Annotated in this window: 104 protein-coding genes and 6 pseudogenes; 72 read left to right on the forward strand and 38 right to left on the reverse strand. The window is 72.5% G+C overall.

From position 1 onward, the window contains the following. Both Pma05_RS24580 and Pma05_RS24585 read left to right on the forward strand, forming a co-directional pair. A pseudogene (locus tag Pma05_RS24580) lies at nt 1-196 on the forward strand (hypothetical protein); the annotation flags it as partial. After that, the gene (locus tag Pma05_RS24585; RefSeq protein ID WP_203859838.1) at nt 180-1160 is read left to right on the forward strand and encodes a DNA topoisomerase IB; all 981 of its coding nucleotides are present in this window, start codon (nt 180-182) and stop codon (nt 1158-1160) included. The pseudogene Pma05_RS24580 and the gene Pma05_RS24585, both read left to right, overlap by 17 nt. A 204-nt stretch (nt 1161-1364) precedes the next feature. Here the strand turns inward: Pma05_RS24585 and Pma05_RS43545 are convergent, their stop codons facing one another. Continuing rightward, the gene (locus Pma05_RS43545; protein ID WP_275414744.1) at nt 1365-1490 is read right to left on the reverse strand and encodes a hypothetical protein; all 126 of its coding nucleotides are present in this window, start codon (nt 1488-1490) and stop codon (nt 1365-1367) included. Nucleotides 1491-1578: 88 nt separating this feature from the next. Between Pma05_RS43545 and Pma05_RS24590 the strand changes: the two genes are divergently transcribed. Both Pma05_RS24590 and Pma05_RS24595 read left to right on the forward strand, forming a co-directional pair. Continuing rightward, nucleotides 1579-2343, forward strand: a complete 765-nt coding sequence (locus Pma05_RS24590; RefSeq protein WP_203859839.1) for a DUF5753 domain-containing protein — start codon at nt 1579-1581, stop codon at nt 2341-2343. Then, nucleotides 2331-2522 carry a DUF397 domain-containing protein gene (locus Pma05_RS24595; protein WP_203859840.1) on the forward strand — a complete coding sequence of 64 codons (192 nt, stop codon included), beginning with the start codon at nt 2331-2333 and terminating at the stop codon, nt 2520-2522. Before Pma05_RS24590 ends, Pma05_RS24595 begins: the two co-directional genes overlap by 13 nt. Before the next feature lie 63 nt (nt 2523-2585). On the opposite strand, the gene Pma05_RS24600 is transcribed toward Pma05_RS24595, so the two are convergent. The 4 genes from Pma05_RS24600 to Pma05_RS24615 form a co-directional block, all read right to left on the reverse strand. Then, nucleotides 2586-3092, reverse strand: a complete 507-nt coding sequence (locus tag Pma05_RS24600) for a hypothetical protein (RefSeq protein WP_203859841.1) — start codon at nt 3090-3092, stop codon at nt 2586-2588. A gap of 159 nt (nt 3093-3251) precedes the next feature. After that, the gene (locus Pma05_RS24605; protein ID WP_203859842.1) at nt 3252-4949 is read right to left on the reverse strand and encodes a RecQ family ATP-dependent DNA helicase; all 1698 of its coding nucleotides are present in this window, start codon (nt 4947-4949) and stop codon (nt 3252-3254) included. 172 nt (nt 4950-5121) lie between these two features. Next, complete coding sequence (locus tag Pma05_RS24610; protein ID WP_203859843.1) at nt 5122-5523, reverse strand: hypothetical protein; 402 nt, start codon at nt 5521-5523, stop codon at nt 5122-5124. After that, nucleotides 5516-6319 (reverse strand): DUF8616 domain-containing protein, encoded by an 804-nt coding sequence (locus tag Pma05_RS24615; protein ID WP_203859844.1) that lies wholly within the window; start codon nt 6317-6319, stop codon nt 5516-5518. The genes Pma05_RS24610 and Pma05_RS24615 overlap by 8 nt, the downstream gene beginning before the upstream one ends. 116 nt (nt 6320-6435) lie before the next feature. On the opposite strand from Pma05_RS24615, the gene Pma05_RS24620 reads away from it, so the two are divergent. After that, nucleotides 6436-6870: a hypothetical protein gene (locus Pma05_RS24620; RefSeq protein WP_203859845.1), complete on the forward strand. Its 435-nt coding sequence runs from the start codon at nt 6436-6438 to the stop codon at nt 6868-6870. A gap of 74 nt (nt 6871-6944) precedes the next feature. Beyond that, nucleotides 6945-8300 carry a PrsW family intramembrane metalloprotease gene (locus tag Pma05_RS24625; protein ID WP_203859846.1) on the forward strand — a complete coding sequence of 452 codons (1356 nt, stop codon included), beginning with the start codon at nt 6945-6947 and terminating at the stop codon, nt 8298-8300. A 46-nt stretch (nt 8301-8346) separates the two neighbouring features. Here Pma05_RS24625 and Pma05_RS24630 read toward each other — a convergent pair whose 3' ends face one another. Then, complete coding sequence (locus tag Pma05_RS24630) at nt 8347-8937, reverse strand: hypothetical protein (RefSeq protein ID WP_203859847.1); 591 nt, start codon at nt 8935-8937, stop codon at nt 8347-8349. 280 nt (nt 8938-9217) lie between these two features. Between Pma05_RS24630 and Pma05_RS42745 the strand changes: the two are divergent. After that, nucleotides 9218-9384 (forward strand): annotated as a pseudogene (locus Pma05_RS42745) (IS701 family transposase); the annotation flags it as partial. A gap of 15 nt (nt 9385-9399) precedes the next feature. Here Pma05_RS42745 and Pma05_RS24635 read toward each other — a convergent pair. After that, entirely contained in the window at nt 9400-9570 is a 171-nt protein-coding gene (locus Pma05_RS24635; protein WP_203860062.1) for a hypothetical protein, read from the reverse strand. A gap of 161 nt (nt 9571-9731) precedes the next feature. On the opposite strand from Pma05_RS24635, the gene Pma05_RS24640 reads away from it, so the two are divergent. Both Pma05_RS24640 and Pma05_RS24645 read left to right on the forward strand, forming a co-directional pair. Next, nucleotides 9732-11249, forward strand: coding sequence for a glycoside hydrolase family 3 protein (locus tag Pma05_RS24640; protein WP_203859848.1), 1518 nt, complete (start codon nt 9732-9734; stop codon nt 11247-11249). Between the two features lie 84 nt (nt 11250-11333). Continuing rightward, entirely contained in the window at nt 11334-12110 is a 777-nt protein-coding gene (locus Pma05_RS24645; protein ID WP_203859849.1) for a DUF6042 family protein, read from the forward strand. A 76-nt stretch (nt 12111-12186) separates the two neighbouring features. On the opposite strand, the gene Pma05_RS24650 is transcribed toward Pma05_RS24645, so the two are convergent. The 3 genes from Pma05_RS24650 to Pma05_RS24660 form a co-directional block, all read right to left on the reverse strand. Further along, the gene (locus Pma05_RS24650; protein ID WP_372441555.1) at nt 12187-13227 is read right to left on the reverse strand and encodes a PQQ-dependent sugar dehydrogenase; all 1041 of its coding nucleotides are present in this window, start codon (nt 13225-13227) and stop codon (nt 12187-12189) included. Between the two features lie 106 nt (nt 13228-13333). Next, nucleotides 13334-13618 carry a GNAT family N-acetyltransferase gene (locus Pma05_RS24655; RefSeq protein WP_203859851.1) on the reverse strand — a complete coding sequence of 95 codons (285 nt, stop codon included), beginning with the start codon at nt 13616-13618 and terminating at the stop codon, nt 13334-13336. Continuing rightward, a complete protein-coding gene (locus Pma05_RS24660; protein WP_203859852.1) occupies nt 13615-14868 on the reverse strand; it encodes a cysteine desulfurase-like protein in 1254 nt (417 codons plus the stop codon). Before Pma05_RS24660 ends, Pma05_RS24655 begins: the two co-directional genes overlap by 4 nt. Nucleotides 14869-14967: 99 nt before the next feature. Here Pma05_RS24660 and Pma05_RS24665 point away from each other — a divergent pair, with 99 nt between their 5' ends. The 10 genes from Pma05_RS24665 to Pma05_RS24705 all read left to right on the forward strand — a co-directional run bounded on the left by Pma05_RS24665 (nt 14968) and on the right by Pma05_RS24705 (nt 21206). Then, nucleotides 14968-15303, forward strand: coding sequence for a hypothetical protein (locus Pma05_RS24665; RefSeq protein ID WP_203860041.1), 336 nt, complete (start codon nt 14968-14970; stop codon nt 15301-15303). A gap of 172 nt (nt 15304-15475) precedes the next feature. Further along, nucleotides 15476-15622, forward strand: a complete 147-nt coding sequence (locus tag Pma05_RS42750) for a hypothetical protein (protein ID WP_239313020.1) — start codon at nt 15476-15478, stop codon at nt 15620-15622. A gap of 5 nt (nt 15623-15627) precedes the next feature. Then, entirely contained in the window at nt 15628-15786 is a 159-nt protein-coding gene (locus tag Pma05_RS42755; protein ID WP_239313047.1) for a DUF1206 domain-containing protein, read from the forward strand. Nucleotides 15787-15913: 127 nt separating this feature from the next. Then, nucleotides 15914-17131, forward strand: coding sequence for a mechanosensitive ion channel family protein (locus tag Pma05_RS24675; RefSeq protein WP_203859853.1), 1218 nt, complete (start codon nt 15914-15916; stop codon nt 17129-17131). 265 nt (nt 17132-17396) lie between these two features. Then, nucleotides 17397-17828, forward strand: a complete 432-nt coding sequence (locus Pma05_RS24680) for a phage holin family protein (protein WP_203859854.1) — start codon at nt 17397-17399, stop codon at nt 17826-17828. After that, on the forward strand, nt 17825-18136 hold the full coding sequence (locus tag Pma05_RS24685) for a DUF3618 domain-containing protein (RefSeq protein WP_203859855.1): 312 nt from the start codon (nt 17825-17827) through the stop codon (nt 18134-18136). The genes Pma05_RS24680 and Pma05_RS24685 overlap by 4 nt, the downstream gene beginning before the upstream one ends. Continuing rightward, entirely contained in the window at nt 18133-18405 is a 273-nt protein-coding gene (locus Pma05_RS24690) for a DUF4235 domain-containing protein (protein WP_203859856.1), read from the forward strand. Before Pma05_RS24685 ends, Pma05_RS24690 begins: the two co-directional genes overlap by 4 nt. Before the next feature lie 73 nt (nt 18406-18478). Continuing rightward, nucleotides 18479-19177, forward strand: coding sequence for an LppX_LprAFG lipoprotein (locus tag Pma05_RS24695; RefSeq protein ID WP_203859857.1), 699 nt, complete (start codon nt 18479-18481; stop codon nt 19175-19177). A 4-nt stretch (nt 19178-19181) separates the two neighbouring features. After that, nucleotides 19182-20750, forward strand: a complete 1569-nt coding sequence (locus Pma05_RS24700) for an MFS transporter (RefSeq protein WP_203859858.1) — start codon at nt 19182-19184, stop codon at nt 20748-20750. A gap of 252 nt (nt 20751-21002) precedes the next feature. Then, on the forward strand, nt 21003-21206 hold the full coding sequence (locus Pma05_RS24705) for a cold-shock protein (RefSeq protein WP_007075740.1): 204 nt from the start codon (nt 21003-21005) through the stop codon (nt 21204-21206). Nucleotides 21207-21385: 179 nt separating this feature from the next. Here Pma05_RS24705 and Pma05_RS24710 read toward each other — a convergent pair whose 3' ends face one another. Continuing rightward, nucleotides 21386-21589 (reverse strand): hypothetical protein, encoded by a 204-nt coding sequence (locus tag Pma05_RS24710; RefSeq protein WP_203859859.1) that lies wholly within the window; start codon nt 21587-21589, stop codon nt 21386-21388. Between the two features lie 252 nt (nt 21590-21841). Then, nucleotides 21842-22825 (reverse strand): aldo/keto reductase, encoded by a 984-nt coding sequence (locus Pma05_RS24715; protein WP_203859860.1) that lies wholly within the window; start codon nt 22823-22825, stop codon nt 21842-21844. Nucleotides 22826-22931: 106 nt separating this feature from the next. Between Pma05_RS24715 and Pma05_RS24720 the strand changes: the two genes are divergently transcribed. Together Pma05_RS24720 and Pma05_RS24725 are read left to right on the forward strand one after the other, a co-directional pair. Continuing rightward, on the forward strand, nt 22932-23765 hold the full coding sequence (locus Pma05_RS24720) for a trans-aconitate 2-methyltransferase (protein WP_203860043.1): 834 nt from the start codon (nt 22932-22934) through the stop codon (nt 23763-23765). Nucleotides 23766-23774: 9 nt separating this feature from the next. Next, entirely contained in the window at nt 23775-24800 is a 1026-nt protein-coding gene (locus Pma05_RS24725) for an adenosine deaminase (protein WP_203859861.1), read from the forward strand. A 410-nt stretch (nt 24801-25210) separates the two neighbouring features. On the opposite strand, the gene Pma05_RS24730 is transcribed toward Pma05_RS24725, so the two are convergent. The 3 genes from Pma05_RS24730 to Pma05_RS24740 form a co-directional block, all read right to left on the reverse strand. Further along, nucleotides 25211-26605, reverse strand: coding sequence for a sensor histidine kinase (locus Pma05_RS24730; protein ID WP_203859862.1), 1395 nt, complete (start codon nt 26603-26605; stop codon nt 25211-25213). 29 nt (nt 26606-26634) lie between these two features. Beyond that, the gene (locus tag Pma05_RS24735; RefSeq protein WP_203859863.1) at nt 26635-27324 is read right to left on the reverse strand and encodes a response regulator transcription factor; all 690 of its coding nucleotides are present in this window, start codon (nt 27322-27324) and stop codon (nt 26635-26637) included. Nucleotides 27325-27396: 72 nt separating this feature from the next. Further along, nucleotides 27397-28548, reverse strand: coding sequence for a class I SAM-dependent methyltransferase (locus Pma05_RS24740; protein WP_239313023.1), 1152 nt, complete (start codon nt 28546-28548; stop codon nt 27397-27399). A gap of 119 nt (nt 28549-28667) precedes the next feature. On the opposite strand from Pma05_RS24740, the gene thrS reads away from it, so the two are divergent. After that, the gene (gene thrS / locus Pma05_RS24745; protein ID WP_203859864.1) at nt 28668-30701 is read left to right on the forward strand and encodes a threonine--tRNA ligase; all 2034 of its coding nucleotides are present in this window, start codon (nt 28668-28670) and stop codon (nt 30699-30701) included. Nucleotides 30702-30816: 115 nt separating this feature from the next. Next, nucleotides 30817-31338, forward strand: coding sequence for an HIT family protein (locus Pma05_RS24750; RefSeq protein WP_203860045.1), 522 nt, complete (start codon nt 30817-30819; stop codon nt 31336-31338). Nucleotides 31339-31422: 84 nt separating this feature from the next. On the opposite strand, the gene Pma05_RS24755 is transcribed toward Pma05_RS24750, so the two are convergent. The 3 genes from Pma05_RS24755 to Pma05_RS24765 form a co-directional block, all read right to left on the reverse strand. Beyond that, nucleotides 31423-33753 (reverse strand): esterase-like activity of phytase family protein, encoded by a 2331-nt coding sequence (locus Pma05_RS24755; RefSeq protein WP_203859865.1) that lies wholly within the window; start codon nt 33751-33753, stop codon nt 31423-31425. A gap of 391 nt (nt 33754-34144) precedes the next feature. After that, nucleotides 34145-35011: a bifunctional DNA primase/polymerase gene (locus tag Pma05_RS24760; protein ID WP_203859866.1), complete on the reverse strand. Its 867-nt coding sequence runs from the start codon at nt 35009-35011 to the stop codon at nt 34145-34147. A 31-nt stretch (nt 35012-35042) separates the two neighbouring features. Then, nucleotides 35043-35606, reverse strand: coding sequence for a hypothetical protein (locus Pma05_RS24765; protein ID WP_203859867.1), 564 nt, complete (start codon nt 35604-35606; stop codon nt 35043-35045). 87 nt (nt 35607-35693) lie between these two features. Between Pma05_RS24765 and Pma05_RS24770 the strand changes: the two genes are divergently transcribed. After that, on the forward strand, nt 35694-36683 hold the full coding sequence (locus tag Pma05_RS24770) for an aldo/keto reductase (protein WP_203859868.1): 990 nt from the start codon (nt 35694-35696) through the stop codon (nt 36681-36683). Between the two features lie 165 nt (nt 36684-36848). Here Pma05_RS24770 and Pma05_RS24775 read toward each other — a convergent pair whose 3' ends face one another. Next, nucleotides 36849-39011: an elongation factor G-like protein EF-G2 gene (locus Pma05_RS24775; protein WP_203859869.1), complete on the reverse strand. Its 2163-nt coding sequence runs from the start codon at nt 39009-39011 to the stop codon at nt 36849-36851. 252 nt (nt 39012-39263) lie between these two features. Between Pma05_RS24775 and pgsA the strand changes: the two genes are divergently transcribed. The 9 genes from pgsA (at nt 39264) to Pma05_RS24820 (ending at nt 47015) form a co-directional block, all read left to right on the forward strand. Continuing rightward, on the forward strand, nt 39264-39893 hold the full coding sequence (gene pgsA / locus Pma05_RS24780) for a phosphatidylinositol phosphate synthase (RefSeq protein ID WP_203859870.1): 630 nt from the start codon (nt 39264-39266) through the stop codon (nt 39891-39893). Between the two features lie 135 nt (nt 39894-40028). Continuing rightward, on the forward strand, nt 40029-41003 hold the full coding sequence (locus Pma05_RS24785) for a phosphatidylinositol mannoside acyltransferase (RefSeq protein WP_203859871.1): 975 nt from the start codon (nt 40029-40031) through the stop codon (nt 41001-41003). Nucleotides 41004-41016: 13 nt separating this feature from the next. Further along, nucleotides 41017-42177: a glycosyltransferase family 4 protein gene (locus Pma05_RS24790; RefSeq protein ID WP_203859872.1), complete on the forward strand. Its 1161-nt coding sequence runs from the start codon at nt 41017-41019 to the stop codon at nt 42175-42177. Between the two features lie 242 nt (nt 42178-42419). Then, complete coding sequence (locus Pma05_RS24795; RefSeq protein ID WP_203859873.1) at nt 42420-42923, forward strand: hypothetical protein; 504 nt, start codon at nt 42420-42422, stop codon at nt 42921-42923. A 232-nt stretch (nt 42924-43155) separates the two neighbouring features. Beyond that, nucleotides 43156-44067 (forward strand): pyridoxal 5'-phosphate synthase lyase subunit PdxS, encoded by a 912-nt coding sequence (pdxS, locus tag Pma05_RS24800; RefSeq protein ID WP_203860046.1) that lies wholly within the window; start codon nt 43156-43158, stop codon nt 44065-44067. Continuing rightward, nucleotides 44064-44702, forward strand: a complete 639-nt coding sequence (pdxT, locus tag Pma05_RS24805; protein WP_203859874.1) for a pyridoxal 5'-phosphate synthase glutaminase subunit PdxT — start codon at nt 44064-44066, stop codon at nt 44700-44702. Before pdxS ends, pdxT begins: the two co-directional genes overlap by 4 nt. A 56-nt stretch (nt 44703-44758) precedes the next feature. Further along, on the forward strand, nt 44759-45703 hold the full coding sequence (locus Pma05_RS24810; protein ID WP_203859875.1) for a hypothetical protein: 945 nt from the start codon (nt 44759-44761) through the stop codon (nt 45701-45703). Between the two features lie 203 nt (nt 45704-45906). Continuing rightward, nucleotides 45907-46656 carry a YebC/PmpR family DNA-binding transcriptional regulator gene (locus Pma05_RS24815; protein WP_203859876.1) on the forward strand — a complete coding sequence of 250 codons (750 nt, stop codon included), beginning with the start codon at nt 45907-45909 and terminating at the stop codon, nt 46654-46656. 14 nt (nt 46657-46670) lie between these two features. Beyond that, complete coding sequence (locus Pma05_RS24820; protein ID WP_203859877.1) at nt 46671-47015, forward strand: cold-shock protein; 345 nt, start codon at nt 46671-46673, stop codon at nt 47013-47015. Nucleotides 47016-47094: 79 nt separating this feature from the next. On the opposite strand, the gene Pma05_RS24825 is transcribed toward Pma05_RS24820, so the two are convergent. Both Pma05_RS24825 and Pma05_RS24830 read right to left on the reverse strand, forming a co-directional pair. Next, complete coding sequence (locus tag Pma05_RS24825; RefSeq protein WP_203859878.1) at nt 47095-47610, reverse strand: hemerythrin domain-containing protein; 516 nt, start codon at nt 47608-47610, stop codon at nt 47095-47097. A gap of 134 nt (nt 47611-47744) precedes the next feature. After that, nucleotides 47745-48509 (reverse strand): SDR family NAD(P)-dependent oxidoreductase, encoded by a 765-nt coding sequence (locus tag Pma05_RS24830; RefSeq protein ID WP_203859879.1) that lies wholly within the window; start codon nt 48507-48509, stop codon nt 47745-47747. Nucleotides 48510-48764: 255 nt separating this feature from the next. On the opposite strand from Pma05_RS24830, the gene Pma05_RS24835 reads away from it, so the two are divergent. The 7 genes from Pma05_RS24835 to Pma05_RS24865 all read left to right on the forward strand — a co-directional run bounded on the left by Pma05_RS24835 (nt 48765) and on the right by Pma05_RS24865 (nt 55949). Beyond that, nucleotides 48765-49541 (forward strand): ABC transporter ATP-binding protein, encoded by a 777-nt coding sequence (locus Pma05_RS24835; RefSeq protein WP_203859880.1) that lies wholly within the window; start codon nt 48765-48767, stop codon nt 49539-49541. After that, a complete protein-coding gene (locus Pma05_RS24840) occupies nt 49528-50244 on the forward strand; it encodes an ABC transporter ATP-binding protein (RefSeq protein WP_203859881.1) in 717 nt (238 codons plus the stop codon). Before Pma05_RS24835 ends, Pma05_RS24840 begins: the two co-directional genes overlap by 14 nt. Nucleotides 50245-50298: 54 nt before the next feature. Beyond that, nucleotides 50299-51549: an ABC transporter substrate-binding protein gene (locus Pma05_RS24845; RefSeq protein ID WP_203859882.1), complete on the forward strand. Its 1251-nt coding sequence runs from the start codon at nt 50299-50301 to the stop codon at nt 51547-51549. 9 nt (nt 51550-51558) lie between these two features. Further along, entirely contained in the window at nt 51559-52434 is an 876-nt protein-coding gene (locus Pma05_RS24850; protein WP_203859883.1) for a branched-chain amino acid ABC transporter permease, read from the forward strand. Further along, the gene (locus Pma05_RS24855) at nt 52431-53519 is read left to right on the forward strand and encodes a branched-chain amino acid ABC transporter permease (RefSeq protein WP_203859884.1); all 1089 of its coding nucleotides are present in this window, start codon (nt 52431-52433) and stop codon (nt 53517-53519) included. Before Pma05_RS24850 ends, Pma05_RS24855 begins: the two co-directional genes overlap by 4 nt. A gap of 239 nt (nt 53520-53758) precedes the next feature. Continuing rightward, a complete protein-coding gene (locus tag Pma05_RS24860) occupies nt 53759-55327 on the forward strand; it encodes an MFS transporter (RefSeq protein ID WP_203859885.1) in 1569 nt (522 codons plus the stop codon). A 13-nt stretch (nt 55328-55340) separates the two neighbouring features. Continuing rightward, entirely contained in the window at nt 55341-55949 is a 609-nt protein-coding gene (locus tag Pma05_RS24865) for a TetR/AcrR family transcriptional regulator (RefSeq protein WP_203859886.1), read from the forward strand. 154 nt (nt 55950-56103) lie between these two features. Here Pma05_RS24865 and Pma05_RS24870 read toward each other — a convergent pair whose 3' ends face one another. Next, a complete protein-coding gene (locus Pma05_RS24870) occupies nt 56104-58056 on the reverse strand; it encodes a helix-turn-helix domain-containing protein (protein ID WP_203859887.1) in 1953 nt (650 codons plus the stop codon). A 135-nt stretch (nt 58057-58191) separates the two neighbouring features. Beyond that, complete coding sequence (locus tag Pma05_RS24875) at nt 58192-59037, reverse strand: 3-hydroxybutyrate dehydrogenase (protein WP_203859888.1); 846 nt, start codon at nt 59035-59037, stop codon at nt 58192-58194. A 247-nt stretch (nt 59038-59284) separates the two neighbouring features. Here Pma05_RS24875 and ruvC point away from each other — a divergent pair. From ruvC to Pma05_RS24915, 9 genes and pseudogenes are all read left to right on the forward strand, one after another. Then, nucleotides 59285-59797 (forward strand): annotated as a pseudogene (gene ruvC, locus Pma05_RS24880) (crossover junction endodeoxyribonuclease RuvC); the annotation flags it as partial. A 98-nt stretch (nt 59798-59895) separates the two neighbouring features. Then, nucleotides 59896-60498, forward strand: coding sequence for a Holliday junction branch migration protein RuvA (gene ruvA / locus Pma05_RS24885; protein ID WP_203859890.1), 603 nt, complete (start codon nt 59896-59898; stop codon nt 60496-60498). Then, nucleotides 60495-61514 (forward strand): annotated as a pseudogene (locus Pma05_RS44065) (LAGLIDADG family homing endonuclease); the annotation flags it as partial. The gene ruvA and the pseudogene Pma05_RS44065, both read left to right, overlap by 4 nt. A gap of 15 nt (nt 61515-61529) precedes the next feature. Further along, complete coding sequence (gene ruvB, locus Pma05_RS42770) at nt 61530-62570, forward strand: Holliday junction branch migration DNA helicase RuvB (RefSeq protein WP_425567789.1); 1041 nt, start codon at nt 61530-61532, stop codon at nt 62568-62570. Between the two features lie 178 nt (nt 62571-62748). Beyond that, entirely contained in the window at nt 62749-63042 is a 294-nt protein-coding gene (yajC, locus tag Pma05_RS24895) for a preprotein translocase subunit YajC (protein ID WP_239313026.1), read from the forward strand. A 156-nt stretch (nt 63043-63198) separates the two neighbouring features. Next, nucleotides 63199-65136 (forward strand): protein translocase subunit SecD, encoded by a 1938-nt coding sequence (secD, locus tag Pma05_RS24900; protein ID WP_203859892.1) that lies wholly within the window; start codon nt 63199-63201, stop codon nt 65134-65136. Between the two features lies 1 nt (nt 65137). After that, nucleotides 65138-66364 (forward strand): protein translocase subunit SecF, encoded by a 1227-nt coding sequence (gene secF, locus Pma05_RS24905; protein WP_203859893.1) that lies wholly within the window; start codon nt 65138-65140, stop codon nt 66362-66364. Nucleotides 66365-66443: 79 nt separating this feature from the next. Then, a complete protein-coding gene (locus Pma05_RS24910) occupies nt 66444-67007 on the forward strand; it encodes an adenine phosphoribosyltransferase (protein ID WP_203859894.1) in 564 nt (187 codons plus the stop codon). 203 nt (nt 67008-67210) lie between these two features. Then, the gene (locus Pma05_RS24915; protein WP_372441556.1) at nt 67211-69934 is read left to right on the forward strand and encodes a RelA/SpoT family protein; all 2724 of its coding nucleotides are present in this window, start codon (nt 67211-67213) and stop codon (nt 69932-69934) included. Nucleotides 69935-70054: 120 nt separating this feature from the next. Here the strand turns inward: Pma05_RS24915 and Pma05_RS24920 are convergent, their stop codons facing one another. Together Pma05_RS24920 and Pma05_RS24925 are read right to left on the reverse strand one after the other, a co-directional pair. Then, nucleotides 70055-70882, reverse strand: coding sequence for a peptidylprolyl isomerase (locus tag Pma05_RS24920; RefSeq protein WP_239313029.1), 828 nt, complete (start codon nt 70880-70882; stop codon nt 70055-70057). A 64-nt stretch (nt 70883-70946) separates the two neighbouring features. Continuing rightward, entirely contained in the window at nt 70947-71891 is a 945-nt protein-coding gene (locus Pma05_RS24925; RefSeq protein ID WP_203859895.1) for a peptidylprolyl isomerase, read from the reverse strand. 347 nt (nt 71892-72238) lie between these two features. Here Pma05_RS24925 and Pma05_RS24930 point away from each other — a divergent pair, with 347 nt between their 5' ends. The 3 genes from Pma05_RS24930 (at nt 72239) to Pma05_RS24940 (ending at nt 75408) form a co-directional block, all read left to right on the forward strand. Next, entirely contained in the window at nt 72239-72991 is a 753-nt protein-coding gene (locus Pma05_RS24930; protein ID WP_203859896.1) for an MBL fold metallo-hydrolase, read from the forward strand. 40 nt (nt 72992-73031) lie between these two features. Continuing rightward, a complete protein-coding gene (gene hisS, locus Pma05_RS24935) occupies nt 73032-74393 on the forward strand; it encodes a histidine--tRNA ligase (RefSeq protein ID WP_203859897.1) in 1362 nt (453 codons plus the stop codon). A 67-nt stretch (nt 74394-74460) separates the two neighbouring features. Beyond that, nucleotides 74461-75408 (forward strand): acyl-ACP desaturase, encoded by a 948-nt coding sequence (locus Pma05_RS24940; RefSeq protein ID WP_203859898.1) that lies wholly within the window; start codon nt 74461-74463, stop codon nt 75406-75408. A 67-nt stretch (nt 75409-75475) separates the two neighbouring features. On the opposite strand, the gene Pma05_RS24945 is transcribed toward Pma05_RS24940, so the two are convergent. From Pma05_RS24945 to Pma05_RS24955, 3 genes and pseudogenes are all read right to left on the reverse strand, one after another. Further along, nucleotides 75476-77815: an ABC transporter permease gene (locus tag Pma05_RS24945; RefSeq protein WP_203859899.1), complete on the reverse strand. Its 2340-nt coding sequence runs from the start codon at nt 77813-77815 to the stop codon at nt 75476-75478. Further along, the gene (locus Pma05_RS24950) at nt 77812-78504 is read right to left on the reverse strand and encodes an ABC transporter ATP-binding protein (protein ID WP_203859900.1); all 693 of its coding nucleotides are present in this window, start codon (nt 78502-78504) and stop codon (nt 77812-77814) included. The genes Pma05_RS24945 and Pma05_RS24950 overlap by 4 nt, the downstream gene beginning before the upstream one ends. A 149-nt stretch (nt 78505-78653) precedes the next feature. After that, nucleotides 78654-79157, reverse strand: a pseudogene (locus Pma05_RS24955) (PadR family transcriptional regulator); the annotation flags it as partial. Between the two features lie 193 nt (nt 79158-79350). Between Pma05_RS24955 and urtA the strand changes: the two are divergent. From urtA to Pma05_RS24985, 6 genes are all read left to right on the forward strand, one after another. Beyond that, nucleotides 79351-80574, forward strand: a complete 1224-nt coding sequence (gene urtA, locus Pma05_RS24960; RefSeq protein WP_203859902.1) for an urea ABC transporter substrate-binding protein — start codon at nt 79351-79353, stop codon at nt 80572-80574. A 95-nt stretch (nt 80575-80669) separates the two neighbouring features. Next, nucleotides 80670-81548 (forward strand): urea ABC transporter permease subunit UrtB, encoded by an 879-nt coding sequence (urtB, locus tag Pma05_RS24965; RefSeq protein ID WP_203859903.1) that lies wholly within the window; start codon nt 80670-80672, stop codon nt 81546-81548. Nucleotides 81549-81553: 5 nt separating this feature from the next. Next, nucleotides 81554-82699 (forward strand): urea ABC transporter permease subunit UrtC, encoded by a 1146-nt coding sequence (gene urtC / locus Pma05_RS24970; RefSeq protein ID WP_203859904.1) that lies wholly within the window; start codon nt 81554-81556, stop codon nt 82697-82699. After that, nucleotides 82696-83463 carry an urea ABC transporter ATP-binding protein UrtD gene (gene urtD, locus Pma05_RS24975; protein ID WP_203859905.1) on the forward strand — a complete coding sequence of 256 codons (768 nt, stop codon included), beginning with the start codon at nt 82696-82698 and terminating at the stop codon, nt 83461-83463. The genes urtC and urtD overlap by 4 nt, the downstream gene beginning before the upstream one ends. Continuing rightward, nucleotides 83464-84159 (forward strand): urea ABC transporter ATP-binding subunit UrtE, encoded by a 696-nt coding sequence (gene urtE, locus Pma05_RS24980; protein ID WP_203859906.1) that lies wholly within the window; start codon nt 83464-83466, stop codon nt 84157-84159. A gap of 275 nt (nt 84160-84434) precedes the next feature. Further along, nucleotides 84435-86777: a WD40 repeat domain-containing protein gene (locus tag Pma05_RS24985; protein WP_203859907.1), complete on the forward strand. Its 2343-nt coding sequence runs from the start codon at nt 84435-84437 to the stop codon at nt 86775-86777. A 25-nt stretch (nt 86778-86802) separates the two neighbouring features. Here the strand turns inward: Pma05_RS24985 and Pma05_RS24990 are convergent, their stop codons facing one another. Then, the gene (locus tag Pma05_RS24990) at nt 86803-87372 is read right to left on the reverse strand and encodes a PaaI family thioesterase (protein WP_203859908.1); all 570 of its coding nucleotides are present in this window, start codon (nt 87370-87372) and stop codon (nt 86803-86805) included. 158 nt (nt 87373-87530) lie between these two features. Here Pma05_RS24990 and Pma05_RS24995 point away from each other — a divergent pair, with 158 nt between their 5' ends. Further along, the gene (locus Pma05_RS24995) at nt 87531-88007 is read left to right on the forward strand and encodes a winged helix-turn-helix transcriptional regulator (protein WP_203859909.1); all 477 of its coding nucleotides are present in this window, start codon (nt 87531-87533) and stop codon (nt 88005-88007) included. Between the two features lie 66 nt (nt 88008-88073). Here the strand turns inward: Pma05_RS24995 and Pma05_RS25000 are convergent, their stop codons facing one another. Further along, complete coding sequence (locus tag Pma05_RS25000) at nt 88074-88922, reverse strand: SGNH/GDSL hydrolase family protein (protein WP_203859910.1); 849 nt, start codon at nt 88920-88922, stop codon at nt 88074-88076. A gap of 214 nt (nt 88923-89136) precedes the next feature. On the opposite strand from Pma05_RS25000, the gene Pma05_RS25005 reads away from it, so the two are divergent. Further along, complete coding sequence (locus Pma05_RS25005) at nt 89137-90180, forward strand: S1 family peptidase (RefSeq protein ID WP_203859911.1); 1044 nt, start codon at nt 89137-89139, stop codon at nt 90178-90180. Between the two features lie 377 nt (nt 90181-90557). On the opposite strand, the gene Pma05_RS25010 is transcribed toward Pma05_RS25005, so the two are convergent. The 7 genes from Pma05_RS25010 to Pma05_RS25045 form a co-directional block, all read right to left on the reverse strand. Further along, nucleotides 90558-91256: a DUF998 domain-containing protein gene (locus Pma05_RS25010; RefSeq protein WP_203859912.1), complete on the reverse strand. Its 699-nt coding sequence runs from the start codon at nt 91254-91256 to the stop codon at nt 90558-90560. Nucleotides 91257-91429: 173 nt separating this feature from the next. Beyond that, the gene (locus Pma05_RS42775; RefSeq protein ID WP_239313032.1) at nt 91430-92452 is read right to left on the reverse strand and encodes an urease accessory protein UreD; all 1023 of its coding nucleotides are present in this window, start codon (nt 92450-92452) and stop codon (nt 91430-91432) included. Next, entirely contained in the window at nt 92452-93396 is a 945-nt protein-coding gene (ureG, locus tag Pma05_RS25020) for an urease accessory protein UreG (protein ID WP_425567888.1), read from the reverse strand. The genes Pma05_RS42775 and ureG overlap by 1 nt, the downstream gene beginning before the upstream one ends. After that, on the reverse strand, nt 93386-94426 hold the full coding sequence (locus tag Pma05_RS42780; RefSeq protein WP_239313034.1) for an urease accessory protein UreF: 1041 nt from the start codon (nt 94424-94426) through the stop codon (nt 93386-93388). The genes ureG and Pma05_RS42780 overlap by 11 nt, the downstream gene beginning before the upstream one ends. Nucleotides 94427-94432: 6 nt before the next feature. Continuing rightward, nucleotides 94433-96178 carry an urease subunit alpha gene (locus Pma05_RS25035; protein WP_203859913.1) on the reverse strand — a complete coding sequence of 582 codons (1746 nt, stop codon included), beginning with the start codon at nt 96176-96178 and terminating at the stop codon, nt 94433-94435. Beyond that, a complete protein-coding gene (locus tag Pma05_RS25040; RefSeq protein ID WP_425567887.1) occupies nt 96175-96582 on the reverse strand; it encodes an urease subunit beta in 408 nt (135 codons plus the stop codon). The genes Pma05_RS25035 and Pma05_RS25040 overlap by 4 nt, the downstream gene beginning before the upstream one ends. Next, entirely contained in the window at nt 96579-96881 is a 303-nt protein-coding gene (locus tag Pma05_RS25045; protein WP_203859914.1) for an urease subunit gamma, read from the reverse strand. The genes Pma05_RS25040 and Pma05_RS25045 overlap by 4 nt, the downstream gene beginning before the upstream one ends. Before the next feature lie 259 nt (nt 96882-97140). On the opposite strand from Pma05_RS25045, the gene Pma05_RS25050 reads away from it, so the two are divergent. The 3 genes from Pma05_RS25050 (at nt 97141) to Pma05_RS25060 (ending at nt 100312) form a co-directional block, all read left to right on the forward strand. Continuing rightward, nucleotides 97141-98052, forward strand: coding sequence for an ABC transporter ATP-binding protein (locus Pma05_RS25050; protein ID WP_203859915.1), 912 nt, complete (start codon nt 97141-97143; stop codon nt 98050-98052). Continuing rightward, on the forward strand, nt 98052-99677 hold the full coding sequence (locus Pma05_RS25055; RefSeq protein WP_203859916.1) for an ABC transporter permease: 1626 nt from the start codon (nt 98052-98054) through the stop codon (nt 99675-99677). Before Pma05_RS25050 ends, Pma05_RS25055 begins: the two co-directional genes overlap by 1 nt. 134 nt (nt 99678-99811) lie before the next feature. Continuing rightward, complete coding sequence (locus Pma05_RS25060) at nt 99812-100312, forward strand: GbsR/MarR family transcriptional regulator (RefSeq protein ID WP_203859917.1); 501 nt, start codon at nt 99812-99814, stop codon at nt 100310-100312. A gap of 254 nt (nt 100313-100566) precedes the next feature. On the opposite strand, the gene Pma05_RS25065 is transcribed toward Pma05_RS25060, so the two are convergent. Next, entirely contained in the window at nt 100567-101220 is a 654-nt protein-coding gene (locus Pma05_RS25065) for an alpha-ketoglutarate-dependent dioxygenase AlkB (RefSeq protein ID WP_203859918.1), read from the reverse strand. An 84-nt stretch (nt 101221-101304) separates the two neighbouring features. Here Pma05_RS25065 and Pma05_RS25070 point away from each other — a divergent pair, with 84 nt between their 5' ends. From Pma05_RS25070 to Pma05_RS25110, 9 genes and pseudogenes are all read left to right on the forward strand, one after another. Further along, nucleotides 101305-101928 (forward strand): helix-turn-helix transcriptional regulator, encoded by a 624-nt coding sequence (locus Pma05_RS25070; protein ID WP_203859919.1) that lies wholly within the window; start codon nt 101305-101307, stop codon nt 101926-101928. Then, nucleotides 101925-102647, forward strand: coding sequence for an ABC transporter ATP-binding protein (locus Pma05_RS25075; RefSeq protein WP_203859920.1), 723 nt, complete (start codon nt 101925-101927; stop codon nt 102645-102647). Before Pma05_RS25070 ends, Pma05_RS25075 begins: the two co-directional genes overlap by 4 nt. Nucleotides 102648-102821: 174 nt before the next feature. Then, nucleotides 102822-105350 (forward strand): FtsX-like permease family protein, encoded by a 2529-nt coding sequence (locus Pma05_RS25080; RefSeq protein ID WP_203859921.1) that lies wholly within the window; start codon nt 102822-102824, stop codon nt 105348-105350. A gap of 223 nt (nt 105351-105573) precedes the next feature. Continuing rightward, complete coding sequence (aspS, locus tag Pma05_RS25085) at nt 105574-107400, forward strand: aspartate--tRNA ligase (protein WP_203859922.1); 1827 nt, start codon at nt 105574-105576, stop codon at nt 107398-107400. Between the two features lie 153 nt (nt 107401-107553). After that, nucleotides 107554-109149, forward strand: a complete 1596-nt coding sequence (locus Pma05_RS25090) for a hypothetical protein (RefSeq protein ID WP_203859923.1) — start codon at nt 107554-107556, stop codon at nt 109147-109149. Nucleotides 109150-109423: 274 nt separating this feature from the next. Next, nucleotides 109424-110086 (forward strand): ArsR/SmtB family transcription factor, encoded by a 663-nt coding sequence (locus Pma05_RS25095; protein ID WP_203859924.1) that lies wholly within the window; start codon nt 109424-109426, stop codon nt 110084-110086. Continuing rightward, nucleotides 110083-111413 (forward strand): annotated as a pseudogene (locus Pma05_RS25100) (MFS transporter); the annotation flags it as partial. The gene Pma05_RS25095 and the pseudogene Pma05_RS25100, both read left to right, overlap by 4 nt. A gap of 181 nt (nt 111414-111594) precedes the next feature. After that, nucleotides 111595-111801 carry a hypothetical protein gene (locus Pma05_RS25105; RefSeq protein WP_203859926.1) on the forward strand — a complete coding sequence of 69 codons (207 nt, stop codon included), beginning with the start codon at nt 111595-111597 and terminating at the stop codon, nt 111799-111801. Between the two features lie 76 nt (nt 111802-111877). After that, on the forward strand, nt 111878-113521 hold the full coding sequence (locus Pma05_RS25110) for a replication-associated recombination protein A (protein ID WP_203859927.1): 1644 nt from the start codon (nt 111878-111880) through the stop codon (nt 113519-113521). Nucleotides 113522-114260 lie beyond the last annotated feature (739 nt).

Here is a 114260-nt window from a genome sequence, read left to right on the forward strand (position 1 = left end):
TCTGGAACCGGTCCGGACCGACGCTCTGGAACCGGTCCGCGTGGCCGACCCGGGTTCGCTTCTCGGCGGCGGCGCGGAGTCGGACGACCGGTCCCGGATCCATCCGGGGCTGGCCGCGATCGGGGTGGACGAGGTGCTGGCGGCGGCGGGTGAGGTCGACCGGGAGGGGCGGGGCTGCCGTGCGGTTGCGGCGTAGCGACCTGTCGGGGCCGGGCTACGGGCGGCGCCGGCACGGTCGCGGCGTGGTCTTCCTGGACACCGACGGGCGGCCGATCCGGGACCGGGACGAGCTGACCCGGCTCCGCGAACTGGTGATCCCGCCCGCCTGGAAGGACGTCTGGATCTGCCCGCATCCGGGCGGGCACATCCAGGCCGTCGGCGTCGACGCGGCCGGGCGCCGGCAGTACCTCTACCACCCGACCTGGCGGGTCCGCCGCGACCAGGCGAAGTTCGACCACGTACTGGAGGTCGCCACCCGGCTGCCGGTACTGCGCGAACAGGTCTGCGCCGACCTGGCCGGGCGGGGACTGCGCCGTCCCCGGGTACTGGCGACCGTGACCCGGCTGCTCGACATGGGCGCCTTCCGGATCGGCAGCGACCAGTACGCGGCCGGCGACGACCCCACGTACGGCGTCGCCACGCTCCGGCCCGAGCACACCCGTACCCGGCAGGGCACGGTGGTCTTCGAGTTCCCGGCCAAGGGCGGCATCGACCAGGTACTCCGGATCGACGACACCGAGGCGTGCCAGGTGTTGCGGGAACTGCGCCGACGGCGGCGTGCCGCCCAGCGGCTCTTCGGCTACTGGGACGGCCGGGGCTGGCGGGACGTCCGCAGCGACGAGGTCAACGACTACCTGCGTACGGCCAGCGGGGGCGAGATGACGGCGAAGGACTTCCGTACCTGGCACGCGACCCTGTGGGCGTCCCGGGCGCTGGCCGAGGCCGGGCCGCAGCAGTCGGTGACCGCCCGGCGCCGGGTGATCGCCGAGGCGATGCGCCGGGTCTCCGGCCGGCTCGGCAACACCCCTGCGGTGGCCCGCGCCTCCTATGTGGACCCCCGCCTGCTCGACCTCTACCAGAACGGGACGGTTGCCGAGGTGACCCCGAACAGCACCAACGCCGACGCCGAACGCGCCGTCCTCGCACTCCTGGCCCGATAACCGCCCCGCCCCCCGGCCCCGCCCCGCCGCCCCGCCGCCCCGTCGGCCGTCGGCCCGCCCCGCACCGCCCGCCACCCGCCGGTGCGGCGCCGCGCCCCGTTCCTCACCCGCCCCGACACGGCGCCGCCTGGTTCGGCTCACCTGTACGTCAGATGCGCTACGAGGAACCGGTAGCGCCTCTGAGGTACAGGTGAGCGGTGGCTGTCAGGCGTCGTCGGGCAGCCAGCCGAGAAAGCGAGCGGTCAGGTCGTCCGGGGCGGCCTGGGGCTGGTCCGACCGGGCCATGGCCAGCTGGTGTGCTGCGGGTGATGGGTCCGAGCGGAGGTGCATGGACTGAAGCCTGCGCCTAGTGATGGAACAATCACACCGCGCCACGATATGGCCCTCGTTCGTCGGGTACGTCCGATAGGGAGTCGGAATGAACCACGCACTAAAGGTCGCGATGACCGAGGCCGGTCAGACGGCCGAATCGCTCGCCGGCCGGATCGGTGTGGATCCGAAGACGACGCGCTGGGTGACTCCCGGACGGATTCCGCAGACTCGTCATCGTGCCCAGGTCGCGGAAGCCGTCGGCAGGGACGTAGGGGACCTTTGGCCGGACGTACTGCGCCGCCGCGAACCGGCCTGGCTGCGTGAATGGCTCGAAATCGAGCGGGAGGCACGGCTGCTCCGCTGGTTCGAGCCGGCGCTCGTGCCCGGCCTGTTGCAGACCGAGGCGTACGCCCGGGCGGTGCTCGGCTGGGGCGGCCTGATGACCGCCGACGAGGTGGAGCAGCGCGCCCAGTCCCAGATGGAGCGGCAGGGCATCCTTGCCGGATCGAGACCGCCACAGTTCTTCGTCATGGTCGACGAGGCGGTGCTGCGCCGCTGTGTCGGCGGCCCGGCGGTCATGGCCGAGCAGTGCGAACGCCTCGTCCAGTTCGCCGAGCGCCCGCACATCCACATCCAGGCTGTACCGGCCAGTGCCGGCGGACACGTCGGGCTCGCCGGAGGATTCATCCTGGCGAAGGGGCCGTCCGGGGAGGCTGCGCATCTGGACGACCGGCTCCGTGCGCACGTGGTTACCCAGCAGGGCGAGATTGATACCCTCGAAGAGGCTTGGGAAGCCATTCGGGCGGTAGCCCTGCCCACCGCGCAGACCCTCAGCATGATCAAGGAAGTGGCGGCGACATGGCAGACCTGACCGGCGCCATCTGGCGAAAGTCGACCCGCAGCGGCAACGGCGGGTCCACCTGCGTCGAGGTGGCGAAGAACCTTCCCGAGATCGTCGGCGTGCGGGACAGCAAGGACCAGTACGGACCGGTGCTGACCTTCGGCCCGGCCGCCTGGCGCGCGTTCGTCCGCGACGTCCAGACCCCCTGACCTCAGCAACACAGTGCCCCGTACCGTCGTCGCGGTACGGGGCACTGCGTTTTCGTCAGTCGCTCAGTCGTTGAGTACGTGTGCCAGCTCGTCGCGGAACCGCCGCTCCGACTCGGTCACCTCGTCGCCGCCGAGGCCGAGTACCCCACCGGTCGACGCGGCGGTCACCACCTGCTCGGCGATGGTCAACAGCCAGTGCCGGTACGCCCCGGCGTCGCCCTCGGAGACCTTGCCGGCGAGCAGCTTCGACGCCGTCTCGGCCCGGTGCAGTACGTCGGCGATCAGCGCCTTCGGGTCGGCCGGTTCGATCGCCGGGAGTTCCTCGCCCACCTCCGGGTCGCCGACCCGGGTGATCAGCTCACCGGCGACGGCGGTGACCAGTGGGCTGGCCGACTCCCGGCCGGCGGCGATGCTCTCCAGCCCGGCGGCATTCTCCGTCCGGGTCCGGCGGCTGCCGTCCGACTCGGCGGCGCTGGCCGCGGTCAGTACCGACTGCGGCAGGCCGACGAGCAGCCCCCACTCGTCGTCGGAGAATCCGAACTGGCTCGCATATAGCGGTTGCTCGGTCACGGCAACCTCCCTCCACTGAGAACAAACCATCACATCCCACGGCACAGCGTCGCCGAGGGCAAACCGAATCGCCGTACGACGTCCCGACGTCCCGGAGTTCCGGAGTTCCGGGACCGTCCTGTGATCCCCGTACCCCGGGACACCGTAGATCAGTCGTCCTTACCTTTGAGGCTCCAGCAGGCCCTGCGCGCTGACCACCCGCACCGAGAGGGTCTTGTAGCCCACCTCGTCGAAGAGCACCGTCATCCGGTCGCCCTCGTAACCGAGCACCATCCCGGAGCCCCACTCGACATGCCGGACCGCACTGTGCACCGGAAAGGGCTCCTCAGCCCTCGGGCCGTTACGGCCACCCCGCCGACCGAAGCCGCCCCGGGTCGTACCGGTGCCGGCCGGCGACACGGCGGCGTCCAGCCCGGCGTGGCAGTTGTCGCAGTGTCCGCAGGGCTTCGGCAGCCGCTCACCGAAGTACGCCAGCAGGGTCTGCCCCCGGCAACTCCGGGTCTCGGCGAACGCCCGCATCATGTCGGTACGCGACCGTTGCACCGTCTGCTGCCGTTCCGCCTCGGCCAGGGCGGCGGTGGCCGCGTCGACGGGCTTCGGGGCGTACCGGGGGCTGCCGAGCCGGTTGTCCGGCCGGGTGTCGGCGGCACCGACCCGCTCCAGCAGGGCGAGGAGCTGACCGAGCTTGCGAGCGCCGAGCCCGGTCCGCTCGCGCAGCGCGGTCCGGGTGGTCGGCCCGTCCCGGAGCAGCGCGGCGAGGTCGCGCAACTCCTCCGGGTCCGGGGCGCCGCCGGTGAAGTAGCGGCGCAGCCCGACGTCCTCGGCCCGCCAGAGCAGCAGCGCACGGGCCGGTCCGCGGTCCCGGCCGGCCCGGCCGATCTCCTGGAGGTAGCTGTCCGGCGCGTCCGGCAGCGCCATATGTACCACCCAGCGGATGTTCGGCTTGTCGATGCCCATCCCGAACGCAGACGTCGCGACCATGATCGGTACCCGGTCGGCGAGGAAGTCCTCGTGCAGGTTCTCGCGGGCGCCGCCCGGCATCCCGCCGTGGTAGTACTTCGCCGGGAAGTCGGCACCGGTCAGCCGCTCGGCCAGCTCCTCGGCGGCCCGCCGGGTCGGCACGTAGACGATCCCGGGCCGGGGCTCGGCGCGGAGCAGCGCGAGCAGCCGCCGCCACCGGTAGTCCTCGGTGGCGCAGTTCGCCACCTCCAGGAACAGGTTGGCGCGGTCCAGCCCGGAGACCACCACCCGGGGCCTGCGCAGGCCGAGCCGGCCGACGATGTCGTCCCGGACCGGCGGCGACGCGGTGGCGGTCAGCGCGACCACCGGCGGGCGGCCCAGCTCGCGGATCAGGTGTCCCAGCGCCAGGTAGTCGGGGCGGAAGTCGTGCCCCCAGGCGGAGATGCAGTGCGCCTCGTCGACCGCGACCAGGGCCGGGCGCAGCGCGCGTACCTCGGCCAGTCGCTTCGGGTTGCTGAGCTGTTCGGGGGTGGTGAAGAGGAATCGGGCGCGACGGGACCGGATCTCGTCCAGCGCGGCGGCCTGCTGCCCGGCGCTCTCCGCCGAACTGATCCGTACCGCGCGCAGCTCCGGCTGGGCACGGTCGTTGAGCGCGGTGATCTGGTCCTGCTGGAGGGCCAGCAGCGGCGAGATCACCACCGTCGGTCCGGTCAACAGCGTCGCCGGTACCTGGTAGACGGCCGATTTTCCGCCCCCGGTCGGCAGGATGACGAGTGCATCCCGGCGGCGCATCACCGCACGCATCGCCGTGAGCTGGTCGGGGCGCAACGATCGCCAGCCGAAGCGGTGCCGGGCGGCACGGCGGAGCCGGATGGCGTGCAGGGGTGGCAGCTTCATCGGTCGCCGAAGGTACCCCGCGGGGCCGACCCCGAAACGGCGGTGCACTCGGCGCGGTTGCGGTGTTTGTCGGCTGGGCAACCGGGCTGGACTCTGCCCGCAGGAGATCCACCCGCCGGGTAGTGCGCGCCAGCGCTGACGCTTCGGACCTCGTCGAGCAGGGTGTCGTGGGTCAGAACATCAGCTCCTCGGCCACCAGTGACCGTTCGCGGAGCAGCTCCTCGTCCCGGTGCGGCACGCTGTAGCGGCGTTCGCGGATCAGCGCCAGGAATTCCTCGGGGAGGGTCACCCGGTGCCGGCGGACGTAGTAGGCCAGATCGTCGCGCCACAGCCAGTCACCGTCAGTGCGGATCGTCGACCCGTTCATGACCTGTCGCGCCGAGTCGAACGGGTCGTCGGCCAGGTCCATCATGTCGATGAGGACGTACCCCGCCTTCAGGTAACGGACGACCTCGTCGACATCCGGCATCTCCTCGGCGGAGACGTTGTCGAAGATGCTCTCCTGAACCAGGCCCAGGCCGACGGGTCCCAGCTCGTGGAACATCCCGGCGAACCGCAACGCCGGCTTACCCATCGGTCCCCCCACCGGGATAGAAGGTCACCCACTGGCCGCCGTTCCTGATCCGAGGAACCTGCCCCACCGGACCATACCGGTTCACACCGACCGCGTCGGTAGGCGCCATGACCGTCACCCCCAGCGCGTCCGCGACCTGCTGGGCCGGCGGCGCGACACCCGCGTCGGGCGCCACGGTGCCAGAGTGGCAGGACACCAGACGCACCGGCCCGCCGCCGTAGTGCGGATTGCCGCGGATCGCCTCGGCGATCTGGGCCGGGTGGGTGTAGTTCGACGGATGGCCGGCACCGTCTGCCCCAATCACGCCCGGCCGGAACAGCCCGTTGCGCTCACCATGGACCACGACGTCGTGGTAACCCGGCTCGGGTGCGACGGCATCGAAGTTCCGTATGGTCGACTCGTCGTAGCCGATTGCCGTGGCGCCGGGGCGGTGGTAGACCGGGTCGCCGCCGGCGAGTTGAGAGTCCGGCTGCCGGGTCGGCGATTGCGGATGTGCGCGGGGATCGGCCCAGTCCGACCTGCGGCCCATCGAATCCGTCGTCGCCGGTATTCCCGTCAGGGCATTGAGCACCTGGGGAAAGAACACGGCGAACGCCGTGTAACCGGCGAGGGCGGCACCACCCAGCACCGCGACCGCGGCGATGCCGACGGCGGGGACCGCTCCGTAACAGCCGGCGAGGCCGTCGGCCATGCCGCCACAGTCGATGGGTACGCCGTCGGCCAGCACGTTGACAGACACCGCCGCGGACATAGCCTCCCAATCCGAGCGTCGGGATTGAGCCACCTGCACGCGCACCCGTGCAGATGTAGGACCGCCGCTTCGGGTTAGGCTAGGTTAACCCACCGCCGTGGACGGAGGAAGCCGTGCCAGACGGGACCGAGCCCACGGAAGCTCGCCTTCCGGTACGCGTGATGACAGTCCTCGGCCTGATCGCGGTGGTCGTCGTCCTCGCCTCGGTTGTCGTCCTGGCCGTGTCCTGGCCGACCACCCCACAACGTTCTCCGGCCCTGCCGATCCGGCTCTACCCATACGACCCGGCAACCGCGAGCATCGTCGATCTGCCGCAGGAGAGATTCCGACAGGGGCAGATCCCGGCCGCCACGATCGACGAGGGTGTGGCCGGGTCAGTAGCCGCGGAACCCGCGCAGGCGAGTTGGTACGACGCGTTCGGCCACCGGATCAACAGCGTGGACCTGCCGGATCTCGACGACCTACGGGCCAGTCCGGTGCCGGTGAGCGCCACCTCCGCGGTACCCGCTGGGACATACCAGTTTGTGTTGGCCACCGTCCGAGGGAACCGGGCGGAGGAGGTGCTCGCCTGGGTGCACGTGGAAATCGAGCGATGACGGAGGAGACGCCGCAGCCGAGCAGCGCACCGCGAGAGGCAACCGGGCTCGGCCTCGCACCGCCGCCCCGCCCGGTGAACCGGCCGGTGGTGCCGGAACCGACAGTGCCGGCGGCGTACCGGCTCGACCGGCTCGGCGCCGCTCTCACCACTGGTGAGGCGTTGCTGGTGATGATCGCCGTAGCGTCGCTGGTCGGCGTCCTCCGGGATGACGGCACCGGGGTACGCGTCCTCGGCATGATCAGCCTCGGGGTCGCCGGCATCTCACTGTTCGCCGCCTGCATCGGCGCTGTCGTCGTCGCCATAACCTCAGCCACGGGTGGCTCGCCGCGTAGCCGCTTCATGACCTGGGCCCTCTGTGGTGGACTGGTGTTCGCCGCGCCTGCCCTCCTGATGGTGTTCCTCACCCTCCTACAGGTGGGAATCGCCTGGCGAGGCGCGCTGCTGAGCATTCCAACGACCCTCTTCGCGCTGTGGACATTCCGCCGGATGCAGCGCAACCGGAAGCCACCGTGGCGACTGGTCCTGGTCGCCTTCGCCTGGGGCGTGTTCGTCGCCGCCTACTTCGCCCAGATGGTCGAGGGCATCCTGCACGTCGTCATCACGGCAGAGCTTCTGCCGGGAACCGCGGCGATTCTCAGTCACGCGGCCGCCGCCGCGGTCCCTGAGGAACTGGGCAAGGGTGCCGGGGTCCTCGTGATCGTGCTGCTCGCCTGGCGGCGCGTTGACGGCATGCTCGGTGGCATCGTCGTCGGCGCCTGCGTCGGAATCGGCTTCCAGTTCGCCGAGTCGATGTCCTACATGACCGGAGACTTCGGCACTGTCCTCTACCAGCACTGGTACCGGCAGGTCACCGGGCTGCTGGTCAGCCATGCCACCTACACGGGGATCATCGGCGCCGGCATCGGACTCGCCATGCAGTTCGACGACTGGCGTCGGCGGGCGGTCTGCGTTGGCAGCGGCTTCGCCGTCGCCATCGCGGCCCACCTGATCTGGGACGTCTTCGCAATGGGCGGCCTGTACTGGGAATCTGACAATTCCCTGCTTCAGTTGTTCGTGGTGCAGCCGCTCAACCTCATCGTCCTCAAGGGACCGGCGTTTGCCATCCTGCTGTTCCTCATCATCATCGCGTTGCGTCAGGAAACCAGGTCGCTGCACCAACACCTCTGGGCGGAGGCGCGCGACCCGCGCGGCGCGATCACCCCGGCCGACGTGCCCGTACTGGTGAATCCGCCGCTGCGCTTCCGGATGCGGCTACAGGCACTCCTGCGTGGCGACCGTCCGGCCTACACCCGGATGAAGCGTCTGCACTCCGCGCAACTGGACCTGGCGTTCGCCCGATGGCGCGGCGACCGGGGCGACCCGCGGCCGCCGGGAGCCGAAGAATCGCTGCGGCAGCGGATTCGCGATCTCACTGTCGGGCCTTCCTGAACGGCCGCGGTCAGCGACATGATTAACCCGCCACCTGTGACATGGTCTAATACTGCATAACACAGTAAACAACAGTCGGGTGTGTGAACCGGTACCAGCGGTTCCACCGGTAGTTCCGGGTGCACCTGTCGTCGTTGGAGGCCCCTGGGACGACGTCGACGATGTGAACGGTGCCCTTTGCCTTACACTTCGACGCGCCGACGATCCAGCCCTTACCCTTTGGGAATTTGTAACAGTAATTGCGCACCAGGTGGAGCTCTACGCACAGGCGGTAGCCGTCTTCCGTAAGGTACGAGGACTCGGGATCGGCGCACTCGCCCCGTTCATAGTCCACCGAGACCACCCGATAGGTGCCACTCGTGCCGTTGCAGTTGCCAATTCCCTGGAAATCCCCGTCCTCGCTGACGGCGATGCACTGCCCGATTTTCGCGGGCGGCGGTGGCGGGGCTGCCTCGGTCGTCGAATCCTCCTCGGGCGGGGCGTACGTCTCCTCTGTAGCCGGCGGTGGGGGTGTCGTCCGTGACCGCACGGGAGCGGATCCGTCCGCGACGCCTGTCTGTCGGCCGTCGTCCATGTTGGAGACGACCAGCGCGCCCGCCGCGACCACGCAGGTCCCGAGCAGGCACAGTGCCAGCACTCCGGCGATGACAGCGATGATGACAGGCCCGTTGCGCTTTGGTGGCGCCAGTGGCGGCGGCGCCAGTGGCGACTGCGATGGCGATGGCGGCGGCGATGGTGGCGGCGATGGCGATGGCGGCGGCGCGGCCATGCCGGGGGCCGGTGGAGTCGCACCCTGATCGTCGGGCACGTCAGGCGGTGGAGGCGGCGTCACCCGAGGATTGTCACATAGCCCTACAAAGGCGGCCAGATTCCCGGTCCGGGCCGGATCGGCCACCCTGCCCGACGCCAGTGTGGACGGTTGCCGCCGGTGGCTCCCGATCCGTCGCAGCATCACCAACCCCGACGAACTCGCCTACTACCTCTGCTTCGGTCCCGCCAACACCGACGACGACACCCTGATCTGGGTCGCGGGCGCCCGGGGGCGATCGAGGAATGCTTCCAGAGCGAAACACCGAACCAAACAGCTACCGGCGGAGTGCTAGCGCCGACCGAACATCGACCGCAGTGCGGCGACCAGCAGCACGGTGCCGAGGATGGCGCCCACGATCCGGACGCCCGGGATGTCGAACCAGCTCGGCTCCTCGGCGGCGAGCAGGTGGCGTGGCAGCTCGGTGAGGCGCGACGCGGTCTCCGGGATGCTGGACTGCATTCCAGCACTCTCGCACGTCATCCCGGTCCTGTCGCACGTCCGGGGCCGTTCCGGCTAATAGGAAGGTTTATTGACTATTTGCTGAGGTGGTGTGACCATGGCAGCACCCGCCGCTACCAGGGCGGCGGCTGTCCACTGTAGATGCGGGGGGAACCGGCGGGATGAGCGGAACGACGGACAACCTGTCCAGCCTGGCGGCGGCGGTGCTCCAGCCCGGGTTCGTCGGCACCACCCGACCGCCGGACTGGGTGCGCCGCTGGCTCGGTGAAGGGCTCGGCGGGGTGGTGCTGTTCGCCCGCAACGTGGTCGACGCCGAGCAGGTCACCGCGCTGACCGACGCGATGCGGGCGGAGCGGCCGGACCTGCTGGTGGCGATCGACGAGGAGGCCGGCGACGTCACCCGGCTGGAGTCCCGGCTGGGCAGCTCCCGGCCGGGCAACCTGGCGCTCGGCGCGGTCGACGACCCCGAGCTGACCGAGGCGGTCGCCCGTGACCTCGGCGCCGAGCTGGCCGCCGCCGGCATCGCCCTGAACTACGCCCCGGACGCGGACGTGAACGCCAACCCCGACAACCCGGTGATCGGCGTACGATCCTTCGGGGCCGATCCGGGACTGGTCGCCCGGCACACCGCCGCCTGGGTACGCGGCCTCCAGTCGGCCGGGGTCGCCGCCTGTGCCAAGCACTTCCCCGGGCACGGGGACACCAGCGTCGACTCGCATCTCGACGTACCCCGGATCGCGGTCTCCCGGGCCCGGCTCGACGCCTGCGAACTGCCGCCGTTCCGGGCCGCGATCGACGCCGGGGTGCAGGCGGTGATGACCGGTCACCTGCTGGTCCCGGCGGTCGACGAGGAGTGGCCGGCGACGCTGAGTCGGCGGGTGCTGACCGACCTGCTCCGCGAGGAGTTGGGCTTCCAGGGTGTGGTGGTGACCGACGGCATCGAGATGCGCGCGGTCGCCGACCGGTACGGCTTCGCCGGCGCCACCGTCCGAGCCCTGGTGGCCGGGGCGGACGCGATCTGTGTCGGCGGCGAGCACGCCGACGAGGTGGACGCGCTGCGGCTGCGGGACGCGATCGTGGACGCGGTACTCGCCGGGGTGTTGCCGGAGGAGCGCCTGGTCGAGGCGGCCAAGCGGGTCGGCCTGCTGGCCGCGTGGAGTGGTGCCGCCCGGGCCCAGCGCGCCGAGTGGACGCCCGCCAGTCCGGACGGCTCCCCGCTGGGCCTGGCCGCCGCACGTCGGGCGGTACGGGTGACCCACGACGCCGGCCCGGCCGTGCTGCCGTTGACCGGCCCGGCCCACGTGCTGGAGTTCGAGCCGCCCCGGAACATCGCGATCGGCGCCGAGACCCCGTGGGGAGTGGGTGCCCCGCTGACCGCCCTGCTACCCGGCACCACCACCGTACGACTGGCAGCCGGTGACCTGGCCGCCGACCACGCCCCGCCGACCGGGGCGCTCGACGGAGCGGTCGGCCGACCACTGGTGCTGGTGGTCCGCGACCTGCACCGGCACGACTGGATGGCAGCGGCGGTACGCCGAATCCTGGCCGACCGCCCGGACGCCGTGGTGGTGGAACTCGGGGTACCGTCGATTGTCGCCGGCCGGGTGCACCTGGCCACGTACGGCGCCACCCGGGCCGCCGGTCGGGCCGCAGCCGAGGTGCTCGCTGGACGGTCCTGATCGGAGGGTCGATACCCGATCCACACCAGGGCTGTCACCAAGGGTGCCCCCACGTTCACGGCGAGTCGCGGTATCGTTCTTCTGGTGACCCCTCGCTGGCAGCGGGCCGCCCTCACCCCGTCCTGGATCAGGTGGCTTCCCTGCGCCTTCGTCTACCTCACCGTCGTTCCTGGGGAGTCCCGGTTCCGCCGGTCGGCCTGGTCGACGATCGTCCCGTGGGAGGGCTTGGCGTGGTGTGACCCCGGCAGCGTCGACGAGTGGGTGGAGCGGGCCCGGCGGCGCCGTACCGGCCGGGACGCCGAGGACGCCGAGCTGCACGCCCGGCAGCACTACGCCTGGATGGTGCGGATCCGCGCCACCCGGATCGAGCTGTTCGCCGAGATGTGCCGGCGGCGCGACGTCCCGGTCCCGCACACCGTCGGCGAGCTGCTGCTCTGCCTGGCCGAGTTCGGCCTCTTCGAGCTGGCCGAACAGGACGGTGACGATCCGTGGGTCACGCCCCGGCTGGACCGCGACCCGCTGGAGGTGCTGCCGCTCTCGGCGGCGGAGCGGGAGTTGGAGGCCCGGGCACAGCGGGACGACCAGGCCGTACTGGTGGCCATCGCGATCCGCCGGCTGGCCCAGCGCACCCGGCGGCGATGGCGGCGCCGGGTGGTCAGTACCAGCCTGACCAGCCTGGCCGGCGCGGCCGGCGTAACCGAGGAGCAGGCCCGGCGCTCGCTCGCCGACCTCGGTCAGATCGCCGAGCTGGGCGTCGACGCCGGCCGTGGTGGCGACTGGCTGCGGCTCAGCGTGCCCTGGCCCGACTTCCGGCTCCGCTTCCCGTTCACCGAACTACCCGCCCCGGAGCACGCGATCTGACCGCTCGGAGGAAGACGACGGCGCCTCCTACATCACCGGCACGGTCGATCCGGAAGGTCGGCCGATCCGGCACCGGTTACGGGACCAGTCGGAGGATGCGGTCGTCGTCGGCCTCCGGCGAGCCACGCCCGTCGCGGTTGGAGGTGAGCACCCACAGCGACCCGTCCGGCGCCGGGGCGACGTGCCGGAGCCGGCCGTACTCGCCGGTCAGCAGCGCCTCGGCGCCCTGCCCGTCGGTGCCGATCCGATAGAGCCGCTGCCCGCGTAGGCAGGCGAGCCAGACCCGGTCGCCGACCACCGCCAGCCCGCTCGGGGACGCCTCGGCGGTGCCCCAGGTGGCGATCGGGGCGACGAACCGGGAGTCGTCGGAGTCGCCCTCCACCTCCGGCCAGCCGTAGTTGCCGCCCGGCGTGATCCGGTTGAGTTCGTCGTAGTGGTTCTGGCCGAACTCGGCCGCGTACATGGTGCCGTCGGCGTGCCAGCCGAGCCCCTGCACGTTGCGGTGCCCGTAGCTGTAGACCAGGGTGTCGCCGAACGGGTTGCCCGGGGCGGGGCGGCCGTCCGGGGTCATCCGCAGGATCTTGCCCGCCAGGCTGTTCCGGTCCTGTGCGGCGTCCCGGTCCCCGGCGTCCCCGGTACCGACGTAGAGCATGCCGTCCGGGCCGAAGGCGATCCGCCCGCCGTTGTGCGTACGCGAGCCGCGCGGGATTCCGCTCAGCACGATCTCCGGGCTGCCCTCGCCGAGGCGCAGCCGGGCGACCCGGTTGTCGTCGTCGGCGGTGTAGTAGACGTACACCCAGCGGTCGGTGGGGTAGTCGGGGGAGACGGCAAGGCCGAGCAGGCCGCCCTCGCCGGCCGGTGTCGCCTCCTCGATCCGGGCCACCTCGCGGGCCTCGCCGCCGGTGACCTGGAGGACCCGTTTGCTGTCCCGCTCGGTCACCAGGGCCGAGCCGTCGGGGAGGAAGGCCAGTCCCCAGGGCGCCTCCAGGTTCGCCACCAGGGTCTGCACCGTGCCGGCCCGGGCCCGGGGTGCGTCCGAGACCGACGGGTCGGCGAACCAGCCCCGCCACAGCCCCACTCCGACGACGGCGGCGACCAGCGCCGCCACCACGACCACCACGGTGATCCACCGACCCGCCCGGCCCGTCGTGCGCACTTCCGGCTCCGCCACGGGTACGACGGTAGCCCGTCGCCGGGACCGCACCGCCGCGCCCCCGGGCGGCTCAGTCGCCGGCCACCACCGAGGTGTACTCGGGATGCCGTTCGAGGTAGGAGAGCAGGAACGGGCAGGTGATTCGGACCCGCTCGCCCCGGTCGCGGAGCTGGTCGAGGGTGCCCCGGGCCAGCGCGCTGCCGACGCCCTTGCCCTCGAACCGCTGGTCGACCTCGGTGTGCACCAGCACCATCGTCCCGGACTCGACCCGGTAGCCGACGAAGCCGGCCAGGGCGTCGTCGACCAGGATCTCGAAGCGGCGACGGGCGGGATTCTCTTCGACGAGGAGGCTCACCGGAGCAATTCTCCACCCACCAGCCCGGTGGCGCCGGTGACCCCGCCCACCACCAGCCGGTCGAGTTCGGCGAGCAGCCGGTCGACGTCCTCGGCCGTGTTGTAGTGGTAGACGCTGGCCCGGACCGCCCCGCCACTGTCCCGCAGGCCCAGCGCCGAGAAGTACTCGTACGCGTAGTAGTCGCCGGCCGAGACGCAGACCCCGCGCTCGCCGAGCGCGGCGGCGGTCTGCCCCGGAGTCTGGCCGGCGAGCCGGAACGAGACGGTCGGGCAGCGGTGCCGGGGCGAGCCGTGGACGGTAATCCCGGGCAGCCCGGTGAGGCCCCGGTGCAGCCGGTCGAAGAGCTGCTCCTCGTGGCTCAGCGCGGCGGCGAGACCGGCCCGTACCCGGGCCCGCCGGTCGCCGGTGGCAGCCGGGTCCAGCCCGGCGAGGTGGTCGACGGCGGCCCGGATCCCGGCCAGCAGCGGAAAGCTCGGCGTGCCGAGTTCAAACCGCTCCGGCGCCCGGTCGGGCGAGGGCAGCAGCTTGGCCGGGCGCAGTTCCGCCCAGCGGGCCGGGTCGGCGACGACGGCCGCCACGTGCGGGCCGGACCACTTGTACGCGCTGGTCACGTAGAAGTCGGCACCGAGTGCGGCGACGTCGGTGGGGCCGTGCGGGGTGGCGTGCACCCCGTCGACGTAGACCAGGGCACCGGCCGCGTGCGCGGTCGCGGCGATCCCGGCCACGTCCGGTACCGTGCCGATGGCGTTGCTGCCGGCGGTGAGCGCCACCACCCGGGTACGTGGTCCGACCAGGTCGGCGTACTGCCCGGCCGGGAGTTCGCCGGTCTCCGGGTCGAACTCGGCCCACCGGACGATCGCGCCGGTCGCCTCGGCGGCCTGTACCCAGGGCCGGACGTTGGCGTCGTGGTCGAGCCGGGAGACCACCACCTCGTCGCCGGGCCGCCACGCCTGACCGAGGGTACGGGCCAGGTGGTAGGTCAGCGCGGTCGCGCTCGGCCCGAACACCACCCCGTCCGGCGTGCCCCCGACCAGATCGGCGACCGCCTGGCGGGCCGCGGCCACCAGGTCGCCGGAGCGCTGCCCAGGCACGTGTGCGCTGCTGAGGTTGGCCACCGCGGTCCGCATGGTGCCGGCCACCGCGTCGGCGACCGGGGCGGCCACCTGGGTACCGGCGGCCCCGTCGAAGTGCGCGTATCCCTCGGCGAGGGCGGGGTAGGCGGCCCGGACCCGGGCGATCTCGAACGGCATGGCAGGCACGATATCGGCCGTTGCCGCGAACTCGGCCCGGCCGTTGTCTGGATCTCTCCAGGTACCCTCGGTGGGGTGACGAATCCCCCGTACCGCCAAATGACCACCGTCCGTCGTGCCGCCGGCCTCGTCGCCGGCCTGGCCCTCGGTGTGGCCGTCCTGGCCGGCTGTAGCTCCGAGGGCGCCACCACAGACTGCGGGCTGGACGCCTGCACCGTCACCTTCGACCGGGGCGTCGACGCCCAGGCCAGCCTGCTCGGGGTCGAGGCCAAACTGATCGGCGTCGACGGCGACGTGGTGACCCTCGAGGTCGCCGGTGAGCAGTTGTCGCTGACCGTCGGCCAGCAGGCCACCGAGGTCGGCGGCCTGTACGCCACCGTGCAGAGCGCCGACGCCGACCAGGTGGTCGTGCGGATCGGCCAAAACGCCGGCTGAGCCGCGACCCGGGCTGAGTGAACCGGGCTGAGCCGTGACCCGGGGCGGCGGTGGCGGTCGACCGCCACCGCCGGCCACCCGGCCGGGGGTCACCGCCGAGGCGAGGGGCGCACCGGCCCGGCCCGAGGCTCCGGACGTTTGGAAATCGTCCTGATCGGTCATTGACCCGCCCATGTCAGCGACTTCTACCGCTGGAGCGAGCGCGGCCCGCGCCGCCGACAGCGAGCCCCTGGAATTCCTCGCCCGGGCCGGCTCCGTCGGTTACCGGCTCGTCCACCTGCTCTTCGCCTGGCTGGCATTGCAGATCGCCCGGTGTTGACGGCCGTGGTGAACTCCGACCCGGACCGGGCCCGGGGGCTGGACGCCGCCCCGCACACGTCGCGGGAGCAGGCGTACGGGTTGATTCTGCGCACGCTGCTGGCGCTCGGCATCGCCGTGTTCGCCCTGTGCTGCCTGGTCCAGGCGAGGTACCGGAAGGGCTGACCTGGATTCATCGGGCTTTCTGGGGCATTCTACGTTTTGGCCCCACGCGCTTCGCAGCCCTCGTCAGGTGCGGCTCGGGAGAGTTCCCGCAGCCGCACCCGGCTTCGGCGTGGAAGGAAGAACATTGGTGGACAGCTATCTGTGGACGGTCATCGCCACGGTGGGCGCGGCGCTGCTCGCGCTCGCCGTGGTGGAGGTGGTGCACCGGACCGTACGCCGACTCGGGCGCCGGACCGTGCTGCTCAGCGAACTCTCCGAGCACTCGTACCGGCCCTTCCAGGTCGCCGCGACCGTGCTGGCGATCCAGTTCGGGATCCGATTCAGCACCGGCTACGGCGTCGGTACGCCCTGGCGGCAGGGCCTGCTGCACCTGCTCGTCCTGGCGGTCATCGGCACCACCGCCTGGCTGGTCGCCTCGCTGCTGCTGGTCAGCGAGGACACCGCGCTGGCCCGGTTCCGGATCGACGTGCCGGACAACCGGCAGGCCCGGCGGATCAAGACCCAGATCGTCATGCTGCGCCGGGTCACCGTCGCGGTCATTGTGGTGTTGGCCGCCGGGGTGATGCTGATGACCTTCCCCAGCGTGCGCGGGGTCGGTGCCAGTGTGCTCGCCTCGGCCGGGGTGATCGGGGTGGTCGCCGCGCTGGCCGCGCAGAGCGTGCTCGGCAACGTCTTCGCCGGGCTGCAACTGGCGTTCAGCGACGCGGTCCGGCTGGACGACGTGGTGGTGGTCGAGGGGGAGTGGGGCCGGATCGAGGAGCTGACCCTCAGCTACGTGGTGGTGCAGATCTGGGACGACCGGCGGCTGATCCTGCCGACGTCGTACTTCACCACCAAGCCGTTCCAGAACTGGACCCGTACCCAGGCCGCCGTGCTCGGTACCGCCGAGTTCGAGGTGGACTGGTCGGTGCCGGTGCAGGCGATGCGCGAGGAGTTGCGCCGGCTGGTGGAGGGTACCGAGCTGTGGGACGGGCGGACCTGCGTACTCCAGGTCACCGACGCGGTCGGCGGGATGGTCCGGCTGCGGGCCCTGGTCAGCGCCGCCGACGCGCCGAGGCTCTGGGACCTGCGCTGCCTGGTCCGGGAGCACCTGGTCGGCTGGGTACGGGACCAGCGGCCGACCGCGCTGCCCCGGCTGCGTACCGAGGTCGGCGACGCCTCCGGCCGGCTGCCCTGGCAGTGGGTCGAGCCGCGCGGTCCGGTGCCCGGCGGCACGGCCGACAACCGGCCGGCCGAGCACGAGCCGCCGGACGACGCCCGGCTCTTCGGCGGTACCGACGACGGCGAGGCCCGGAGCAGTGCCTTCGTCGGCCCCGACGAGCCGGCCGAGCCGCCGCCACGCTGACCACAGGCGCGCTGTCCGCAGCCGTGCTGACCGGCGCCGCGCCGAGCGCCACGCCTGCGGACCGTCGCGCTGACCGCCACGCCTGCGGACCGTCGCGCTGACCCGCCGCGTCCCGGCTCCCGTGCTGGGCCCCGGGGCCGCTGACCTGCCGGATCGGCCGTCATCGGGGCGCCAGGTGGCGGACACTAACCACAGCGAGCGGTCGGCAGGATTGAACCACCGGCGACCGGGGCATACCGCCCAGGAGCCGGGATAGGAGGACAGCATGGCCGATGTCGTACGCGACCCCGCTCGACCGGTCGCGGAGCAGTCCACCGCAGAGCTGGTGCAGCGCGCCACCGAGCAGGTGTCCCGGCTGGTACGCGACGAACTGGCGCTGGCCCGGATCGAACTGGCCGAGAAGGGCCGGCACGCCGGGATCGGGGTGGGCCTCTTCGGCGGTGGCGGCGCGTTGGCGCTCGCCGGACTCGGCGTCCTGGTGGCCGCCGCCGTACTGGGACTGGCGCTGGTGATTCCGGCCTGGGCCGCCGCGCTGGTGGTGGCCGGGGCGCTCTTCATCCTGGCCGGGATCTTCGCGCTGATCGGCCGGGGTCAGGTACGCCGGGCGGTGCCGGCGATGCCGAGCGCGACGGCGGACAGCCTGCGCGCGGACGTGCGTACGGTGGCCTCGGCGGTCCGGGACAGGGGACAGGGATGACCCGCAGCAACGGCTTCGGCAACCCGGAGGCGCTCCGGGCGGAGATCCGGCAGACCCGGGCAGAGTTGGGCGAGACGGTGCAGGCCCTGGCGGCCAGGGCGGACGTGAAGGCCCGGCTCAGGGGCTCGGCGGCGCAGACCCGAAACCGGGTGAAGCAGCGGGCCGGGCAGACCGGCGCGAACGTCCGGTCCTCGGTACACGACGCCGGTTCGGTAGCGTTGCGCCATCCGGTGTCCTGGGCGGTGATGGCCGCCGGGGCGCTGGCCCTGGCGGTCGTGGTGCTGGTGGCACGAGGGAGACGTGGGTGAGCAGGGCAGTCAGCAAGGTGGCCTACCGGCCGGTGGGCATCCTCCTCGGGATGGCCGCCGGAGTGGCGGCCGGCGCGGTGTTCCGGCAGGTCTGGAAGTTGACCTCCGGTGACGGCGAGGCGCCCGACGCGACCGACGAGAATCGGGGCTGGGGCGAGATCCTGGCCGCCGCCGCGCTGCACGGGGCCATCTTCGCGGTCGTCCGGGCCGCCGTGGACCGGGGCGGCGCGATCGGGGTACGTCGGCTGACCGGCCGCTGGCCCGAGTGAGCCGAACGGTTTCCGGTGGGTCCGGGGCGGGGATCAGCGCCGACGGGCCACGGATCGTGAGTACGCTTCGGTTATGCGTCGATCCCTCGTGCTCGCCGGTGCGCTGAGCCTGCTGTTGGCCGTCTCCGCAGGCTGCACCGAGCGGGGCGCCGATGACCCGGCCGGAGCCGGGGAGAACTCCACGACCCTGCCCGAGGCGGCCGAACTCCTCAAGGGCGCGGCGACCGAACTGGGCACGGTGAAGACCGCCCGGTTCGCGATCGCCACCGAGGGCGCGGCCGACACCCTCGGCATCAGCGCCGCCGAGGGTGTGATCACCTCGGCCGGCGAGGCGCAGGGGAGCGCCAAGATCGAGCAGGGCGGGCTGCCGCTGGAGCTGTCGTTCGTGGTCAAGGACGAGACCCTGCACGTCAACGGGCTGACCGGCGGCTGGCAGAAGCTGCCGCTGGCCACCGCCGCCGCGATCTACGACCCGACCGCGATCCTCTCCCCGGACCGGGGCGTCGCCAACCTGGTCGGCAAGGCCACCGGCACCACCACGGGCCGCGAGGAGGTCGGCGGGGTCGACACGTACCGGATCGAGGGGACGCTGCCCGGCACCGCGCTCGGCAACCTGGTACCGGGGGTCAGCGAGGACGTCACCGGCACGCTCTGGATCGGTGCCGACCGGAAGCTGCTGCACCGGGCCCGGTTCCCGGTGCCCGGCCAGACCGGGACGGTGACGGTGACCTTCTCGGAGTACGACGCTCCGGTCACCATCCGTGTCCCCTGATCCCGTGTCGCGGGCCGGTCGTCGGCTCGCGATCGGGGTGGGCGGCGCGGCGGTGCTGCTCGCCGCCCTCGACGCGTACGTCGTGGTGACCCTGCTGGTCGAGATCCTCGGCGACCTGGACGTACCGGTCAACCGGCTGGAACGGGCCACCCCGGTGGTCACCGGCTACCTGCTCGGGTACGTCGCCGGGATGCCGCTGCTGGCCCGGCTCTCCGACCGGTACGGCCGGCGCGTGGTCATCGAATGCTGTCTGGTCGGCTTCGCCGCCGGTTCGGTACTGGCCGCGCTCGCCGAGAGCCTGCCGTTGCTGGTCGCCGGCCGGGGCCTCCAGGGGCTGGCCGGTGGTGCCCTGCTGCCGGTGACGATGGCGCTGGTCTCCGACCTCGGTTCGGCCCGGCGCCGGGCACTGTCCCTCGGGCTGGTCGGTGCGGCACAGGAGTTGGGCAGCGTGCTCGGGCCGCTCTACGGCGCCGGGCTCGCCGCGCTGGCCGGCTGGCGCGGGGTCTTCTGGGTGAACCTGCCGCTCGCGGTCGTGGCGATCGTGCTGGTTCGGTTGACCCTGCCGGGGCGGGACGACCGACCCGACGCCGTCCGGCAGCGGGTCGACGTCGTCGGCGGACTGCTGCTGGCGGTCGCGCTCGGGCTGCTGGTGGTCGGCCTATACAACCCCGATCCGGCCCGTTCGCTGCTGCCGCCCTGGGGGCCGGTCACCGTCGTGGCCGGAGTACTGGTGTTCGGCGCGTTCCTGCTCTGGCAGGCCCGGGCCCGGACCCGGCTGCTGGATCCGACCGGGGTACGGATGCGCCCCTTCCTGGTCGCCCTCGGGGTGAGCGCACTGGCCGGCGCCGCGTTGCTGGTGACCCTGGTCGACGTGCAGCTCTTTGCGCAGACCGTACTCGGGCGCGACGCGGTGCAGGGCGCGCTGCTGCTCACCCGGTTCCTGGTGGCGCTGCCGGTCGGCGCGGTGCTCGGCGGGCTGCTCGCCCGTCGTATCGACGAACGGGTCCTCACCGTCGGCGGGCTGGCGTTGGCCCTACTCGGCTATCTGCTGATCGCCGCCTGGCCGGTCGACCCGCTGGCGGCCCGTTACGCGATCGGGCCGGTCGGGCTGCCCCGGTTCGACACCGACCTGGTACTGGCCGGTCTCGGCCTCGGGCTGGTCATCGCACCGCTGAGTTCCGCCGTACTCCGCGCGGTGCCGGCCGCGCAGCACGGCGTCGCCTCGGCCGCGCTGGTGGTGGCCCGGATGGTGGGCATGCTGCTCGGGGTCGCCGGGGTTACCGCATGGGGGCTGCACCGGTTCCAGCAACTCACCGCCGACCTGGTGACCCCGTTGCCGTTCGGTGTGGACCGTGCCGTCTACCAGCAGCGGGTCGCCGATTACACCACCGCCGTACGCGACGCGCTCCGGGTCGAGTACGCCGAGATGTTCACCGGTGCGGCGCTGTTCTGCCTGCTCGGCGCCGTCCTGGCGGTCGCTCTGGGTGGCCGGGAGAGTGCTGTCGAACCCTCCGTGACGGCGCGCGACGAGGCCGGGGAGAGTTCCCGGGCCGACCCGGTGTCGTCCGGTTAACGGTGCTGTCGCCGTGCCGTACCGTCGATGTCTCCGGGCCGTTGGCCGCGCTCTCAGGTCACATGTCGGAGAATTTCGTCGAGTAGGCTATGCGAAGTTTTTGCGTACGTGGTTTGCTGTTCCACGCTGTTGAGAGATGGCGTGGGTCGAGGGAAGTCCTCCTTCGTGGGGGCCGACTCAAGGCGCCGCTGCTCGAAAACGGCCAACCGGCCGCACGGCGTGCTCGGCCGCCAGTTTTAGAAGGAGATACACATGGCGCAGGGAACCGTGAAGTGGTTCAACGCAGACAAGGGCTTCGGCTTCATCACCGTCGACGGCGGGGGTGCTGACGTGTTCGTCCACTTCTCGGCCATCCAGACCAGCGGCTACCGCACGCTGGAGGAGAACCAGCGGGTGGAGTTCGAGATCGCTCAGGGCCAGAAGGGGCCGCAGGCGGAGCAGGTTCGCCCCATCTGATTCCGTGACGGCCGGCCCCCGCCGGCCCGAGTTTCGATTGCTTTGGGATCCATGTCGAGCCCCGCGACCCGCGGGGCTCGACGTGTGTCCGGGGTAGCGCGAGGGCGGTCCGCCTGGCGACACCGGCCCGGCGCGGCACAGTAGGGACGGTCCGCCCGGCGCCACCGATCCGGCGCCGGTCAGGAGGGCCTGCCCCGGTTGCGGGCCCGCAGGCCCAGCGCCACCAGCACCAGCCCGGCGACCACCAGCACCGGCCCGAGTACGGCCCAGAGCGGTTCGCCGGTCATCACACTGCCGCCCAGCCGGCCCAGCCCCTGCAATGTCCAGACGGCGCCGACGACGACGGCCAGCAGCCCGAGCGTGAGCGGGAGCCACCCCTTCATCTGTTTCGCTGCTCCTCTCCGCGACGAAGTCACGCCGCCTCCGCGACGAAGTCTCATCGTCTCCACGACCACCCGGTCGCATCCGCTGCACGACCACCCGGTCGCATCCGCTCCGCGACGAACCGGTGTCATCGTCTCCGTGCCGAACCGGCCGCATTCGTTCCGCGACCGACCCGTCGCAGTCAGCCAACCGTAGGACGGGCCGGAGCGCACGTCGCCTCGCGGGACGGACGCACGCTTCGGCCGATCGACCTACCAGCGGTCGTGCACCTGCGGGCGAACCAGTTCGGTGTAGACCGTGTCCACCGTGGCGGTCGCCTCGGCGGGCAGCGGCGCGAGCGCGGCGGCGGCGACGTTCGCGCGGGCCTGTTCGGCGTTGCGGGCGCCGGGGATGACCACCGTGACGCCGGGCTGGTCGAGGATCCAGCGGAGCGCGAACTGCGCCATCGTGGCACCCTGCGGCACGGCCGGACGCAGCCGGCGTACGGCCGCCAGCCCGGTTTCGTAGTCCACCCCGGAGAACGTCTCGCCGACGTCGAACGACTCACCGTGCCGGTTGTAGTTGCGGTGGTCGTCGCTGCCGAAGGTGGTGTGCTCGTCGTACCGGCCGGAGAGCAGGCCACTGGCGAGCGGCACCCGCGCGATGATGCCGACCCCGGCGGCGAGGGCGGCCGGGAGGACCCGCTCGACCGGCTTGTGCCGCAGTGCGTTGAGGATGATCTGCACGCTTGCCACTCCGGGCCGGGCGATCGCGGCGAGCGCCTCCTCGCAGGTCTCCACACTGACTCCGTACGCCGCGATGCGTTCCTCCGCGACCAGGGTGTCCAGGGCGTCGTAGACGGCGTCGGTGGAGAAGACCGGAGTGGGCGGGCAGTGCAACTGCACCAGGTCGAGTACGTCCACCCCGAGGTTCGCCCGGGACCGGTCCGTCCAGGCCCGGAAGTTCTCCAGGACGTACGCCTCCGGGGTCTGCGGCACCCGGCGGCCCATCTTGGTGGCGACGGTGAGCCCGGCGTCGGGCCGCTCGCGCAGGAACCTGCCGATCAGTTGCTCGCTGCGCCCGTCGCCGTAGACGTCGGCGGTGTCCAGAAAGGTGACTCCGTCCTCGACGGCGGCGGTCAGCACCGCCAGGGCCTCGGACTCGCTGACCTGGCCCCAGTCCGCGCCGAGCTGCCAGGCGCCGAGCCCGACGACACCGGCCTCGCGGTTCAACCGCGGGAATCTCCGCTTTTCCACGCCCGGGAGCCTATCCCGCGCCGAATTCGGGCCCACCGGGACCGCGTGCCGCCGGTATGGTGCCGGTATGGTAAACAAGACGTACGTACGGTTTGAGGGGGGCGTCATGTGGGATCCGGCCAGCTATCTCCGGTACGGCGACGAACGTTCCCGGCCCTTCCACGACCTGCTCGCCCGGGTCGCCGCCGAGCGCCCCCGGACAGTGGTCGACCTGGGCTGCGGCCCCGGCCACCTGACCACCACCCTGTCCGCCCGCTGGCCGACCGCCCGGGTCGTCGGGCTCGACTCCTCGCCCGAGATGATTGCCGCCGCCACCCGCGCGGATCCGGCCGCCGGGACCGGGTCGCACGATGGCCCGGCCGACCGCTCCCGGGTCGAGTTCGCGGTGGCCGACGCCCGGAGCTGGTCGCCGGGGCCCGAGGTCGACGTGCTGGTCTCCAATGCCGTGTTGCAGTGGGTACCCGGGCACCAGGAGTTGCTGCTGCACTGGGCCCGCGAGTCGAACCCCGGCTGCTGGCTCGCCGTCCAGGTGCCGGGCAACTTCGACGCCGCCTCGCACCGCGCGCTGCGGGACGTGGCCGAGGCGCCGCGCTGGCGGCACCTGGTCGCCGACCTGCTCCGGGCCGCGCCGGTCTCCGACGCGGCCGGCTACGCCGACCTGCTGACCGGTGCGAACTGCGCCGTCGACGCCTGGGAAACTACCTACGTGCACCTGCTCCCGGCCACCTCCGGCGACGCCGACCATCCGGTGCTGACCTGGATGGAGGGGACGGCGCTGCGTCCGGTCCGGGCCGCGCTGGGCGGCGCGGGTACGGGCTGGGACGACTTCCGGGCCGCGCTGAACGAGCGGCTGGTCGAGGCGTACCCGGTCCGGCACGGGCAGGTGCAGTTTCCGTTTCACCGCGTCTTCTTCGTCGCCCGTACCGGCGCACGTCAGTAGGGAGTTTTCGTGACCGACCTCTCGGCCTTCATCGCCGGACTGCCCAAAGTGGAGCTGCACGTGCACCACGTCGGCTCCGCGATGCCGCGCATCGTGGCGGAGTTGGCCGCCCGGCACGAGGGCCGGACCCGGGTACCGGCCGATCCCGAGGCACTCGCCGCCTACTTCGAGTTCCGCGACTTCGCCCACTTCGTCGAGATCTACCTGAGCGTCGTCGACCTGATCCGTGACCCGGAGGACGTCCGGCTGCTCACCTTCGAGGTGGCCCGGGAACTCGCCCGCCAGCAGGTCAGGTACGCGGAGCTGACGGTCACGCCGTACTCGCACGTGCACCGGGGGATTCCCGCGCCGGCGTTCTGCGAGGCGATCGAGGACGCGCGGCGGGCCGCCGAGACCGAACTCGGCATCTCGCTGCGCTGGTGCTTCGACATCCCCGGCGAGGCGGGGCTGCCGGCGGCCGAGCAGACCCTGCGGATCGCCCTCGACGAGCGGCCGGACGGACTGGTCAGCTTCGGGCTCGGCGGTCCGGAGGTGGGCGTACCCCGGCCGCAGTTCAAGCCGTACTTCGACCAGGCCCGGGCGGCCGGGCTGCGCTCCGTACCGCACGCTGGCGAGACCACCGGGCCGGGGACGATCTGGGACGCGCTGCGCGAACTGGGCGCGGAGCGGATCGGGCACGGCATCTCGGCGGCCCAGGACCCGGCGCTGCTGGAACACCTCGCCGAGCGGCAGATCCCGATGGAGGTCTGCCCGACCTCCAACGTCCGGACCCGGGCGGTCGGCTCGATCGAGGAACACCCGCTGCCCCGGCTCGTCGAGGCCGGCCTGCTGGTGACGGTCAACTCCGACGACCCGCCGATGTTCGGCACCACCCTCAACGACGAGTACGCCGTCGCCGCCCGGCTGCTCGACCTCGACGCCGCCGGGCTGGCCGGGCTGGCCCGCAACGCCGTCACCGCCTCGTTCCTGGCGCCGCCGGAGCGGGACAAGCTGACCGCCGAGATCGACGCCTACCTGGCCGCGCACCGGTCCTGACCCGAGCGGCCCGCCGGCAGACACAGGCTGACCCGGCGCGGGGTGCTGCGGGCGGCCGCGCCGGGTCAGCGATCATGGGGCCGAGATCGACCGGGTACGTCTCCGTGCGCACCGCGCCCGACCTCTGCCGTTCTTATCGGCGCGCGGCGGAAACCAGGTGTGGGGGACCGTGCTTCCGCCGCGCGCCAGGCTCCACGGGCCGGGATTGGGGCAACATCTGTGGGTAGTGGCCCGGTGGAACTGGATGGGATCGGGCTCGATGCTGCCATCGCGGCGGGACGCTCGGACGGGCGTTAATCCAGACCTAAGGAAGACTTGCGCGAGACCAGAAACTCCTTGCCGGGACGCCCGATCCGGCCGGGAAAGGGGGTTCCCGGCCGAGTACCCGATCGGCGTCGGTCGGCCGCCGGTCAGTCGCCGGAGGCGCGCGGCCGGGACCAGCGGCGGCGGGTGCCCGCGTCCTTCTCCCGGGCCAGCCGGCCGACCAGCCCGAACCGGCTGACCTGCCGGGGTGCCGCGTCCGGGTCGGCCAGCAGCATGACCACGCTCGCCCCGCCGAGCCGGGCCCGGTCGATGCTGACCGAGCCGCTCGCCTGCTGGGCGACCCGGCGGGCGATGTCCAGGCCGAGCCCGGTCGAGCCACGGTCGCTGGCGCCCCGGCGCAGCGCCCGGTCCGGGTCGGCGATGCCGGGGCCGGCGTCGTCCACCCGGACCGCGATGTAGCCGTCCCGGCGGGTGACCGCGACCTCGAACGCGGTGCCCTGCGGGGTGTACCGGAAGACGTTGCCCAGCACCGCGTCCAGCGCGGCGGCCAGCTCCGCCCGGGGTACCGGCACCGGGATCCGGGTGTGCGCGCCGATCACCCGGTGTGACCGGTTCTGGTCGCCGGCCAGCGCGGACCAGAAGACCATCCGGTCCCGGACCACCTCGCTGACGTCGCAGCTACCCGGTGCGGCCTCCTGGGCGACCGTCTTCCGGGTGGTGTTGATCAGTACGTCGATCTCGCCTTCCAGCGTCACGATCGCCTGCCGGATCCGGCGGATCGTCCGGCGCCGGTCCAGCTCGGCCGCGCTGAACGAGCCGACGCTGGTGTCGTCGGAGTCGAGCGCGTCGGCGTCCAGCCGCAGTACGGTCAGCGGGGTACGCAGCCGGTGTGACAGGTCGGCGACGAGTTCCCGTTCGTCGGTGCGGGAGGTGACCAGCCGGTCCGCCATCCGGTTGAAGGCGTACCCGGCCTCGGCCAGTTCGCGGGGGCCGCTCGGCTGGATCCGTACGTCGAGATCGCCGTCGCCGACGGCCAGCGCCGCCTGCACCAGGCCCCGGGCCGAGGCGACCGCCTTGCCCGCCAGCCGGTCCACCACGATCACCGAGGCGACCACCAGGCCGATCGCCACCAGGATCAGCATCAGCCAGGTGCCACCGGTACCGGCGCTCAGCGCCGCCTCGGTGACGAAGACCTCGACCACCAGCACCCGGCCGGCGACCGGTACAGGTTCGAGCCGGACCACCCCGCCGGAGACCTCGGCGACCACTGGCGTACCGGTCCGGATCGCCCGGTCGACGTCACCGGCCGCGGCCCGGGGGTTGCCGCCGAGCGACAGGCCGTGCACGACCGGTGGGTTGCCGGTGTTGCCGGCGGTCGACTCGACGACCCGGCGGATCGCCGCCGGGTCGGCGCTGACCGCCAGCGCGCCGGTGACCACGCCGCTGCGCCGGGCCGCCTCGCCGAGCGCGTCCTCCCGGGCGTCGCGTGCCAGCGCCGTGCCGAGCGGGATCAGGAAGGCGAGCGCGACGATGGTGGTCATGCCGGCCCCGAGGTAGGCCAGCGCCAACCTCAGTCCGGTACCACCAACCGGAATCCGACCCCCCGCACGGTGCGCAGGTAGCGGGGCTTCGCCGCGGACTCGCCCATTTTGCGGCGGAGCCAATACAGATGTACGTCGATGGTCTGATCCTCGCCGACCGATGGTTGCCGCCATACCTCCTCCAACAGTTCCCGGCGGGACACTACCCGGCCGGGCCGTGCCGCGAGATAGGCCAGCAGGTCGAACTCCTTGCGGGTCAGCGCCAGGGGCTCCCCGTCGAGCAGGGCGCTCCGTTCGCCGACGTCGATCCGCAGCCCGCCGACGGAGTGTACGGCCGGCTCGACCGTCCGGCTCGCCCGGCCGACCCGGCGGAGCACCGTGGTGATCCGGGCGTCCAGATGGGCGCCGGTGAACGGTTTGACCATGTAGTCGTCGGCGCCGGCCCGGAGCAGCCGGACGATCGCCTGCTCGTCGTCCCGGGCGGTGGCGATGATGATCGGCACGTCGGTGATGCCGCGCAGCATCCGCAGCGCGTCGGCGCCGTCCAGATCGGGTAGCCCGAGGTCGAGTACGACCAGGTCGGGGGTTTCGGCGGCGACCCGGCGGAGGGCGTCGAGCGCCGTACCGACCGCGTGCACCGCATGCCCGCGATCGGCCAGGGAGCGCAGCATGGCGCCGCGTACGACATGGTCGTCTTCGACCAGGAGGACGGTGGCCACCTGATGACCGTACTGCCCATGGCAAGTCGGGTGAATCGGTGCCCGTACGGTGATGGTCGGGTAACGGATGGTTCAGCGGGCCGGCGGCAGTTGCAGCACCCAGCGGTACGCCTGCACCATCCCGGTGTCGAAGCCGGCCGCCGAACCCCAGAGGAAGAGTCGGAAGCGCCGGTAGAGTGGCTCGCCCCAACGGCGTACGATCTCGTCCCGGGCGTCGTCCAGCCGGCGGGCCCACTCGCGGCAGGTCAGGTAGTAGTTGTGCCGGTCGTCGGTCAGGTTGAGCAGCTCGAACGGCGAGTGCGCCACGTGCCGCAGATACTGGTGCAGCAGCAGTGGGGCCGAGCCGCCCGGATAGACGTACCGCTTCATGAAGGTGGAGACGATGTGCTTGCGGCGCATCGCCAGCGCGTCCAGGTAGACCCGGCCGCCGGGGCGGAGCAGTTCGGCGTACTTGCGCAGCGTGGTCTGGTAGTCGGGCAGGTGCTCGGTGACCCCCATGTTGACGATCGCGTCGTAGCGCTCGCCGGGGGAGTAGCCGAAGATGTGTTCCCGGACCACCCGCACCGGCAGCCGCTCGCGGTCGAACAGGTCGGTGAGGAAGCGCTCCGACTCCACCGACAGCGTGGTGGTGGTGACCTTCACTCCCTTGCGGGCGGCGTGCTCGCTGAAGGCGCCCCAGCCGCCGCCGACCTCCAGTACGTGGTCGCCGGGGCCGACCCCGATCGCCTCCAGCGCCAGGTCCATCTTGCGGGTCATCGCGTCTTCCAGCGGCTCGTCGTCGGAGGCGAAGACCCCCTCGGTGTAGCAGCGGTGCCGGTGGTCGAGGAAGGTCAGGAAGAAGTCGGAGTCCTCGTCGTAGTGGTGCGAGATGGCTCGGCGGTCGTCCTCCCGCCGGCCGCGCAGCAGCGCCGGCACGAACCGGCCGAGGAAGGCGATCGGATGCCGGTCGGTGAAGAACGACCGCATCCGCAGCGCCGCCGCCAGGTCGCCATCGACGTCCAGCGACCCCTGTAGGTAGGCGACCGCCACGGCGAACTGATCCAGCGCGGCCAGCGCCTTGGCGCCCCGCTCGTCCTTGACCACGATGGTGAACTGCGGTTTTCCGGTGCCGAAGGTCCGCACCGGGCCACCGGCCGGGGCCACCGCGAACGGTACGCCCGGCCCGGTGCCGAAGAAGGTCTGGTATCTACGCTGTAGCGCGCTCACGGCGTCCACGGGTGTCACGGCGTCAATCTAACGCCGAGGTAGCGGCGCTGGCAGGAGGAAAACGCAGGACCGATAGCATCTGGGCAAGCCGATCCCGTCGGCGGCGTCTGATTCGTCCAAGATCGTAAGGAGCCACCGTGTCCCAAGCCCGTACCCCCGTCGGTGCCGAGCCCGTCGTCGTACCGGCCGGGACGACGGCGGCCGAGGCGGTGGCCGCGGCGGGTCTGCCGCACGCCGGCCCCGGGGCGATCGTGGTGGTCCGCGACCCGGACGGCCAGCTCCGCGACCTGGACTGGGCGCCCGAGCTGGAGACCGTGGTCGAGCCGGTACGGCTGGACTCCCCGGACGGGCTCAACGTGCTGCGCCACTCCACCGCACACGTGCTGGCCCAGGCCGTCCAGGACACCTTCCCGGAGGCGAAGCTCGGGATCGGCCCGCCGATCGACAACGGCTTCTACTACGACTTCGACGTCGACCGCCCGTTCCAGCCGGAGGACCTCGACCGGCTGGAGAAGCGGATGCAGGAGATCGTCAAGTCCGGCCAGCGGTTCCGGCGGCGCCGCTTCGACAGCCTGGACGCGGCCCGGACCGAGCTGGCCGACGAGCCCTTCAAGCTCGAACTGATCGAGGTCAAAGGCGCCGGGACGGAAGGCGGCGGGGCCGGCCTGGACGCGGGTGAGGTGATGGAGGTCGGTGCCGGTGACCTCACCATCTACGACAACCTGGACGCCGAGAGCGGCAAGGTCTGCTGGTCCGACCTGTGCCGGGGGCCGCACCTGCCCAGCACCCGGCTGATCGGCGCGTTCAAGCTGATGCGCTCGGCCGCCGCGTACTGGCGGGGCAACGAGCGCAACCCGCAGCTCCAGCGGGTCTACGGCACCGCCTGGCCGACCCGGGACGCGCTGAAGGCGTACCTGAAGGTGTTGGAGGAGGCGGCCCGGCGCGACCACCGCAAGCTCGGCGCCGAGCTGGACCTGTTCAGCTTCCCCGACGAGATCGGCTCCGGCCTGGCGGTCTTCCACCCCAAGGGCGGGATCATCCGGCGGGAGCTGGAGGACTATTCGCGGAGGCGGCACGAGGCGGCCGGCTACGAGTTCGTGAACAGCCCGCACATCACCAAGGCGCAGCTCTTCGAGACCTCCGGCCACCTGCCGTACTACGCCGACACGATGTTCCCGCCGATGAGGTTCGAGGGCGCGGAATATTACCTCAAGGCGATGAACTGCCCGATGCACAACCTGATTTTCAAGGCGCGCGGGCGGTCGTACCGGGAGCTGCCGCTGCGGCTCTTCGAGTTCGGCACCGTCTACCGGTACGAGAAGTCCGGCGTGGTGCACGGGCTGACCCGGGTACGCGGGCTCACCCAGGACGACTCGCACATCTACTGCACCCGGGAGCAGATGCCGGGCGAGCTGACCACGCTGCTGGCGTTCGTCCTCGACCTGCTCCGCGACTACGGCCTCGACGACTTCTACCTGGAGCTGTCGACCCGGGACGACTCGCCGAAGTTCATCGGCTCGGCCGAGGACTGGGCGGAGGCGACCGAGGCGCTGCGTACCGCCGCCGAGGCGTCCGGGCTCGACCTGGTACCCGATCCGGGCGGCGCGGCCTTCTACGGGCCGAAGATCAGCGTGCAGGCCAAGGACGCGATCGGGCGTACCTGGCAGATGTCCACCATCCAGGTCGACTTCAACCAGCCGGAGCGGTTCGGCCTGGAATACCAGGCAGCGGACGGCACCCGGCAGCGGCCGGTGATGATCCACCGGGCGCTCTTCGGCTCGATCGAGCGGTTCTTCGGAGTGCTGACCGAGCACTACGCCGGGGCCTTCCCCGCCTGGCTGGCCCCGGTGCAGGTGGTCGGCATCCCGATCCGGGAGGAGCACGCCACCCACCTGCACGGGTTCGTCGCCGCGCTGCGCGCCGAGGGTATCCGCGCCGAGGTGGACACCTCGGACGACCGGATGCAGAAGAAGATCCGTACCGCTCAGCAGCAGAAGATCCCGTTCATGGCGATCGCCGGGGACGCGGACGTGGACGCCGGGGCGGTCTCGTTCCGCTACCGGGACGGGTCGCAGCGCAACGGGGTGCCGCTCGCCGAGGCGGTGGCGCACGTCGTGGAGGTGGTCCGGTCCCGGGCCAACACCGGGCCGAGCGCCGAGCCGGTCGGCTAGCGGCGGGGCGGTTGCCGGTGCGGGCACCCGCCGGGCGGTCCGGGTCGGTCGCGCCGGTTGCGCTGGTCGTAGGATCGTCGGCGTGACAGGCGCGGCGCCCCACGCGGAACTCGGCATGCCCGACGGGCTCGATCGGCTCTGGACCCCGCACCGGATGACCTACATCTCCGGTCCGGACCGGCCGGGGGAGGGGCACGAGAAGCCGGCCGGCTGCCCGTTCTGCCTCGCCCCGGAACGGGAGGGCGAGGAGAACCTCGTGGTGCACCGGGGCGAGCGGGTCTTCGTGGTGCTCAACCTCTACCCGTACAACCCGGGGCACCTGCTGGTCTGCCCGTACCGGCACGTCGCCGACTACACCGAGCTGGACGCCGGGGAGACGGCGGAACTGGCCGACTGCACCCAGGCGGCGATGCGGGTGGTCCGGCGGGTCAGCAACGCGCACGGCTTCAACATCGGGATGAACCAGGGCGGGGTGGCCGGCGCCGGCATCGCCGCCCACCTGCACCAGCACGTGGTGCCGAGGTGGGGCGGGGACGCCAACTTCATGCCGGTGATCGCCCAGACAAAGGTACTGCCGCAGTTGCTGGCCGACACCCGTACCCTGCTCGCCACCGCCTGGGCGAGCACCGCCGGCTGAGCGACGAACGGGGCGTGTGAGCGACGAACGGCCGGCGGACCTTGTCAGGTCCGCCGGCCGTCTCCCCCGAGGAGTACGACGAGGTCAGCGCCGCTTGAAGACCTTCTTCTCCGGGCCGAGCCGGAGGAAGACCGTCTCGCCCGTGGCGTCCTGCACGGCGTCGTTGTCGGTGATCGCGTAGACCTGGCCGTCGCCCGCCACGGTCAGCCCCTCCAACTTCTCCTGCGTCCAGCCGTTGGTCGCGCGCAGGTCCGGCAGTACGTCGTAGGCCAGGGTCTTCGGCAGCACCCGCAGCGGACCCGGCCCGGCGGCGGCCTGCGGCAGCTCCACGGTGTAGATCCGCTTCAGCTTCGCGGCCGGGCCGTTCAGCTTGTCCCGTTCGATCACCGCCAGCCGGTCGCCTACCACGGTGATCTCGGAGAGCCCGATCCAGTCCCCCGGGGTGCTGGTGGTGCCGATCCGGTAGCCGAACCAGCTCCAGGTGCCTGCCGCGACGTCGTAGCGGCCGAGCCGGACGACCCCGGTCGGGTCGCCGGCCACCTCGCGTTGCAGCGCCGCCCAGACGACCTCCCGGCCCCGCCGGTCGGTGGTCGCGGTGACCCCCTCGAAGCCCTGCTTCGCCAGGCCCGCCGCCACCTCCGCCGGTACCGGCACGACCTGCCGGGTCACCCCGGCCGCGTCCAGCCGGACGAGCTGGTTGCCGGCCCCGGTGGCGCCCTCGACGGCGAGCCAGAACCCGCCCTGCGGACGGGCGAAGATCCCCTCGGCGTCGTACCCGACCGGGCTGCCGTCGGCCCCCTGCACCGTCAACGATCCGGTGATCACCGCCGGCGCCGAGCTCGGGTCGACGGTGAGGATCCGGGTCGGCGAGTACGCCGCGTCGGTCACGCTGTAGAGCAGGTGCGACCTGCCGGGTACCGCCGACAGCGCGCCGAGCGCACCCCAGCCGATCGGCGCCGCACCCCCACGGGCCGGCGCGGAGACGATGCTCGGGAAGGCCGGAGTCTCCCGACCCAGCCGGTAGAGGGTCACCGAGGCGCGTACCCCGACCGAGGCGTCGTCCTCCTCGCTGGAGACCGCCAGCAGGTCCCGCCCGGGGATCGGCAGCAGCCCCTCCGGCCCGTTGGTCGCCGGCAGCACCTGCCGGAACTCGGGTGAGGTGGGGCGGCTAAGGTCGTAGACGGCGACGAAGTTGCTCCGCTCGGAGCCGACGAAGGCGTACCGGGTGCCGTGGTACTCGGCGACCGCCACGCCCTCCGGCTCGGTGCCCTTGTTGTCGGCCCGGTCGTCGTTGGCCAGCCCGTAGGTGATGGCGAGCCGCTCGAAGCTGTTGCCGGCGTCCCAGGCCACCTTGCCGGTCCGGCTGTCAAAGATCGACCAGCCCCGGGTGCCGCCCCGCCAGTCGCCCTCGTTGGCGGTCGCCAGGTAGCGGTCGTCGATCCAGGCGACCGCGTCCGGTTCCCGGGGCAGGTCCACGATCGAACCGGACGGGTCGATCACGCCGTCGTCGTCGGTGTCGATGCCGGTCACCGTGGCGGTGCCGGCGCTGAACGCCCCGTCGATCCGGCCGGTCGGTACGTCCACCAGGACGATCCCGTTGTTCTCCTGGAGCGTCACCGCGAGCTGGTTGCGGCGGTTGATCGAGACGTACTCCGGCTCCGGGTCGGTCGGCCCGGCCAGGCCGGCGGCCACCAGCGCCGGCAGCGCCGTACCGCCCGGACCGGTCAGGGACACCTTCCGGGTACGCCATCCCGTCGGTGACTTCCCGGTCAGGTCGACGAGCTGCACGAAGCCGGCCGGCGCCTGCGGCAGGTCGCCCTCCTCACCACCGGCCGGGGTCACCTCCTCGTCCCGCTCGTTCTCGATCGCGATCGCCGCGTACCGCTGGTCGGCGCTGATCGCGATCGAGTCGGGCTGGCCGCCGAGGTCGAAGCTGGCCACCCGGTGCCGGTCGGCCAGCCGGATCACGTCGAGCCGGCCGGACGGGTCGGTGTAGCTGGCGCTGGTGTTCACCACCACCAGCACGTACCCGTCGACCACCGCGACCGAGGTCGGCTCGTCCTCGGCGTCGCCCAGCTCGGTCAGCGACAGCGTGCCCAGCCCGCGTGGCCGGCCGGCGTCGCCGATGTCCAGGAAACCGATCCGCCGGGCCAGCGCGTCGGTGTAGATCAGGGTCCGGCCGTCCGCGCTGACCGTCGAGATCTCCGCCACGGTCGGGGTCGCCGGGTCCTCGCCCGCCGGCCGGTTCTGGAACACCGGGTAGGTGGCGGTCCGGTCGAACGCCAGGCGCTGCTCCGGCCGGTGCCTGTCGGCGGTCCCCGTGCCCGCGCCGGCCACCCCGGCACCGGCGACGGCGATGGTGCCGGCGGCGACGGCCACCGCGACCAGCGTCGCGTATGTCTTCTTCGAGGGCATCGTCTCTCCGTTGCTGTCTGACTTGCCGGCTCGGAAGGTCGCACGGGTGGACGAGCGGCAGCCGGCGCCCAGGTGAACGGCGGGCGAAGAGCGGTCGTTGCCCCGACGGTCACCGCGCTGTCGACCTGCTGCTTAAGGTCATCGGCCGATCCCGGCCGGCCGTCTCGCTTCGGCGGCGACGGTGACCGGCCACCCTCGGCTGGCCGTCCCGGCATGCTCCGGCGCCGACCGGCCGGCCGACGCCGGCCCCGTCGGTGGGCTTCGGCGGTGGCACCGTGCTGACCTGGACAACAGAGGCGCTACTGCTCGCCGGTAGCGCTTCTCTTGTCCAGCTCAGCGCGCGGTGGTGGGGCTGGGCAGCGGCGGTGGTGAGCGGCTGGCGAGACAGCCCCTAGGCGGCGAGGCTGTGCCGGGGATGCCGGTGGCCGGCGCGCAGCCCGGAACGGATCGTCCGGGTGGTTTCGTAGCGGCCGAGTCCGCTGCGGTGGGCGGCGTCGGCGAGTACGACGGTGATGTCGTGGTCGTCCAGCAGGTGTAGTGCGGCGAGCTGGCCGAGGTGGTATGCCGCCCGGTAGAGGGTGGTGTTGCGGGTGCCGGTCACCGCCCCGGCGACGGTGCTGGCCTCGGCGGCGAGCGCGGCGCTGGCGTACCGGTCGGGGTGGCGTACCCGGTCGGCGGTGCCGATCCCCGGCCGGGTAGGCGGTGCGGGTGGGAAGAGCAGCGCGGTCAACTCCGGCGGGCAGTCGGCGAGCGGGACGTCCGGCCGGCGGATCCAGCGGTAGTCCCGCCCGCTGGCGTGCCGGGACGGCGGGGCGACGACGTAACCGCCGGCTCCGCGCCAGTCGACGCCCGGCAGCAGCCCGCTCCGGTTGCCGGCGCCGGTCGGGCGCAGGTAGAGGTGCCAGCCGCCGGAACCGGTCCGGACCACCGGCCCGGTGATCCGCCGCTCCCGGACCACGGCGCGCAGCGCGGCGACCCCGTCCGGCGGGTCGACGTCACAGACGTCGAACCGGTCACCGGTACGCAGCGCCAGGTTGGCCCCCGGCCAGCGGGTCCACCACCGCCGGATCACCTCCGGTCGGGTACTCGCGTCGTGCAGGCCGTGCCGGAGCAGGCTGCGGTGCCAGCGGGGATGCTTACCCGGGCGGTCGCAGTCGGGCCGGCGGCAACTACAGCCGGTCGCGGTGGGGGAGTGCAGCGGCAGCACGGGTACGCCGACGGCGGCGTACTCCAGGGCGGCGCGCAGTATCGGTGTCATCCCGACCTCCTCACCGGCCGGATACCCGTAGTCAGGATATTCGAACACCTGTCTGATTGGCATCGCCGATCAGTGCCATCAGTTCCGGCCAGGACTCGACCCGGCGTACCGCCGCGAGGTGGGACCGGTGCCGGCGTACCTCGTGGTCCCTGGGGCGGAACAGGTAGCGGTTCGGCACCGTCTCCAGATAGGAGAGCACCTCCAGTCGGTCGTCGACGAAGTGCGTCAGCCCCAGCGCGGCGGCGATCGGCGCCTTGCCCTGTCGGGTACGGCAGAAGTGCAGGTGCCCGGCCCGCACCCCGGTACGGGCGTAGAAGTCGTGGTGTTCCAGCCACAGCCGGGTACGCCGTTCGACCCGTTCACCGCACTTGGACACCAGGTACACGTGCTCGCCGAACATCTCCGCCACCAGGGCGGACACCGCCTCGAACGCCCCCGGCACCGGCGGCGTTCGCCGGAAGTCCGCGAGCAGCGCGGTGTCCTCGGTCTCCGCGCCCGCCGGTGGCCCGACCGGCTCCGGGCCGGTCGGCTGGTCGTCGTGGAGCCGGTCCTCCTGCTGGACGAGGACTCCACCGATGTCTATTCCGATCTTCATGCCCCGATGATCGGCAGCCGTCCTGGATGGAGTCCACCGGTTATCGCCGGCTCCACCCGCCCGCCGCGATGTGGAACCCTTGCCGACATGAATGCGAAGACGCGGGTGTTGGGGCGCAGTGGCATCGAGGTGAGCGCGCTCGGCCTCGGCTGCTGGGCCGTCGGGGGCGTGTGGCACCAGGGTGACCAGCCGCTCGGCTGGGGGCAGGTGGACGACGACGAGTCGATCCGGGCGATCCGGCGCGGGCTCGAACTCGGCGTCACGTTCTTCGACACCGCCGACGTCTACGGCACCGGGCACAGCGAACGGATCCTGGCCCGTGCCCTGGCCGGGCACCGGGACGAGGCGGTGATCGCCACCAAGTGGGGCAACACCCACGACGAGGCGACCCGGCAACTGACCGGAGTGGACGGGTCGGCGGGCTACCTGCGGCGGGCGGTGGCCGCCTCGCTGCGCCGGCTGGAGACCGACCGGATCGACCTCTACCAGCTACACCTCGGCGACCTCCCGGTCGCGCAGGCGGCGGAACTCCTCGGCACCCTGGAGGAACTGGTCGCCGAGGGCCGGATCCGGTCGTACGGCTGGAGCACCGACCTGCCCGACCGGGCCGCCTCCTGGGGCGCCGACGGCCGGCACTGCACCGCTGTGCAGCACTCCTTCTCGGTGCTACAGGACTCGCCGGAGGTGCTCGCCGTCTGCGAGCGCTACGACCTGGCCAGCGTCAACCGTGGGCCGCTGGCGATGGGGCTGCTCTCCGGCAGGTTCACCGAGTCGACCACCCTGGCCGCCGACGACGTACGCGGAATCGCCCCGGCCTGGCTGGACTGGTTCCGGGACGGGCGGCCCGCCCCGGAGTTCCTGGCCCGGGTGGCCGCCGTCCGCGACGTGCTCACCTCCGACGGCCGTACCCTCGCCCAGGGCGCGCTCGGCTGGCTCTGGGCGCGCAGCGACCGGACCGTGCCGATCCCCGGCTTCCGGACCGTCGCCCAGGTGGAGGAGAACGTCGGCGCGCTGGCGTACGGGCCGCTGCCGGCCGACCAGGTCGCCGAGGTCGAGCGCCTGCTCGCCAAGCTGTGACGCTCGCCAACCGGTGACGCTCGGCAAGGTGTGACGCGTGGCAAGCGATGACGCTCGCCAAGGTGTGACGCTTGGCAAGCGGTGACGCTCGGCAAGGTGTGACGCTTGGCAAGGTGTGACGTGCGGGTGCCCTCCCCGGCGACCCGGGGAGGGCACCTCGGGCGGTCACCGGCCGGACGCGGTGTGCTCCTTGCGGATCTGGTCGGCCAGGTGGCTCGGCATCGGCTCGTAGCGGGCGAAGGAGCGCCGGAAGGTGCCACCACCGGCGGTCATCGAGCGGAGTTCGACGGCGTACCGGATCAGTTCGGTCGCCGGCACCTCGGCCCGGACCAGGGTGTGCTCGGTACCGGCCGGGTCCGGCTCGGTGCCGAGTACCCGCCCCCGGCGCCCGGACATGTCGCTCATCACCGCGCCCACGTTGGCGTCAGGCACCCGGACCAGCACCTCGTCGACCGGCTCCAGGAGCGTGACCTGCCCCTTCTCGGCCGCGTCACGCAGCGCCAGCGAGCCGGCGGTCTGGAAGGCGGCGTCGGAGGAGTCGACGCTGTGCGCCTTGCCGTCCACCAGGGTCACCTTCAGGTCCACCACCGGATAGCCGGCGACGATGCCCCGGCCCATCTGGGTGCGTACGCCCTTCTCCACCGACGGGATGTAGTTGTGCGGTACGGCGCCGCCGACCACCCGATCGGCGAACTCGAATCCCTCGCCCCGGGGCAGCGGCTCCACCTCGATGTCGCAGACCGCGTACTGGCCGTGGCCGCCGGACTGTTTCACGTGCCGGCCGTGCCCCTTCGAGGCGACCGCGAAGGTTTCGCGCAGCGCCACCCGGACCGGCTCGGTCTCCAGGTCCACCCCACCGCCGCGGAGCCGGTCGAGCACCACCTCGGCGTGCGCCTCGCCCATGCACCAGAGCACCAGTTGATGGGTCTCCGGGTTGCGCTCCAGCCGCATCGTCGGGTCACCGGAGACCAGCCGGGCCAGGTTCTTGGCCAGCGCGTCCTCGTCGGCCCGGCTCTTCGCCACGATCGCCACCGGCAGCAGCGGCTCGGGCATCTCCCACGGCTCGATCAGCAGCGGGTGCTCCTTGGCCGAGATGGTGTCGCCGGTCTCCGCCGTACCCGACTTGGTGATCGCGCAGATGTCGCCGGCCACGCAGTGCGGCACCTCGCGCAGCGCCGCGCCGAGCGGGGAGTAGATGTGCGAGATCCGCTCGTCGGCGTCGTGGTCCGGGTGGCCGCGCTCGGCCATGCCGTGCCCGGAGACGTGCACCACCTGGTCGGGCCGGAGCGTGCCGGAGAAGACCCGGACCAGGGAGACCCGGCCGACGTGCCGGTCGATGGTGGTCTTGACCACCTCGGCCACCAGCGGGCCGTCCGGGTCGCAGCTCAGCGGCGGCTGCGGCGAGCCGTCGACGCCGGTGACGGTGGGCAGGTCGTGCTCCAGCGGGGTCGGGAACGCCGAGGTCAGCAGCTCCAGCAGGACGTCGATGCCGAGCCCGGTCTCGGCGCAGACCGGTACCACCGGATAGAAGTGTCCCCGGGCGACCGCCTTCTCCAGGTCGTCGATCAGGACCTGCGTCTCGATCTCCTCGCCGCCGAGGTAGCGGTCGAGCAGGGTCTCGTCCTCGCTCTCCGCGATGATGCCCTCGATCAGCTCGTTGCGGGCGTCGCCGATCGCCGGCAGGTGCTCCGGATCCGGGTCGCGGACCGCCGCCGGCAGCCCGGCGGAGTAGTCGAAGACCCGGCGGGTGATCAGCCCCATCAGGCCGACCACCTCGACGCCCTCGTCGTCGAGCATCGGCAGGTAGAGCGGGAGTACGTTGTCGCCGAAGACCCGCTGGCAGAGCGCCACCGTCTCGTCGAGGTCGGCCCGCTGGTGGTCCAGCCGGGTGACCGCGACGGCCCGGGGCATCCCGACGGCGGCGCACTCCTGCCAGAGCGCGGCGGTCGCCCCGTCCATCCCGTCCACCGCCGACACCACGAAGAGGGCCGCGTCGGCCGCCCGCAACCCGGCCCGGAGTTCGCCGACGAAGTCCGCGTAGCCGGGGGTGTCCAACAGGTTGACCTTGACGTCGTTGTGCTGGAGGGGCGCGCAGGCCAGGCTGATCGAGCGCTGCTGGCGTACCGCCGCCGGGTCGTGGTCGCACACCGTGGTGCCCTCGGTCACCGCACCGGACCGCGAGATCGTGCCGGTCGCCGCCAGCAGGGCGTCGACCAGGGTCGTCTTTCCCGCTCCGGAGTGGCCTACGAGCACCACGTTGCGAACCCTGCCGGGCTCGTCCACCACCGGCGCCGGGCCGGTGACCCCTTTCTCACTCTTCTGCGCCATCGGGGCGCACCTCCCTAAGCCGGTGGTTGGTGGCGACCGCCGCGCGCGACGGGGGAGCTGCCCTGGCGACTCCGCGGCGATATCCTCGGGTGGCCTGCCGTGCTGCCGGAGACGTGCCGGGTGACAGGTGAGCGACGTCACGTCCCCTGCTCCGATCTCACACCCGTACAAGTCGTGACACAAGTCCGCGGCGTGAACTAAGCGCCACCGGGCGTACCGCCGCCGTTCGCGGCCCGTTATGGTGGGACGGCCATGGCGAAGATCTTCCAGGTGTCGGCCCGGGCCGGCATGACCCGCGTTGTCGAACCGATCGCCCGGACCCTGCTGCGGGTCGGGGTGACGCCCAATGCCGTCACCGTCGCCGGGACGCTCGGCGTGGTGGTCGGATCGATCGTGCTCGGCGCCCGGGGTTACCTGGTGGCCGGGGCGCTCGTGGTGACCTTCTTCGCCCTGACCGACCTGCTCGACGGCACGATGGCCCGGATGCGCGGCGGGTCGAGCCGGTTCGGCGCGTTCCTCGACTCGAGCATGGACCGGGTCTCCGACGGCGCGGTCTTCGGCGCCGTCGCATACTGGCTGGCCACCCAGGACGACCACGTCGGGGTCGCCGCCGCGCTGATCTGCCTGGTCGCCGGTGGCCTCGTCTCGTACGTCAAGGCCCGCGCCGAGGGCCTCGGGATGACCTGCAACGTCGGCATCGCCGAGCGGACCGAGCGACTGCTCATCGTCGGGGTCGGCGGGCTGCTCACCGGCCTCGGGCTGGACTGGGCACTGGTCACCGCACTCTGGCTGCTCGCCGCGGTCTCGGTCTTCACCGTCGGCCAGCGGATGACACACGTCTACCGGCAGGCGCAGCGCGCCGAGTTGGGCGTGGACGCGTGACCCGGCCCGAGCGTGGACACGAGGCCCCGCCCAGTCATGGACGCGTGACCCGGCCCAGCCGTGGACGCGAGGCCGGGCCTCGCCGTGGACGCGTGACCGGGCGGGTGGCCGAGTGACAGCGCGGCGGGCCGGCCGGTGACCCCGGTCGAGTTCGCCTACCTGGCCGGCTGGCGGGTGGTACGCGCGCTGCCCCGGCCGGCCGCGGCGGCGCTGTTCCGGGCCGCCGCCGACCAGGCGTACCGCAGGCGCGGTCCGGGGACGCTCCGGCTCGCCGGCAACCTGCGCCGGGTGGTCGGTCCCGAGCTGCCGGAGCCCGCCCTGGAGGAACTGGTCCGCCGGGGCATGCGCTCGTACGCCCGCTACTGGCTCGACGTGTTCCGGCTGCCGTCCCGCAGCCGGGAGCAGCTCCGCGACGACTTCCAACTCGGCGGCGCGGAGTTGCTCGCCGCCGACATGGCGGCCGGCCGGGGCGCCGTGGTGGCGCTGCCGCACTCCGGTAACTGGGACGCCGCCGGCGCCTGGGTGGCCGCGAACGGCTGGCCGATCGCCACCGTGATGGAACGACTCAAGCCGGAGGGCGTGTTCACACGTTTCCTCGAATTCCGGCGCCGGCTCGGCATGGAGATCCTGCCGGCCCAGGGCGGGGCCCGGGCGCCCTTCGAGGTGCTGGTCGAACGGGTCGCCGCCGGCTACCTGGTCCCGCTGCTCGCCGACCGGGACCTGTCGGCGCGCGGCGTGGAGGTGTCGTTCTTCGGCGGCCGGACCCGGATGCCGGCCGGCCCGGCACTGCTGGCCATCCGGACCGGCGCCCCGCTCTACGTGGCGGCGCTCTGGTATGACCCGGCCGGTCCACGGGGCCGGCTGACCGGGCCGCTGGAGGTGCCGGACCCGGATGCCGGCCCGCTCGACCAGCGGGTCCGGGCGCTGACCCAGCGGATCGCCGACCACCTGGCCGAGGGCATCGCGCAGCGTCCGGAAGACTGGCACATGCTGCAACGGGTGTGGATCGACGACCGTGGCAGGAGCGCCGGGGTGGCCGCCGGATCGGCCGATCCGGCCGGGGCGGGGCCGGGGACACCGGGCACCCCGTCGATCTCCGAGCCGGCCTGAGGGGGGAGGCGCAGTGCGGATCGGCATCGTGTGTCCGTACTCCTTCGACGTCCCCGGCGGGGTGCAGAACCACGTGGTCGACCTCGCCGAGGCGCTGATCGGGCTCGGCCACGAGGTGAGCGTGCTGGCACCGGCGGACGAGGACTCGCCGCTGCCGCCGTACGTGGTGTCGGCCGGTCGGTCGGTGCCGTTCCCGTACAACGGGTCGGTCGCCCGGATCAGCTTCGGACCGGTCTCCACGGCCCGGGTCCGGCGCTGGCTGGCCCGGGGCCGGTTCGACGTGCTGCACGTGCACGAGCCGTTCGCGCTCAGCCTCTCGCTGCTCGCCGTGCTCTCCGCCCGAGGGCCGGTGGTCGCCACCTTCCACACCGCGATGACCCGGTCCCGGGCGCTGGCCGCCGCGCAGGGGGTGCTGCAACTCGTCATGGAGCGGATCACCGCCCGGATCGCGGTGAGCGCACTGGCCCGGAAGGTCCAGGTCGAGCATCTCGGTGGCGGGGCGGTGGAGATCCCCAACGGGGTGGCGGTGGCGAAGTTCGCCGACGCCGAGCCGCTGCCCGGGTGGCCGGGGCCGTGCGGGCCGGGCGAGGGCGGCACGCTGGGCTTCCTCGGCCGGTTCACCGAGCCCCGGAAGGGCTTCGGGGTGCTCCGGGAGGCGTTCGTCGGGCTCGCCGCGGAGCGCCCGGGGCTGCGGCTGCTGGTCGCGGGCCCGGGGGACGTGGCCGAGCTGCACGAGGGCGTACCGGAGGGGTTGCGGGACCGGATCACCTTCCTCGGCCAGGTCTCCGAACCGGACAAGGCGCGCATGCTGCGCAGCGTGCACCTGCACGTCGCGCCGAACATCGGAGGCGAGTCCTTCGGGATGATCCTGACCGAGGCGATGGCCGCCGGGGCGACGGTGGTGGCGAGCGATCTGGACGCGTTCCGCCGGGTGCTGGACGGGGGCCGGGCCGGGGAACTCTTTCCCACCGGGGACGCGGCGGCGCTGCGGCGTACCCTGGCCAGCCTGCTCGACGACCCGGCGCGCCGGACGGAGTTGTCGGCCTCTGCCCGGGAGGTGGTCGGGGCCTTCGACTGGCCGACGGTCGCCCGCCGGGTTCTCGAGGTGTACGCCACGGCGATCGAGGCAACCGACGGTCGGGTACTGGACGAGGAGTGGATCGGGCCGGCCTGAGCCGGATCCGTCGGCGCTGAGCCGGTTCCCGCCTGCCGGGCGGGTGATCGCGACGTGTGCGGTCCCGCCTGCGGGTGGATGATCGGCGGCGGTGCGGTCCGGGAAGCGTGTGCGGTCCGGGGCGAACGAGGTTCCGGGGTGGGCGCGGTTCGGCACCCGCCGGGCCGGGGCGGGCCGATTGGCCGGATCGTCCCGCCGGGGCCGTGACGTGCCAGGAAGACGGGAGTGGGGGCCGCACTACGATGCCGGGCATGTGGTGGGTGTTGGGCGTCGTCGTGGCGGTCGTCCTGGTGACGGCGTACCTGATCTGGATCGCGTCCCGGGTCGACCGGATGCACGCACGGGTGCGGTCGGCGACCCGCGCGCTCGACGCGCACCTGCTCCGCCGGGCGGCAGCCGCTGCGGTGCTGGCCGAGGAGCGCTACGCGCTGGAGCTGTACGCGGCGTCCCGGATCGCCCTGGACGCCGAGGGTGACGAGCGGGAGGCCGCCGAGAACGACCTGACCCGGCAACTGCGGTCCAGCGTGCTGGACCCGGAGGAGCCGGTCGCGGCGGCGGTGATCGGCGCCAGCCGGCGACTCGCGCTGGCCCGTCAGGTGCACACCGACCTGGTACGCGACGCGCTGTCCCTGCGCCGCCGCCCCGTCGTACGCCTGTTCCGGATGTCCCGTAAGCACGAGCGCCCGCGCTATTTCGACATCGACGACCCGACCCTGAACAGCCGTCCGGAACTCTCGGTCGGCTGACTGTCCCGCTGGTGGCGCCGCCGTTCGGACGATCGTCGGCGCGCTGGTCGACCGGCGGCGACGGCGGCGTGAGCCGGGCCACAGGGCAGGCCACCCGGGGTCTGATTGGCTGTCGGTCCGGCGTTGCACCCCGCGTAGCATCGGGGGGCGACTTAACCCGCCCGAACCACCGTCGAGGAGCGAGAACGCCGTGTCCGAATCCACCGCCCAGTCCGGTTCCGACCAGTCGACCGTGGCTGGAGAGCAGACTGTCAGCGCCACCGGAGTGGTCGGCACCGCGCGGGTCAAGCGGGGTATGGCCGAGATGCTCAAGGGTGGCGTGATCATGGACGTGGTCACCCCCGAGCAGGCGAAGATCGCCGAGGACGCGGGCGCCGTCGCGGTGATGGCGCTGGAGCGGGTACCGGCCGACATCCGGGCCCAGGGCGGCGTCTCCCGGATGAGCGATCCGGACATGATCGACGGCATCATCGACGCGGTCTCCATCCCGGTGATGGCCAAGGCCCGGATCGGGCACTTCGTCGAGGCCCAGGTGCTCCAGGCGCTCGGCGTGGACTACGTCGACGAGTCCGAGGTGCTGACCCCGGCGGACTACGCCAACCACATCGACAAGTGGGCCTTCACCGTGCCGTTCGTCTGCGGTGCCACCAACCTGGGCGAGGCGCTGCGCCGGATCACCGAGGGCGCGGCGATGATCCGCTCCAAGGGCGAGGCCGGCACCGGCGACGTCTCCAACGCCACCACACACATGCGCAAGATCCGTGACGAGATCCGCCGCCTCGGCTCGCTGCCCACCGACGAGCTGTACGTCGCCGCGAAGGAGTTGCAGGCGCCGTACGAGCTGGTCCGGGAGGTGGCCGAGACCGGCAAGCTGCCGGTGGTGCTCTTCACCGCGGGCGGCATCGCCACCCCGGCGGACGCGGCGATGATGATGCAACTCGGCGCGGAGGGGGTCTTCGTCGGCTCCGGGATCTTCAAGTCCGGCAACCCGGCGCAGCGGGCCGCCGCCATCGTCAAGGCCACCACCTTCTACGACGACCCGGACGTGCTGGCCAAGGTGTCGCGCGGGCTCGGCGAGGCGATGGTGGGGATCAACGTGGGCGACATCCCGGTCCCGCACCGCCTCGCGGAGCGGGGTTGGTGAGCGCGAGGAGTGAGCCGGGTTCGCAGGCCCCGCAGTCGCCGACGGTTGGCGTGCTGGCGCTTCAGGGCGACGTGCGCGAGCACGTCCGCGCGCTGACCGACGTGGGGGCGTTCGTCCGTCCGGTCCGTCGGCCGGCGGAGCTGGACGACGTGGACGCCCTGGTGATCCCCGGCGGCGAGTCGACGACGATCAGCAAGCTGGCCGAGACCTTCGAGCTGCTGGAGCCGATCCGTAAACGGATCGGCGACGGTATGCCCACGTACGGCTCCTGCGCCGGCATGATCATGCTGGCCTCGGAGGTACTGGACGGCCGTCCGGACCAGCAGAGCTTCGCCGGAATCGACATGTCGGTACGGCGGAACGCGTTCGGTCGTCAGATCGACTCGTTCGAGGCACCCGTGGAGATCGACGGCATCTCCGGCCCGGCCTTCCACGCCGTGTTCATCCGAGCCCCCTGGGTGGAGCGGGTCGGCGAGGGCGTACGGGTGCTGGGCCGGGTCACCGATGGTACGGCCGCCGGCCGGATCGTGGCGGTTCGGCAGGGGAACCTGATGGCTACCTCGTTCCACCCCGAGCTCACCGGTGACCTCCGGGTGCACGCCCTGTTCGTGGATCTGGTCCGCGCCGCGGCCTGAGCCGTGGCCTGACCGGAGCGCCGATCCATCGACGGCGTGGATGGCAGGATGCCGGGATGACTTCTGCCGTGGTGGATCGGGCACGTGCGTTGTTGACGGCCGGCGAGTACGGGGACCTGCGAAGAGTTCTGCGCACCGCGGCCGAAGCGGGTGATGCCGAGGCGGCGCTGGAGCTCGGCTGGCTGTTGAGCCTGCGCTGGGACCAGTGGGCCGAGGTGGAGGACGGCCGCTGGCCGGAGCGGTGGGAGCCGGAGTGGTGGTTGTCGCGGGCGGCGCGGTCGCGACCGGACGACCCGAAGGCACAGGTGCTGCTGGCCGGTCTGTGGGCGAGGATGGCCGACTCGATGTCGGACGACCCCGACCTGGCCGACGACGAGATCGGGATCGACAGCATCGTCGACGCCGAGATTGACAGCGGAATCGACAGCAGCGCCGACGCCGAGATCGACAGCGGGATCGGCAGCGGCGTCGACGGCGGGATCGACAGCGGGACGGACGGCGACGTCAGGCTCGTTCCCCGGTTCAGGGCGACCCTGTGGCGGCAGGCCGCCGAACGCTACACCCGGGTGCTGGCGGCCGACCCTGCCTGTGTGGCTGCCGCGAGTGGACTCCTCGCCGCCCGGGCCGGGGATCACGAGGGGTTCGGCTGGGATCCCGAGACGGCCGGGTTCAGCTTTCTGATCTGCTCGATCGAGGCTCGGGTGGACAACCAGGGCAACACCGCCTGGCAGCACATCGTGGTCACCGATCCCGACGAGCTGCGCTGGGCGCTCGCCGGCCTGCTCGGCGATGAAGATCAGGTGCCCATCGAGCATGCCGTGCTGAACGTCTTTCAGCGGGGTCAGCCGACCACCGTCGACCTGGTGGTCGACCCCGACGAGTGGGACTGGGCCAAGCTCCGCATCCCACACCTGATGGAGCCCCTGTTGCCATTCGGCCACCCCGTTTTCGTCGACGACGAGATTCTCCATTTCGGCTACCACGCGGAACCGCCGTACTGAGCCGCGCGGCTGGGGCGGTAGGGCGGGCGCACAGGCGTACGGCGCCGGTAGGATTGTCGCGGTTCGGCAGCCGAGCCTGCCTGCGACCGCCCTCTCGGCCCAGCGGACCCCCGCAGGTGACCACTGCGGTGATCGAGATCACCCGAAGCGTGGCGGTCGCGGTCGGGTGACGCCACGCGTCGGGTAAGCAACGGAGGTCATTCATGTCCGGCCACTCCAAGTGGGCGACGACCAAGCACAAGAAGGCGGTCATCGACGCCAAGCGCGGCAAGATGTTTGCCAAGCTGATCAAGAACGTCGAGGTCGCGGCGCGTACCGGCGGTGGTGACCCGGCCGGCAACCCGACCCTGTTCGACGCCATCCAGAAGGCGAAGAAGAACTCGGTGCCGAACGACAACATCGACCGCGCCGTCAAGCGCGGCTCCGGCCTGGAGGCCGGGGGTGCCGACTGGCAGACGGTGATGTACGAGGGGTACGCCCCGGGCGGCGTCGCGCTGTTGATCGAGTGCCTGACCGACAACCGCAACCGTGCCGCGACCGAGGTACGCACCGCGCTGACCCGCAACGGCGGCTCGCTGGCGGACGCGGGCTCGGTGTCGTACATGTTCTCCCGCAAGGGCGTGGTGATCGTGCCGAAGGCGGGGCTCTCCGAGGACGACGTGCTGCTCGCCGTACTCGACGCCGGGGCCGAGGAGGTCAACGACCTGGACGAGGCGTTCGAGGTGGTCTCCGAGCCCGGTGACCTGATCGGTGTACGGACCGCGTTGCAGGACGCCGGGATCGACTACGAGTCGGCCGAGTCGTCCCTGGTACCCAGCGTCACCGTCCCGCTCGACGAGGACGGCGCCCGCAAGGTCTTCAAGTTGATCGACGCGCTTGAGGACTCCGACGACGTGCAGAACGTCTACGGAAACTTCGACGTCTCCGACGAGGTCATGGCGGCGGTCGGCTGAGCCGGCGGCGCACCGTGACCATCGTCGGCGTGGTACGCGAGTTCGACACCGACCGGGGCTGGGGGGTGCTCGACGCTCCCGAGACCCCCGGCGGCTGCTGGGTGCACTTCTCCGCCATCGTCGCCCCCGGTTACCGCAGCCTGACGGCAGGGCGGCGGGTCTTCTTCCGGGCCGAGGCGCCCGGGCAGGACGGTTACCCGTACCGGGCCACGAAGGTCTGGAGCGACGGCCCGGTGGAGCCGCCGGATCGAGCGCCGGACGGGGACGCGCCGGGGGCATACCGCAGCACGGTGACGATCGTCCACGACGATCCGCCCGGCGAGCCCACAGCGGCGGTCAGCGCGGCTCTCCCCCGGTAGGCCGACGGTTCGTGTGCTGTTGCTACCCCTCTAGGGGTAGCAACAGCACACGGTCACCGCCCGCCACGGCCTTCGCCGGTCAGGCGTCCTGGTCGGAGAGGAGGAAGGCGGGGCGGTCCTTGCGCCAGTCGGGCAGGTCCAGCGAGTTGAGCACCGAGACGAGCTTCTTCTCCTCGTACGTGAAGTGCGTCTCCATGATCGCCGACAGCCCTTCCAACTCGGCCCGTACCCGGGTCGCGGTGGCCGGGTCGGGCTCCGCCGGCAGCTCGCGCAGCAGCCCCTCCAGGTTGGCCAGGATCCAGTCGATCCGGTTGTGGTCGGTCTTCAGTTCGGTGATCACCTGTCGCAGTTCGGGGAACTCGTCGGCGATCACCGGAAACGCCCCGCCGTCCTCGCCGCTGTGGTGCCGGGTGAGCGCCGTGCAGAAGGCGAGACAGTGCACCCGCAGGTCGCGGGGCGGAAGCCCGTCACCCGCGTAGTACGCGTCGACGTTGTCCCGCAGCTCCGCCAGCAGCTCACGGAGCCAGATGTGTACCTCGATCAGTTGGTTGCCGAAGGCGGTGAGGCGACTGCTCGCCTCGTAACCGGAAGCCATGCTCCTCCAGGGATTGGCCGTCCGCGTGCCGCCGGCAGCACGGACGGACAACCAGTATGCCTCCCTTCACCGACCATGTCTCCAGCCGGTGCTGTCGCCAAGAACCATGGTGGCGTCGGCGCCGGTGGGACGGGTCAGATGGTGAAGCCGCCGTCGACGTTGATCGTCGCCCCGGTGACGTACGAGCTGTCGGCGCCCGCCACCCAGGCGACCGTCGCCGCGATCTCGGCCGGCTCGGCGTACCGGCCGACGGCGGTGAAGCCGCGGATGGTCTCCGCCATCGGGCTGTCGGCCGGGTTCGAGTCGGTGTCGGTCGGGCCGGGGTTGACCAGGTTCACCGTGATGCCCCGGGGGCCGAGGTCCCGGCCGAGTCCCTTGGTCAGCCCGGTCAGCGCGGTCTTGCTCATCGAATAGAGCGCGAAGCCCGGAAACGGTGCCCGCTCGGCCACGTTGCTGCCGATGGTGATGATCCGTCCACCGTCGACCATGTGCCGGGCGGCTGCCTGGGCGGCGACGAACGGCGCCCGGACGTTCACCGCCACGGTCTGCTCGAACTCGGCGAGACCCAACTCCGCCACCGGCCCGACGAGGAACGCTCCGGCATTGTTGACCAGTACGTCGAGCCGGCCGAACTCGCCGGCCGCCCGGTCCACCGCCGAGACGACCGCCGCCGGGTCGGCGCTGTCCGCCTGGATCGCCAGTCCGCGCCGGCCGATCGCCTTGATCCGGTCCAGCACCGCGCCGGCCGCCTCGGCATTCCGCTGGTAGGTGAGTGCCACGTCGGCACCCTCCTCGGCCAGCCGTACGGCCACCGCCGCACCGATGCCCCGGCTGCCTCCGGTGACAAACGCTACCTTTCCGTCCAGAAGACGGCTCTTTGCTGAAATAACCTCGCTCATGCCAACCATCCTGATCGCACGCCGGGCCATCGTCTGGCGGCGATCGGACCCCTCGTTCCGGCGTCTCAGAACCGGCAGCAGCGCCGGACCGTACGGCGGTCGCATGTAGATAGCCACCGTTCGATGCAGCCGCAATGTGTGCGTCCGCGCCATGGCCGATCGGACCGGAGGCGCCGTAGGTTCCCCTGGGGACGCGACGATCTGTGACGCCGGTCACCGCCGGTGCGGTTCGTCGATACCTTGCGGAGGAGGGCGATGACTGGGCAACCGCTGCTGTCGGTTCGCGGGTTGACCCGCGACTTCCGGGGCTTCCGGGCCGTCGACGGGGTCGACCTGGACGTGACGGCGGGCAGCGTACACGCCCTCGTCGGTCCGAACGGTGCCGGCAAGACCACCCTGTTCAACCTGCTCACCGGCTTCCTCAGACCCAGCGGCGGCCGGATCGCCCTGGACGGGCGGGACGTGACCGGGCTGCCGCCCGAACGGATGGCCCAACTCGGTGTCGCCCGGTCGTTCCAGATCACCAGCCTCTTTCCCCGGCTCTCGGCCCGGGAGCACCTGGAACTCGCCCTACAGAGCGGCAGTGGGCTCGGCTGGCGGTTCTGGCGGTCGGCCAAGCTGCTCCGCCGGTACCGGAACCGGACCGAGGAGCTGCTGGAGCTGGTCGGGCTCGGCGCGCACGCCGACACCACCGCCGACGTGCTCGCGTACGGGCGGAAGCGGGCCCTCGAACTCGCCATCGCACTCGCCCTGGAACCGAAGGTGCTGCTGCTGGACGAGCCGACCGCCGGGATGGGGCTGGAGGACGTGGACCGCACCGTGGACCTGATCGGCCGGGTCCGGGATGGCCGGACCGTGGTGCTGGTGGAGCACAACATGAGCGTGGTGGGCCGGGTCGCCGACCGGGTGACGGTACTCCGCGCCGGCCGGGTGCTGGTCGAGGGGACGTACCAGGAGGTGCGGGTCGACGAGCGGGTGATCAGCGCCTATCTCGGCACCGCCGCGACGGGGGTGGACGATGTTGCGCGTTGAGAACCTCTCCGCCTGGTACGGCGAGGCGCGGGTACTCCGCGACGTCGCTCTGCGGGTCGACGCGGGCGAGGTGGTGACCCTGGTCGGCCGCAACGGCGCCGGCAAGACCACGGTGCTGCGCTGCCTGATGGGGCTGCACGCCGGGCAGCGCGGCACGGTCGAACTGGACGGTCGGGACATCGGCCGGCTCCCGACGCACCGCCGGGCCCGGCTCGGCCTCGGCTGGGTACCGGACGACCGGGGCAGCTACGCCAGCCTCTCCGTCGCCGAGCAGCTGACCCTGCCGCCGGTGCTCCGGCCCCGTTCGTCCGCCGAGCGGACCGGCCTCGCCTGGTCGCTGGAGCGGGTCTTCGAGGCGTTTCCGGTGCTCTACCAGCGACGCTCGGTACCGGCCAGCACCCTCTCCGGCGGCGAGCAGCAGATGCTGGCGCTGGCCCGGGTACTCCGGATGGGTGCCCGGCTGCTGCTCTGCGACGAGCCCACCGAGGGCCTGTCGCCGCTGCTCGTCACCCAGGTCGGCGACATCTTGCGGCAGGCCAAGCGGCACGGCGTGACGGTGCTGCTGGTGGAGCAGAACCTGCGGTTCGCCACCGAGGTCGCCGACCGGCACTACCTGCTCGCCCAGGGCGCCGTGGCGGAGGCGCTGGACAACTCGGCGGTGCGCTCCCGTGAGCGGGAACTGCTGGCGTACCTCGGCATCTGAAGTGTTCGCGACGACGACTTCGGGTCGCCGACGGCCCGGGGGAAGGGATCGGCTATGCGTAGAAGCGTGGGTGTCGCGGTGGCGTCCGCCGCCGTGTTGCTGGCCGCCGGCTGCGGTGGGGGCGGCCCCCGGTCGTCCGGTGCGGAGAAACTCACCGACGACAAGATCGTGCTCGGCGTCCTCAACGACCAGTCCGGCGCCTACTCCGAACTGTCCGGAAAGAACTCGGTCAAGGCGGTCGAGCTGGCCGTCGCCGACTTCAAGGCAAAATACGGCGACAAGGCGGTGACCGGGGACATCAACGTGGTCACCGCCGACCACCAGAACAAGCCGGACGTCGCCAACACCCGGGCCGCCGAGATGTACGACCGGAAGGCGGTCGACGCGATCTTCGACGTGCCGACCTCGTCGGCGGCGGAGAAGGTGGCCGACGTGGCGAAGGAGAAGCGGAAGCCGTACTTCAACATCACCGCCGCCACCACCACGCTGACCGGCGCGAAGTGCAACCGGTACACCTTCCACTACGCGTACGACACGTACATGCTGGCCAACGGCACCGGCCGGAACAGCACGACGCAGGGGGCCCGGAACTGGTACATGGTCTATCCGAACTACCAGTTCGGCCAGGACATGGAGAAGAGCTTCTCGGCGGCGGTCCAGGCGGCCGGCGGCCAGGTGGTCGGCCGGGACGCGGCGCCGTTCCCGAACACCAGCGGCGACTACTCGACGTACCTGCTCAAGGCGCCCACCCTCCAGCCCCGGCCGGACGTGCTCGGCACGATGCAGGCCGGCACGGAACTGGTCAACCTGGTGAAGCAGTACAACGAGTTCAAGCTGCGGGACAAGGGGATCGGGCTGGCCGTCGGGCTGATGTTCCTCACCGACATCCACTCGCTCACCCCGGCCGCACTCTCCGGCACCGTCTACACCGACGCCTGGTACTGGAACTACGACGTGCAGAACCGGACGTTCGCCGACCGGTTCCAGGCCGAGACGGGTACCCGGCCGACCTTCGCGCACGCGGCGAACTATTCGGCGGCGACGCAATACCTGGAGGCGGTGCAGGCGACCGGCACCGACGATGCGGACGCGGTGGTCGGCGACCTGGAGGGCAAGGAGATCGAGGACGTCTTCCTGCGCAACGGCAAGATCCGGGCCGAGGACCACCGGGTGGTGCACGACGCGTACCTGGCGCAGGTCAAGCCGGCGGCCGAGGTGGCCGAGCCGTGGGACTACGTCAAGATCCTGAAGACCATCCCGGCGGCCGAGGCGTTCCGGGCACCGTCCGCCGACTGCAAGATGTGACCCGGTGCGATGACCGGATTCTTGCAGAACACCTTCAACGGGCTGGTGAGCGGGGCGTTCTACGCCCTGCTCGCCCTCGGGCTCGCGGTCATCTTCGGGATGCTGCGGGTGGTCAACTTCGCGCACGGCGCGTTCTACATGCTGGGCGCGTTCGGCGCGTACGTCCTGCTCGCCGAGGCCGGGGTGTCGTTCTGGTGGGCGCTGCTGCTGATGCCGATCGGGCTGGCCCTGTTCGGCATGCTCCTGGAGCGGGCCGTGGTGCACCGGCTCGGCCGGCTCGACCCGCTCTACAACTTCCTGTTCACCTTCGGACTGACGCTGATCCTCCAGGACGTGGTGAAGTCGCGGTACGGCGTCCAGTCCAGCCCGTACGCCACGCCGGCCGAGCTGAGCGGTTCGGTGGACCTGGGACTCTTCGACTTTCCCACCTACCGGGTCTTCATCCTGGTCTTCGCGGTGGCGGTCTGCGCGCTGGTCTGGTGGCTGCTGTCGCACACCCGGGTCGGGGTGGTGGTCCGGGCCGCCACCGAACGCCCCGAACTGACCCGGGCGTTCGGGATCGACGTCGGGCGCTGGGTGACCCCGGTCTTCGGCTTCGGGGTCGGGCTGGCCGGGCTGGCCGGGGTACTGGCCGCGCCGATGCGGGCGGTCAACCCGCTGATGGGCGCCGATCTGATCATCGTGGTCTTCGCGGTGGTGGTGATCGGTGGGCTCGGCTCGATCTTCGGGTCGGTGGCCGCCGGTTTCGGGATCGGCCTGGTCCAGTCCTGGGGTGAGGCGTACGCGCCGCCGATCGTGGCGCAGACCCTGGTCTTCATCGTGATGGCCGCCGTGCTGCTGCTGCGCCCGGCCGGCCTCTTCGGGCGGGAGGAGTCGGCGGCATGACCGAGCGGAGCAGGGTCGTCACGCCGGAGGTAGCCGCCGGGGCCGGGGCGTCGGCGTCGGCGTCGGCAGAGCGCTCGGCAGAGCGCCCGGCAGAGCGTCCGGCACGGCCGCCCTCCGTACTCGGTGCGGTCGCGGGTGCGCCGACCTGGTTCCGGTACGCCCTGCTGGCGGTCGGGCTCGGCGTCGCGCTCTGGCTGCCGAACGGGCTGTACCCGACCGTCGCGGTGGACATCGCCTGCTGGGCGCTGTTCGCGGTCTCGGTCGACCTGCTGCTCGGGTTCACCGGGCTGCTCTCGTTCGGGCACGCCGCCTTCTGGGGCACCTCCGCGTACGTCACCGGGCTGGTCGCGATCCACGCCGGGGCGCCGTTCCCGGTCGCCGTACTCGGTGGGGCGCTGGCCGCGGCGGCGCTGGCCGCACCGATCGGCTACCTCGCGGTGCGGCGGACCGGGATCTACTTCGCGATGGTCACCCTGGCCTTCGCCCAGATGGTCTACTACGTCGCGAACGAGTGGCGGAGCGTGACCCGGGGCGAGAACGGGCTCCAGGGCGTGCCCCGGGAACTCGCCGGGCTGGACCTGACCGACGAGTACTACTTCTACTACGCGGCGCTGCCGATCGTGCTGGCCGGGCTCTTCGCGGCCTGGCGGATCGTGAACTCCCCGTTCGGCCGGGTGCTGGTCGGGATCCGGGACAACCCGGCCCGGGCCCGGGCGCTCGGCTATCCGGTGCACCGGTACAAGTTGACCGTCTTCGTGCTCTCCGGGTTCATCGCCGGGCTCGGCGGCGGGCTGTTCGCCGTCGGGCACCGTTTCGTCGCGCTCGACGTGCTGCACTGGACCACCTCCGGCAAGGCGGTGATCATGGTCGTCCTCGGCGGCATCGGGACGCTCTGGGGCGGCCTGCTCGGCGCGGCGGTGCTGGTCCGGCTGGAGGACTGGCTGTCGTTCTCCGGGTTCGACACGATCGGCCTGGTCACCGGGGGAATCTTCGTACTGGTGGTGCTGCTCTTCCGGCGCGGCATCTGGGGGAGCGTCGCGGCGTTGGCCCAGCGGTTGGCCGCCGGTCGGCGCCGGGACTCCTGACCCGGACCTGTCTCGCGGATCGCGGCCGGGTCCCCCCGGCTCGGCCGGCATCCGCAGGACAGGCCCGGCATCCGCACGACGAGCCCGGCATCCGCACGACGAGCCCAGAGGGGTGAGGCGGCTCACAATACGATACGGAACGGTGTCGTTTCGGTTCTCGGCTGGTTAGTGTCAGTGCGGTCAAGAAACTTCCCCGCAGCCGAATCCGGCCACGCGGGGTCTCGGGGGGACACCACAGCATGGAGTTAACGGAAAACACCGGGCACCCGAGGCGCTGGGCCATTCTCGGCGTGCTCGTGGTCAGCCTGCTGGTGATCGTGCTGGACAACACGGTCCTGAACGTCGCACTGCGTACCCTGGCCGACCCGGCGCGGGGTCTCGGCGCCAGCCAGGGTGAGCTGGAGTGGTCGATCAACTCGTACACCCTGGTCTTCGCCGGGCTGCTGTTCACCTTCGGTGTGCTCGGCGACCGGTACGGGCGCAAGTGGTTCCTGCTGGTCGGCCTGGCGGTCTTCGGACTCGCCTCGCTGCTGTCGGCGTACGCGCAGAGCCCGGGTCAACTGATCGGCGCCCGCGCACTGATGGGCTTCGGGGCCGCCGCCGTGATGCCGGTGACCCTGTCGATCATCTCCAACATCTTCGACCCACGGGAGCGCGGTCGCGCCATCGGGGTCTGGGCCGGTGCGATCGGTCTCGGTGTGGCGATCGGCCCGGTGCTGGGCGGCCTGCTGCTGGAAAACTACTGGTGGGGCTCGGTCTTCCTGATCAACGTGCCGGTGGTGCTGATCGGGCTGGTCGCGGTGGCCCTGCTGGTGCCCGACTCGCGGGACCCGAAGCCGGGCCGGATCGACGTGATCGGCGTACTGCTCTCGGTGATCGGCCTGGTCGCGCTCTCGTACGGGATCATCGACGGTGGCGAGCACGGCTTCGGCCGGCCGCTGGTCTGGGCGTCGATCGTCGGCGGCCTGGCCGTACTCGCCGCGTTCGTGGCCTGGGAGCGCCGGATCGAGTTCCCGTCGCTGGACGTACGGCTGTTCCGGGTACCCCGGTTCGCCGCCCCGGTCGCGGTGATGGGCCTGGTCTTCTTCGCCGCGATGGGCGTGATGTTCTTCGGCGCCTTCTACCTCCAACTCGTCCGTGGCTACAGTCCGCTGGAGACCGGCCTGCTGATGCTGCCGTTCGCCGTCGCCCAACTCGTCTTCGCACCGCGCAGCGCCACCATGGTAAAGCGGTACGGCGGCCGGGCCGTGGCGGTGGCCGGGCTGGCGCTGACCTCCGCCGCGCTGGTGGCGTTCGCCTTCGCCACCGCGACCACTCCGATCTGGATCGTCGGGCTGATCTTCTTCGTCCAGGGCGTCGGGATGGCCAACATCATGCCGCCGGCAACCGAGTCGATCATGTCGGCGCTGCCCCGGGAGAAGGCCGGGGTGGGTTCGGCGGTCAGCAACACCGTCCGCCAGGTGGCCGGCGCGCTCGGCGTCGCGGTGCTCGGCTCGGTGCTCTCCGCGGTCTACCGGGACCAGATCGAGCCGGCGGCCCGTGCACTGCCGGCACCGGTCCGGGACGCCGCGTCCGAGTCGATCTCCGGCGCGTACGCGGTCGCGGAGCGGCTCGGTCCGGCCGGCTCGGCGGTGACCGGTGCCGCCAACGACGCCTTCGTCTCGGCCATGCACTGGGCCAGCGGGCTCTCGGCGGTGATCGCCGCCCTCGGCATCGTGGTGGTGCTCCGCTGGCTGCCCGGCCGCACGGCCGAGGAGCAGGTGCAGCCGCCGGAGCAGGTGGCCGATCCCGAACTGGTCGCCGCCTGACCGACAGGGGACAATGGTTAACGTGACGGAAACGACGGATGCTCCGCGGACGCCAGGACGCCCGCGGAGCATCCGCGCGGACGAGGCGATCCTGGAGGCCGCGCTCGACCTGCTCGCCGAGGGCAGCAGCCTCGAGACGCTGTCGATCGAGGCGATCGCCGGGCGGGCCGGGGTGGGCAAGGCGACCATCTACCGGCGCTGGTCCGGCAAGGATGCCCTGCTCCAGGACGCCCTGCGCCGGCTGAAGCCGCCACCGCCGCCACCGCCCGGCCGGTCCGTACGCGAGGACCTGATCGCGCTGGTCGGCAACACCGGGCACAACCCGGATCCCCGGATGCGGCAGATCATGCCCTGCCTGATGCCCACGATCACCCGCAGCCCGGACCAGTACCGGCTCTACCAGGAGCTGGTCGAGCCTCGGCGGCGGATGATCCGCGAAGTGCTGCGCCGGGGGATCGAGCTCGGCGAGCTACGGGCCGACCTCGACGTCGAACTCACCCTCTCGCTGCTCACCGCCCCGCTGCTGACGCAGCGGCTGCTCCGCGCCCAGCCCGACCTGGACGAGCGCGACCTCCCGGCGCGGGTCGTCGACGCGGTCATCACCGGCATCGCCGCCCGCTGACTCGTCGGTCCGGACGGTGCCGTCGCCCGCCGACCGATCGGTCGGGCTGGTGCCCGCCGGCATTGCCACTCGCTGATCGACTAATCCGGCTGATGCCCGCCATCACCGTCGCTCGCTGAGACCAGCGCCGCCGGGCCGACGCGGGTCGATGCGGTCAGGGCAGGGCGGTGCGGCTGTCCGGGCCGCCCCGGCCGGACGAGGCACGCAGCCGGTGCAGGCGCAGCGCGAGCTGCACCTCCAGCGCCCGCTCCGGCTTCTGCCACTCCGGCCCGAGTAGCTGGCCGACCCGGTCCAGCCGCTGGGTCACCGTGTTGACGTGCACGTGCAGCACCTCCGCCGCCCGGGCCAGGCTGCCACCCACCCCGAAGTACGCCTCCAGGGTCTTCACCAGCGCGGTGCCCCGGCGGGCGTCGTAGTCGACCACCGGACCGACGGTGTCGACCAGGAACCGGGCCACCTCCCGGTCGCCGCCCTCCTCGACCGCGCCGAGCAGCAGCCCGACGAAGCCGAGTTCGGCGCTGCTGGCACCCTCGCCGGCCCGACCCAGCGCGCGCAGCGCCGTCAGGCACCGCTCGGCCTCCCGGGCTGCCCCGGCCAGCGAGGCGGGTCCGGTCGCCGGCCCGCCCGCCCCGGCGGTGACCGGCCGGCCCAGCGCCCGGGACAGGTCCCGGACCACGGTCCGGGCCGCCGAACCGGCGTCGCCGCCCGGCAGCATCAGCACCGCCCGGCCGTCCCGGGCCGCCGCCAGGCCACCCTGGGCCGAGGCGTACGTGCTGGCCCACGAGGTGACCCGCTGCCGGACCGACGTGCTGCCGGCCATCGCGTCGTCGCCGACCGAGACGAGTACGTGCGGGGCGTCCAGGTCCACGCCGAGCCGGCGGGCCCGGCCGCGCAGCGCGGCGACGTCGAGTACCGGCCGGGCGATCAGGTCGTCGAGCAGTTCGCCCCGGACCCGCCCCTCCGCCTCGGCGACCGTCTGCCGGAACAGCAGCAGCAGCGCGGTGACCAGTGCCGCCCGCTCCAGGATCCGCTGGTCGGCGTCGACCAGCTCCTCCTCCGGGCGGGAGACCAGGGCGCCGAGGTTCTCCGTACCGGCGACCACGGCCGCGTACCAGCGGTCGCCCCGGCGCACGCTGCGCCCCTCGGTACGCGACGCCACCACCGCCTCGGCCAGGGCCGCCCGGTCCGGCTCGCCGATCTCGCCGACCCGGGCCAGCGTCCGGCCCTCGGCGTCCAGCGCCAGCAGCGCCCCGCCGAGCACCTCGGTCACCGCCGCCGCCACGTCCTCCACCCCGCCGCCGCGCAGCACCAGCGAGGTCATCCGGTCGTGTGCGGCGGCGGCCCGCTCCACCGACGCGCTGTGCGCCTGGATCGTCGAGTTGGCCGCCGACAGTTCCGCCAGCGCGGCCCGGGTCTCGGCGAGCAGCCGCGCGGTGTCGATCGCCACCGCCGCGTGCGCGGCCAGCGAGAGCAGAAGCGACACCTCCTCCCGGGCGAACGGCCGGGCCGACCGGTTGGCGGCGTAGAGCACGCCGATCACCCGGGAGCCGAGCCGCAGTGGTACCCCGAGGATGGCGACCAGCCCCTCCTCGCCGACCCCGGCGTCGATCTCCCCGGTGTGGTGGAACCTCGCGTCCTCCGGATAGTTCGCGGTCGCGTACGGGCTGCCGGTCTGGGCCACCAGCCCGCCGAGTCCGGCGCCCATCGGCAGCCGGAGCCCCTGGAACCGGGCCGAGATCGAACCGTCGGTGACCCGCATGTACGTGTCGCCCCGGTCGTCGTCGACCAGCGTCATGTACGCCACGTCGGTGCCGAGCAGGTGCCGGGCCCGGTGCACGATCGCCCGCAGTACGTCGTCCGAGTCGCGCAGCCCGGCCAGGTCGCTGGCGGTGTCGTACAGGCCGGAGAGTTCCGCCTCGCGGCGCCGCCGCCGTTCCAGCAGGGCCCGTACCCGCAGCGCCACCACCTTCGCCGCCTCGAGTTCGGCGAGCCGGTCGGCGGAGGCCCCGGCCGCCCGGGCGGCCACCAGCGGCCCCTCGAACTCGACCGGAGCGGCCTCCCGGGCCAGTAGCTCCAGAAACTCGATCGGCGAGGACACGGGCTCCATTGAACCCTTTTCAACCTCCCCTCGCGCGCCGTCGTGTCCCCGGGCGGAAGGCGGGGAGGATGCGCCGCGCGGTTCAGGTTGAAAAGGGTTCATTCTGCGGGAGGCGCCCACGTCCGGGCTCCGGGAGGCACCCACTCAGTTCGCCGTCCAGCCCCCGTCGAGGGGGATCGAGGCGCCGGTGAGGAAGGAGGCGGCGGGGGAGCAGAGGTAGGCGACGAGTTCGGCGACCTCCGCCGGCTCGATCAGCCGTTTGATCGCCGCCCGGGCCAGCATGATCTGCTCGATCACCTCGGTCTCGGGGATGCCGTGCGCGCTCGCCTGCGCGGCGATCTGCCCCTCGACCAGCGGCGTCCGGACGTACGCCGGGTTGACGCAGTTGGCCGTCACCCCGTGCGCGGCCCCCTCCAGTGCGACGACCTTCGACAGCCCCTCCAGGGCGTGCTTGGCGGAGACGTACGCCGACTTGAACGGCGAGGCGCGCAGCCCGTGTACCGACGAGATGTTGACGATCCGGCCCCAGTCGCGGGCGTACATGTGCGGCAGCGCCCGCCGGACGATGAGGAAGGGCGCGGTCACCATCACCCGGTGCAGGTGGTCGAAGCGTTCCGGCGGGAACTCGTCGAGCGGCGCGACGTGTTGCAGCCCGGCGTTGTTGACCACGATGTCCAGCTCGGGGTCGATCCGGTCGGCGGCACGGGGATCGGCGAGGTCCAGCCCGAGCGCCCGACCCCCGATCTCGGCGGCGACCGCCTCGGCCCGGTCGGCGTCCCGGTCCACCACGACCACCTTCGCGCCGGCCGCGGCCAGCCGGACCGCGCAGGCCCGCCCGATCCCGCTGGCACCGCCGGTGACCAGGGCGGTCCGCCCGGACAGGTCGAGCCGGACGACCTGCGGAACGCTCCGGTCGGCACCGGTCGGCGTCCCGGCCTCCCGCTGCCGCCGTCGCGCAGCCTGGTCGTCCGGACCGGGTTCTACCGTCATGGCCGAAAAGCTACGAGCCATCCGGGCGGCGGCACATGGGCGTCGGCCACATACTCCGGTACCGGCCTATGTGGCGACCTCCGGCACCCGGCTTCCGGCCTTCGGCGCCCGGCTTCCGGCACCCGGGCGGCCGCGACCGGGCCTGAGCGCTGATGATCGGGTACGGGCGTGTCGGCGTTTCCGGCTCCGGCCCAGGCCAGTAGGGTGTCGAACACACGTACGTGCTGCGGCACGGGGAGGGGGCGGCGTGCGGGTGCTCGGCGTCGACCCGGGGCTGACCCGGTGCGGGGTCGGCGTGGTCGAGGGCGTCCCCGGCCGGCCGTGCACCCTGGTGGCCTACTACGTCGTCTACACCGACCCGGCCGACGAGCTGCCGCTGCGCCTGCTGCACCTGGACACCGAGCTGACCCGGCTGGTCGCCGAGCACCAGCCGCAGAGCGTGGCGGTGGAGCGGGTCTTCAGCCAGCACAACGTGCGGACGGTGATGGGGACCGCACAGGCCAGCGCGGTGGCGGTGCTGGCCGGGGCCCGGGCCGGGCTGCCGGTGCAGACGTACACCCCGAGCGAGGTCAAGGCGGCGGTCACCGGTTCCGGCCAGGCGGACAAGGCGCAGATGATGTCGATGGTGACCCGGCTGCTGCGGCTGGCCGAGCCGCCCCGGCCGGCCGACGCCGCCGACGCGCTGGCGCTGGCGATCTGCCACATCTGGCGCGGTGGCACCCGGGCCAGGATCGCGGCGGCGGCCAGCGCGGTCCGGCAGCGCACGACGGCAGCGCCGGCCGCGTCCCGGGACGGCGCCCGCCCGGGTACGCCCCGGCGGTCCGCCCGGCCGACCCCGAAGCGACAGGGAGGAACGGGATGATCGCGAGTGTCCGGGGTGTGGTCGCCGGGCTGTCCCCGGACGGCGCGGTGATCGAGGTCGGCGGGGTGGGGCTGGCGGTGCAGTGCGCGCCGGGCACCCTGGCCGGGCTGCGGGTCGGCTCGCCCGCCCGGCTCGCCACCAGCCTGGTGGTCCGGGAGGACTCGCTGACCCTCTACGGCTTTGCCGACGACGACGAGAAGCAGCTCTTCGAGTTGCTCCAGACCGCCAGCGGGGTCGGCCCCCGGCTGGCCCAGGCGGTGCTCGCCGTGCACGCCCCCGACGTGGTCCGCAAGGCGGTCGCGAACGCCGACACCGGCACCCTGACCCGGGTCCCCGGGATCGGCAAGAAGGGGGCCGAGCGGCTGGTGCTGGAGTTGCGCGACCGGATCGGACCGGTCCCGGTCGGCGCCGACGGTGCGGCGGGGGTCACCGCCGGGGCCTGGCCGGAGCAGGTCCGGCAGGCGCTGGTCGGGCTCGGCTGGACGGCGTCCCAGGCGGACCAGGCGGTGGCGGCGGTCGCGGAGACCGTCGACGGTGAGGTCCCGCCGGTGCCCACGCTGCTGAAGCAGGCGATCCGGTTGCTGGGCAGGACCCGGTGACCGACCCCGAAGGGCTCGTCTCGGCGTACGCGAGCGACGCGGAGCGGGACGCCGAGGTCACCGTACGCCCGAAGCGGCTCGCCGACTTCATCGCCCAGCACCGGGTACGCGACCAGCTCGACCTGCTGCTGCGCGCCGCGACGGGCCGGGGCACCCCACCGGACCACATTCTGCTCTCCGGCCCTCCTGGCCTGGGCAAGCCGGTCTCGGTCGAGGCTCTGGTTCTGCTCGCCGACGGCACCCGGCGCCGGCTGGGCGACATCGTGCCGGGGGACCGCGTGATCACCCGCACCGGGCGCCCCGCGCTGGTCGAGGCCGTGCACGAGCAGGGTGAACTCGACTGCGTGCGGATCCGGACAACGAGCGGCCGGGAGGTGGTGGCGGCGCCGGACCACCCGTTCTGGACCACGAACGGATGGATGAAGGCCGGCGACCTGACCGACCGGGACGTGTTGGCGAACGTGTTGCGCCCCGAGTTGACGGCCGGCGGTGCCGAGTCGACCGACGAGTTCCGGCTCGCCGGCTATCTGATCGGCGACGGCTGCACGTCCAACCAGGTCACCTTCACCGGCAGCGACCCGGACGTGCTCGCCGACTTCCGGTCGGTGTGCGACCGGCTCGGTCATCCGCACCGGACCCGTCCGAACAGCGCCCGCAGCTCCGTCGTCCGGATATCAGGGCTGCGTGGCTGGCTCGCCGAGCACGGCCTGCTGGACAAGACGGCCTGGCACAAGCGGGTCCCGCCGTTCGTCTACCGGGGCGACGAGTGGCAGGTGGGTGCCTTCCTCGGGGCGTACTTCGCCTGCGATGGATCGGTGAGCCGACGCGGGCGCGACCGGTACGACGTGGTGGTCGAGTTCCACAGCGTCTCGCGCGGCCTGCTCCAGGACGTGCAGCACCTGCTGCTTCGGCTCGGCGTCCAGTCCCGGCTGAAGCTGAAACGGGGCCGCCACCAGGGGAGGCCGCACGAGTCCTGGCGGTTGAGCGTCACCAGCCAGGACGATGTCGCGCGCTTCGTCGAGCGGATCACCGTGCTCGGCGAGCGCGGCCGGCGGCTGGCGGAGTGGGCGCCCCGTCGGGACCGGTTCGAGGAGAGTCTCGCCGCCGACCGGGTCGGCTCGGTCGAGCCGGCCGGGCTGTGTCCGTGCCGGTGCCTCACCGTCGCCGACGACCACACCTTCACCGTCAACGACCTGGTCGTGCACAACACCACCCTGGCGAACATCGTCGCCGCCGAGCTGGGTGCGGGGATCCGGGTGACCAGCGGCCCGGCGATCGAACGCTCCGGCGATCTGGCCGCGATCCTGACCAGCCTTGCCGAGGGCGACGTGCTCTTCATCGACGAGATCCACCGGATCGCCAAGCCGGCCGAGGAGCTGCTCTACAGCGCGATGGAGGACTTCCGGGTCGACGTGGTGGTCGGCAAGGGGCCGGGCGCGACCGCGATCCCGCTGGACGTCGAGCCGTTCACCCTGGTCGGCGCGACCACCCGGTCGGGGCTGCTGACCGGTCCGATGCGGGACCGGTTCGGCTTCGTCGCGCACCTCGACTTCTACTCCCCGGACGAGCTGGACGTGCTGATCCAGCGGTCGGCGCGGATCCTGGGGGTGCCGAGCACCGAGGGCGGTTCGGCGGAGATCGCCGGCCGGTCCCGGGGTACGCCCCGGATCGCCAACCGGCTGCTCCGCCGGGTACGCGACTTCGCCGAGGTCCGGGCGGACGGGACGGTGACCCGGGAGACCGCCCAGGCGGCGCTGCGGGTCTACGACGTGGACGAACTGGGGCTGGACCGGCTGGACCGGGCGGTGCTGACCGCGCTGGTCGACTCGTTCCGGGGCGGCCCGGTGGGCCTGTCGACCCTGGCGGTGGCGGTGGGGGAGCAGCCGGACACCGTCGAGGAGGTCTGCGAGCCCTTCCTGGTCCGGGCCGGTCTGCTGGCCCGTACCCCCAGGGGGCGGGTGGCCACCGAGGCCGGCTGGCGGCATTTGGGGCGCACACCGCCAAATGGTACATTTGGTGCGAGCGGGCCCGCGGTGCCCGACCTCTTCTCCGCGGGGTCCCAGGAGGTGTGATCCGTTCGTGATCCGTGCCGCATTCGGCGTTCTCAGGTGCAGGGACTAGACTCGCCGCGGTTTGTACAGGACGTGAGTTCCTGCCTCCGCTCCGGCATGCTCGTGCCGCGACGAGGCCGATGGGAAGGTCATAACAGTGCCTTTGGCAGCAACGAGCGGCGGTGGAGCCGGGAGTTTCATGCCGCTCCTCATGATTGTCCTGCTCTTCGTCGTCATGTATTTCATGATGATCCGGCCGCAGCAGAAGCGGCGCCGCGAGGCCGAGCAGATGCAGTCCTCGATCGGCCCCGGCGACGAGGTGGTCACCATCGGCGGGCTCTACGGCACCGTCACCAGCGTGGACGACGAGACCATGATGCTCGAGGTGGCGCCCGGCGTGCAGACGCGGTACGCGCGGCCGGCGATCGCCCGGGTCGTCAAGAACGCGGAGCGGGTCGAGTCGGTGCCGGAAGAGGTCGACGCGAAGGAATGACCCACCCGCCTGACGGGGCAGGTTTGGCATCGAAGATAATAGATCGACGGGCCGGTGGGACCCCCACCGGTGCGGTACGCATGTCGCCGGACTCCGCCGGCGTCCGACCCGCCGCCCACCACTAGCGGCCGAACCGCGCAGGGAGACAGGACAGCCGTGGCACCACCTCAGGGACAGATGCGACCCGGGCGGCAGCTGGCCGTACTCGGGTTGATCTTCACCGTCCTCTACCTTCTGGTGTTCTTCGCCGCCGGGGCCAAGGGCAGCTGGATGGACCGGCTTGAGCCGAAGCTCGGCCTGGATCTCATCGGCGGCACCCGGATGACCCTGGAGGCGGCCACCGAGGCCGGCCAGGCGCCCCCTGCCAGCTCCCTGGAGGAGGCCCGGCAGATCATCCAGGCCCGGGTGGACGGCCGCGGCGTCGCCGAGGCGGAGGTGGTCACCGAGGGCAACCGCAACATCGTGATCTCCGTGCCGGGCCAGAACGCCGACCTCAACGACGTCGGCACCCCGGCCGAGCTGCGGTTCCGCAAGGTGCTCAAGACCGTCGACGGTGGCGGCCCGGTCAACGCCGCACCGTCGCCCGGTGCGTCGGCCAGCCCGGCCCCGTCCGGCAGCCCCACTCCCGACGGCAGCGCCGGCCCGTCCGGCAGCCCGTCTCCGGCCGTGACCTCGTCGCCGGGTGCCGGTGCCGGTGGCGGTCAGGGTGGCGGTGCCCCGGCCCCAACGCCAACGCCAACGCCAACGCCCACGCCGAGTGGCAGCGCCTCGCCGGCACCGAGCGCCTCGGCCAGCGCCGCCCCGGCGGCTCCGGCCGACCAGACCCTGGCGGAGCAGCGCGCGGCGGTGGAGCAGAAGGTCGGCGCCGGGGCATGGGCCGCCGCCACCGCGCTCCAGGCACCGGCCGACTACAGCGCGGACCCGGCGCTCGCCGAGAAGCTCAAGCCGTTCGCCGACCTGACCCCGCAGGAGATCCGGGTCCTGCCGGCGAGTGTGCAGTTCAACGTCCCGACCATCACCTGCGAGAAACTCGACCAGCGGGCGCCCGGCTCGATCAAGGAGTCGAAGGAGCAGGTGGTCGCCTGCGAGGGTGGCCAGCAGAAGAACCTGCTGGACGTCGCCAAGGTGGAGGGCACCGACGTCGACAACGCCAGCGGGGTGCTCGACCAGACCACCAGCCAGTGGGTGGTGAGCCTGGACTTCACCGGCGACGGGCAGGGCAAGTGGACCAACCTGACCCGCGAGGCGTTCAACAACACCGAGAGCCAGTGCGACCAGGCCGCCCTGGGTGACGAGGGCCGGTGCCGGGTCGCGGTGGTGATGGACAACCAGATCATCTCCGCGCCGGAGATCCAGGGTGTGCTGACCGGCGACTCCCAGATCACCGGCAGCTTCACCAACGCCTCCGCCAACGAGCTGGCCAGCCAGCTCCGCTACGGCGCCCTGCCGCTGACCTTCCAGCCGCAGGAGGCGCAGAACATCACCGCCACGCTCGGCACCGAGCACCTGCGGGCCGGCCTGCTGGCCGCCGGCATCGGCATGCTCCTGGTGATCATCTACGCCTTCTTCTACTACCGGCTGCTCGGCTCGGTGATCTTCCTCAGCCTGGTCCTCTCCGGCATCCTGGTCTTCGGTGCGCTGGTGGTGCTCGGCCGGCAGATCGGCTTCACCCTGACCCTGGCCGGGATCGCCGGCTTCATCGTCTCGCTGGGTGTCGCCGCCGACTCCTTCGTCATCTACTTCGAACGTCTGAAAGACGAGATCCGGGACGGCCGCAGCCCGCGTAGTGCGGTACCCCGCGCCTGGGCCCGGGCCCGGCGGACGATCATCTCGGCGAACGCCATCTCGATCATGGCCGCCGTGGTGCTCTACCTCGTCTCGGTCGGCACGGTGCAGGGCTTCGCCTTCGCGCTGGGCATGGCCACCATCCTCGACCTGGTGGTCGTCTTCCTGTTCCGGCATCCGATCATGACGATGTTCGCGCGTACTCCGGCGTTCCTGTCGCCGCGGGTCAGCGGGCTGGGTCGGGCGCTGCACACCCGGGACGACGACGAGGCGCCGACGACCGGCAAGACCCGCGTGAAGGAGGCCTGAGATGAGCAGGAGTGGGCTCGCCAGCCGCTTGTACCGCGGCGAAGCCGGTCTCGAGATCATCCCCCGCCGCAAGCTGTGGTTCGGCGTCTGCGGTGGGCTGGTCCTGCTGACCGTGCTGAGCTTCGTGATCCAGGGCTTCGCCCTCGGCATCGAGTTCAAGGGCGGCAACGAGTTCCAGGTGCCGACCTCGGTCGGCACCATGGAGCGGGCCGAGGCGGCGGTGCACAACGCGCTCGCCGACGAGTCGACGCCGGACGGGCCGGCCGAGCTGGTCTCCAGCCAGCAGGTCGGCGAGAGGACCTACCTGTTCCGGACCTCGCCGCTCGACCAGCAGCAGGCCACCGACGTACGGACGGCAGTCGCCGAGGAGTTGGGCATCGCGCCCAACGCCATCAGCGACAACCGGGTCAGCGCGGCCTGGGGTGCCCAGATCACCCAGCGGGCGCTGATCGGTCTGGTGATCTTCCTCGTGCTGGTCACCGGCTACCTGGTGCTCCGCTTCGAGCTGCGGATGGCGATCGCGGCGGTCTCCGGGCTCGCCCTCGACCTGCTGCTCACCGCCGGCATCTACTCGGCGGTCGGCTTCGAGGTGACCCCGTCGACCGTCGTCGGCTTCCTCACCATCCTCGGTTTCGCGCTCTACGACACCGTCGTGGTCTTCGACAAGATCCAGGAGAACACCCGGGGCATCACCGGCGGCAGCGGCCAGACGTACGCCGAGGCGGCCAACCTGGCCCTGAACCAGACGCTGATGCGGTCGATCAACACCTCGGTGGTCGCCCTGCTGCCGGTCGGTGGCCTGCTCTTCATCGGTGCCGGGCTGCTCGGCGCCGGCACGCTGAAGGACCTCGGCCTGGTGCTCTTCGTCGGTATGGGCGCCGCGTTCTTCTCGTCGATCTTCTTCTCCACGCCGGTGCTGGTGTCGCTGAAGGAGCGGGAGCCGCGGATCCGGCAGCACACCCAGCGGGTGCTCACCCGCCGGGCCGGCGGTGGCCGGGACGGCTCCGCCACCCGCCGCCCGGCCCGGCAGCCGGGCCAGGCCCGGCCGGCCGCCGAGACGCCGGCCGACGACGAGCCGGCGGCCGAGGAGGCGACGGTGCCGGCCGCCGAGGCGACCGCGCTGGCCGGGGCCGCGCCGAAGGTCGGCTCCCGGCCGACGGGCAAGCGGTCCGGTGGCGCCCGGGGCGGTCGCTCCGGCGGCAACCGGCCCGGTGGCAAGCGGCGCTGAGCCGGACGAACGGAACAGAAGGCGCCCGACGCGCCGCCCAGGCGGCGGGTCGGGCGCCTTTGCCCGGAAAGGACGAAGTGTGACGGAGACCCCGACCGAGGTACGCGGCGACAGCGGCCCGGTCACCGCCCAGTTGGTGGCCAGCCGGGTACTGGACGTGCCCGACTTCCCGAAACCCGGCATCGTGTTCAAGGACCTGATGCCGTTGTTCGCCGACGGTGCCGCCTTCCGGGAAGTGATCGACGACATCGTCGACCACCACGGCCGGGACTCGTTCGACGTGGTGGTCGGGATCGAGGCGCGCGGCTTCGTGGTGGCCGCCGCGATCGCGTACGCCACCGGGGTCGGGGTGGTGCCGGTACGCAAGGCCGGCAAGCTGCCCCGAGCCGCGTACGCCGCCTCGTACGCCCTGGAGTACGGCGAGGCCACCCTGGAGGTGCACCAGGACGCGTTCACGGCCGGACACCGGGTCCTGGTGGTCGACGACGTACTCGCCACCGGTGGGACGGCGCAGGCCACCCTGGATCTGGTCGAGCGGGCCGGCGGCACGGTGGCCGGGTTCAGCGTGCTGCTGGAGCTGAGCTTCCTGAACGGCCGTGACCGACTGGCGCCTCGGGCGGTTCATGCCCTGTTGACCGTTTAGTCCCCGGTGGCCGCCTCGACCGCTCCGTACGTCCGGAGGACGGTCACCAGGCGGTCCGGGCGGGTACGATTGCCATTCGTGGCCGGCCCGGGTGACAAGCCCGTGACTGGCGCAGCACCGGGTCGACCGGCTACGGTCGGGGCATTCCCGGCGAAGTGTTGAGGAGGCCGGTGTCTTCCGATGTCGCCCCTCCGGCGGAGGGCATGGTGCATCCCACCAACGAGGCTGATACTCCTGCCGACGTCACGACCGGCGCCGGTGGTGCCCAGCCTCCGGCCAACGGGTCCGTCCGGCCCGGCGGGCTCGCCGAGCCCGCGAAGCCGGCGGCTGCCGCCGAGCAACCCCAGACCGGTTCCGCGCCGGCCGGCGAGCCGCCCCGACCGCTCGGCCCGGCTCAGTCGGCCGCCGACAGTCAGGCCGCTGGCGTCGCGGTTCCGTCGCCCGGCACCGCGACCGCCCCGCCCCCCGGCGGCCCGGCCGCTCCGGCTGTCGATGGCGGCGTTCCGGCCACTCCCGTCGTCGACGGCGGCGTTCTGGCCACTCCCGTCGTCGACGGCGGGGTTCCGGCCGTGCCGGCGGGCATCGGCGCCACCGTGGGCACCGGAGTGGCCGGCGAGTTCGCCGGGATGGCGGGCGGGGTTCCGCAGCCGCCCCCGACGAGCTTCGCCCTGGCCAACGCACCCACCGGGCGCCGGGTCCGGGCCCGGCTGGCCCGGTTCAACGCGCCCTGGCAGACCCCGCAGGTGAGCGAGGTGCTGGAGCCACTGATCGCGACACACCGCGCGGCCCACCCCAAGGCGGACGCGCGGCTGCTGCAACGCGCCTTCGACACGGCCGCCCGGTGGCACTCCGGGCAATACCGCAAGTCCGGCGACCCCTACATCACCCACCCGCTGGCGGTCGCCACCATCCTGGCCAACCTGGGGATGGACACCACCACCCTGGTCGCCGCGCTGCTGCACGACACGATCGAGGACACCGACTACGGGCTCGACCAGATGCGCGCCGACTTCGGCGCCGAGGTCGCGCTGCTGGTCGACGGCGTCACCAAGCTGGACAAGGTCAAGCTGGGCGACGCGGCCAAGGCCGAGACGATCCGCAAGATGGTCGTGGCGATGGCCAAGGACCCCCGGGTACTGGTGATCAAGCTGGCCGACCGGCTGCACAACATGCGTACCCTGACCTTCCTGCCGCCGGCCAAGCGGGAGCAGAAGGCCAAGGAGACGCTGGAGATCCTGGCGCCGCTGGCGCACCGGCTCGGTATGAACACCATCAAGTGGGAGCTGGAGGATCTGGCCTTCGCCAACCTCTTCCCGAAGCGCTACGAGGAGATCAACCGGCTGATCGGGGAGCACCAGCCGCAGCGTGAGGCGCTGCTCCGGCAGGTGACCCAGAAGGTGCAGGTCGACCTCCGCGCCGCCAAGATCAAGGCGGAGACCACCGGTCGGCCGAAGCACCTCTACTCGATCTACCAGAAGATGATCGTCCGGGGTCGGGACTTCAACGACATCTACGACCTGGTCGGGGTACGCATCCTGGTCGACACGGTGCGGGACTGCTACGCGGCCCTCGGTGTGATCCACGCGAACTGGCAGCCTGTGCCGGGCCGGTTCAAGGACTACATCGCGATGCCGAAGTTCAACATGTACCAATCGCTGCACACCACGGTCATCGGGCCGAGCGGCAAGCCGGTCGAGATGCAGATCCGGACCTATGCCATGCACCGTACGGCCGAGTTCGGCATCGCGGCGCACTGGAAATACAAGGAGAAGAAGGGCGAGACGGTCGTTGGCCCGCCGGCCCACATCGACGAGATGACGTGGCTGCGGCAGTTGCTGGACTGGCAGCGCGAGGCGGCCGACCCGAGCGAGTTCCTCGACGCGCTCCGCTTCGACCTGTCCAGCCAGGAGGTCTACGTCTTCACCCCCAAGGGGGACGTGATCCCGCTGCCGACCGCCTCGACCCCGGTCGACTTCGCGTACGCGGTGCACACCGAGGTCGGGCACAAGTGCATCGGCGCGCGGGTGAACGGCAAGCTGGTGCCGCTGGAGTCGACGCTCTCCAACGGCGACGTGATCGAGATCTTCACCTCGAAGTCCGACACCGCCGGCCCGACCCAGGACTGGCTGGGCTTCGTCAAGAGCCCCCGGGCGCGGACGAAGATCCGGCAGTACTTCAACAAGGAGCGCCGCGAGGAGGCGATCGAGGCCGGCAAGGACGCGATCGTCAAGGCGATGCGCAAGCAGGGCATGCCGTTGCAGCGGATGCTGAGCACGGACAACCTGATGACCATCGCCCGCGACCTGCACCTGGCCGACGTCGCCTCGCTCTACGCGGCGGTCGGCGACAGCCAGGTCTCCGCCCAGTCCGTGGTGCAGAAGCTGATGGCCGGCTACGGCGGCGAGGAGGGGGCCGCCGAGGACCTCGCCGAGACCGCCGTCGCCACCCGCCCGCAGCGCCGGGGCAACAGCAACGACCCGGGCGTGGTGGTCCGGGGCGTCAGCGACGTCTGGATCAAGCTGGCCCGCTGCTGCACGCCGGTGCCGCCGGACACGGTCTTCGGGTTCGTGACCCGCTCCGGCGGGGTGAGCGTGCACCGGGACGACTGCGCGAACGCCGAGGAACTCAAGGTGCAGACCGAGCGCATCGTGGAGGTGAGCTGGCGGCTCACCTCGGCCTCGACGTTCCTGGTCGCGATCCAGGTCGAGGCGCTCGACCGGCACAAGCTGCTGGCGGACGTGACCCGGGTGCTCTCCGACGAGCGGGTCAACATCCTCTCCGCGACCGTGACCACCACCCGGGACCGGGTGGCGGTCAGCCGGTTCAGCTTCGAGATGGCCGACCCCAAGCACCTGGGGCACCTGCTCGCCGCCGTACGCAAGGTGGATGGCGTCTTCGACGCCTACCGGGTGACCTCGGGCGCCTGAGCCGCCCCGGGGACTCCTGGGGGTTCCCCGTCCACCGCTTCACCGAGCGCTACGACAACGGCGCCGCGCCACCCCTGATCGGGGGCGGCACGGCGCCGTTTGCCGACTACGTGTCCGAACTCAGCCGACCGGGGCGCTCATGGTCAGCGACTTGATCTGGACTTCCTTCTTCGGGTGGCCGCCACCGGCCTGCTGCGCGAACGCGCCGTCGTCACCGGCCGCGCCGACCTGGGCGACCAGGTCCAGGCCGCCGGTGACGGTGCCGAGCACGGTGTACGAGGCGGGGAGCTGCGAGTCGCCGTACACGATGAAGAACTGGCTGCCGGTGCTGCCCGGCTGACCGGAGTTGGCCATCGCGATCACCCCGGCCGGGTACGGCGGCCGCTTGTCCGTCGGCAGGTTCTCCTCGGCGAACCGGTAGGCCGGCCCGCCGGTGCCGTCGGTCTCCTTCCACTTGTCGCCGGTGACGCTCGGGTCGCCGCACTGGAGGACCTGGAGGCCCTGGGTGACCAACCGGTGGCACTTGGTGTTGTCGAAGAACTTCTTCTCGGCGAGGTGCGTGAAGCTGGCGGCGGTGCAGGGCACATCGCCGAGGTTGAGCTTGGCGGTGATCGGGCCGAGGCTGGTGTCGATGGTCATCGTCTGGCTGCCGGTGTTCTTCGCCGAGGTCGGCGGCAGCCCGACATCCTTGGTCGCCTCGTTGCGCTGCTCGGCCGGGATGTCGGTCCAGGCGCAGGTGGCCCCGCCTGCCTGGGTCGAGCTGTCCTGGTCGTCGCCGATGCTCATCACCAGCCACACCGTGCCGGCGACCACCAGCAGCAACGCCACCCCCGCGCCGATGCTGGCCTGCATTTGCCGGCGCTTGCGGGCGGCGGCGGCGCGCTCGGCCATCTCCCGTTCCAGCTTGGCCCGCGCCGCGGCGCGCTGCCGCTCTCTGGTGGACGTCACGGTGGCTCCTCCTGGACTATGTGCAGCGCGGCCGGGTCCGCGGCTGGGCTGGTCTCTGCGGTTCTCAGGACTGTCCGGCGACCGTCGGGCTGGCCGACGGCGGGGTCGGCGTCGGGGTCGCCGCCGAGGGTACCGCCGTCGGGTCGACCGACGCCGGCTCACCGACGGTGAGGCTCTGGATCACCACGTCGGTCTTCGGCTTGATTTTGACGCCAGAACCATTGTCCACGGTTTCCATGGCGCCGATCTTCTTGATCACGTCGAGCCCGCTGGTCACCCGGCCGACGATCGGGTAACTGGGCTGGGTCGGGCTGAAGTCCTTGACGAAGATCAGGAACTGGCTGCCGTTGGCGCCGGGCGGGTTGCCGATCATCGCGACGGTGCCGACCGGGTAGAGCGGTGCGGCGGGAGTGGTCGCGGTCGGGCTGGGGGACGGGCTGGCGCTGGCCGACGGGTCGGCGGACGGGCTCGCCGCCGGGGCGTCCGGGGTGTTCTCGCTGAAGAACGTGTACGTCGGGCCGCCCTGTCCGGTACCGCTCGGGTCGCCGCAGCGCAGCGCCCCCTCGGCGGTCAGCTCGTGGCACTTGGTGTTGTCGAAGAACGACTTCCCGGCCAGGTGGGTGAAGCTGGCCGCCGCGCACGGGGCGTTCGCCAGGTCCAGTTCGACGGTGACCGGGGCGCCCTGGTCCGTGGTGATCGTCATCGGCCGGGTGCCGGTGGTGGGCAGGTCCCGGGTGGGCGGGGTGCCGACGTCCTTCAGGTCCGTGTTCGCCTGGGCATCCTGGGTGGTCCAGGCGCAGGTCTCGGCGGCGGCGGTGTCGTCGGCCGGGTCGCGGTCGAAGCCGCCGAGCGCCCAGAACGAGCCCAGCACGATCAGCAGCAGCGCGACGGCGGAGCCGATACCGGCCCGGATCTGCCGCTTGCGCCGGGCGGTGGCCGCCCGCCGGGCCATCTGCCGGTCGAGCTTGGCCCGCGCGAGTTTGCGCTGCCGGTCCCTGCTGGAAGCCACCCGCGCTCCCCTTTCATGTGCCCCTGGTCGTCGTCTTACTTCTGGCCGTCGTGCCGCCGGTCGTCCTGCCCAACGGCACGATCCACCGCCCCGGCGTCAAGTGCGCCACGCCACACGCCCGCCAGAGTGTACGGGTAACGGCTGGGAAAGTGTTGTACGAGGTCACCCCGAAACCATCGGAGATTATCACTGTGTCTCCTGACGCCTCCCGGGGCAGGTGTATACGGGCGGCCGGTCGCTCGGGCCGCCCGATATGGTGGGGTCGAAACCGTCATTGAGACCTGAGTGCCAAACCGTCGTTGAGAGTGCCAAACCGTCACTGAGACCGTCGGATGGGAGGAGCGGACGTGCTCGTCGCCGGCTTCCCCGCGGACGCCTTCGGCACCAACTGCTATGTGCTGGCCACCGCGCCCGGGGAACAGTGTGTCGTCGTCGACCCCGGCATCGGGGTGCTGGACCGGCTCGACGATCTGCTGGCCGAGCATCGGCTGCGGCCGGCCGCCGTGCTGCTGACCCACGGTCATCTCGACCACACCTTCTCGGTAGCGCCGGTCTGCGGCGCCCGGGGCATTCCGGCGTACGTGCATCCGGGCGACCGCGAGCTGCTCGCCGACCCGGCCAAGGCGCTCTCGATGGACCTGACCCAGCTCTTCGGTGGCCGGCTGCCGTACGCGGAGCCGGAGGACGTGGCCGAGCTGACCGACGGGGCGACCCTGTCGCTGGCCGGGTTGGAGATCACCGTCGACCACGCGCCCGGCCATACCGGCGGGTCGGTGCTGTTCCGGCTGCCGGGCGTGGGCCCGGCCGTCCGGTCCGACCTGCCCCTTCCACCCGGCGTGGACTGGGCGGCGGAGCAGATCTGCCTGGCGGGCGACGTGCTGTTCGCCGGGTCGATCGGCCGCACCGACCTGCCGGGCGGCAGCCTGCCGACCATGGTGCGGAGCCTGCGGGAGAAGGTCCTCCCGCTCGCCGACGACACCGTCGTGCTGCCCGGCCACGGCCCCGCGACCAGCATCGGCCGCGAGCGGGCGAGCAACCCCTACCTGATCGAGGTCGCCGACCTCGACGGGTCACGGGTCGCGCCCACCCGGGGCTGGTAATCCCCGCTCGCGCGTTGGCGCGAGATCCGACAGGAGCAATATGAGCAAGCCAACACCGATCTCCGGCTTCCCGGAGTGGACGCCGCCGCAGCGGATGATCGAGCAGTACGTCCTCGAACGGATCCGCCGCACCTTCGAGATGTACGGCTTCGCGCCGCTGGAGACCCGCGCCGTCGAGCCGCTGGAGCAGCTCCTGCGCAAGGGTGAGACCTCCAAGGAGGTCTACCTGATCAGCCGCCTCCAGGAGGAGGGGGCGGCGAGTGCCGGCGAGGGCAGCCTCGGGCTGCACTTCGACCTGACCGTGCCGTTCGCCCGGTACGTGCTGGAGAACGCCGGCCGGCTCCAGTTCCCGTTCCGGCGGTACCAGATCCAGAAGGTCTGGCGGGGGGAGCGCCCGCAGGAGGGGCGCTACCGCGAGTTCCTCCAGGCCGACATCGACATCGTGGACCGGGACACCCTGCCGCCGCACCACGAGGCCGAGATCCCGCTGGTGATCGGCGACGCGCTCGGCGGCCTGCCGCTCGGCAACTCCGACGGCGGCCTGCCGCTGGATCGGCCGGCCATCACCATCCAGGTCAACAACCGCAAGATCCTGGAGGGCTTCTACCGGGGTGTCGGGCTGGCCGACCCGCTGGCGGCGCTGCGCGCGGTGGACCGGCTGGACCGGATCGGGCCGGACCGGGTGGCGGCGCTGCTGGCCGAGACGGCGGGGGCGACCGAGGCGCAGGCCAAGGCGTGCCTGGCGCTGACCGAGATCGCCACCTCGGATCCGTCCTTCGCCGACGCGGTACGCGGGCTCGGGGTCACCGACCCGATGCTGGACGAGGGGCTGGCCGAGCTGGTCGCGGTCATGGAGAACGCGGGGGCGCACGCTCCCGGGCTCTGCGTGGCCGACCTGCGCATCGCCCGGGGGTTGGACTACTACACGGGTACGGTCTACGAGACCCAACTGCGCGGGTACGAGCGGTTCGGTTCGATCAGCTCCGGCGGCCGGTACGACAACCTGGCCAGCGACGCCAACGTCCGGTTCCCCGGGGTGGGCATCTCGATCGGGGTCACCCGGCTGCTCGGGCTGCTCTTCGGCGCTGAGGCGCTCTCCATCTCCCGCAGTGTGCCGACCTGTGTGCTGGTGGCGCTGGCGGCCGAGGAGCGCCGGCCGGAGAGCAACCGGATCGCCGACGCGCTGCGCCGCCGGGGCATCCCGACCGAGGTGTCGCCGTCGGCGGCGAAGTTCGGCAAGCAGATCCGGTACGCCGAGCGGCGCGGCATCCCGTACGTCTGGTTCCCCGGCGCGGACGGGGTCGGCGACGAGGTGAAGGACATCCGCTCCGGCGACCAGGTCGCGGCGGCGCCGGACGTCTGGCAGCCGCCGGTGGCGGACCTCTGGCCGACGGTCGGCTGATCTTGCGGCGCCGGGGGTCCGGCCGTAACCTACGCGAACGTAACTTACGCAAGCGTAGGGAGAGTTCGTGACCGTCACCCCCACCGCACCGCTCAGCCAGGCTGCCCTGCTGATCGAGCTGGAGCCGGTCGTCGCGGACAACCTCGACCGGCACCTCCGGCTGGCCAAGGAGTGGTTCCCGCACGAGTACGTGCCGTGGAGTGAGGGGCGGACCTTCGACGGGATCCTCGACGGCGAGGCGTGGACGTCCGAGCACAGCTCGGTGCCCGAGGTGGCCCGGACCGCGTTGGTGGTCAACCTGCTGACCGAGGACAACCTGCCGTCGTACCACCACCAGATCGCGAGCCTCTTCGGCCGGGACGGCGCCTGGGGGACCTGGGTGCACCGGTGGACCGCCGAGGAGGGGCGGCACGGCACGGCGATCCGTGACTATCTCACGGTGACCCGGGCGGTCGACCCGGTGGCGCTGGAGCGGGCGCGGATGACCCACATGTCCGCCGGCTACGCCAACGCGCACGACGACGAGGTGCTTCACTCGCTGGCGTACGTCTCGTTCCAGGAACTCGCCACCCGGATCTCGCACCGCAACACCGGCCGGGTCACCGGCGACCCGCGCTGCGAACAACTTCTCACCCGGATCGCCGCGGACGAGAACCTGCACATGGTCTTCTACCGCAACCTGCTCGGCGCCGCCTTCGAGCTGGCACCGAGCCAGGCGATGCGGGCGGTCGCCGACGTGGTGGCCGACTTCCAGATGCCCGGCAACGGCATCGAGGGCTTCGCCCGCAAGTCGGTGACGATGGCGCTGGCGGGGATCTACGACCTGCGCCAGCACCGCGACGACGTGCTGCTGCCGGTACTGCGGCAGTGGGACGTCTGGAACGTCACCGGCCTGGACGCCGACGGCGAGGCAGCCCGCGAGCAGGTGGCGGCGCAGCTCGACGGGCTGGACCGGGCGGCGGCCCGGTTCGAGGAGAGGCGGGACGCCCGCCAGGCCCGCCGGGCCGGGGCCTGACCCAGCAAGCACGCCGGAACGGCCCGGTCCCGGGAGCCCCGGGACCGGGCCGTTCCGTTGTGGAGGGTCATTCCGTGCGGAGCCCGGTCGGCCGGAGCAGCCGCCACAGCACCGGCAGACTCGCCCCGGTCACCAGCAGCACCACGCCGGCCGCGATCCCCGACATGGCGCCGATGCTGGACCAGTCGAGGCGTACGGCCTGGCCGACGAGGGCCAGCAGGATGCCGCCGAGCGCCGTACCCAGCAGGATCGCCAGGGCCAGGCCGAGCAGCACCGGCAGGGCGGTCTGCCAGAGCACCGAGGCGCCGAGCGTGCCGCGCCGGGTGCCGAACGCCACCAGCACGGCGAGGCTCCGCCGCCGTTCCCGCAACTGTTCCAGGATGCCGACCAGCAGGCTGGCGCCGAGCAGCAGCAGGGTGGCGACGACTCCGACGTAGAGTCCCCGGCGGAGCTGGGCGAACCGGGTGACCTCCTCGGTGGCGCGCAGCGTCTGCACGTCGGCTCCCGGACCGATCCCGGCTGCCACGTTGCGGACCAGTTCGATGGTGTCCGGCCGGGCCAGGTCCATGGTGAGGTAGACCGTGGCCCCGAGCCCGTGCAGCGTGGCCGGGCCGAGTGCGCCGGGGGTGGCGAGCAGGCCGGTGACCCGGCTGCCGGATGGGTCGGTGCGGGTGGGCACGGTCCGCAGTCCGCTCGGGACGGTCCACCGGGTGGTCTCCGGGTCCCGGAAACCGAGCTCCACCTGCTGGCCGGGTGCCGGCAGGTCGGCCCGGGCCGGTGACTGATCGTCGACGATCTGGAACATGTCGCCGTCCACGCAGCGGTCTGGGCTGGCGAGTTCGCGTACGGCCGTGCAGTCGGCGATCCGCAGCAGGGTGCCGGGCCGCTCGCCGTACTCGTCGGGCACCGAACCGACCGGCGACACGGTGGCGTCCAGGACGCTGACCGCCCGGTCGACCCCCGGCACGCTCCGGAACCGCTCGGCCAGCGAGCCGGCGTCGGCCCCGGCGAGGTCGCCGCGGACCAGCACCATCGTCTGGGCGCGGCTGACATCCTGGCCGGTGGCCCGGACGTAGTCGTGCTGGACACCGGCGAAGAGCATCTGTAGGGCGATCCCGCCGGCCACCGCGACCGCGACCCCGCTGACCATCCGGGCCGAGGACTCGCTGTCGAGTTGCAGCCGGCGGATGGCGAGCTGCCACGAGACGCTGCCGCCGCGCAGCCGGCCGACCACGGCCTCGACCAGCCAGGGCAGCAGCGCGGCGACCCCGACCAGCAGCAGCACCACCCCGGTGATCACCTGGGCCTGGTTGACCGGGCCGCCGGTCTGGTCGATCCCGCCGCGCAGCGGGGCGAGCAGTGCGACGCCGACGATCGGCACGGTCAGCCGCCACCAGAGCCGACGTCGGCGATCGGCGGACCGGCGTACCACGCCGAGCGGTTCGACGACGATCCGGCGCAGCGCGAGTTGGGCGACCGCGACGGCGAGGGCCGGCACCGCCAGCACGATCAGCACGGTGAGTGCCGGGCTCGGCCGGACGTCCTCGGCGAAGGCGCTGATCCCCTCCAGCGTGACCCGTTCGACGAGTTGCCGGCCGAGCAGGAAGAGAACCGCACCGGCGAGTAGCCCGAAGACCGCGCCGACCAGCGCCTCGCCGGCCGCGACCCGTCGGGTCGTCACCGTGTCCGCGCCGACCAGCCGGAGCGCGGCGAGCCGCCGGTCCCGGGCCTCGCCGCCGAAGCGTACGGCGGCGGCGATGAAGACCGCGATCGGCAGCAGCAGCACCACGAAGATGATCAGGACGAGCAGCATCAGCACCGGGTCCAGGGCCTCGCCGCTCGGCTCGGTACCGAAGCGGTCGATCCGCATCGTGCCGCCGCCCGGTCGGAGCCGGTCCGTGCCGAGGTAGTAGGCGTATTCGTTGGGGCCGGAGAGGCCCCGGTCGGCGATGGTGCCGACGACGGGATGGGCGAGTCGGGGCCGGAGCAGCGCCCCGTCCGCCGAGTCGAGCAGCCGGGCCAGCGCGGGGGAGACCACCAGCTCCCCGGGGCCGGGCAGCCGGGTCAGCCCCGGTGGCACCGGCGGGTGCGCGCCGTCCGGCTGGAGCAGTCGGCCCCGGATCGCCGCGTCCCGATAGGTGGTGTCGGCCGCCATGACCAGCAGGGTCCGGTCGCCGGGCGGCGGCTGGTCGACGCCGAAGAACTGGTCGTCGCGGGCGGCGGTCCGCTCCGACCGGCCGCCCAACATGGTGGAGACGGAGGTGCTGGTCAGCAACAGGGCCACCCCGAGGCCCACCCCGAGCGCGGTCATCAGGGTCCGGAGCAGCCCGTTGCGGCCACCGGCGAAGACCAGCCGGGCGCCGAGGGCCAGGTCCGCCGCCCAGCCCGTGCCGGAACGCCGGCTCACCGGTCCGCCAGCACGGTCTCGCGGGTGCGGCCGTCCCGCACCACGATCTCCCGGTCGGCGTACGCGGCGACCCGCGGCTCGTGCGTGACCAGTACGACGGCGGCGCCGGCCTCCCGGGCAGCCCCGGTGAGCAGCCGCATCACCTGCTCGCCGTTGAGCGAGTCCAATGCACCGGTCGGCTCGTCGGCGAAGATCACCCGGGGTGCGGTGACCAGGGCCCGGGCCACCGCGACCCGCTGCCCCTGCCCGCCGGAGACCCCGCCGGGGCGCTGGCCGGCCACGTCGGTCACCTCCAGCCGGGCCAGCCACTCCGCCGCCCGGCGCTCGGCCTCGCGCCGGCGTACCCCGGCCAGCCGCAGTGGCAGCGCGACGTTCTCCAGGCAGGTCAGTTCGGGGACGAGTTGGCCGAACTGGAAGACGAAGCCGAACTCGCCCCGGCGCAGGGCGCTGCGCTCGGCGTCCGGCATCGCGGAGAGTTCCCGGTCGCGATAGCGCACCGCTCCGGCGTCCGGCCGGACGATTCCGGCCAGGCAGTGCAGCAGGGTCGACTTGCCGGAGCCGGACGGACCCATCACGGCCACCACCTCGCCGGCCCGGATCGCCAGGCTCGCCCCGTCCAGCGCCGGAGTCGCCCCGTACGCCTTGTGCAGCGCGACCGCGGCCAGCAGCGGCTGTTCCTCGGTGCTCATGCCGACACCTCGCGTCCGGTCGAACCGCCGCGCCGAGCCGCCGTTCCGGCCTGTGCTGCCGGTGGGCCGCCCTGCGGTGCCGCCGGTCCGGCCTGTGCTGCCGCCGGTCCGGCCTGCGGTGCCGGCGTGGTGCTGGCGAGCGTGGTGGCGAGCTGGTCGAGGCGGGCGGCGGTCAGCTCCAGCCAGCGCAGGTCGGCCTCCAGGTGGAAGAGCGCGAAGTCGCAGATGAGCTGGTCGGCGAGGTCGCCGTCGGCCTTGCGCCGGGTCAGGGTACGCATCAGCCGCAGGTGCTCGGCGCGCTGCACGTCCAGGATGTCGGCGGCGTCGCGGCCGGTGAGCAGCCCGAGCACGACCTTGGCGTAGAGGGTGTTCTGGAGGTAGGCGTCGGGCTTCTCCGGCTGGGCCAGCCAGCGCCGCACGTCGGTGACCCCGGCCTCGGTGATCGCATAGCGCTTGCGTTCCGGTCCGGCGCCGGGCTCCACCCCGTCGACGGAGACCAGACCGCTTTTCAGCAGCCGGGCCAGCGTCGAGTAGACCTGCCCGTAGTGCAGCGGGCGGCCCTGGCCGAACCGTTCGTCGTAGACCCGTTTCAGCTCGTAGCCGTGCCGTGGGCTGGCCTCCAGGAGGCCCAGGAAAGTCTGTCCGATCGACATGCGCGGGACTCTACACCACGCGTATACACCGCAGGTATAGCCGGGGTGTGTACCGTCTCCGTGACCACCTCGGTCGAGCTGCGTTGTGAGGGTTCGTTAACACGACAGACATCGATGCACTCAGATTCATGAAATCCTTCATTCCTACGGTTCGTGGCACTACGCAGCAGCCCTGGCGAAAGGGGAGAGGCGGATGCCACGAGGCGTACGGGACCGGCTGGTCATGCTGGCCGCGGCGGCGACACTGCTGGCCGCGGCCGGATGTGCCGAAGATCCGACGACGGCGTCGGGTGCTGGCAGTGGAAGCACCATCAAGGTCGGCATCCTGCACTCGTTGAGCGGCACCATGGCGATCAGCGAGGTGACCGTACGGGACGCCGAACTCCTCGCCGTCGAAGAGATCAACGCGGCCGGCGGGGTACTCGGGAAGAAGCTCGAACCCGTCGTCGAGGACGGCGCCTCGGACTGGCCCACCTTCGCCGAGAAGGCGCAGAAGCTCATCTCGCAGGACCGGGTCGCCACCGTCTTCGGTGGCTGGACCTCGGCCAGCCGCAAGGCGATGCTGCCGGTCTTCGAGCGCAACAAGGCGCTGCTCTGGTATCCGGTCCAGTACGAGGGGCTGGAGAGTTCGCCGTACATCTTCTACACCGGGGCGACCACCAACCAGCAGATCGTGCCCGGCCTGGACTACCTGAGGGAGCAGGGCAAGAAGAGCATCTTCCTGGTCGGCAGCGACTACGTCTTCCCGCGTACCGCAAACAAGATCATCAAGGCGTACGCGGCGGCGAACGGGATGACGGTGCTCGGCGAGGAGTACACCCCGCTCGGGCACACCGAGTACAGCACGGTGGTGAACAAGCTCCAGCAGGCCAAGCCGGACGCGGTCTTCAACACCCTGAACGGGGACAGCAACGTCGCCTTCTTCAAGCAGCTCCGCAGCAGCGGCATCACCGCCGAGGCGATGCCGACCGTCTCGGTCAGCGTCGCCGAGGAGGAGGTCGTCGGCATCGGCCCGGAGAACGTCGCCGGGCACCTGGTCGCCTGGAACTACTACCAGACCACCAGCGGGGCCCGGAACGAGAAGTTCGTGCAGGCGTTCAAGGCCAAGTACGGCGCCGCCAAGGTCACCTCCGACCCGATGGAGGCCGGCTACAACGCCGTACACCTCTGGGCCGAGGCGGTACGCAAGGCCGGCAGCGTCGACGTCGAGGCGGTGAAGAAGGCGTCGGCCGGGATCTCGCTGGAGGCCCCCGAGGGGACCGTCACGATCGACGGCGAGAACCAGCACGTCTTCAAGACCGCGCGGATCGGGCTGGTGCAGCCGGACGGCCAGATCAGGGAGGTCTGGAACTCCGGCCAGCCGATCAAGCCCGACCCCTATCTGAAGGGCTACCCGTGGGCCGCCGGCCTCTCCTGAGTACCGGCGGGGGACCGACCGCGACCGACGACCGGGCACCGACCCGACTGACCACCGACTGACGGCCGCGAAACCGGGACGGAGGCGCCGGCGCCATGGCGACACTCAACCAACTGGTGATCGGGGCGAGCATCGGAGCGGTGCTGCTCCTGATCGCCCTCGGTCTGACCTTCACGTTCGGCCAGATGGGCGTGATCAACATGGCGCACGGCGAGTTCATCATGGCCGGCGCCTACACCGCGTACCTGCTGCAACCGCTGGTCGGTACCCAGTCGGTGCTGGTCGCCCTGCCGGTGGCGTTCGCCGTCGCCGGGGTGCTGGGGCTGATCCTGGAACGGCTGGCGATCCGGCACTTCTACGGACGGCCGCTGGACACCCTGCTGCTCACCTGGGGGATCAGCCTCGTCCTGCAACAGGTCGCCCGGGACATCTTCGGCGCGCCGAACGTGCAGGTACGCGCCCCGGGCTGGCTCACCGGCGGTCTCGACCTCGGCGTACGGCTGCCGTACAACCGGGTCTTCATCATGGTGCTCGCGGTCGGCTGCGTACTGGCGATCTGGCTCTATCTGACCCGGCTGCGGCACGGCCGGCGGATGCGCGCGGTGATGCAGAACCGGCAGCTCGCCGCGGTCAGCGGGGTGGCCACCGAACGGGTCGACCAGCTCACCTTCTTCATCGGCTCCGGCCTGGCCGGGGTGGCCGGGGTGGCGCTGACCCTGATCGGCCCGGTCGGGCCCACCCTGGGCACCAACTACATCGTGGACGCCTTCCTGGTGGTCGTCGCGGGCGGCCTCGGGCAGCTCCGGGGCGCGGTCATCGCCGCCTTCGCCCTCGGCATCCTGAACAGCTTCGTCGAATTCTGGGTCGACAACGGGGCCAGCCTCGCCAAGGTGGTGGTGTTCGCCGTGATCATCGGATTCCTCCAGCTCCGTCCACAGGGGATGTTCGTCGTCCGTACCCGGGCCCTGTCGTGACCGGGATGGTCGGGACCGCGCCGGCCGGTCCGACCCGGCGCCGGCTGGCCGGTCCGGCACTCTTCGTCGCGGTCGGCCTGCTGCTGGTCGCGGTCGCGCCGGCGGTGCTGTCGCCGTTCCGGCTGGACCTGCTCGGCAAATACCTCTGCTATGCCATCGTGGCGGTCGGGATCGGCCTGGCCTGGGGCCGGGGCGGGATGCTCACCCTCGGCCAGGGCGTCTTCTTCGGCCTCGGCGGCTACGCCATGGGCATGCACCTGAAGCTGCGCGAGGCCGGCCCCGGCGGGCTGCCGGACTTCATGGTCTGGAGCGGGGTGGAGAGCCTGCCGGCGCTCTGGCGGCCGTTCGCCAACCCGGTCTTCGCGCTCGCCATGGTGGTGCTGCTGCCGGTCACCGTCGCGGTGCTGCTCGGCCTGCTGGTCTTCCGGCAGCGGGTCCGGGGCGCCTACTTCGCCGTGCTCTCCCAGGCGCTGGCCGCCGCCTTCGTGATCCTGCTGGTCGGCCAGCAGGGGCTGACCGGCGGCACCAACGGGCTGACCAACTTCCAGATGTTCTACGGCCTCGACCTCTACCAGCCGGGCGACAAGCGGATCCTCTACCTGGTCGTGGTGGGTGTGCTCGGGGCGATGTTCCTGCTCGCCTGGCAGCTCTCGCGCAGCCGCTTCGGGCAGTTGCTGGTCGCGGTCCGGGACGGCGAGGACCGGGTGCGCTTCCTCGGCTACGAGCCGGCCGTGGTCAAGACCATCGCGTTCGCCGTCTCCGCCGGGATGGCCGGGATCGCCGGTGCGCTCTTCGTGCCGATGGTCGGCCTGCTCAGCCCGGCCAACCTCGGCATCGTCGCCTCGCTCGAACTGCTGGTCGGGGTGGCCATCGGCGGCCGGTTCTCGCTGGCCGGCGCGGTCGGCGGGGCCCTGCTGGTCAACTACGCCAAGACCATCTTCAGCGAGGAGTCGGCGGACAACTGGATCTATCTCCAGGGCGCGATGTTCGTGGTGGTGATGCTCTGGGCGCCGCGCGGGCTGGCCGGACTCGCCGCCGACCTCCGGACCGCCGTCCGGCACCGGCGCCGCCGCCCACCCCGGTCCGTCCCGGCCCCGCTCCCATCGGGTACGGCCGCGGTGGTGGCCAATCGGGCGGAGGAGCCGGCATGACCGAGCTGTTGCGGGTGCGCGGGCTGAACGTGGTCTTCTCCGGGTTCCGGGCCATCACCGAGCTGGACTTCACGGTCAGCGGCGGTGAACTGCGCTTCCTGATCGGGCCGAACGGGGCCGGCAAGACCACCCTGATCGACGTGATCACCGGGCTGACCAGACCCGCCTCCGGCTCCGTACGCTTCGCCGGCACCGAACTGCTGGGGCGGCGGGAGCACCAGATCGTCCGGCTCGGCATCGGCCGTACCTTCCAGACGTCGGTGGTCTTCGAGCAGTTGACCGTACTGGAGAACCTGGACCTGGCGGCGACGTTCCGGCGCCCGCTCGGCACCCTGCTGCGGCGTCGGCGGGGGATCGCCGACCAGGTGGCGGAGGCGCTGGAGACCACCGGGCTGGCCGAGTTGGCGGACCGGCCGGCGGGGGTGCTCTCGCACGGGCAGCGGCAGTGGCTGGAGATCGGCATGCTGCTCGCCCAGCGGCCCAGCCTGCTGCTGCTGGACGAGCCGGTGGCCGGGATGAGCCGGGACGAGCGGGCCCGGACCGGCGAGCTGCTCCGGCAGGTGGCGAAGGAGCACACGGTGATCGTGGTCGAACACGACATGGACTTCCTGCGCCGGTTCGCCAGCACGGTGACGGTGCTGCACGAGGGCCGGCTGCTCTGCGAGGGGACGGTGGCCCAGGTGCAGGCCGACCCCCGGGTGCAGGAGGTGTATCTCGGCCGGACCCGCAAGGAGAGCGCCGAACTGGTCAAGGAGGCTTCCTAGATGCTGACCGTGCAGGGCCTGGACGTGGCGTACGGGCGGGCGCAGGTGCTCTTCGGGGTGGATCTGGAAGCGCCGGCCGGCTCCCTGGTCTGCGTGATGGGACGCAACGGGGTGGGCAAGACCACCCTGCTCAAGGCGGTCATGGGCGTACTGCCGGTCCGGTCCGGCCGGGTGCACTTCGCCGGGGAGGAGATCACCGGGCTGAAGACCCACGAACGGGTACGCCGGGGACTCGGTTACGTGCCGCCCGGCCACGAGACCTTTCCGCAGCTCACCGTCGGGGAGAACCTCCAGGTGGCGGCGGAGGCGACCGGCCGGCCCAGCCAGGGGGCGGTGGACGAGGCCCTCGACCTCTTCCCGGCGCTGCCGGTGCTGCTGAAGCGCCGGGCCGGCTTCCTCTCCGGCGGGCAACAGCAGCAGCTCGCCATCGCCCGGGCGCTGGTCGGCCGGCCGAAGATGCTGCTGCTGGACGAGCCGACCGAGGGCATCCAGCCGTCGATCATCCTGGAGATCGAGGAGGCGGTCCAGCGGCTGCACCGCGAACTCGGGCTCGCCATCCTGCTGGTCGAGCAATATCTGGAGCTGGCGCTGCGGCTCGCCGACCGGTTCGTGATCCTGGACGCCGGTGAGGTGGTCCGGTCCGGCGACCGGGCCGAGCTACGCGATCCGTCGGTGCACGCACTGCTCTCGGTGTGACGCCGCCACTCCGGCCTGAGTAGTCCGACCGCGGAGGAATTGCTCGTCGCGTCGTCCGTACCGCTCGTGTCGGGCATGCCACCCGTGTCGGGCATGCCGCTCCTTTCAAGGGCTCCGAGCTGGCAGCCGAGCCGGACTAAGATGCTGTAAATGATCGTCGATGCGTGGCGTCGTCCGATCATTTCTTGTCGTTCCGGTCGATTCGCCATCCGATTCCGCTGACCCGGATCTGGCGTCGACCAATCCTCCAGAGGGAATCGTCCAATCGTGTTTTCGTGTTCTCTGCCCGTCGGTCCGGTGGACGGGCGGCATCCCGGGTCGGCACGCCGCCGATGACCGACGGGACGGGCCGGCGTACGCCGGAGTGGTTCGCCCGCCGTACCGCCGCCGAACCGGCCTGGACCGGTCAACCGCTCTGGGCCTGGGGTCCACCCGGGCGGCGACCACGACCGCTGCCGGCGCGACCCGGGCCGTACCAGCCGGTACCGGCCTGGGTGACCGCGCTGCTCGGCTTCACCGACGACCGGACCGGACGGCCCCGGGCACTGGTGACCAGCTATGCCGGCGCCCGGGTGGTGCTCGACCTGTCCGACGGTGGACTGGTCGGTGCGGTGGACGAGCGGGCCCACGCCCGGGCGTCCGCGACGACCCGGATCGACGGCGAGCAGTTGGTCGTCTCCGGAGCCGGAGCCGGCTACCTCCAGGTGAGCGACCTCGACAGCGGCCGGTCCCGCTGGCGGCAGTGGTGCGGCGACGTGCGGTCCCTGGCGACCGTCACCCTGGCCGGCCGCCCGTTCGCGGTGCTGACCGGCGGATCGCCGCACCTGGAGATCTGGTCGCTCGGCGCCGACCGGGGCGCCCGACTGCACACGTTGCGGACCGGGAGCGAGCGGATTAGCGTGCTGGCCGCGACCGAGGCGGGGGAGGCCGCCGTGCTGGCGGTCGGCACGAGTACCGGGCGGGTGTCGCTGTGGCGGCTGGAGCCGACGCCGGCCGGCGACGACGTCCGGGTCGAGCCGCTCGGCGAGTACGGCTTCGAGGTCTCCGGGCTGGTCACCGTGCTGGGGTTCGCGGACTGGCACGGCCGGCCGATCCTGCTCGGCGCCGCCGGCCGGGTGGCCAGGGCCTGGGATCTGCCCGCCGGGCGACCGCTCGGGCCGGCGTTCGCCGCGCACACCGGCCAGGTCAACTCCGTGCTGGCCGGCCGGCTCGGCGAGCGTACGGTGCTGTGGAGCGGCGACGACGCGACCGTACGGGCCTGGCTGCCGGAGACCGGCCGGCAACTGGGCGAGGCGTTCCGTTATCCGTACGAGGCGGCGCCGACCCGGACGATCGGGGTCGAGATCGGCGGGCGGCCGATGCTGGTCACCGGGGACGGTGCGGGCCTGGTGTGGGTCTGGGACCCGGAGCGGCCGTACCCGTTCCGGCGCGACCTGCCGTCCGGTGATCAGGACCTGCCATCCAGTGATCGCGACCTGCTGTCCGGTGGTCGCGGCGACCGGGCGCCGGATTCGCTGGGCGTTTCCGGGTATCGCCTCGCGGTCGCCAGCCCGGCGGGGCAGCCGGTGCTGCTCGCCGCGTTGCCCGGGCACCCGGTACGGGGGTTCGAGCCGGCGACCGGGGCCGAGGTCGAGTTGCCGCCGCACGGGGTCCCGGACGGGTCGACGCTGGTGCCGGGCGAGCACCCGGTGCTGGCCGGGATCGGGCCGGACCACGTCGAGCTGTGGGACCCGGCCACCGGGGACCGGATCGGCCCGGTGCCGTTGGGCCGGAACCGGCCGGGCCACCCTGGAACGGCCCTGCCGGACGCGGCCGGCGACTCCGGACCGGTGGGGCCGGTCGGCGCCGGACTGCTGGGGCCGGTCGGTACCGGACTGCTGGGGCCGGTCGGTACCGGACTGCTGGGGCCGGTCGGTACCGGACTGGTGGACGGCCGCCGGGTGCTGCTGGTGGCGGACGGAACCGCACTGGTCCGGGTCGACGTCGCGACCGGTCGGCTGGACAGGTCGCCGACCGGGCACTCCGGCCGGATCCGGGGGCTGGCGCTCGGCGAGCTGGCCGGGGTACCGGTCGGGTTGACCGCCGCCGAGGACGACACCGTACGCCTCTGGCACCTCGACGCCTGGGGGTCGTCCGGGCGGACGGTGCTGGACGGGCACGGTGGCGCCGCGTACGCCGTGACGACCGCGACCGTCCACGGGCGTGGCCTGGTGTTCGGGGCCGGCCGGAACGGGCAGGTCCGCTGCGTCGACGTCACCGACCTGGTCCGGTCGAAGCGGGCCGGTCGGCTCGGCGACGTCGAGCCCGATGCCGGCGGCGAGTCCGACGGCCCGGCCGCCCCGGTGGCCGACGAACTGCCGCCCGAGCCCGTCGTCGTGCTGACCGCCACCCGGCCGGTACGGTCGTTGGCCGTCGTCCGGGCCGGCCGGACCGACTGGCTGGTGGCGGCGGACGGGAGCACGCTGCGCTGGCAGCCCGTCGGCGAGCCGGGTACGCCGGGCCAGACGATCGAGGTGGGTGCCCCGGTGACCGACCTCGTGGCCCTGCCCGGGGTGCTGGTGGTGGCGGCCGGGGACGGACTTCTCGGTTACCGCCCGCCGCCCGACCGGACCGGATAGTTCCGGCGGCGGGGCCGCCGGTCGGTCAGCGGACCGGCGTGGTGTCGGGCTGGCCGCCGGACGGGCCCGCGACCGGCCCGGCATGCTGTTCGGTGGTATCGAAGAGCAGGCAGGACGAGGTGGCGTGTGCGACCAGCCGGCCACTCCCGTCGGTGAGCCGCGCCTCGGCGAGGGCCGTCCGGCGGCCCCGCTGGATCACGGTGCCCTCGCAGCGCAGCATCCCGCTCTGCACCGTCACCGGGCGGAGGAACTTCACGTTCAGGTCCAACGTCGTGTAGCCCATCCCGGCCGGCAGCGTGGTGTGCACGGCACAGCCGGCGGCGGTGTCCAGCAGGATCGACAGCACCCCACCGTGCACCGTGCCGAGCGGGTTGTAGTGGAACTCCCGCGCGGTCATCTCGACCGAGACCCGGCCCTCGTCGGCGGTCATCCGGCCCATCCCGACCAGCTCGGTGACCGGCGGCGCGGCCAGTTCGCCGGCGATCATCGCGCGGAGCAGGTCGAGCCCGGCCCGCTGGCCGAGCTGGGCCGCGTTGTCCGTCGGATCGGCCCAGGAGAAGGTGCGGTTACGCTCGCCGGCCCCCGTCTTGGTCATGTCGTCTCCTCGTTCCGCTCATCGTCGCCATGACCTGGCAACCTGTGCTGATCGGCGACCTCGCACGGCTCGGTCACGTCGTCTCCTCGCACGGCTCGGTCAGGAGGCAGCTTCGCAGGGGGTTGCTGGGTCTGTCAACAAGACCTAGCCTGGGTCGCATGGTGGCACCGGAGGCGCTGGGCTGGTCGGTCGACAACTGCACCATCGGGCGGGCGATGGCGATCCTCGGCGAGCGGTGGACCGTCGTGGTGCTGCGCGAGGTGTTCAACGGAGTACGGCGCTTCGACGACATGCGCCAGCGCACAGGGATCCCCCGGCAGGTGCTCACGGACCGGCTGGCCATGCTGGTCGACGAGGGGCTGCTCCGCCGCGAGCCCTACCGGGAGCCGGGTGCGCGGCCGCGGCACGAATACCGGCTCACCGTGAAGGGGCTCGACCTGTGGCCGGTGCTGGTGGCGGTGCTGGAGTGGGGTGACCGCTATCTGGCCGACCCGGAGGGCTCGCCGATGGCCACGGTGCACCGGGACTGCGCCGCCGAGGTGCGGGTCGTGCTCCGCTGCGCGGACGGCCACGAGGTGACCTCGCCCCGGGACGTGCTGCCCCGCCCCGGCCCCGGCGCACAGCGCCGGAGCTGACCAGGATCGGGGAGGAGGTCGGGCGGGAGCGCCGGACCGGTCTCCGGTACTCCCGCCCGACGGCTGCTACCAGCGGAACCCGGCGCCGTACGAGATCTCGGCCAGCACCTGCTGCCCCGACGCGTTCGGGTGGAAGTAGTCCCAGCCGGACAACTGGCCCAACGTGAACGGATAGCCGAACACCGCGTTGCCGTCGAAGGCGCAGTTCGACCCGTACGCGGCGCAGGCCTGGGCGAGCTGGCTGTTGTAGTCGACGACCCGTTGGCGTACCCGGCTGCGCCGGTCCACGTCGGCCTGGGCGTTGGAGGTCGGGCTGGCCAGCATCGACTGGCAGATGCCGAAGAGCGACCACGCGGTACGGGCGGCGAGGTTGCCCCGGCCGACCGACCAGAGCCGCTGGATGTCGGGCACGCTGATCACGAACACCCGGGCGTTCGGCAGCCCGGAGCGGATCCGGCCGAGCGCGGCGTCGATGTTGTTCCGGAAGGTGCTCACCGAGGTCATCCCGGACTCGGAACTGGCGCAGGCGTCGTTCGCGCCGATCAGCATCGTCACGTAGCCGACGCCCTGCGAGACGGCGGTGGCGGCCTGGCCGGCCATGTCCGAGGAGGTGGCGCCGGTCTCGCCGTCGTTGTGGTTGCGCCCGTTGATCGCCGGGTTCAGCGCGCGGATTCGCAGGTAGTGGCTGTTCACTCCGGAGTCGTCGCCGGTGCTGAACGAGCGGGACGGGCAGTCGACGTACCAGCCGCAGGCGTTGAAGCCCCGGGTGATCGAGTCACCCAGGCTGGCCATCGAGGCGGGCGGTGGACCGGGATCGGCCTGGGCCGGGCTGGCGACGAGCCCGACCGAGGTGACGAGTACGACGGCGGCGACGAGGGTGGACAGGAGGGTGGCGGTGCGGCGGGGAACGGACATGGGCGGCCTCCGGGTCGCGGTTGCCTGAGCTGGCTGAGGTGGGCGAATCATATAGACCAGCCTGAGTCTCCACAACGGAGATGACCATAAGGCGAACGCCCCGTTGCAGGAGATATGTCAGGCATCTTGTTCATGATCTTAGATTTCCTGAATACTCGTATCAGATCTGCCAACTCGGCGCAGACACCTCCAAACCCCCCATGGGAGGCTCTACATGCGACCCACAAGGTCATCGGTCCGCCTGGTCGCGATAGCGGCCGCGGCCGGATCCCTCGTCGCCGGCATGCTGATCGGCGTACCCGCACAGGCGGCCCCCGTCGCCACGCCGGAGGGGGCGACGTCGCTCTCCGAGCGGCTCGGCGCCCGGTCCGCCGGCACGTACCTCGGTGCCGACGGCAAGATGGTCGTCACCGTGACCGACGAGGCGGCGGCCCGCCAGGTCCGGGCCTCGGGCGCGACCGCCAAGCTGGTCACCCGCGGCTCCGCCGAACTGGCCCAGGTCACCACCGAGTTGGACCGGTCGGCCAGGATCCCGGGCACCGCGTGGTATGTCGACCCGGTCACCAACCAGGTCGCGGTCGACGTGGACAGCACGGTCACCGGTGCCAAGCTCGCCAAGATCAAGGCCGTCACCGCGCGCTTCGGCGGCGCCGTCCGGGTCCAGTCGATCCCCGGCACGCTGAGCACCACCATCTCCGGCGGCAACGCGATCTACACCGGCGGCAGCCGGTGCTCGCTGGGCTTCAACGTCCGCAGCGGCAGCACCTACTACTTCCTCACCGCCGGCCACTGCACCAACGCCGGCGCGAACTGGTCGGCCAGCTCGGGCGGTTCGGTGATCGGCACCCGGGCCGGCAGCAGCTTCCCCGGCAACGACTACGGCATCGTCCGGTACGCCAGCGGTGTCGCCCAGCAGCCGGGTGACGTCTACCTGTACGGCGGCTACCGGGACATCACCGGTGCGGCCAACCCGAGCGTCGGCCAGTCGGTGCAGCGCAGCGGCAGCACCACCGGCCTGCGCAGCGGCCAGGTCACCGCGCTGAACGCCACCGTCACCTACCAGGGCAGCGGCACCGTTTCCGGCCTGATCCGGACCACCGTCTGCGCCCAGCCGGGCGACAGCGGCGGCCCGCTCTTCGCCGGCAGCACCGCGCTCGGCCTGACCTCGGGCGGCAGCGGCAACTGCACCACCGGCGGCACGACGTACTTCCAGCCGGTCGTCGAGGCGCTCAACGCGTACGGCGTGAGCATCTACTGAACTGATCGGGGCCGATGCTCGGCGTGATCGGGAACTCGGTGGGTGGCCGGCGAACAGCTGGCACCCACCGCCCCGGTCACGCCGATCGGCGCGCCCGGGACCGGTCGCCCCGGTGCCGGGCGCGATGCCGCTGTCCCCAGCGTCGGTCCGGTCCGGTCCGGTCCGGTCCGGGGCGGGGCGGGGCGGGGCGCGGTGCCGTCGTCCCCCGGGGTCGTGTCCGGTCCGGGGCGGCGATGCCGTCGGTTCCCGGTTGGTGCCGTGTTCCCCGGCTGGTGCCGCGTTCCCTGAGTGTGTTCGGTCCCGGGTCGGTGCTGTGGTCTGCGGGTCGTGTCCGGTCCCGGCTCGGGGCCGCTGTGGCGCGTGCTGGTCTCCGAGAGTCAGCCGGGCGCCGTCGTCGGTCGCCGACGGGTCCAGCGGAACAGGACCGACACCACGATCAGCGGCCAGAGTGCCTCCGTGCCGGCGATCAGCCGTTCGGCCAGTCCCGCCGAGCCGCCGTCGGGCAGTTGCAGCGCCAACCACAGCCCGAGGCCGAGCATCACCAGCGAGGCGGCGCCGCCGACCGCCGGGCGCAGTACCCAGGGCCGGTCCGCCGCCTGGTCAGCGGGGGAGCGGCGCGGGGCGGTCCCGCCGGGCCGGTCCTGCCGGGACGCGCCCTGCCGGTGCCCCGACCGGCCGCGCCCGGGTACCGGCAGGGTGGCCAGCGCAGGCCAGGCCGCCAGCGCCACGAAGGCGACGACGGCGGAGATCCCGTGCACCCGGGGAGTCTGGCCGTCGGTCTTCGGCACCGCCGCCACCAGGATCGTCGCCACCCCGCCGAGGCCGTACACCACTCGGGCGGCGGTGCGGACCGGGCGCAGTCCGATCGCGGTGACCAGGTGGGCCACCCCGAGCCCGGCGAGGCAGCCGACCAGGATCTGCCGGTCGAGCATCCCGTACGAGGAGAGTGCGCTGACGGTGTCCGCCCACGGGTCGTACCCGGGCGGTTGCCGTACGGCCGCGCTGGTCCATCCGATCACCAGCAGCACCGGCAGCGTCGCCGCCGAGAAGACCGCCCACCAGGGCACCGCAGGCATGCCGTCACCTTACGTGACAGCATGCCCGGGTACGTGTCGATATGCCGCTCTGCTCCCTGCCACCGCCAACCCATCCGGCACAGCCGCGGGGGTTCGGCGTGGAGGTGGTCCGATCCCGAGTTGCCGGCGGGATCCCCGCTCGCGTCACGGTCGGAGTTGGCGTCGATACTCGACTAGGGCGTGCCGGTGGGCCAGGTGAGGGCCCGGTCGAGCCGGGTCCGAACCGCCCGCGCGTCCGCGCCGACCGCACTGACCAGCACGGCCGGGCCGCCCGCCAGCGGCAGTACCGCCGCCGCCACCGCCGACTCCGGCCGTGCCGCTCCGACCGACCAGACCGCTGACTCTGGCCGTGCCGCTCCAGGCGCCCGGACCGCTGACTCTGGCCGTGGCGCTCCGGCCGACCAGGCCGCTGGCTCTGCCCATGCGGCTCCGGGTGCCCGGACGGCTGGCTCTGGCCGTGCCGGTCCGGGCCCCCGGACCGCCGGCTGCGGCGGTGCGGCGCTGGACGGCCCGACCGGGGCCGGTGTGCCGGGGCCCGGTGGCACCGCCGAGTCGTGGGGGGCCGGCCCGGGCGGCGGAGATCCGGTCCAGGCCGGATCGACCACCAGCATCGAGCCCACAGCCCGGCCCTCGCCGAGCACCGCCGGGCCGGACCAGCCGGCGGCGCCGGGTCCGACCGCGAGATCGTTGCGGAGCAGGGTACGACCGCCGTACCGCGCGGTCATCTCCAGTCGTACGTCGCCGACCGGCTCGGCGTGCCGACCGCAGACCAGTTCCTCACGCCAGCACAGTGCTGCCCCCTCGGCAAGCTCGACGACGCAGGTGGTCCGGTGTGCACAGCCGGCCGCCCCGATCAGCGGCTCGGGCAGCCAACGCAGCCGTGCACCGGCCGCCACCCGGGCCCGTACGACGAGTCGGGACTCGGCACCGTCCCGCGCCGGCAGCGCCAGCGACGCGGCGACACTCCGTACGCAGAGCCGCGCTCCCGGTCCGATCTCGATCTCGATCCGCAACCGATCCCCGCCGAGCGGGCCGGCCGCCCCGCCGACGAGGTGCAGTTGGACCTCGCGATCCGGACCCGCCGGGCCGACCGGTCCGGTCCGGCGGAGCAGTAGCGGCGGTTCGCCGCGCAGTACGGTCAGCCGGGTTCCCCGCAGCGGGTCGGCCTCGGCGACGATCCGGGCCAGCGCCCGCATCAGCCCGAGTGCCCTGGGTGGTCGTCCACCGACCCGGGCAGGGCGGACAACTGCGATGGTGCGGGCGCCGGCAGCAGTGTCCGGACCCAGCCGGCGACGGCCGTCGCGGCCGGGTCCTCCACCAGGGAGAGGAAGACCGTGGGCAGCCTGCCCCGCCGGGCAGCCGCGTCCCGGGCCATCACCGACAGGTCGGCGCCGACCAGCGGGGCCAGGTCGGTCTTGTTCACCACCAGCAGGTCCGCGCCGGTTACCCCGGGGCCACCCTTGCGGGGCACCTTGTCCCCGCCGGCCACGTCGACCACGAAGATCTGCCGGTCCACCAGTCCGCGGCTGAAGGTGGCGGTGAGGTTGTCCCCGCCGCTCTCCACGAGGATCAGGTCCAGCGGCCCGAGCAGGACTTCCAGTTCCTCCACCGCGTCCAGGTTGGCCGAGATGTCGTCCCGGATCGCGGTGTGCGGGCAGCAGCCGGTCTCCACCGCCCGGATCCGCTCGGCCGGCAGTACGCCATTGCGGAGCAGGAAGTCGGCATCCTCGGTGGTGTAGATGTCGTTGGTGACCACGGCGAGCCGCAGCTCGTCGGCGAAGGCCCGGCACAGCGCGGCGACCAGGGCGGTCTTGCCCGAGCCGACCGGGCCGCCGATGCCGACCCGGACCGCTCCGGAGCCGCCCGACCGGTCCACCGGCGGATGAGGGTCGATCTCCGGGTCCGGGTGCCGGTGCGGCACCTCGCCATCGGCGTTGTGCTGCGGCACCTCGCCAGCGGCGTGCCGGTGCGGCGCCTGGCGGTCGGCGTGTTCGTGCGGCATCCCGCCGTCGGCGTGCTGGCGCGGTGTCCCGCCGTCGGCGTGCTGGTGTGGCATCCCGCCGTCGGGCTGCTGCTGCGGTGTCCCGCCGTCGGGGTGTCGGTGGATGCCGGTCCCGTGGTCGGGTCGGTCAGGACGCAAAGAGACGCACCTCCCAGCTCGCGTGAACCTCGGCGCCGATCTCCAGCAGCGGGGTGGAGTCGGCGGGCAGCCGGTCGACCGGATCGTCCGCCCCGGCGACGGCCAGCGCGGCCAGCCGGTCGCACACCCCGGCCAACTCGGCGAGCAGGGCGTGCACGGCGTACGGGTCCAGGCCGAGCAGCCGTACGGCGGCACTGGCCGGCCCACTGATCGTCCCGTACGCCCCGGCGACCGCCGCCTCGGCCGGGGAGAGTCCGGCGGCGGCGGCCACCACGCCGAGGGCCACCGGATGGTGCGGATTCCGGATCGCCGGGTCGACCCGCCACATCGCCCGGCCGGCCCGGAGCAGCGCCCGACCCTGTGCCCGGGAGGCCCGACGCAGCGCCGGGGACGGCGTCCGGGCGTCCATCCCCTGGTCAAGCGCGTCGATCCTCGACCTGGCTCCGCCGTCACTGGGAACCCCGCCAGACAACCCGGCTCCGCCATCCGCCCTGTCGCCGGCAACCCCGCCGGGAGAGCCGGCTCTACCGTCCGCGTCGTAGCCGGAAGCTCCGCCGTCTGCCCTGTCGCCGGCAGTCCCGGCGGGAGAGTCGGCTCCACTGTCCGCGTCGTAGCCGGAAGCTCCGCCGTCTGCCCTGTCGCCGGCAGTCCCGCCGGGAGAGTCGGCTCCACTGTCCGCGTCGTAGCCGGAAGCTCCGCCGTCCGCCCTGTCGCCGGAAGCCCCATCGGCCGACGCGTCGCCCGGAGTCCCGCCGGAGGATCCGGCTCCGCCGTGCGCCGGTTTGCGGACGGTGTCGTCGACCGGTCGGGCGGCGGCGCAGGCGGCTGCGGCGAAGGCTGCGGCCACCCGGCCGGTGCCGGCGAGCCGGCCGTGCAGGAACGCGGCCAACCCGGCCAGGTCCCGGAGCCGACCGCTGGTCACCGCCGCCTCCAGCCCACCCGAGTGGGCGTGGCCGCCGGCGGGCAGCCGGCCGTCGGCGAGTACCAGCAGGGTGGCGAGTCCGGTCACGGCGGCGGCAGGCTCGGGCACGGGTGCTCAGAAGAGGAAGTAGCGCTGGGCCATCGGCAGCTCGGTCACCGGCTCCGGCTCCACCACCTCGCCGTCGATCCGTACCGTGAAGGTGTCCGGCTCGACCTCGATGCGCGGCAGGGCGTCGTTGCCCGGCAGGTCGGCCTTGCTCCGCGAGCGGGTGTCGGCGACCGGGGCCAGCGGCCGGCGGATCCCGATCCGGTCGCCGAGCAGCGCGTCGATGGCGGCCGGGGCGACGAAGGCGAGGCTGGTCGCGGCGGGTGCCGCGCCGTACGCGCCGAACATCGGCCGGGGCAGCACCGGCTGCGGGGTCGGGATCGAGGCGTTGGCGTCGCCCATCTGGGCGAGCGCGATCATGCCGCCCTTGAGTACCAGGTGTGGGCGTACCCCGAAGAAGGCCGGGTCCCAGAGCACCAGGTCGGCGAGCTTGCCCGGTTCGACCGAGCCGACCTCGCCGTCGATGCCGTGCGCGACGGCCGGGCAGATCGTGTACTTGGCGACGTACCGCCGGGCCCGCAGGTTGTCGGCGGCCCCGTCACCGGGCAGCGCGCCTCGTCGGGCCTTCATCACGTGTGCGGTCTGCCAGGTGCGCAGGATGACCTCGCCGACCCGGCCCATCGCCTGCGAGTCCGAGCCGATCATCGAGATCGCGCCGAGGTCGTGCAGTACGTCCTCGGCGGCCATGGTGCTCGGCCGGATCCGGCTCTCCGCGAACGCCAGGTCCTCCGGCACGGTCGGGTTGAGATGGTGGCAGACCATCAGCATGTCGAGGTGCTCGTCGAGGGTGTTCCGGGTGTACGGCCGGGTCGGGTTGGTCGACGACGGCAGCACGTTCGGCTGTCCGGCGACGGTGATGATGTCCGGCGCGTGCCCGCCGCCCGCCCCCTCGGTGTGGTACGCGTGGATCGACCGTCCGCCGATCGCCCGCAGGGTGTCCTCGACGAAGCCGGCCTCGTTGAGCGTGTCGGTGTGGATCGCCACCTGCACGCCGGAGGCGTCGGCGACCCGCAGGCAGGCGTCGATCGCGGCCGGGGTGGTGCCCCAGTCCTCGTGCAGTTTGAAGCCGCCCGCCCCGCCGCGTAGCTGCTCCCACATCGACTCTTCGCTGACCGTGTTGCCCTTGCCGAGCAGCAGGACGTTGATCGGCCAGGGGTCGAGCGCCTCCAGCATCCGGCCCAGATACCACGGGTTCGGGGTGACCGTGGTCGCCTTGGTCCCCTCGGCCGGGCCGGTACCGCCGCCGATGATCGTGGTGATCCCGCTGGCCAGCGCGGTCTCCAGGATCTGCGGGCAGATCAGGTGTACGTGGCTGTCGATCGCACCGGCGGTGAGGATCTTGCCGTTGCCGGAGATGATCTCGGTGCCCGGGCCGATCACCAGCTCGGGGTGGACCCCGTCCATGGTGTCCGGGTTGCCGGCCTTGCCGAGCGCCACGATCCGGCCGTCCCGGAGGCCCACGTCGGCCTTGACCACGCCCCAGTGGTCCAGCACCAGCGCGCCGGTGATCACCGTGTCCGGGGCGCCGTCGGCGCGGGTGACCAGGGACTGCCCCATCGACTCGCGGATCACCTTGCCGCCGCCGAAGACCGCCTCGTCGCCGTACCCGCCTACCCGGGCCGACGGTCCGGGAGCGGATCGGGTGCAATAGTCCTGCTCGACCTCGATCAGCAGGTTGGTGTCGGCGAGCCGGACCCGGTCGCCGACGGTGGGACCGTAGAGGGCGGCGTACCGGCGCCGGTCCAGGGTGCTCACGCTCCCTCCCGGGCGGCGCTGCCGGGCGCGTCCGGCGCGGCCGGGGGACCGGGGTCATGGTCGTCGGCGGGTGGGTCGGTCGGGTCCAGTGGGCCGGCGCACTCACCGCGCAGCCCGGGGACGATCCGGGCGCCGCCGAGCGGCACGAGGTCGACGTCCCGGCCGATGCCCGGCTCGAACCGTACCGATGTGCCGGCCGGTACGCCGAGCCGGTGCCCCCAGGCCGCCGCCCGGTCGAACTCCAGCGCCGGGTTCGCCTCGGCGAAGTGGTAGTGCGAGCCGACCTGGACCGGCCGGTCCCCGGTGTTCAGTACGGCCAGGGTGCGGACGGGTCGGCCGGGGTTGATCGTCACGTCGCCCGTACCGGGCAGCAGTTCGCCGGGGATCACGCCCGCCCCCGTCACGGAATCGGCTCGTGTACGGTCACCAGCTTCGTACCGTCCGGGAAGGTCGCCTCCACCTGCACCTCCGCGATCATCTCCGGCACGCCGTCGAGTACGTCGTCGCGGCCGAGCACGGTCCGCCCGGTCTCCATCAGTTCGGAGACGGTACGGCCGTCCCGGGCGCTCTCCAGCAGGAACGCCGTGATCACGGCGACCGCTTCCGGATGGTTGAGCCGCAGCCCGCGCTCACGTCGGCGCCACGCGAGATCGGCCGCGACATGGACCATCAGCCGTTCTTGCTCGTGACGGGTGAGGAACATCAACACCTCCGCAGCGGGCGAGGACTCAGCGGATCGTGTCAGTCAGAGATTTCGATGAGGTTACGACCACCGCGTGCCGGGGCCGACCCGCCGGACCCCGCCGGTCGGCTCGATCGGGCCCGGCGGACGCCCGGACGGGGAGCGCCGGACAGGCCGATCGGGGAGCGCCGGGACGGCCGGACGGGGCTCCGGCTTCTTGACGAAATCCTGACGCTTCTGAGTTTTCACAAACTTGTGAAACGGGCGTACCGTCGGCGGCATGACTACTGCTATCTCGGTCTCCGGCGTGGTCAAGTCCTTCGGCCGGAGCCGCGCGCTGGACGGGCTGGACCTCTCCGTCGACGTCGGCGAGGTGCACGGCTTCCTCGGCCCGAACGGCGCCGGGAAATCGACCACCATCCGGGTGCTGCTGGGGCTGCTCCGGGCCGACGCCGGTCAGGTCAGCCTGCTCGGCGGGCACCCGTGGCGGGACGCGGTGGCGCTGCACCGGCGGCTGGCGTACGTGCCCGGTGACGTGAACCTCTGGCCGAACCTGACCGGCGGCGAGGCGATCGACCTCTTCGGGGCGTTGCGCGGCGGGCTGGACCGGCGGCGCCGCGACGAGTTGCTGGAGCGCTTCGAACTCGACCCGACCAAGAAGGCCCGGACGTACTCGAAGGGCAACCGGCAGAAGGTCGCGGTCGTGGCGGCGTTCGCCTCGGACGTCGAACTCTTCCTCCTCGACGAGCCCACCTCCGGGCTGGACCCGCTGATGGAGGCGGCCTTCCAGGAGTGCGTACGCGAGGTGAAACGGCAGGGCAGGACGATTCTGCTCTCCAGCCACATCTTCTCGGAGGTGGAGGCGCTCTGCGACCGGGTGAGCATCATCCGGCAGGGGCGGACGGTCGAGTCCGGCACGCTGGCCGAGTTGCGGCACCTGACCCGTACGTCGATCTCGGTGGAGACCGCCCGGCCGATCAGCGGGCTGGTCGAGCTTCCCGGGGTGCACGACGCCGAGGTGGCCGGTACGCACGCGAAGTTCGAGGTCGACTCGGCCGACCTCGACAAGGTGCTCCAGTACCTGCACCGGTTCGAGCTGCGTGCGTTGACCAGTTCCCCGCCCTCGCTGGAGGAGTTGTTCATGCGGCACTACAGCAACCAGGGCACCCGCGAAGAGCTGGCGGGCGTGTGATGGGGCAATTCACCGGCACCGGCCGGCTCGTCCGGCTCGCGCTGCGCCGGGACCGCATCCAGTTGCCGCTCTGGATCCTCGGCACGGCGCTCGTGGTCTTCTCCATGAAGAGCGCCGTGGTGGGACAGTTCCCGACGGAGAAGGACCGACTCGGGGCGCTGCGCGCCGTCGTGGACACCCCCGCGATCCTCATGTTCCGTAACTCCCCGACCGGACTCAGCGACGGCGACATGCTGGCCTTCGGGGCCCTCACCTTCATCGCCGTGGTGGTCGGCTTCATGAGCACCCTCGCGGTGGTCCGGCACACCCGGCAGAACGAGGAGACTGGCCGGACCGAGATGATCGGTTCGATGGCGGTCGGCCGGCGTGCCCCGCTGACCGCGGCGATGATCGTCGTGACCGGCGCCAACCTGGTGCTGGCCGTACTGAGCACGCTCGCCCTCATCGCCAGCGACCTGCCGACCGCCGGGTCGCTCGCGTTCGGGCTCGGGCTCGGTGCCGCCGGCCTGACCTTCGCGGCCATCGCGGCGGTCGCCGCGCAGATCGTCGAGGGTGCGCGATCGGCGAACGGGATCGCCGCCTCCGCGATCGGCGCGGCCTACCTGCTGCGCGGGGTCGGCGACGCGTTCGGCGAGGTCCAGCCGGACGGTTACACCATGACGACGGCCTGGCCGACCTGGCTCTCCCCGATCGGCTGGGCGACGCTGATGAAGCCGTACGCCGGCAACCGTTGGTGGCTGCTCGTGCTCCCGGTGCTGCTGTTCGTCGTCCTGCTCTGGCTGGCCTTCGCGCTGGCCGATCGCCGGGACATCGGCATGGGCATGATCGCGGCACGTCGCGGGCCGGCCCGGGCCGTGCCCAGGCTACTCAGCCCGCTCGGCCTGGCCTGGCGACTCCAGCGGGCCACGCTGATCGGCTGGGCCGTCGCGTTCGGCGTGTTCGGGGCGCTCATCGGTTCCGTGGCCAGCGCGGCCAGCGAGGCGTTCGACGAGGGCACGGGGGCGGCCCGGACCCTCCGCGAACTCGGCGGCGACGGTGCGCTGACCGATTCGTTCTACGCCGCCATGCTGACGATGGTCGGCGGGATGGCGGCCGCGTACGTGGTGCAGGCGATGCTGCGGGTCCGCGCCGAGGAGGCGGGCGGACGGGCGGAAGCGACCCTGGCCACCGGGGTCGGCCGGCTGCGCTGGTTGGGCAGCCACCTGGTCATCGCGGTGCTGGGCGCGATGTTCCTGCTGTTGTTCACCGGCCTCCTGGCGGGCCTGCTGGCGGGGCTGAACACCGACGACGTGGGTGGCGCGCTGGGCGACCTCGTCCCCGGCGCGGTGGCGCAGATGCCCGCGACGCTGATCATGATCGGGTACGTCGTGCTGGTCTTCGGGCTGGTGCCCCGGCTGGCCGGGGCGCTCGGCTGGCTCGGGCTCGGCGTCGCCGTGGCTTTCGGCCAGTTCGGCGAGCTGCTGAACCTACCCCAGGCGGTGATGGACATTTCACCGTTCAGCCACGTACCGGCGCTGCCGGTCGCCGAGGCCACCGCGACCCCGCTGGTGATGCTGGCCGTCGTGGCGGTGCTGCTGGGCGGCGCCGGAGTGGCCCTGTTCCGGCGGCGCGACCTGGCGCTCTGACCCGTAGCGTCCGGCCGGCAGCCGGTACCCCGTCCCTCCAGCCGCGCCTCGACGGGCGCGGCTGGAGCCGTTGGCCTGCTCACGCGATGTTGAGGCACAATTACACGATCTTCAGAAACTAGCGAAGGACGGAAATGACGCGAATCGAGGTTCCGCGGGACGAGGAGGCCGTACGCCGCTTCGTCGAGCAGTTCGCGTTGTCCTTCAGCGATGTCGGCGTACCCCGGATGGCGGCCCGGGTGCTGGGCGCCCTGATGGTGACCGACGAGCCCGGGCTCACCGCCGGGGAGATCGCCGAGCGGCTGGGCGTCAGCGCCGCCGCGATCTCCGGCGCACTGCGCTATCTGCTGCACGTCAACCTGGTGCTGCGGGAGCCGGTGCCGAACTCCCGGCGGGACCGCTACCACGCCCCGGACGACATCTGGTATACGGCGGCGGTGCAGAGCGGGGTCTACCAGAAACTCGGCGAAATGATGCACCAGGGCGTACTCGCGGTCGGCGGCGACGCGTCACCGGCCGGTACCCGGATGGCCGATATGCGGGACTTCCTGTTCTTCGTCCAGGACGAGATGGCCGCGCTCGTGGAGCGGTGGAACGAGACCCGGCAGCGCAAGCACGAGGAGCGGGCCGGCTGACTCCGCCGGGCGGACATCACCTGCCCCCCGCCTCCCCGGCGCCACTCTCCTAAGTGGTCACACGCCGAGCGTTTACGCTGGTCGGATGCCCCGGCCTGTCCGTGATTTGTCTGTGCGAGCAGATGTCTCATGACCGGTACGTCTGTAACATGAGTGATATCCGGGGTGACCGAGTCCGTCGATCATTCGGCCTGGCGACCCGGCCGGCGGTCTGGGGACTCCGCCGGACTCTCCTCAGGTCACGCCCAGCGGTCTCAGGCCACGCCCACCGGCCGGAACTGCACGCTGACCCGGGGACCCACCGGCCGGGAGGTCTTCGGGACGGCGTGCTCCCAGGTGCGTTGACAGGAGCCGCCCATCACGACGAGGTCGCCGTGCCCGAGCGGGAAGCGCAGGCTCGGCCCGCCACCGCGCGGGCGCAGCAGCAGCGGCCGGGGTGAGCCGAAGGAGACGATCGCGACCATGGTGTCCTCGCGGGCCGAGCGGCCGTGCGTGTCACCGTGCCAGGCGACGCTGTCCCGCCCGTCGCGGTAGAGACACATCCCGGCGGTGACGAACGGCTCGCCCAACTCGTCGGCGTAGTGCCGGGTGAGCCGCCGCCGGGCGGCGCCGAGCACCGGGTGCGGGAGCGGCTCGTCGCCGGCGTACCAGCGGAGCAGCCGGGGGACGTCGACCACGCCGTCGTACATCCGGCGGCGCTCGGCCTGCCAGTCGACCTCGTCGAGCAGGGTGCGGAGTACGGCGTCGGAGCCCCGGACCCAGCCGGGCAGGTGGTCGACCCAGGCACCGGCACTCAGCTCGTGCCGACGGAGTGCTCCGGCGAGCGGACCGAGCGCGGCACCGTCCCCGGCGATCCCGTCGCCGCTGGCGAGATCCAGCATCGAGGGCTGGTAGGCGCCGGACGTCATGGGCTCATGCTAGCCCCGCTCGAACGCACGTACGATCGTGCCGGGGTATTTACTCAGTAACTACTTATCGAGTAAGTTGGCCGCATGCAGCGGAACGCGGTGCGCTGGGGGCTGCTCGCCCTCTTCGCGGACGGACCCAAGTACGGCTACCAGCTCAGGACCGAGTTCGACGCCCGTACCGGCGGGACCTGGGCACTCAACGTCGGCCAGCTCTACACCACGCTGGAGCGCCTGGACCGGGACGGCCTGGTCGAGGCGGTCGGCACCAACGACGAGGGGCGGACCATCTACGCCATCACCGACCGGGGCCGGACGGCCCTGGCCGAGTGGTTCGCCACCCCGGTCACCGACACCGAACGCCCGCGTAGCGAGCTGGCCATCAAACTCGGCATGGCGGCGGCCACCGCCGGTGTCGACGTGGCCGCCGTCGTGCAGGCCCAGCGCACCGAGTCGATGCGGCAGATGCGCGACCTCACCGACCTGCGCCGGCGGGCCGACCAGCAGGACGACCTCGCCTGGCTGCTCCTCCTCGACCACCTGGTGTTCGGGTTGGAGAGCGAGATCCGCTGGCTCGACCACGTGGAGGCGACCGTGCTGCGCCGGCGCACCCGACGGCCCGGCCCGACCCCGGCCGGCACCCGGGCGGCGGGGCAGACCTCCGGCACCCCGGCGGCCGGAGAGCCGGACGCGACGGAGGCGGTCCGGTGAGCGAGGTCGTGCTTCGGTTCACCGACGTCTGCCGGACGTACCGGTCCGGCGACACCGACGTACAAGCGCTGGACGGGGTGAGCTTCGAGGTCGAGGCGGGCGAACTGGTCGCCGTGATGGGGCCGTCCGGCTCCGGCAAGTCGACCCTGCTCGCCCTGGCCGGCGGGCTGGACACGCCGACCCGGGGCGCCGTCGAGGTCTCCGGCGTCGACCTCGACGGGCTGGACGCCGCCGGCCTGGCCCGACTGCGCCGGGACCGGATCGGGTACGTCTTCCAGGATCTCAACCTGGTCACCGACCTGACCGCGGCGGAGAACGTCGCGCTGCCCCGGGAACTCGCTGGGCTCTCGGCCCGGGCCGCCCGCCGGGAGGCGATCACCGCGCTGACCCGGGTCGGCCTCGGTGACCTCGCGCAGCGCTTTCCGGACCAGCTCTCCGGCGGACAGCAGCAGCGCGTCGCGATCGCCCGGGCGCTGATCGGCGAGCGCCGACTGCTGCTCGCCGACGAGCCCACCGGCGCGCTCGACTCGCAGACCGGCGAGGCGGTGCTCTCGGTGCTCCGGGCACAGGTCGAGGCGGGCGCCGCAGGGGTGCTGGTCACCCACGAGCCCCGGTACGCCGGCTGGGCCGACCGCACGATCTTCCTGCGCGACGGCCGGCTGGTCGACTCCACCGGCCCACGCCGCACCCCCGAGCAGTTGCTGGGCGGGCGGGCATGAGCGAGCGATGCGAGCGAATCAGCCAGTTCAGCGCGTATGTGCCTCGTGGCGGCGCCGAGCGAAGTGGAGTGCCGGCATGAGCGGGCGTAGCGAGCGAATCATCAGGCTCAGCAGGCGGTCCGGGTGCCGGGGGCGACGGGGTCCGGTCGACGGTCTGGCCGGCGAGGTGTCGGCGTGACCGGGGAGTGGCGCGGCTCGTGGCGTACCGCGACGCGGATCGCCCGCCGGTCCGCCCGGCGTAACCGGGGGCGCAGCGCACTGATCCTGCTGATGCTCTTCCTCCCCGGGTACGCCGCCACCCTGCTGGTGGTCTCCTGGGCGAACGTGGCGGGTCTGGACCGGAGCGTCGAGTACCGGATCGGCGCCGCCGACCTGCTGCTGGCGGCGAAGCCGGACGAACTGGCCCGGGTCGCCGGCACCCTGCCGCCGGGCAGCCGCACCGTGCCGCTCGGCACCGGCCGTACCGTGGTCTCGCTGCCCGGCGGCGGTCTGGCCGGCTACGAGTACGAGGCCACGGACCCGACTGATCCGCTCAACCGGGGCCGGTACGTCCTCCGGGCCGGTGTCCCGCCCCGGGCTGCCGCCGAGGTCGCGCTCACCCGTGCCCTGGCCGACCGGCTCGGTGCGCGGCTCGGCGCCGAGATCGAGGCCGGAATGCCGCAGCGCCGGCTGACCGTCGTCGGGATCGTCGACCTGAGCCGGTCACTCAAGCTCGCCGCCCTGGTGGTGCCGCCCGACACGAGCCTGTCCAGCGGCGTGAGCCGCAGCCTGCTGGTCGACGTGGCCGGTGACCCGGCGGCCTGGGTACGCCCACCGGTCGGGCCCGCCGAGGTGATCGAGTACCCGAACGGCGGCAGCATCGGCCTGGGGCAGAACTACTCGGTGACGGATCGGGAGGCGCTCGCCCCGACCCCGCAGTCCCGGGCGTTGCAGGCCGGCGCGACCGCGCTGGTGGTCAGCTTCGCCGCCGCCCAGGTGGTGCTGCTCAGCGGTGCCGCGTTCCTGGTCGGCGCGCGGCGGCAACGGCGGGAACTCGCCCTGGTCGCGGCGGCCGGCGGCAGCCCCCGGCAGGTGGCCAGGATCGTGCTGGCCGGCGGGCTGCTGCTCGGTGCCGTCGCGGCGGGCGCCGGAGTCGGCCTCGGACTGGCCACCTTCGCCCTGGTCGGCCCGACCGTCGAACGGATCGCCGACCACCCGATCGTCGACGTCGGCATCCCGTACGGGTCGGTCCTCCTGGTGGGCGCGCTGACCGTCGTGATCGGACTGGCCGCCGCGTACCTGCCGGCCCGGTCCGCCGGCCGGACGTCGGTCCGGGACGCGCTCGGCGGCCTGCGCCTGCGACCCGGTGCGGATCTCGGCTGGCTGGCCGTCGGGCTCGCGCTGCTCGCCGGCGGTGCCGCGATCCTGCGGTACTCGGCGCACCCGGACGGGCGGATCGAGTTGATCGCGGCCGGCGGGGTGATCCTGCTGGTCGGCGTCGCCGCCACCGCACCGGCCCTGGTCCGCGGTGTCGGGCGGATCGCCCCGCTGCTGCCGCTGGCCGCACGGCTCGCCCTGCGGCACGCCGCCCGGCACCACGTGCGTACCGCGGCGGCGGTCGTCGCGGTCGGGGCCGCCGTCGCCGGCAGCGTGGCGTTGACCCTGGTCGGCGCCGCGCGGGGCGAGGCCGCGGCGGTCTGGCGGGACGCCCGCGACGGGCAGATCCTGTTGCCCGCCGAGGCGGCGACCACGCTCGGCCCGGACGGGATCGGGCGGTTCGCCGCCACCCTGCCGGCCCGGAGCGCGGTCGCGCTGCGTACGGCGACCGACCCGGAGCGGCCGGGAACCAGCGTGGTCCTGCCCGGGGCACCGGCCGTCGGGGTGCGGGACGGCGCCATGTCCGTCGCCAGCCAGCAGTACGGCATCGCGGTCGGTGGGGCGGAGACGATCCGCGCCGTCACCGCCCGGGAACCGACCACGGCGGAACTCGCCGCCCTCCGGGACGGCGCGGCCGTGCTGTTCAACGACGCCCTGGCGGTGGACGGCCGGGTGGCGATCAGGGCGGGCGAGGACGGGCCGGAGGCGGTGCCGGCGGTGGTGGCGGTCCGCGGCGAGTACTTCCAGGACCTGCCCGGAATCCTCATCTCCGAGGCCACGGCCCGCCGGGTCGGGCTGGCGGTCAGCCCGGGGAAGCTGCTGGTGGACACCGTCCGGACACCCCGGGCCGACGAGGTCGCCGCCGCGACCACTGTGCTGCTGCGGGCGCAACTCGCCGCCGCCCCGGTGCCGTCGGCACCGTTGGCCGTCGAGCCGGCGGCGGTGCGGCAGACCGCGCCGGAGGCGACCCGGACGATGTTCTACCTGCTCGTGGCGGTGAGCGCGGTGGTGACCGTGGCGGCGAGCATCGTCGCGGTCGGGCTGGCCACGGCCGAGATGCGCGCCGACCTGAGCACGATGACCGCGGTGGGGGCCGGACCTGGGACGGGGCGCCGGATCCGGGCCGGTCAGGCCGCCGTGGTGGTCGGGCTCGGTGCCCCGCTCGGCCTGCTCGCCGGTCTCGGCCCCGCCGCCGGGTACGTCGCGTTCAACAGCGCGGCCGACTGGCACACCCCGTGGGGCCGGCTGCTGCTGGTCGTGCTGGTCCCGCCGGTCGTCGCCACCCTGCTGGCCGGCACCCTCGTCCGAACCCGGGTCCGGACCCGGCTGGTCCGCCGACCGGGCTGACCACCGGCCGAGGGCACCAGGCGCTCCAGCGTCGCGTCCCGGGTGGCGGCGGGGCGGGGACGACCGCCGACCGGTCGGGGCGGCGCGGAACGGGGGCGGCCGGTGGCAGTACCGGCCGGTCCGCGGGACCCGACGGGTGGGGCGCCGGGCGGTCCGGGCCGTCCTGACAGAATGTCGGGGCAGCAGCCCGGACCGCCCGGACAGACGTGAGGAGACACCTGTCGTGATCCGTACCCAAGACGCCGGCACCCTGCGCGCGCCCGATGCCGGCCGCACGGTGACCCTCGCCGGTTGGGTCGCCCGCCGGCGGGACCACGGCGGAGTCATCTTCGTCGACCTGCGGGACGCCTCCGGCGTCGTGCAGGTGGTCTTCCGCGAGGGGATGGATTCGGCGCACGCGCTGCGCAACGAGTTCTGCGTACAGGTCACCGGCGAGGTGACCCGCCGGCCCGAGGGCAACGACAACCCCGAGCTGGCCACCGGCGAGATCGAGGTGACGGTCGACCAACTGGAGATCCTCTCCGAGGCGGCACCGCTGCCGCTGCCGGTGGACGACCAGGTGGAGGCCGGCGACGACGTACGCCTCAAATACCGCTACCTCGACCTGCGGCGCAGCGGCCCGGCGAAGGCGATGCGGCTGCGCTCGACGGCCAACCAGCTCGCCCGGGGCGTGCTGCACGCCCGCGACTTCCTGGAGATCGAGACGCCGACCCTGACCCGGTCGACGCCGGAGGGCGCCCGCGACTTCCTGGTCCCGGTACGCCTCCAGCCCGGCACCTGGTACGCCCTGCCGCAGTCCCCGCAGCTCTTCAAGCAGTTGCTGATGGTCGGCGGGATGGAGCGCTATTACCAGATCGCCCGCTGCTACCGGGACGAGGACTTCCGGGCCGACCGGCAGCCGGAGTTCACCCAGCTCGACATCGAAATGTCGTTCGTCACCGAGGACGACGTGATCGACCTCGGCGAGGAGATCGTCGCCACCCTCTGGCGGGAGCTGGCCGGGCACGAGATCAGCCGGCCGATTCCCCGGATCACCTGGCACGACGCCATGGACCGGTACGGCTCCGACAAGCCCGACCTGCGCTACGGCGTCGAGCTGACCGAGCTGACCGACTACCTGCGCGGTACCGAGTTCCGGGTCTTCGCCGGGGCGATCGACGCCGGTGGCTACGTCGGTGCGGTGGTGATGCCGGGCGGTGCCGGGCAGAGCCGCAAGGAGTTGGACGGCTGGCAGGACTGGGCGAAGGCACGCGGCGCCCGTGGCCTGGCGTACGTGGTGCTGGACGCCGAGTCCGGCGAGGCCCGGGGGCCGGTGGCCAAGAACCTGTCGGCCGAGCACCTGGCCGGGCTGGCCGACGCGGTCGGGGCGAAGCCGGGCGACGCGGTCTTCTTCGCCGCGAGCGCGCAGCGGCGGGAGGCACAGGAGCTGCTCGGTGCGGCCCGGATCGAGATCGCCAGGCGGGCCGGCCTGGTCGACGAGAGCGCCTGGGCGTTCTGCTGGGTGGTCGACGCGCCGATGTTCGAGCCGGCCTCCGACCAGGAGAACGGCAGGGCGGGCGGCTGGACCGCCGTGCACCACCCGTTCACCTCGCCGAACGCCGACTGGGTGGACCGGTTCGAGGAGGCGCCGGACCGCGCGCTGGCGTACGCGTACGACATCGTCTGCAACGGCAACGAGATCGGCGGTGGCTCGATCCGTATCCACCGGGGCGACGTACAGCGTCGGGTCTTCGACCTGCTCGGGATCAGCCCGGAGGACGCGGCCGACAAGTTCGGCTTCCTGCTGGAGGCGTTCAAGTACGGGCCGCCGCCGCACGGCGGGATCGCGTTCGGCTGGGACCGGGTCTGCATGCTGCTGGCCGGGGCCGACTCGATCCGCGAGGTGATCGCCTTCCCGAAGACCCGGGGTGGGTTCGACCCGCTGACCAGCGCGCCGACCCCGATCACCGGGCAGCAGCGGGCCGAGGCGGGCATCGACGCCAAGCCGAAGCCGGCGGCACCGGTGCACGGCGGCACCGCCGGGGTGGCCGCCCCGGTCGAGCCCTCCTGAGGCATCCGTCCGTTTTCCCGGGGCGCCGCGCGGCGTCCCGGGAGCCAACGGCCTCGGTCGGTGCGCCACGGCGATCCGGGGTGACCGGGGGTGGGCGGCAATCGACTTGCTTCGGATGCTCATACTCGGTCCATGGCGCCCAACCCTGATCTGATGATCGACTTAGACCCGAGCGAGGTGGGATCCGAGGTCGTCAAGACCGTCGTCCTGCCTTGGTCGGGCCAGAGCATCCCCCTGAGAATCCCGGCCGGGCTCGGCGACGGCACCGTGCTGCGGCTGCCCGGCATCGGCCCGGCGACCGTGCCCGGCGGCCCGCCCCGGGACGCGTACGTCCAGATCCGGATCGTGCCGGGCGGAGGCGGTACGGTCCCCGCGAGCTTCGGAGCGGCTCCCTTCGGAGCGCCCGGGCCGGTCCCGCCGGTGACGTCGGCCCCGCCGACCACCCCGTTCGGTGCTCCGCCGCCGGTCTCGGCCCCGCCGACCGCGCCGTACGGGACGCCGCCGGTCTCCGCGCCGCCGACCAGCCCGTTCGGTGCTCCGCCGCCGGTCTCGGCCCCGCCGACCACGCCGTTCGGCGCGGGCCCGCCGGTCTCGGGTGCGCCGGCCGCTCCCTTCGGCACCCCGCCGGTCTCGGCCCCGCCGACCACGCCGTTCGGTGCTCCGCCCCCGGTGTCGGGTCCGCCGACGGCGCCGTTCGGGGCCGGCCCGCCCGGCCCGCCGTACGGTGGGTCGCCGCAGTTCGGTGCGTTTCCGCCGCAACCGCCCGCCAAGTCGGGGCGCGGCAAGATAATCGCCATCGTCGGTGGTGCCGTCGCCGTGGTCCTGCTGGTCGCGCTGGCGGTCCCGCTGCTGATCTGGGCCGGTAACCGGGGCTCCGACGGCTCGCCCTCGAACAGGACCTCCGGCCAGGGCGGGGAGCCGTCGCCGAGCGCCGCGCCGATCACCGCCCAGGAATACCAGGCGCTGCTGGCCGAGGTCGACAAGGCGGTGACGCCGGGCTTCACCCAGCTCGGTGCGGCCAAGAACCCCAAGGCGGTCGGTACCGCCGCCGGCACCATCGGGCGGGCACTCGACCAGCAGATCACCGCGCTCTCCGACGTCGTCCCGCCGCAGAACGCCGCGGCGGCACACGCCGACCTGCTGCGCGGGCTGGAGGGCATGGTCGACTCGATCACCGAGACCGGCTCGGCCGCCGGGGCCGGCGAGGTCTGCCTCGGCTCGTCGGCGCTGGCCAGGCTCAGCCGGGACCCGGCCGCCGAGGACGTACGCACCGCGCAGCAGGCGCTGGCGGCGGCGGACCCGGCGCAGCCGTACCAGGTCGGCCAGTTCGTACCGAAGAAGACGGCGGACGGCAACCGGCGGCTCGGCAACGGCGTGTACATCAAGCGGGTGCGCAGCGGTCAGGGGCAGCTCAAGATCGAGAATGGCGGCAGCAGCGACGCCGTCATCAACCTGGTGCTGGGCAACTCCAAGACCCCGACGGTCAGCGTCTACGTCCGGGCCAAGGGCAAGCACACCGTCTCCTCGATCAAGGACGGCACCTACCGGATCTACATGACCGGCGGCAAGGACTGGGACGCCCGGGCGAAGGCGTTCAGCCGGAACTGTAACTTCCAGCGGTTCGAGGACACCTTCAAGTTCACCACCACCTCCAGCCAGTACACGATCTGGACGATCACGCTGACTCCGGTCGCGGGTGGAAACGCGCAGACCAGCGAGGTCGACCCGAACGCGTTCCCGGGCGGCTGAGCGGAGGCGACGATGCCCTCCGGACGGGGGGGCGGGGGCGGTGCCAGTTGACGGCGTACCGGCCGGGTCGACGGACCCGGCCGGTACGCCTGTTCGGTTTCTGGCTCCGCCCCGTACCGCTGTCCGCCGGTAGTCGACGCCGGGCCGGTGACGCTGCTGGCGGTGGGTGGCGGTCGGTCACCGCAGTGCAGTCCTGGGCGGAGCCGTCGACCGCCTGCACAGATTCTGTGCAGAACTATTGTGCATGGAATCTGTGCACAGTTACTGTGCATCCATGGAACCTGAGCCGTCACGTCACGACGAGCCATCGCCCTCGGTGGTAGCGCTGGACAGCGCGCAGATCCGGGTCCTGGCCCATCCGCTGCGCTCCCGGCTGCTGGTCGCACTCCGCTCCGACGGTCCGGCCACCGCGACCACGTTGGCCGGGGTGCTCGACACCAACACCGGGGCCACCAGCTACCACCTGCGGCAGCTCGCCGACGCCGGGCTGGTGGTGGAGGAGCCGGACCGGGGGAGCGGGCGGCAGCGCTGGTGGCGGGCGGCGCACCAGTTCAGCAGTTGGAGCGACGCCGACTTCGCCGACGATCCCGACGCCCGGGCGGCGGCCGACTGGCTGACCCGCAACGCCGTGCGCCTGCACGCCGACCTGGCCGGGCGCTGGCTGAACGACCGGCACAACTACCCGGCCGAGTGGCAGCAGGCGACGACCTTCTCCGACGTGCTGCTCCGGCTCACCCCGACCGAGTTGCGGCAGCTCAACGACGAGCTGTGGGCCGTGGTCGGCCGCTACCGGCACGCCGTGCCGCCGATCGACCGGGTACCGGCGGCCGAGCCGGGCGACGGCACCGAACACGTACTGCTCTATCTACAGAGTTTCCCGGTACGTGGCCCGGTCCCCCTGGCCGGCGGCGGCACCGGGCCGGGGGAGGCGTCGTGAGCACACTGACCGTCCGGCAGGTACGCCGGCGTTTCCTGATCCTGCACGGGCTGCGCTGGCTGCCGATCGGGCTGCTGATTCCCGTACTCATTCTGCTGTTGCTGGAACGCGGGCTCAGCCTGCCGCAGGTCGGCTTCGTCGCCGCGGCGCAGGGACTGGTGGTACTGGCGCTGGAGTTGCCGACCGGTGGGCTCGCCGACGCGCTGGGGCGCAAACCGGTGTTGGTCGGGGCCATGCTGGTCAACCTCGGATCGTTGCTGCTCTTCCTGGCCGCCGACTCCTTCGCGCTCTTCCTCCTCGCGTTCGTGCTCCAGGGGATCTTCCGGGCCCTGGACAGCGGCCCACTCGAGTCCTGGTACGTCGACGCCGCCCTGGCCGCCGATCCGGACGCGCCGATCGAGCGGGGACTCAGCGCCGGGGGAGTCGTCCTCGGCCTCAGCATCGGCGCTGGCGCGCTGCTCAGCGGTGGGCTCGTCGCGCTCGGCCCGGTCGGCGGAATCAGCGCGCTCACCCTGCCGGTGCTGGCGTCCATCGTCCTGGAGGTCGTCGCCCTGGCCACCCTGCTCCTGCTGCTGGTGGAGGTGCGCCCGGCCGCCGGTGTCGCCGCGCTGCGCGGCTCGCTCCGGGCGGTGCCGGGCGCGATCGGCGGCGCGCTCGGGTTGGCCCGCCGCTCCCGGATCGTGCTCGCGCTGATCGCGGTGGAGCTGTTCTGGGGCTTCGGGATGGTCACCTTCGAGACGTTGCAGTCGGTCCGGCTCGCCGAGGTGCTCGGCGACCCGGACCGGGCGGCGGCGCTACTCGGCCCGACGGCCTCCGTGGCCTGGCTCGCCTCCGCGGGCGGCGCGGCGCTGATCGGGTACGCGAGCCGGTGGCTGGGCGTACCGCTCAGTGCCGGGCTGCTCCGGATCCTCCAGGGCGCCACCGTCGTCGGGATGGGACTGCTCGCCGGGCCGGTCGGGATCATCGCGGCCTACCTGCTCTGCTACGCCGTGCACGGCGCGGCCAACCCGCTGCACGCCGGTCTGCTGCACCGGCAGGTCGACGGCCCGTACCGGAACAGCGTCATCTCGCTGAACTCGATGGTGGCCCAGCCGGCCGGCGCGCTCGGCGGCGTGCTGCTCACCTCGCTGGCCGCCGCGACCTCGGTGAGTACGGCGATGGTGGTCGGCGGGATCGTGCTGGCCGTCGCCGCACCGCTCTATCTGCCCGCCTGGTGGGCGTCCCGCCGCACGGCGCCCCCGGCCCGGCCCGAGCCGGCCGAGCCGGAGCCGGTCGGCTGACCGACCGCCACCGAGGTCCGGGCGACCGAGCCGGTGCAGCCGAGCGGGTCGGTGAAGCCGGGCGAGCCGGTGCAGCCGAGCGGCGCGTGGAGCCGGCCGGCTGCCGACGCCCCGCCCTCTGGACACCGTCCGTGGCGGTCGGGGCACTCACCGGCGCCGGTGGATTGGCCCGGGGCGCTGTCGGGTACATCCTGGCCGACCTACTGGGACCCCCGCCGGGAGGAACACATGTTCGCCTACATCGCCGCCGGAGTTTTCGGCTTTGCGCTGCTGCTGGATCTGTTCGACGAGAATCTGGGCGCGCCCGACCTGTTCAACTTCCCCACCCTGGTGCTGATCGGTCTGCTCTGCCTCGCCCTGTACCTCGCCGGGGTGGGCCGGGGCGCTGGTGGTGGGGGCCGGTGGTCCCGGGGTCGCCGGCCTGGTCGGGGCTGATGTCCGTCGGATCCGCGACCGGTCCGGTTATCGGTGCATTTCCGGCACCGGAAACCGGGCCGGTAATGTCTTCCTGATGGAGTCCGACGGCCTATTCTCTCTCGTCGATCCCGTCGCCGGGCGTACCGCGCCGGCCGGGACCGCCGCCGACGGGTTCACCGTACCCTCCGCCGACTCGCCGCTGCCGGTCCGGATGCGTCCAGCCAGCCTGGACGAGCTGGTCGGGCAGGACCATCTGCTCGCACCCGGGGCGCCGCTGCGACAGCTCGTGACGGGTACGTCACCGATGTCGGTGATCCTGTGGGGGCCGCCGGGCAGCGGCAAGACCACCATCGCGCACCTGGTGGCGCACGCCACCGAGCGACGCTTCGTGGCGATGTCGGCGCTCTCCGCCGGTGTCAAGGACGTCCGTGCGGTGATCGACACCGCCCGTCGGGAGCGGCGGGCCGGCGGGCGTCCGACCGTGCTCTTCATCGACGAGGTGCACCGGTTCAGCAAGACCCAGCAGGACTCCCTGCTGGCCGCGGTCGAGGACCGTACTGTCACCCTGCTGGCGGCCACCACGGAGAACCCGTACTTCTCGGTCATCTCGCCGCTGCTGTCCCGGTGCGTACTGCTCACCCTGCAACCGCTGGACGACGACGCGGTACGCGGACTGCTCCGCCGCGCCGTCACCGACCAGCGTGGACTGGCCGGCGCGCTCACCCTCGCCCCGGACGCCGAGGAGCACCTGGTCCGGCTCGCCGGTGGGGACGTACGCAAGGCGCTGACCGCGCTGGAGGCGGCGGCCGGCTCGGCCACGGCGCTGGACGAGACGGTGATCAACCTGGCCACCGCCGAGCAGGCCGTCGACGTGGCGGCGGTGCGTTACGACCGTGACGGCGACGCCCACTACGACGTGGTGAGCGCGTTCATCAAGAGTCTGCGCGGCTCCGATGTGGACGCCGCACTGCACTGGCTGGCCCGGATGCTGGTGGCCGGCGAGGACGCCCGGTTCATCGCCCGGCGGATCGTGATCTTCGCGAGTGAGGACGTCGGGATGGCCGACCCCAGCGCGCTGAGTGTGGCCACCGCCGCGGCGCACGCCGTCGAGTACGTCGGTCTGCCCGAGGCGCAGCTCAACCTCGCCCATGCCGTGATCCACATGGCCACCGCACCGAAGTCCAACTCGGCGACCATGGCGATCGGCGCGGCGATCGGCGACGTACGGGCCGGTCGGGGCGGTTCGGTGCCCCGGGCGCTGCGCGACGCGCACTATTCCGGGGCACGCGGGTTGGGGCACGGCACCGGGTACCGCTATCCGCACGACGACCACCGGGGGGTGGTCACCCAGCAGTACGCCCCGGACGACCTCGTCGGGGTGGACTACTACCAGCCGAGCGGACACGGCGCCGAGCGCGCCGTCGGCACCCGGCTGCCACTGCTGCGCCGGATCGTCCGGGGGCAGCCCACACCGCCGCCGGAACGCGCCGCGACCGGCATAGCGCCAGCAGACACCGTGTACGGCAGAGCGCCAGCAGGCGCCGCGAACGGCAGAGCGCCAGAAGACGTCCCGACTGGCAGAGCGCCAGAAGGTGCCGTGCACGGCAACACGCCAGCAGACACCGTGCACGGCAACACGCCAGAAGGTGCCGTGCATGGCAACGCGCCGGAGGATGCCGTGCGGGGCACGGTGACAGCAGATGGCGGCGGTACACCCGAGGGGGAGGAAGTCCAGTGAGGCGCGGTTCGGACCGGGGCGAGGACGGCCACGACGAGCGGCGGGAACCACGGGGCAAGGGACGCCGCTGGGGCCGGGGCAAGGCGGAGGAGCCTCCGCCCGCAGCGCCGGAGGTCAGCGGCGAGGAGCTCGGCTGGATCACCGACCTGCGTACCGCCAAGGAGCAGAAGGTCGACATCGGCCCGGCCGACGGCACCACGCCGGCCGACCCGCCGGCCCGGGTCCCCGCCGCCTATGAGCGGCTGCCGGAGGCCGGCCCGGACGACACCGGTTCGATGTCGTCTCCCGGGTCGCCGTCGGCGGATCCCATGGCCGGGCCCGGTCGGCGTCGGGGCGACGAGCCGGAGCCGGGACCAGCGGTACCGCCCCGGCGCGCACCGGAGTCCCCGGACCCGGCGCAGCCCGTCCGAGGCGGCGCCGGTCCCCAGCCACCGCGGGCCGATCCACGGTCCCCAGCCGTACCGCCGACGCCGCCGTCCGTGGTCCCGCCGGTCGTGCCGGCGCCACCGCTCGGGCGGCCGGGTCGGGCGGCCGAGCCGGTCCACCCGACGGCCTGGGCCGGGCCGCCGCCGGAGCGCCGCCCGGGACCGCCGGCGGGTGACCGGGGCGAGCCGGCGATGCGGCCCGGTGCCACACCGTGGCCGGGTGAGCCGGTACCGCCGGCCGGGCACCAGCCAAGGCACGGCGGCGCGCCGGTCGAACCCGGTCCGGGGCGGCGGGCGGCGGGCGTCCGGGGCGA

The organism is Plantactinospora mayteni (assembly GCF_016862935.1).
Taxonomy (GTDB): domain Bacteria; phylum Actinomycetota; class Actinomycetes; order Mycobacteriales; family Micromonosporaceae; genus Plantactinospora; species Plantactinospora mayteni.

Excerpts from the sequence above, each read along its gene's own strand:
- Pma05_RS43545 (WP_275414744.1), bottom strand. The coding sequence starts at position 1,490 with ATGCACCTCCGCTCGGACCCATCACCCGCAGCACACCAGCTGGCCATG.
- Pma05_RS24590 (WP_203859839.1), top strand. The coding sequence starts at position 1,579 with ATGAACCACGCACTAAAGGTCGCGATGACCGAGGCCGGTCAGACGGCC.
- Pma05_RS24595 (WP_203859840.1), top strand. The coding sequence starts at position 2,331 with ATGGCAGACCTGACCGGCGCCATCTGGCGAAAGTCGACCCGCAGCGGC.
- Pma05_RS24605 (WP_203859842.1), bottom strand. The coding sequence starts at position 4,949 with ATGAAGCTGCCACCCCTGCACGCCATCCGGCTCCGCCGTGCCGCCCGG.
- Pma05_RS24610 (WP_203859843.1), bottom strand. The coding sequence starts at position 5,523 with ATGGGTAAGCCGGCGTTGCGGTTCGCCGGGATGTTCCACGAGCTGGGA.
- Pma05_RS24620 (WP_203859845.1), top strand. The coding sequence starts at position 6,436 with ATGACAGTCCTCGGCCTGATCGCGGTGGTCGTCGTCCTCGCCTCGGTT.
- Pma05_RS24635 (WP_203860062.1), bottom strand. The coding sequence starts at position 9,570 with ATGCAGTCCAGCATCCCGGAGACCGCGTCGCGCCTCACCGAGCTGCCA.
- Pma05_RS24640 (WP_203859848.1), top strand. The coding sequence starts at position 9,732 with ATGAGCGGAACGACGGACAACCTGTCCAGCCTGGCGGCGGCGGTGCTC.
- Pma05_RS24660 (WP_203859852.1), bottom strand. The coding sequence starts at position 14,868 with ATGCCGTTCGAGATCGCCCGGGTCCGGGCCGCCTACCCCGCCCTCGCC.
- Pma05_RS24665 (WP_203860041.1), top strand. The coding sequence starts at position 14,968 with ATGACCACCGTCCGTCGTGCCGCCGGCCTCGTCGCCGGCCTGGCCCTC.
- Pma05_RS42750 (WP_239313020.1), top strand. The coding sequence starts at position 15,476 with ATGTCAGCGACTTCTACCGCTGGAGCGAGCGCGGCCCGCGCCGCCGAC.
- Pma05_RS24680 (WP_203859854.1), top strand. The coding sequence starts at position 17,397 with ATGGCCGATGTCGTACGCGACCCCGCTCGACCGGTCGCGGAGCAGTCC.
- Pma05_RS24685 (WP_203859855.1), top strand. The coding sequence starts at position 17,825 with ATGACCCGCAGCAACGGCTTCGGCAACCCGGAGGCGCTCCGGGCGGAG.
- Pma05_RS24695 (WP_203859857.1), top strand. The coding sequence starts at position 18,479 with ATGCGTCGATCCCTCGTGCTCGCCGGTGCGCTGAGCCTGCTGTTGGCC.
- Pma05_RS24705 (WP_007075740.1), top strand. The coding sequence starts at position 21,003 with ATGGCGCAGGGAACCGTGAAGTGGTTCAACGCAGACAAGGGCTTCGGC.
- Pma05_RS24710 (WP_203859859.1), bottom strand. The coding sequence starts at position 21,589 with ATGAAGGGGTGGCTCCCGCTCACGCTCGGGCTGCTGGCCGTCGTCGTC.
- Pma05_RS24720 (WP_203860043.1), top strand. The coding sequence starts at position 22,932 with ATGTGGGATCCGGCCAGCTATCTCCGGTACGGCGACGAACGTTCCCGG.
- Pma05_RS24730 (WP_203859862.1), bottom strand. The coding sequence starts at position 26,605 with ATGACCACCATCGTCGCGCTCGCCTTCCTGATCCCGCTCGGCACGGCG.
- Pma05_RS24750 (WP_203860045.1), top strand. The coding sequence starts at position 30,817 with ATGCCCGACGGGCTCGATCGGCTCTGGACCCCGCACCGGATGACCTAC.
- Pma05_RS24755 (WP_203859865.1), bottom strand. The coding sequence starts at position 33,753 with ATGCCCTCGAAGAAGACATACGCGACGCTGGTCGCGGTGGCCGTCGCC.
- Pma05_RS24760 (WP_203859866.1), bottom strand. The coding sequence starts at position 35,011 with ATGACACCGATACTGCGCGCCGCCCTGGAGTACGCCGCCGTCGGCGTA.
- Pma05_RS24765 (WP_203859867.1), bottom strand. The coding sequence starts at position 35,606 with ATGAAGATCGGAATAGACATCGGTGGAGTCCTCGTCCAGCAGGAGGAC.
- Pma05_RS24770 (WP_203859868.1), top strand. The coding sequence starts at position 35,694 with ATGAATGCGAAGACGCGGGTGTTGGGGCGCAGTGGCATCGAGGTGAGC.
- Pma05_RS24775 (WP_203859869.1), bottom strand. The coding sequence starts at position 39,011 with ATGGCGCAGAAGAGTGAGAAAGGGGTCACCGGCCCGGCGCCGGTGGTG.
- pgsA (WP_203859870.1), top strand. The coding sequence starts at position 39,264 with ATGGCGAAGATCTTCCAGGTGTCGGCCCGGGCCGGCATGACCCGCGTT.
- Pma05_RS24795 (WP_203859873.1), top strand. The coding sequence starts at position 42,420 with ATGCCGGGCATGTGGTGGGTGTTGGGCGTCGTCGTGGCGGTCGTCCTG.
- Pma05_RS24810 (WP_203859875.1), top strand. The coding sequence starts at position 44,759 with ATGACTTCTGCCGTGGTGGATCGGGCACGTGCGTTGTTGACGGCCGGC.
- Pma05_RS24815 (WP_203859876.1), top strand. The coding sequence starts at position 45,907 with ATGTCCGGCCACTCCAAGTGGGCGACGACCAAGCACAAGAAGGCGGTC.
- Pma05_RS24825 (WP_203859878.1), bottom strand. The coding sequence starts at position 47,610 with ATGGCTTCCGGTTACGAGGCGAGCAGTCGCCTCACCGCCTTCGGCAAC.
- Pma05_RS24830 (WP_203859879.1), bottom strand. The coding sequence starts at position 48,509 with ATGAGCGAGGTTATTTCAGCAAAGAGCCGTCTTCTGGACGGAAAGGTA.
- Pma05_RS24835 (WP_203859880.1), top strand. The coding sequence starts at position 48,765 with ATGACTGGGCAACCGCTGCTGTCGGTTCGCGGGTTGACCCGCGACTTC.
- Pma05_RS24840 (WP_203859881.1), top strand. The coding sequence starts at position 49,528 with ATGTTGCGCGTTGAGAACCTCTCCGCCTGGTACGGCGAGGCGCGGGTA.
- Pma05_RS24845 (WP_203859882.1), top strand. The coding sequence starts at position 50,299 with ATGCGTAGAAGCGTGGGTGTCGCGGTGGCGTCCGCCGCCGTGTTGCTG.
- Pma05_RS24850 (WP_203859883.1), top strand. The coding sequence starts at position 51,559 with ATGACCGGATTCTTGCAGAACACCTTCAACGGGCTGGTGAGCGGGGCG.
- Pma05_RS24855 (WP_203859884.1), top strand. The coding sequence starts at position 52,431 with ATGACCGAGCGGAGCAGGGTCGTCACGCCGGAGGTAGCCGCCGGGGCC.
- Pma05_RS24860 (WP_203859885.1), top strand. The coding sequence starts at position 53,759 with ATGGAGTTAACGGAAAACACCGGGCACCCGAGGCGCTGGGCCATTCTC.
- Pma05_RS24865 (WP_203859886.1), top strand. The coding sequence starts at position 55,341 with ATGGTTAACGTGACGGAAACGACGGATGCTCCGCGGACGCCAGGACGC.
- Pma05_RS24870 (WP_203859887.1), bottom strand. The coding sequence starts at position 58,056 with ATGGAGCCCGTGTCCTCGCCGATCGAGTTTCTGGAGCTACTGGCCCGG.
- Pma05_RS24875 (WP_203859888.1), bottom strand. The coding sequence starts at position 59,037 with ATGACGGTAGAACCCGGTCCGGACGACCAGGCTGCGCGACGGCGGCAG.
- ruvA (WP_203859890.1), top strand. The coding sequence starts at position 59,896 with ATGATCGCGAGTGTCCGGGGTGTGGTCGCCGGGCTGTCCCCGGACGGC.
- yajC (WP_239313026.1), top strand. The coding sequence starts at position 62,749 with ATGCCGCTCCTCATGATTGTCCTGCTCTTCGTCGTCATGTATTTCATG.
- secF (WP_203859893.1), top strand. The coding sequence starts at position 65,138 with ATGAGCAGGAGTGGGCTCGCCAGCCGCTTGTACCGCGGCGAAGCCGGT.
- Pma05_RS24915 (WP_372441556.1), top strand. The coding sequence starts at position 67,211 with ATGGTGCATCCCACCAACGAGGCTGATACTCCTGCCGACGTCACGACC.
- hisS (WP_203859897.1), top strand. The coding sequence starts at position 73,032 with ATGAGCAAGCCAACACCGATCTCCGGCTTCCCGGAGTGGACGCCGCCG.
- Pma05_RS24950 (WP_203859900.1), bottom strand. The coding sequence starts at position 78,504 with ATGAGCACCGAGGAACAGCCGCTGCTGGCCGCGGTCGCGCTGCACAAG.
- urtA (WP_203859902.1), top strand. The coding sequence starts at position 79,351 with ATGCCACGAGGCGTACGGGACCGGCTGGTCATGCTGGCCGCGGCGGCG.
- urtB (WP_203859903.1), top strand. The coding sequence starts at position 80,670 with ATGGCGACACTCAACCAACTGGTGATCGGGGCGAGCATCGGAGCGGTG.
- urtC (WP_203859904.1), top strand. The coding sequence starts at position 81,554 with ATGGTCGGGACCGCGCCGGCCGGTCCGACCCGGCGCCGGCTGGCCGGT.
- urtD (WP_203859905.1), top strand. The coding sequence starts at position 82,696 with ATGACCGAGCTGTTGCGGGTGCGCGGGCTGAACGTGGTCTTCTCCGGG.
- urtE (WP_203859906.1), top strand. The coding sequence starts at position 83,464 with ATGCTGACCGTGCAGGGCCTGGACGTGGCGTACGGGCGGGCGCAGGTG.
- Pma05_RS24990 (WP_203859908.1), bottom strand. The coding sequence starts at position 87,372 with ATGACCAAGACGGGGGCCGGCGAGCGTAACCGCACCTTCTCCTGGGCC.
- Pma05_RS24995 (WP_203859909.1), top strand. The coding sequence starts at position 87,531 with ATGGTGGCACCGGAGGCGCTGGGCTGGTCGGTCGACAACTGCACCATC.
- Pma05_RS25000 (WP_203859910.1), bottom strand. The coding sequence starts at position 88,922 with ATGTCCGTTCCCCGCCGCACCGCCACCCTCCTGTCCACCCTCGTCGCC.
- Pma05_RS25005 (WP_203859911.1), top strand. The coding sequence starts at position 89,137 with ATGCGACCCACAAGGTCATCGGTCCGCCTGGTCGCGATAGCGGCCGCG.
- Pma05_RS25010 (WP_203859912.1), bottom strand. The coding sequence starts at position 91,256 with ATGCCTGCGGTGCCCTGGTGGGCGGTCTTCTCGGCGGCGACGCTGCCG.
- Pma05_RS42775 (WP_239313032.1), bottom strand. The coding sequence starts at position 92,452 with ATGCGGGCGCTGGCCCGGATCGTCGCCGAGGCCGACCCGCTGCGGGGA.
- Pma05_RS25045 (WP_203859914.1), bottom strand. The coding sequence starts at position 96,881 with ATGTTCCTCACCCGTCACGAGCAAGAACGGCTGATGGTCCATGTCGCG.
- Pma05_RS25050 (WP_203859915.1), top strand. The coding sequence starts at position 97,141 with ATGACTACTGCTATCTCGGTCTCCGGCGTGGTCAAGTCCTTCGGCCGG.
- Pma05_RS25055 (WP_203859916.1), top strand. The coding sequence starts at position 98,052 with ATGGGGCAATTCACCGGCACCGGCCGGCTCGTCCGGCTCGCGCTGCGC.
- Pma05_RS25060 (WP_203859917.1), top strand. The coding sequence starts at position 99,812 with ATGACGCGAATCGAGGTTCCGCGGGACGAGGAGGCCGTACGCCGCTTC.
- Pma05_RS25065 (WP_203859918.1), bottom strand. The coding sequence starts at position 101,220 with ATGACGTCCGGCGCCTACCAGCCCTCGATGCTGGATCTCGCCAGCGGC.
- Pma05_RS25070 (WP_203859919.1), top strand. The coding sequence starts at position 101,305 with ATGCAGCGGAACGCGGTGCGCTGGGGGCTGCTCGCCCTCTTCGCGGAC.
- Pma05_RS25090 (WP_203859923.1), top strand. The coding sequence starts at position 107,554 with ATGATCGACTTAGACCCGAGCGAGGTGGGATCCGAGGTCGTCAAGACC.
- Pma05_RS25095 (WP_203859924.1), top strand. The coding sequence starts at position 109,424 with ATGGAACCTGAGCCGTCACGTCACGACGAGCCATCGCCCTCGGTGGTA.
- Pma05_RS25105 (WP_203859926.1), top strand. The coding sequence starts at position 111,595 with ATGTTCGCCTACATCGCCGCCGGAGTTTTCGGCTTTGCGCTGCTGCTG.
- Pma05_RS25110 (WP_203859927.1), top strand. The coding sequence starts at position 111,878 with ATGGAGTCCGACGGCCTATTCTCTCTCGTCGATCCCGTCGCCGGGCGT.